Below are 112,275 nucleotides of genomic sequence, written 5' to 3' on the forward strand. Positions count from 1 at the left end.
TCGGCCTGCAATTGCGCAAGTGCGAACGGATTGACCTCGCCGGTGGGCTGGCTGCCGGCGCTGAAGACCTCGAAGCGATGACCGGCCCACGCCCGCAGCGTGGCTTCGGCAAGGACGCTGCGGGCGGAATTGCCCGTGCACAGGAACAGGACGCGTTGGGTGGTCACGAAGCAGATCTCCGGTCAGCAGGCGCAATCAGGGGAGGTGGGGCTGCAGGCCGGATCGGGCGAGCCTGCGCAGCAGTTGTGGGTGAGGTAGTCGATCAGGCCGGTCATCGCGCTGAAGTTGGCGCGGTAGCAGACATTGCGGCCCTGGCTCTCGCTCTCGACCAGCCCGGCCTGCAGCAGCTCCTTCAGGTGGAAGCTGAGCGTGGCCGGCGGTACCTGCAGGGCGGCGGCGATGTCACCGGCCATGCGTCCGGACGGGCCGGCTTCGACCAGCAGCCGGAACGCGGCCAGGCGGGTGGCGTGGCCGAGGGCGGTAAGGGCGGTGATTGCATTCTTCGTTTCCATATTTCTAGAATAGTCGAATGAATGAATCCATCGCAAGCGCCACCCTTCCGAATCTGGTCGAAGCCTCGCTTCCCCAGCCCGACCCGACCCTGCTGGGCGCTGGCCGCGCACACCCGCCGCGGATCCTGCTGCTGTATGGCTCGCTGCGCCCGCAGTCGTTCAGCCGCAAGCTGGCGCTGGAGGCCGAGCGCCTGCTGCACCACCTCGGCTGCGAGACCCGGGTGTTCGATCCGCATGCGTTGCCCATGCTCGACAGCGTCGGCGCCGATCACCCTGAAGTGCAGCGCCTGCGCGCGTGGTCGCACTGGTCCGAAGGCCAGGTCTGGATCAGCCCGGAGCGCCACGGCACGGTCACCGGCGTGTTCAAGAACCAGATCGACTGGCTGCCGCTGGAAGACGGCAGCGTGCGCCCGACGCAGGGCAGGGCGCTGGCGGTGATGCAGGTCAGTGGCGGTTCGCAGTCGTTCAACACGGTCAACACGCTGCGCGTGCTGGGGCGGTGGATGCGCATGCTGACCATCCCCAACCAGTCTTCAGTGGCCAAGGCATGGCAGGAGTTCGACGAGAATGGGCGGATGAAACCCTCGGCGTACTACGACCGGGTGGTGGATGTGATGGAGGAACTGGTCAAGTTCACCCTGCTCACGCGGGATCGTGCGGACTACCTGGTGGATCGCTACAGCGAGCGCAAGGGAAATCAGGAGGCGGCCGCAATGGCGCGTGCGGCAGGGGCAGTGGCCGCACGTTGATGGCACGTTGATGGCACGCGGCGGCCGCAGGGACGCGCGCATGCGCGGGCGCATCACCTCAATCCACTACCATGGGCCACCCCACCAGGATGTGCCCCGATGTCCCTCGTCATCCCGACCCTGCCCAGGCCTCCCGCCGCACGCATCGCCGCCTGGCTGATGATGCTGCTGGGCATGTGGCTGGCACTGAAGCTTGGCCTGGTGGTGACCCTGCTGTCGGGGCTGCTGGTGTTCCAGCTGACCCATGTGCTGGCCTCCACCGTGGAAGGCAAGCTGCGTCCCGGCCGGGCGCGGGCGATCGCGGTGATCGTGCTGTCGGCGGTGATCATCAGCGTGCTGGTGCTGGCCGGTATCGGCGTGGCCTCGTTCTTCCGCAATGAGACCGGTGGCCCGGACGTGCTGCTGGCGCGGTTGATGGACATCCTCAACACCTCGCGCCACCAGGTGCCGGCCCTGCTGCAGCCCTACATTCCCGAGGATCTGACGGCGCTGCGCGCCGCCGTGAACGAATGGGCCGCCGAGCACCAGCGCCAGCTGGGCGTGGCCGGCACATCGGTGGTGCAGGTGGGCGTGCGGGTGCTGATCGGCATGGTGCTGGGTGCGATGATCGCGCTGTATGACGAACTGCCGCTGCCGAAGATGGGCCCGCTGGCGCAGGAACTGATCGGCCGCACCAGCCGCCTGGCCACGGCGTTCCGCCAGGTGGTGTTCGCGCAGGTGAAGATCTCGCTGCTCAACACCGTGTTCACCGCCATCTTCCTGCTGGGCGTGCTGCCGTTGTTCGGCGTGCACCTGCCGTTGTCGAAGACGCTGGTGCTGATCACCTTCCTGGCGGGCCTGCTGCCGGTGGTGGGCAACATCATCTCCAACACCATCATCGCCATCGTCGCGCTGTCGGTGTCGTTCTACGTGGCCGTGGCTGCGCTGCTGTACCTGGTGGTGATCCACAAGCTGGAGTACTTCCTCAACGCGCGCATCGTCGGCGGCGAGATCCAGGCGCGCGCCTGGGAGCTGCTGCTGGCCATGCTGGTGATGGAGGCGGCCTTCGGCCTGCCCGGGCTGGTAGCCGCGCCGGTGTTCTACGCCTACGTGAAGCGCGAACTGGTGGACCAGCGCTGGATCTGACCCGCCTTCACCCGGGCAGAGCGCTACACTGATCCGCACGCCAGGGGACACATCGATGGGCCGCAGGGCATCGCCAAACGGACTGCAGACCTGGCTCTGGATGCTCGGTGGCCTGTTCGTGCTGTGCACGCTGCCGCTGATGGCCATCGCGCTGGTGCAGGGCACGCAGCGTTACACCGAAGCCGAGGCCAACCTGGTCAGCCTGCAGCAACTGCAGCAGACCTTCGAACTGGCCAATCTGGTGTCGGCCGAGCGTGGACCGGCCAACAGCCTGCTCGGCGCCGACAGCACCGATGTGCAGGAGCAGCGCCGACTGGCCGCGCAGCTGGCGGTCGCACGGCAGCGGGTGGACGCAGCGACGCAGCACCTGCAGAGCGTGTTCCAGAACGACCCGCGGGTGGTGGACGAAACACCGCGCCTGCACGAAGCGCGGCGCCGGTTGCAGACTGCGCGCGCCGCGGTCGACCGGGTGGCCGCGCTGCCAAGAGGCGAGCGCTCGGCAGAGGAGGTGGAGCACGCGATCAACAACATGTTCGCGGTGTACGACCGGCTGCAGGCGCTGACCTCGGTGCAGATCAGCGATCTGGTCGCGGCTGATCGCGAAGCCGCGATTCCTGCCATGCAGGGGCAGATCCTGATCGACCTGCGCGAGCACGGTGGCCGCTTGGCATCCAACGTGATGGCGCCGCTGGCCGTGCCCGGCGCGTGGCGCGAGTCGCAGGTACGCGCCGCGCAGCAGACCGAGGGCCGCCTGTTGGAGCTGTGGCGATTGGCGGCCAGCCACGAATCGGTGTTCCGCAGCGAGCCGGCGCTGTCCCTGCACTGGGACATGGCGCGCCGGCAGTTCTTCGGCCAGTCGCTGCCGATGGTGGAACAGCTGATCGACGATGGCCGGCGCGGCGTACCGCCACCCTGGACGGCGGCCGAGTTCACCGCGCGCTACGTGCCCACCCTGCAATCGCTGGAAGCGCTGCGTGATGGCTACCTCGGCGTTTCGATCGCGCGCTTCCAGCACACCCGCAACAAGGAAGCGGTACGCCTGGCCGTGCTGGGTGCCACCGTGCTGGGTACGCTGCTGCTGCTTGCGCTGGCACTGCGCATCGCCCACGTGCAGATCCTGCGGCCGTTGCTGCAGGCGCAGGCGCAGGTGATCCAGATCGCCTCGGACACGCCGGGTGCAGAGCAGCATGCCACCCACCCGATGGCGGAAATGCAGCGCCTGTTCGATGCCATCGAGGTACTGCGGGCGAAGTCGCACCAGCGCTCGGCATTGACCCGTGAGCTGCGCGAGCTGGCCGATACCGATCAGCTGACCGGCCTGTTGAACCGGCGCTCGCTGGAGGAACGGGTACGACAGCGGCGTGCCGAGGGAAGCACGCAGGCGGTGGTGATTCTGCTGGACGTGGACCATTTCAAGGCGATCAACGATGGCCAGGGGCATGCGGCCGGCGATGACGTGCTGGTGCAGGTGGCGCAGTTGCTGCGCAGCCATCTGCGCCGCAACGACAGCATCGCCCGTTACGGCGGCGAGGAATTCCTGGTGCTGCTGGCCGATGGTGATCTGGCCAGTGGCCGGCGGTTGGCCGAGTCGCTGCGGGTGGCATTGCGTGCGCACGACATCGTGCTGGGCAGCCGTGACATCCTGCGGGTCACGGCCAGCTTCGGTGTTGCCCAGGGCGCGCTTGATCCGATCGGCTGGCACGCGCTGGTGCGTGCCGCCGACGCCGCCATGTACGAGGCCAAGGCGCTGGGCCGCGACCGGGTGCAGGTGTCCCCTGCTGGACGTGCGGCACGCTGAGGGCAGCCTCGTTCATCGGCAGCGCACGCGCTGCTGCCTAGACTGGCCACTCGCCCGTCCCAGGAGTACGCCATGACCCTGCGTTCCGTTGTGACTGCCACGCTGCTGGCGGGCCTGTTCGCTGGCTGCGCCAGCAGCACACCGCGGCCCGATCCGGGCGCCGATGCGCCACGTCATCCGTCGATCGCCGCTGATGCCAGCCCGGTGCCTGCCTTCACCGGCGGGGGCGCCGGCTGGTCCATCGAGATCGCCTCCACCGGCAAGGGCAACCACGATGCCACGCTCACCGTTGCTGGCCGCAGCAGCGCTGGAATGCTGCGCTACCTCGGCCAGCCGGCCGGTGCGCCCAGTTCGTTGACGGTACTCAACGGTGAGCTGGGCAAGCAGCCCACCATCGTCGAGATCAAGCGCGAGCCCTGCCGCAACGCCGAAGGCGTGGATACGTCGGCCAGCGTGCAGGTGACTGTCGAGGGCCAACCACAACGCCGCGGCTGCGGCTTCCTGGCCGTGTACTGACTGGCACACGCATGATCCACATCCCTGTGCTGGAGACACCGCGCCTGCGCCTGCGCGCGCAATGCCTGGATGACTTCCCGGTGTATGCCGCGTTCCTGGCGTCGCCCCGAGCGCGCGGCATGGGCGGGCCGTTCGCTGAGGTCGCCGCGTGGGGGCAGTTCTGCCACGACCTGGCCAGCTGGCATCTGTTCGGCCACGGCGCGTTGATGATCGAGCGCCGCGACACGGGCGAGTGCATCGGCCAGGTCGGCATCAACCATGGCCCGCTGTTTCCGGAACAGGAACTGGGCTGGTTGCTGTATGCCGGGCAGGAAGGGCAGGGTTTCGCCAGCGAAGCGGCGGCGGCGCTGCGTGATTGGGCGTTCGTGGTGCGCGGATTGCCGACGCTGGTGAGCTACATGGCAGCGAAAAACCACGCCTCGCAGGCAGTGGCGGTCCGCCTCGGCGGCGTGTTGGATGCGCAGGCGGTGCGCAGCGATCCGGATGACCTGGTGTTCCGCTATCCGCGCTGATGAGTGACGGTCACCGCGGCGCGGGGGCGCTGCACGCGGGAATGCCAACTGCGGCCACTGCGTGAAGAAGGCGCCAGCAGCCATCCACGTATCGGTCACCGCGTCGGGCAGACGCTGGACACCCATCTGTTGAAGGAACTGCCCATGACCACGCTCACCCTTCCCGAACTGGCCAAGAAGATGGCCGGCATCGATTTCACCATGCTGCAGACCCATGCCGGTGGCCAGATTGCTGGCCGCCCGATGAGCAACAACGGCGATGTGGACTACGACGGCGACAGCTGGTTCTTCACCATGGAAAACACCGACATGGTGCGCGAGATCAGCGCCGACCCGAACGTGGCGCTGGTCCTGACCGGCAGCAAGTCGCTGCTGGGCAAGCCACCGCTGTTCGTGCACGTGCAGGGCAGGGCGGCGCTGGTCCGCGATCGCGCCACGATGGCCCAGCATTGGGTGAAGGACCTGGAGCGGTGGTTCGAGCAGGGCGTGGATACGCCGGGTCTGGTGCTGATCCACGTACACGCCAGCCGCATCCATTACTGGGATGGCGAGGACGAAGGCGAGATCGTGGTCTGATCGCGGGGGCCGCACAGGGCCCCTGCACATTGCTGCCGCAGCTCAGGAATGTACAGGCGTGCCGGACCACGCGGCCAGTTCCGGTGCCAGCGCATGTTCAACGGCGCGGCGCAGCAGTGCCGGGGCCACGTAATGGCGATGGGCGCTGTCTATCATGGCCATGTAGAAGCGGCCAAACGCATTGAGCGTCTGCACGCGCGAGCCCAGGCTGATCTGGACCTGGCCGTCCTCGCAGAACTGCACGCGCACGCTGCTGCGGAAGCGGAGATGGCGGTCGTCTGCGCCGAGCAGCACTTCGGCACACCGGTCTTCCGCATCTACTCGGGCATCCAGCACCGGGAAACGTCCGCCGAACACGCGGCTGCGATCGGTGGACAGCAGCGACGACACCGGGCAGCCCAGCGGCGAAGTGCGCAGGCGCAGTGGTGCAACCAGACGATTGCGCAGGGCCATCAAGCGGCCGACGCCCGCCGGCGGGTTGCGCAGGAACCCGTCCAGTATGTCGGCCAGCAGGGCGGAGGCCGATCGATGGCGGGTCTGCCCGCCGTGCAGGGTCAGCGTGGTCGTGTCGTTGTAGTGACCGTGCGGCAGGGCGCTGGCGAGCATTCCCGCTGAAGGCGACGACGCGCTGCTGCAGACCGGGTACGCCGGCGTCGCCCGCTCCACGAATCCGCGCAGTGGCTCCAGGCTGAAGCGACGCAGCGGCCCCAGCAACGTGCGCGTCTGCACGCACAGGCGTGCGCGCAGGCTGGGCGCTGCCGCCTGCAGTGACAGTTGCAGCAACGGCGTGGCGGCAAGTGTGGTTGCGCTGGGCCAGTGCGCTGCTGGCAGCACGTCGGTCAGGCTGGGAATGTCCGCGGCGTTTGCCTGTGCCAGTGCGCGCGCCTGCGCGCTCATCGCCCCGGCCAGCTCATTGCTGTGGCACGAGAGCGCGAACAGGGCAGGGTGGGCCGGACTGTTCGAGGCGAACTGGTGCCAGGTGCCACCACCAAAGCGCACGGTGAACAGGCAATCGGGCGGGATGCGGACACGACGCAGCGACCGCAGGAAGTGCGAGGGATCGTCCGCCAGCTGCTGATCGGATGCGCTGGCAAACCGCAGCTCGGCACCGGCACTGCCGGCGATGGCGGTGAACATGCGCGGCCCGGCATGGCGGTGGAAGGGATGGCCGCCGGCACCCACCACGAAGCTGTACAGCGATGACGGATCGCCGTGCTGCAGGTGCATGCCACCCAGCCGTGCCGAGGGCTCGTCCAGCGCATCGATGAAGGCCGGGTGGTGACGTTGGCGCTGGCTGGCATCGCTTACCAGCGCATCGCCGGCACCGATGCCGAGCTGCGCGATCAGGGTGACTTCCACCGGGCCACCACCGTCGTGTGCCGGAAGCTGGATACTCGGGAACGAACGGCTGGTGCGGGTCGAACCGGGCATCGCAGTGCTCCTCAGCGGGCGGGTGTCTTGCGGCGTGCGCGCGCTTCGCGCTTCAGCGGGCCGCCGACCGGACAGACTTCGGCAGCCCAGGAAAACAGCGTGTTGGCCAGGCGGTCGGGCACCTGCCGGAAGTACACGAACTGGCCGCGCTTCTCGCGTTCGATCAGGCCAGCGTCTTCCAGGATGCGCAGGTGGCTGGAGAGTGCCGGCTTGCTGAAATCGAAGCGCTCGGCCAGCTCGCCGGCGCTGAGTTCGCCGGCGCTGAGGTAGGCCAGGATCTGCCGGCGTGCGGTGGAGGCCAGGGCTTCGAAGATGCGGTCCATGGTTGCAGTTAACTAATTCGTTAACTGATGTTCCCCCCTGGCGGCAGGTGATGTCAAGCGCAGGCGTGCCCGTTGCGTACTGCCTCCCGGCTTTGTCATCCTCCCCGCTGTTTTCCGTTCCGTGGAGTTCCGATGCGCCCTGCGCCCTGGCTGATCGCTGGCCTGCTGCTGCCGATCGTGGTGATGGCCCGGCCTGCGCGTGCGCCGAAGGCACCGGCGCAGGATCCCTTCAGCGAACTGTTCGACACTGCCTGCATGCAGCACATCGGCGCGCCGGCGCGGCTGCAGTCGCTGATGGATGCCAATGGCCTGACGCCGCTGCAGCCGGCCGAGGCCGCTACGCTGCTGCAGGGCCAGCCGGGCATGGCATGGATGGTGCCGTTGGCCAGTGGCCGCTACGCGGTCAGCTGGGCCGATGATGGCACCTGCACCGTGTATGCCGAGAAGGCCGACCCGGCGGTAGTGCAGAAGGGCTTCGCGCGGCTGATGCAGGCCGCACCGAAGCCGCTGCAGATCCGCTCGCTGCCCTCGCGCGGTCCATTGTCCGGCGACCAGGTGGCGATCCAGTACGGTTGGGCAACACCGGGCGAAAGCAAGCTGCGCGTGCGCTTCCGGCTGGTCACCCGGCAGGCCGCCGAGGCGGGGGTGCAGGCGATGGCCTCGGCCTCGCCGGGCGAGGCGATGCGCGAACAGGCCGCGCCGCCTGCACCGGCACCCGCCCGGTAGCGCTGCCGGAGTACACGCGATTCAGCCAACAGCCCGGAGATGTGATATATCGTTTATCGATAAATCCACCCCGGGGCGGCAGGGCCGCTCCACATCGGAGGCTGCTTGACCGCTCGTCCCGCCCGCGCCCTTCCTGCGCGCGGCTTGTTCACCCTGGCCCAGACCGCCGTGCAGGCGGTGCGCGCGATGTGCTGGCTGGGCATCCTGGCCGCGCTGCTGGCGGTGCCGCTGGTGGCCTACGACCGCAGCTGGCTGCTGGACAGCGTGCACGACGCGCAGGCCGCGGCCATGCACGGTTCGCATCTGTTCCTGCATTTCTGCGCGGGCCTGGCCGCCATCGTCGCGCTGCTGGTGCTGTGCCTGGTGTTCCTGCGCCACCTGGCGCGGCTGCTGCGTTCTGCGGCCAACGAACGCCCCTTCACCCATGCCAATGCCGTACGCCTGCAACGCATGGCCTGGCTGATGCTGGCGATGGAGGTGCTGTCCATCGTGATCGGTCTGTATGCCAGCTGGATGGGGCCGGACTTTGCGTGGATGGAAGTTGGCGGTGGCATGTCGATCACCGGCCTGGTGGCCGTGCTGATGCTGTTCGTGCTGGCGCGGGTGTTCACCGTTGGCGCAGCGATGCGCGACGATCTGGACGGTGTGATCTGATGGGCATGATCTGATGGCGATCGTCATCACCCTCGACCGCATGCTGCAGCAGCGCGGCATGACCTTGTCCGAGCTGGCCGGGCGCATTGACATCACCCTGGCCAACCTGTCGATCCTGAAGACCGGCAAGGCACGCGCGATCCGCTTTTCCACCCTCGATGCGATCTGCCGCGAACTGCAATGCAGCCCTGGCGACCTGCTCGGGCATGACCCTGCGCAGGCGCAGGATGCGGATTGAGCCTGGCCGCGCCGCACGCCTGCACCGCACCACTTTTCCCTTACTGACGAAACGGACCTGAAATGGAATGGTTGGCTGACCCCTCGATATGGATGGGCCTTGCAACCCTGGTCGTGCTGGAGATCGTTCTCGGCATCGACAACCTGGTGTTCATCGCGATCCTGGCCGACAAGCTGCCGCCGCACCAGCGCGACCGCGCGCGGGTGATCGGCCTGGCATTGGCGCTGCTGATGCGGCTGGTGCTGCTGGCTGCGTTGGCCTGGATCATGAAACTGACCGAACCACTGGTCACGCTGCTGGAGCACAGCTTCTCCGGCCGCGATCTGATCCTGCTCGGCGGCGGCCTGTTCCTGCTGTTCAAGGGCACCATGGAGCTGCACGAGCGGCTTGAAGGCCGCGAGCATCACGAGGACGGCAAGAAGGTCTATGCCAGCTTTGCGATGGTGGTGGCGCAGATCGTGGTGCTTGATGCGGTGTTCTCGCTGGATTCGGTGATCACCGCGGTCGGCATGGTCGACAACCTCGGCGTGATGTATGCGGCGGTGACCATCGCGATGGCGCTGATGCTGCTGGCCAGCAAGCCGCTGACCCGCTTCGTCAACAAGCACCCGACCGTGGTGGTGCTGTGCCTGGGCTTCCTGCTGATGATCGGTTTCAGCCTGGTGGCCGAGGGCCTGGGCTACAGGATTCCGAAGGGGTACCTGTACGCGGCCATCGCGTTCTCGATCCTGGTGGAAGCGTTCAACCAGTGGATACGTTTCAACCGCGAGCGCAACGAGCAGCGCCAGCCGTTCCGCCAGCGTACTGCCGATGCCGTGCTGCGGCTGCTGGGTGCGCGCCAGGCCAATGGCCACGATGAAGATGAAGCCGATGAGCGCGGCAGCACCGAAGAACGCCTGCAGCCCGCCGAGCACGAGATGATCCGCAGTGTGCTGGGCCTGGCCGACCGTCCGGTATCGAGCGTGATGACGGTGCGTGCCGACGTGCAGTGGATCGACATGGCGCGTGGTCACGACGATGTGGTCGCACGCCTGGTGGCGTCGCCGCATACGCGGATGCTGGTGGGCGAGGGCGACCTGGACAGCCTGCGTGGCGTGGTGCAGAGCCGTGACCTGCTGGCCGACCTGCTGCAGGGCAAGCCACTGCAACTGGAAGGCAACCTGCGCGAGCCGCAGTACGTGCTGTCCAGCGCCAGTGCGTTGCAGGCCCTGGAGCTGATCCGCCAGCACCCGGTGCCGTTGGCAGTGGCGGTGGACGAGTACGGCAGCGTGGAAGGCCTGGTAACGGCCAACGACCTGCTGGCGGCGATCGCCGGTGACCTGGCCGATACCCAGGACGAGCGCTATGGCGTGGTTGCACAGGGCGAGGACTGCTGGGACGCCGACGGCGCGCTGACCCTGGACGACCTGCAGCGACTGGCCGGCGTGTCGCTGCCGCGCAGCGCGGACTACATGACCATTTCCGGGCTGGTGCTGGAGCAACTGGGGCGCCTGCCCGACATCGGCGACACGCTGGAGGTGGCCGGTATCCGCATCACCGTGCTGGCGATGGAGAAGCGGCGCATCACGCGGTTGCGGGTGGAACGCCTGCCGGAAGCATGACGATGTCGGGGCTGGGCCCATGCCCGGCTCTATCCATTGCCATCTTCTGCCGTCACCATGGCGGGCCTGTTCGCCGTTCTGGATTGTCGTAGTGCTGAGTACGATTGGTTTTCTGATGGGCCTGTATGTGGCCTGGCGCCTGTTCTGGCCGCTGCGCCTGCCTGTCTGGTCGAAGGTGGTGCTGTCGGTGCTGCTGGTGGGCATTGCCGTGCAGCTGCGCATCGTCGCCAGCTTCTGGGGCACGATGGCCTCCCCGGAAATTCCGAAGATGGCCATTGCCACGCTGGCCACCGGTTCCACCGCCGTGCTGCTGCTGGCCCTGGCGTTGCTGGTGCTGGACGCAGGCCTGTTGGCTGCGCGCCTGCTGCGCGCCCCGCGCGCCCTTTCCGTACTGCGCAGCAAGGCGCTGCGCCCGACTGCCGCGGTGCTGGCGCTGCTGCTCAGTGCCTTCGGTGTCAGCCAGGGCATGGCCGTACCCAAGCCACGGCAGATCGAGGTGGCCATCAGCGGCCTGCCGCAGGCCTTCGATGGCTACCGTGTGCTGCAGCTCACCGACATCCACGCCAGCCGCCTGCTGACCGGCGACTGGGTGCGCCAGGTCGTGGCTGCAAGCAACGCACTGCAACCGGATCTGGTGGTGATCACCGGCGACCTGATCGACGGCAGCGTGCAGGCGCGCCGCAACGATTACACCCCACTGGCGGACCTGCGTGCGCCGGACGGGGTGATCGCCATTACCGGCAACCACGAGTACTACGCGCAGTACAGCGAATGGATGCAGGCCTTCCGTGCACTGCACATGCAGGTGCTGGAAAACAGCCACACCCAGGTGCACCGTGGCGGGGCAGCACTGACCATCGCCGGCGTCACCGACCCGGTCGCCGCACGCTATGGCCTGCCGCTGCCCGACCTGGAGGCCGCCCTGACCGGTGCCGACCCCAGCGCACCGGTGATCCTGCTCGACCATCGGCCACGCAATGCACGCGAGGCCGCTGCACGCGGAGTGAAGCTGCAGCTGTCCGGGCACACCCATGGCGGACAGATCATCGGCATGGACCAGCTGGTGAAGCGCGCCAACGGCGGCTTCGTCTCCGGTCGCTACGCGGTGGATGGCATGACGCTGTACGTGAGCAACGGTGCCGGCCTGTGGGCCGGGTTCCCGGCCCGCATCGGCGTCCCGTCGGAGATTACGATGATCACCCTGCGCCGGGCGCCGTGATGCGGTGGGGTGTGGGATGGGGGATCGTGCAACGGCTCAGAGGATGAAGCCTCCATCGATGGTCAGGCTGCTGCCTGTCATGTAGCCCGCTTCCGGCCCCGCTACCCAACTGGCCAATGACGCGATCTCGGCAGGCTGGGCAATGCGGCCCAGGGGTACCCGCGCAGCAAGCTTTTCATCCAGCCCGGCGGTGATGTCGGTCGCAGTCGGGCCGGGTTGCAGGTTGTTGATGGTGATGCCGCTGGGGGCCAGCTCCAGCGCCAGCTCGCGCACCAGAGCGGCCACCGCCGCCTTGCTCATCGCATACAGGCTGCTGCCGGGCGAACCACTGCGCACGGCAGTGTTGCTGCCGATGGTGATGATGCGGCCACCGCCGGACAGATGCGGCAGGGCCGCCTGGATGGCCAGCGCCACGCCACGTATGTTCACCGCCAGCAGCTGGTCCAGCGTAGGCAGATCCACGCTGTCGATCGGTGTATGCCGGTACAGGCCGGCATTGACCACCAGCACATCCAACCCACCGAAGGCCTGCGCAGCGGCGGCCACGGCCCGGCGCAACGCATCGGCATCGCTGCTGTCAGCCTGGAAGGCGAGCGCGCGGCCACCGTGCGCGCGGATGGCATCAAGCGATGCCTGCGCCCCATCGGGGCGCGAGACGTGGGTGATGGCGACGTCATGGCCATCAACGGCCAAGCGTTGCGCAATGGCCGCACCGATGCCGCGTGAGCCGCCGATGACCAGTGCACGGCGGCGAGAGGAAGAGACTGTCATGTTCAAACTCCGGTTGGGGATGATCAGGCCGCTGGCAGGGAAGGACGGGCGTGGGCGCTGCGGCGCAGCGACTGAGCACGTTTGCCGATCCAGCGGACCACGAAGGCGGTGAACAGCAGTGCCGAAGGCACCGCATACCAGAAGTTCGTGGGTACACGTTTGAAGTACGAATAGGTGAACACCGCCGCGATGACCCACATGCCGGTGACGTGCAGTCGCCGCCAGGCGGTTGGACCCATGCGCCTGGCGATGCTCCGGTGCGAGGTGATGGCCAGCGCCAGGATGGCCACGTAACCCATCGTTCCGGGAAGATTGGCAAGGGCGGAGCGCGCTGGCCAGAACGCCGGATTGAGGATGCCGAACGCGGTGATGGCGAAGGCATGCAGCAGATGCGAGAACGCAAACGACAGGCCGATGATGCGGCGTTCGCGCATCAGGAAGCGGGTGGTCGGCCCGGGCAGCAGGGTGGCAAATGACGATGCCGTAAACGCGGCCAGGAACAGCAGGAACGACGTGCGGGCAGTGACCCGGATCGCTGCGCGGCTGCCCTCGGCCAGATCCGGTTGCAGAGCGAAGGCTGCCAGCGCAAAGGCGATCAGGACTGCGGCGATGGCCATGAACAGGCGCCAGCCATGCAGCAAGGAAGTGTTGGAAACAGCCATGGTCAGACCTCGAATCAGATAGGGGTAGTGCCGGCCGCTGGCCGGCAATCTCAGAACCCGGTCAGCGCGACCAGCACGCCGGCCGCGCACAGTTCGCCCAGCAAGGGCGCGGCCACCACGCGCAGTGCATCGGTGGCCACGCCATGCGCCTCAGCCAGCGCCTGCCGGGCGTCGTCCACGCGCGCACCCTCGTTGCCAAATGACGACAACAGCGCATATGCAAGCGGTGCCAGTTCCTCGACCTGCAGGCGGTCGTCCGCCAGGCGACGCAGCAGCAGAAGTGTCGGCTCGCTGGCGGGCGCATCGTCCAGTCCGGCGTCCTCATGCACCGGCCACTGGTAGCCCAGTACCCGCACCAGCGGCGACAGCGCCAGCACGTCGCTGCCCGCAGGCATGGAGTGCAACGAATGCCCGGCATCACGCGCTTCGATGTGCAGTGCCTGCTGCGTGCTCTCGTAGTGCGCCAGTTCCGCCGCCCAGCCGGGCAGCGCGAACGTGTCCTGCGCCGCCAGCCATGCAGCGAACTCGCTGGCGATCTGCGGGAACAGCGGGGTGTGGCAGTCGTGGTACGCGTAGTAGTGCTCGACCAGGCCACGCCAGCGCGCTTCGCCCAGTTGTTGATGCAGGCGCGGCAGGCTGCCGGCCAGCAGGTTGTCCAGGCTGTCGATGCACAGGCGGCGGTAGATCGCCAGCCGCCATGCCGCGATGCCATCGGGTGCGGGCATCGAGGGATCGCGCACATGGTCGGCCCAGCGCCGCTGCAACGTGGCCAGGGACTCAGCCATGGGCCACCTCCGGCAACTCGGCGTCGGCCTGGGCCCTGCGGATCTGTTGCACTTCAGCCAGCAGTTCGGCCAGCGGCGGGAAATTGAAGTCGCGCTCCAGCAGGGTGGGGCGCACGCCGACGTGCGCATAGGCCTGGCGTAGCAGGGCCCAGACCACACCCTTCACCGGCGCGCCGTGGGTGTCGATCTTGAAGCCGTCGTCCTCGTCGAAGTGGCCAGCCACATGCAGGGAGGCCACGCGGTGGGCCGGCACGCGGCGCAGGAAATCGAAGGCGTCGTAGCCATTGTTGCAGGCGTTGACGAAGACATTGTTGACGTCCAGCAGCAGGTCGCAGTCGGCTTCGGCAAGCACGGCAGTGATGAACTCGATCTCGCTCATGTCGGCAGCGGGCACTGCGTAGTAGGAGATGTTCTCCACCGCGATACGACGCCCCAGGCTGTCCTGCACCTGGGCGATGCGACCGGCAACGTGGCTTACGGCCTCGGCGGTGAACGGCAGCGGCAGCAGGTCATAGAGGTGGCCCCCGGCGGCGCAGTAACTCAGGTGTTCGCTGTACAGCTGTACCTGGTGCAGGTCGAGAAAAGCGCGGGTCTGTTGCAGCAGCGTGCGGTCCAGTGGGTCCGGGCCACCCAGTGACAGCGAAAGACCGTGGCAGGTCAGGCGGTGGCGCTCGCTCAGCTGGCGCAGCGCGGCACCGTGTGCACCGCCGACGCCGATCCAGTTGTCCGGCGAGCATTCGAGGAAGTCGATGGCATCGGCCGGCATCGCCAGAAGCTCATCGATCAGGCCTCGGCGCAGGCCGAGGCCCGCACTGGCGGTAGGCAAAGGCAGGGACATGGTGGGTACTCCGGGATGAGGTGCCGCCACAAGGGCGGCACCGGGTGCGGGCAATCAGTCGGCAACGCGCGAGAACAGGCCCTTCGGCATCGGCTTGCCATTGGCGGTATAGACGCTGCGCAGGTAGTCGTGCGCTTCCTGCTCGCTGATGTAACCGTCGTGGTCGGTGTCGATGCGGTCGAATTCGGCGGCACGTTTGGCGGCCACGGCATTGAACTCGGCACGCGACACCTTTCCGTCGTGGTCACGGTCGGTCCGGGCAAACGAGGCGTCGCCGCACTTGCCTTCGCCGCACTGGCCCTCGGCTACCTTGGCCTTGCCGGCGGGCTTGCTGGTGGTGGCCTTGTTGGCGCCGCACTTGCCTTCACCGCACTTGCCTTCGGCGGCGGCGCTCATGGCCACGGCACTGATCGCCAGCGGCTGGATCGCGGCAGCCTGGCCGGCCAGCAGCAGGCCGCCGGCCAGGGCGATGCCGATGGCGCCGATGCGCGGCAGACGGGAAGCAGAGGTGTTATTGGTCGAGACGGACATGGTGATGACTCCTTGGGATGTGCACGCAGGGCGTGCGGGATGGACGCCGCTGGAAGGCGACGGAATGCGATGCGAGGAAGGGTGGGAGAGGGCGGAAGCGGATCAGGCGCTGCGGCGACGGCGCAGGACATGGGCCAGCAACAACGCGGCGCCGAGCAGGGCACCGCCGAAGCCGACGCCGGGCAGTAGTGCGGCGACCGGCAGCAGCAGCGCGATCAGGCTGCTGCCCCAGCCGAGGCCGTCATCGTCTGCGGCGGCGTGTTGCGGGCTGGCAAGCAGACGGTCCAGGCTGAGTGATCCAGCACCGTTGAGGATCAGCGGCAGCAGCATGGCCAGGAACAGCAGCGGCAGCTTGAAGTTGCCGTAGCCCTGGTCGGTGATCGCATAGCCTCGCCAGAGTTCATCCAGACCGTTCCACTGGTCCGGCCAGTGCACGGCGGCGATGGCCACGATGGTGAGCACCCAGAAGATGTACGCCACCGAGCGCGTGGCCAGGCCCAGCAGCAGCATCACCGCGCCCACCAGTTCCAGCCAGGTGGCCAGCTGCCAGTTGAGCGAGGCGGGCAGGGTGGAGAAGGGGAACGGGAACCGGCCTTCCAGATCGGCGAACCAGTTCTGGCCGCCCAGCTTCTCGCGGCCGGATTCAAAGAATTCCCAGGCGAGCAGGGCGCGCAGGGCCAGCGGCGAAAGCCAGCGGCCGACGGCATCCAGGCGTGGGGTGTAGAGGGAGGAGGCGGTGCTGATCATGGGTGTGTCCTGCGGGCCGGTGGTCGATGGAGGCCATTTCGGGCCACGCAGGTATCGGCAACGTGTGCCGATGCCCGGGGTTTTGTCAGCGACTGTGGCTGCGGCAGGGGTTTCGTACAGTTGGATACAAAGACGCCGCATCGGGGGCGCATCGGCGCGTTGCGCGCCCGCGTGCGGGGAACGATATCCACCCGATGGCGCCGGGGCATGCCCAGCGGCCGAATGTATCCCACTGTAGGAACCCGCCGCCGCCCTACAGTCCGGTACAACTCGGCATCACAGCGAAACAGCAGCGATACACCGGCACGCGGAAATGGCCACTCCCAACACCGGAGTGCCACCCATGATCCGCACCACCCTGCTTGCCGCTGCCCTGGCCCTGGCCGGCGCCGCCACCCCCGCCTTCGCCGTGCAGGCCGATGCCGGCGCGCCGCCCACCATCATCCTGGTGCATGGCGCCTTCGCCGATGGCTCCAGCTGGAACAAGGTCATCGGCACCCTGCATGCCTGGAAGCTGCCGGCGGTGGCGGTACAGAATCCGCTCACCTCGCTGGCCGATGACGTTGCCGCTACCCGTCGCGCGATCGCTGCCGCGCCCGGCAAGGTGGTGCTGGTCGGCCACAGCTGGGGCGGCACGGTCATCACCGAAGCGGGCGACGATCCCAAGGTGCAGGCGCTGGTCTACGTGGCCGCGTTCGCACCGGATGTCGGCCAGTCCTCCGCGCAGCAGGGCGAAGGCTTCCCGGTCGGCCCCGGGCTGACCCGCCTGCAGGAGAAAGACGGTTACCTGACCCTGCCGGCCGATGCCATCGCCCAGGATTTCGCACCCGACGTGATGAAGAAGGCCGCCGCCCTGCTGTACAGCACGCAGGTGCCGTTGAAGGCCAGTGCGCTGGGTGAGGCCGTGACCACGGCGGCATGGCGCAGCAAGCCGAGCTGGTACGTGGTCAGCCGCGATGACCGCATGCTCTCGCCGCAGCTGCAGGTCGCCACCGCGCAGCGCATTGGCGCGCAGCTGCAGTCGATCGGCAGCAGCCATGTCTCGCTGCTCTCGCACCCCGCGCAGGTGGCCGACAGCATCCTGGAAGCTGCCGGTGTGAAGCCGGCCGAGCTGCCGCTGGCCGAGCAGGGGGGCTGAGCAATGGCCACGCTTCGTGCCTATACCGTGCCGCTGCTGCTGTCCCTGCTCGGCGCCGTTGCGCTGCTGCTTGCGTGGCCAAGCCCCGAAGCCGGTGCACAGACTGCCGAGGCCGCACCCGCTGCGGGATTCAGCGGCGGTGGGCCATGGCACAACAGCCCGCCGCTGACCCTGCAGCAGCTGCGCGGGCAGGTGGTGCTGGTCGAATTCTGGACCTACACCTGCAGCAACTGCCTCAACGTGGCGCCGTACGTTCACCAGTGGCATCGCCGATACGCGGAACAGGGCCTGCACGTGATCGGCGTGCACACCCCCGAATTCGCGTATGAAGGGCTGCCGGGAAACGTGCGCCGTGCGATCCACCGGCTGGATATCACCTGGCCGGTGGTGCAGGACAACCAGTACCGGATCTGGAACGCGTGGGGTAACCGTTTCTGGCCCGCGCTGTACCTGATCGACCGGCAGGGGCGGGTGGTCTACCGGCACTACGGTGAAGGCGACTATGCGCGTACCGAAAGCGAGATCCAGCGCCTGCTGGCCAGCCCCTGAGCCGCGCTACCATGGCCGCGTCGCGCGGCTTCGCCCCTGCCTCGATAGAGAATACGATGAACCACGTACCGCACATCCTTGTCGTCGACGATGACAGCGACATCCGCCAGATGCTGGCCGACTACCTGCAGCGCAACGGCCTGCGCGTCAGCCAGGCCGATGGTGGCCGCGCGATGCGCGCGCTGATGGACACCCATGCGGTGGACCTGGTGGTGCTGGATGTGATGATGCCCGGCGAGGATGGCTTGAGCCTGTGCCGCAACCTGCGGGCCGGCAAGCACCGCGCCGTGCCGGTGGTGCTGCTGACCGCCCGCGATGATGAGACCGACCGCATCATCGGCCTGGAAATGGGCGCCGATGATTACGTGACCAAACCGTTCTCCTCGCGCGAACTGCTGGCACGCATCAACGCGGTGATCCGCCGCACGCAGATGCTGCCGCCGAACCTGCAGGTGAGCGAAGCCGGCCGCCAGCTGGCATTCGGCGAATGGCGCCTGGATACCACCGCCCGCCACCTGCTGGACGCGCAGGACACCGCCTATCCGCTCAGCGGCGCCGAGTTCCGGCTGCTGCGCGTGTTCCTTGACCACGCCAACCGTGTGCTCAGCCGCGACCAGCTGCTCAGCCTCACCCAGGGCCGCGATGCGGAGCTGTTCGACCGCTCGATCGACCTGCTGGTCAGCCGCGTGCGCCAGCGCCTGGGCGACGATGCGCGTGAGCCGACCTACATCAAGACCGTGCGCAGCGAAGGCTATGTGTTCAGCGTGCCGGTGCAGTTGCTGGGGCCGGAGGAATGAACGCCGCGGCGCGCCGCCTGCCGTGGCCGCGCACGCTGTCGGCGCGGCTGCTGCTGTTGCTGCTGGGTGGGCTGACTCTGGCCCATGCGCTGTCGTTCGGCCTGCTGTTCTACGAGCGCTACCAGTCCACCCGCAGCATGATGCTGCGCAACCTCGACGAGGACGTAGCCGTGAGCGTGGCCTTGCTGGAGCGCTTGCCCGCCAGCGAGCGCGAAGCGTGGGTGCCGCGTCTGGAACGGCGAACCTACCGCTATCTGTTGCGCCCGGCCGCGGCCGGCCCTGCGCCGGAGACTGATCGTGCGCGACAGGTCACCAGCATCATCGATGACAGTCTGCGGCATCGATATCCGCTGCAGGCGCGGCAGGTCTCGCGTATGCCCGAGCGCTTCGAAGTGGAGCTGCGCCTGCACGACGGCACGCCGCTGACCATCGAGGTCACACCGTCCGGCCTGCCACTGGCACGCTGGTTACCGCTGGTGCTGATGGCGCAGCTGGCACTGCTGCTGCTGTGCGCATGGTTGGCGGTACGGCTGGCGATGCGGCCGTTGGCACAGCTGTCGCACGCGATGGAGCACCTGCAGCCCGGCCAGGACGGGCCGGCGCTGCCTGAAGACGGTCCAGCGGAGGTAGGCACCGCAGCAACGGCACTCAACGCACTGCAGGCCCGCATCCGGGGTCATGTCAGTGAACGCCTGCAGATCCTGGCGGCGATCTCGCACGATCTGCAGACGCCGATCACGCGGATGAAGCTGCGGGTGGAAACGCTGCCTGAAGACGCCACCCAGCAACGGCTGCTGGCCGACCTGGACCATCTGGGACAGCTGGTACGCGAAGGCGTGGCGTACGCGCGCAGCAGCCATGTGGCCAGTGGTGAGCCGGTGGCAATGGATCTGGCGGCATTCCTGTCCAGCGTGGTCGGCGATTACCAGGACGTGGGCAAGCCAGTCAGTGGTGGCGCCCCGAGCGGCCTGATCGTGCAGACGTGGCCGCAACCACTGCGGCGGGTGGTCGGCAATCTGGTCGACAACGCTTTGCGCTATGCCGGGAGCGCGGAGATTGATGCCGGTCGCGATGAGGTGGGCAGGGCGTGGATTCGGATTTCCGATCGTGGCCCCGGTATTCCCGAAGACCAGCTGCAGGCGGTGTTGGCGCCCTTCCATCGGCTGGAAAGCTCACGCAACCGGGATACCGGCGGTACCGGGCTCGGTCTGGCCATCGCCGTGCAGCTGGCGCAATCGCTCGGTGGTTCTCTACGGCTGCACAATCGCGAGGGCGGCGGTTTGCAGGCGCTGTTGCAGTTGCCGGCCTGAAGTCTGGCGGGGCAAGCCATCCACGCATGGCGTGGATCTACTGCATCGTCACCGCCTTCATGACACGCTGCGGCCATGAAGGAAAGCACGCAATGACCGCAGGACGGCAGCGCTCGATGTGGGTGGCCGGCCTGTCCACGGTGGTGGAGTGGTACGACTTCACCCTGTACCTGTACTTCGCCACGGTGCTGTCGCGGGTGTTCTTCGGCGGTGGCGAAGAGGCGATGCTGGTCACCCTGGCCGGCTTCGCGGTGTCCTACCTGATGCGTCCGCTCGGTGCGCTGTGCTTCGGCCACCTGGGTGACCGGCTCGGCCGGCGCTGGATGCTGCTGGCCTCGATGGCGTTGATGGCCGCGGCCATGCTGGCCACCGCGTTGCTGCCGACCGCGGCAACTGCCGGTGCGACTGCTGGCGTGCTGTTGCTGATCCTGCGCTGCGTGATGGCCTTCTCCGTGGGCGGCGAATACACCGGCGTGGTCGCCTATCTTCTGGAAAGCGCGCCGGCGCGACGACGTGGCCTGGTCACCTCGCTGGCCTCGGCGGCCAGCGAAGTGGGCGCGTTGCTGGCGGTGGCGATCTCCGCGCTCACCGTGGCCCTGCTGCCTGCGCCGCAGCTGGACAGCTGGGGCTGGCGGATCCCGTTCTTGTTCGGCGCGGCGCTGGCACTGGTGATCCTGATCGCGCGTTCGGGCATGCACGAATCGCCGGAGTTCGAACGGCAGCGGCGCGAAGGCAGCATTCCGGCTACGCCGCTGCGGCACGTGCTGCGCAACCATCCTGGTGCGGTGGCGCGCACGTTCGCGATTTCCGCACTGGGTTCGATCACCTACTACGTGGGCATTACGTATGTGCCGGCGTTCCTGCACGCGCAGGGGCACGATGAAGGTGATGCGCTGTGGCTGTCGACGATTGCGGCGGTGGCGGTGATCGCGATCACCCCGCTGTGCGGGGCGCTGTCCGATCGCTTCGGGCGGCGTCCGCTGCTGCTGGGGCTGACGGTGCTGGCAGCGCTGCTGCCGCTGTCGATGTTTGGCTGGATGGCCTCTGCTGCGCCGTTGGGCATCGTGCTGGCAGCGGTGAGCCTGGCCTGTGTGGCCGGCGGTATCAGTGCGGTGGCGGCACCGGCCACGGCCGAGCAGTTCCCCGGCGAGGGCCGGGTCAGTGGACTGGCGCTGGGGGTGACCATGGCCACCGCAGTGTTTGGCGGGGCGACGCCGTGGTTGGCGCAATGGTGGGTGGAACGCAGCGGTTGGGCGGCGGCGCCGGGGGCGATGATCGCGCTGGTGGCGGTGCTGGTGCTGCCGGTGCTGTGGACGCTGCCGGAGACCGTGCCGAAGACCCGCCCCGTGTCCCGGGGCGGGCAGTGAGCGCTTAGACCTTCAGGGTCTGCTCGATGTCGGCCAGCACCGCGGCCGCATCCACGCCGATGGCGATGGACTGCAGGACATGGCCGTCCCACACGCTTGGGCCGAAGCCCATGCCTTCCGGCTTGGGAATGGTCATGCCACGGGCGACGCCGTCGGTGGCCACGCGCACGCTGGCACGCTCGAACTGGAACAGCTCCGGGCGGGTCAGGGCGATGCAGGCGCAGCAGTCGTGCACGACCATGCCCTTGTGGCCGGCCTGCAGATAGAAGTCGACGTAGTCCTGCGACAGGGCGCGCACCAGTTCGGCATCGGCGCCGCCGATCGCGGCCAGCTTGTCCAGGCCGTCGCGGTTCATCTCGACGCGGGTGGTCACGTCCAGGCCGATCGCGGTGACCGGCCAGTGGGCGGTGAACACGATGTCGGCCGCTTCCGCGTCGCCCCAGATGTTGGCCTCGGCCGCCGGGGTGATGTTGCCGTTGACGTGGAACGCACCGCCCATCAGTACTACGCCACGCACCAGGCCGGCGATGTCCGGGGCCTGCTGCAGGGCCAGCGCCAGGTTGGTCATGCGGCCGACCGCCACCAGGGTCACTTCGCCCGGATGGGCGCGCACCAGGTCGATGATCAGCTGGTGCGCGGGACGGCTGTCGGCGGTTGCGTCCAGCGCTTCCGGCACCGGGTGGTTGCCCAGGCCGTTGTGGCCATGGATGTGCACCGGCCAGGCTTCCGGGGTGGCTTCGGGCTGCAGCGGGCCGTCGGCGCCGCGCGCGACCGGCGCGGACAGGCCCCAGGCCTGCTTCAGGTACAGCGCGTTGTGGGTGGTCGACTCCACCGAGGCATTGCCGAAGGTGGTGGTGACGCCGATCAGGTCGATCTGCGGGTGCTTGTGCAGGTACAGCAGCGCCAGCGCGTCGTCGACGCCCGGGTCGGTATCGAAAATGACTTTCAGCATGTTGTTGTTCTTCTTCTTCCGTGTGGTGCAGGGGGGCCGGCGGCCCCGAGGGCAGGCCGGCGCGCCCCACATTGTCCCATCTTCATGACAGGCAGGGCGAACCGGCGGCGGTGGTATCGTCTGCGGGCCCGAACCCGTCGCAAGGAGCTGCGCCATGCTGGCTGTGACCCTCGTCCTGATTGCCCTGGTGCTGGGGCTGAACCTGGTGGCCAGCTTCGTGGTGCTGGGCCGCGATGACCTTCCCGCCAGCAGCCGCGCCGGGCAGCTGCTGGTGGTGTGGCTGCTGCCGCTGGTCGGCGCGATCGTGTGCATGGCGATGGCTACCGCCGATGGTTCGCCCGCGCGCGCCGATGGCAGCGGCGGTGGACCGGCCGATTTCTCCGGGGGCTATTCCGGAGACAGCAACAGCCACCACAGCTACAGCAGTTCCGACTGCAGCAGTGGCGACAGCGGTGGGGGCGGAGACGGCGGCAGCTGCGGCGGCGGCGATTGAGGAGAGATTCCAGGTTGCCGGCCAGCGGCCGGCACTACCCGGACGTGACCTATCGAGGTTGCCGGCCAGAGGCCGGCACTACCGTGACCGGGCCTCGCCGGGATAGTGCCGGCCGCTGGCGGGCAATCCCATGAGCTCAGCTTCCGCCTTCGGTCGGCAACGGCGCAGGCACGTTCAACAATCCGCCGCTGGCCACATACGCAGCCAAGGCCTGGCCCTGGCTGAGCAGGTGGCGTTCCATCGTGCGTTCGGCGGCTGCAGCATCGCGCTGGCGGAAGCAGTCCATCAGTTCGCGGTGTTCGGCCAGCGACTGCGCGGTGCGGCCCGGCGCCAGCAGCTGGCGGCCGCGATGCATCTTCAGGATGCGGTGCAGGTCGTGGGTGATGCGGATCAGCCACGGGTTGCCGGCGTAATGCTGCACCGTCTCGTGGATGAGGTAGTTGTTGCGGTAGTACTCGGCGATGTTGCCCTCGGCGGCCGCCGCTTCCATCGCCGCGTGCAGGTCTTCCAGCTGCTGCACGCCTGCGTCGTCGATGTGCTTGACCGCTTCATGCGCACATCGGCCTTCCAGCATCGCCATCACCGGGAACAGCTGGTTGAGGTCTTCCAGGGTCAGCCGGGTAACCCGTGCGCCGCGGCCGGCATCGATCTGCACCAGGCCTTCGGCAGCGAGCAGCTTCAACGCTTCGCGCAGGGGCGTACGGCTGATGGCCAGTTCCTCGCACAGCGCCGGCTCGTCGATCCACTCGCCCGGCGGCAGGCGGTAGTCGTAGATCCGCTCGCGCACGTGTTCGGCCACCTCCTCATACAGAGGGGCGCGCTTCTTCGGAGGACGCGGAGCGGGAGCGATGGCCATGCGGAAAGTGTAACGCCAGGTAGTGCCGGCCGCTGGCCGGCAACCCGTGATCGTTCGGCGGATCCACGAGGTTGCCGGCCAGCGACCGGTACTACCGCAGGCATTTACATCCAGCCCGGCACCACGAACACCAGCCACGCCAGCAGCGGGCCAAATGCCACCACCAGGCCGCTGTAGACCAGGAAGCGGCGGAACAGCGTTTCGCGTTCTTCCTTCGCGGCCGAGGCCACCACCAGTGCGCCGTTGGTCGAGAACGGACTGACATCGACGATGGTGGAGGACACCGCCAGCGCGCAGATCACGCCTGCGGCACTGAGATGGCCCTGCATCAGGAATGGCACGGCCAGCGGAATGGTGGCACCCAGCACCGCCGCCGACGAGGCGAATGCGGAGACGATGCCGCCCACGTAGCAGACCAGCAGCGCGCCCAGCAGCGGGATGCCGATGCTGGAGACGCCGTGGCCGATGAAGTCCACGGCACCGGCATGTTCCAGCACGCCGATGTAGGTGACCACGCCGCAGATCAGCAGCACGGTGGACCAGCTGATGCCGTCCACCGCACCCTTCTGGCTCTGCGGCGACAGCAGGGCCAGCACCACTGCAACGGTGATCGAAACCAGGCCGACGTTGAGGTTGTAGATCAGCGCGGCCACACCCAGTCCGAGCAGGCCGATCAGGGTGAACAAGCGCTCGCGGGTCAGGCCCACCGCATCCAGTGCCACCGGATCGTTGGACAGGGTGCCACCACCGGCTGCGACCAGCGCACCATGGCCTTCGATGGCGAACTGCCGCGACGAAGCCTGCGGGCCACCGGCCATCGCCAGCTCCGCGTTGCCCACCGTGCCCGCAGCTGTGATCGAACCGCGACGCAGCAGCGCGATGCCTCCGAAGGCGAAGAAGCAGATCGTGGCCATCATGAAGTTGAAGCCGAGGCTGGTCAGGAACACCGCCATTTCGGTGACTTCCAGCCCGGCCTTCTGCACCACGCCATTGGTGATGCTGCCGTACACGCTGATCGGCGAGAAGCCACCCGCCTGCGCGCCATGGATCACCAGCAGGCCCATCATCAACGGATTGATGTTGTACTGCTTGGCAAAGCGCAGCGCGACCGGGCCGATGATCGCAACCGCGGCCGGGCCCAGCGCGCCGAAGGCGGTCAGCACGGCGGTGATCACGAACATCACCCACGGGATGGCCACGATATGGCCGCGTACCGCTTTCACCGCCCAGTGCACCAGCAGGTCGATGGTGCCGTTCTTCTGCGCGATCGCGAACAGGTAGGTGATGCCGACCAGGGTCAGGAACAGGTCGCCCGGGAAGCCGGCGAGAACCTCCTTGCCCCCCATGTCGACCCAGAGCCCGCCGACGATGAAGGCCAGTGCGAAGGCGACGGCGCCCATGTTGATCGGCATCGCGGTGGCGACGATGAACATGATCACCAGACCGATGATCGTTGCAATTTGTGGAGTCATGCGCCCTCCCAGACACCTGATTCGCGTGTTGCACGGATGGAAGCCCGCCATCCCGGGGTATGGCCTGTTACGTACTGCGCGTTACGTACTGCTCAAACCCGTTATTGAAGCCGCTGCAGCGCGCTGCGGACCCACGCCGCCGCGCCGTCCAGGCTCTGGAATTCCTCGATCGCGCGTACCTCGCAGCACGGATAGGCCGGTGCGATCATGCGTGCCAGTGCGTTGCCCGGGCCCAGCTGCAGGAACACCCGTGCGCCGCGCTCGAAGGCCTGGCGCATCACCTGTGCCCATTCGATGGTCTGTGTCAGCTGCGCGGACAGCGTGTGCACCACCGCTGCGGTGTCGCGCACCGGCCGTGCGTCGATGCCGGCCAGCAGCGGCAGGCGCGGCGCGTGCAACGTGGTGGCCTGCAGTGCGGCGGCGAACGGTGCGACCGCCGCCGACAGCAGTGGCGTATGCGCCGGCACATGTACCGGCAGCACGCGCACCTCGGCACCCTGTGCGTGCGCGGCAGCGGCCAGCGCACGCAGTGCCGGCAGCGTGCCGCCAACGATGAAATGATCTGTGCCGTTGGCAATCGCCACGTGCGTGCCGTGGATTTCGCACAATGTCTGCACCGTCTGTCGATCCAGCCCCAGCATCGCCTGCATTCCGGCATCGACCGGACTGACGGCGTCCATGAATCGTGCACGCTGCGCCGACAGGGACAGGCAGGTGGTCACGTCGAAACTATCGGCGATGGCATGTGCCGCCAGTTCGCCGATGCTGTACCCGGCCACCACGATCGGGTCCGGCACGGCGCCGCGCAGGGCATGCCAGTGCGCGATGCTGGCGGCGCACAGCAGCGGCTGCGCCTGTGCGTTGTCGAAGCGGTCGTCGGCGGCCGCGGCCGCGAACACATCGCGCCCCAGCGCGTCGCTCGCCGCATCCAGTACCGCGCGTGCAGCGGCCATGCCGCGCACATGGTCGAACATCGCCGGATGCTGCGCACCCTGTCCGGGGCAGAGCAGGGCCAGGCTCATGCGCCCTCCTGCTGCAGCAGGAACCAGGCGCAGGCCAGCAGATCGGCACTGCCACCCGGGCTGAGCCGACGCCTCACGAACGCATCGCCGATGGACTGCAGGCGCATGCGCCAGTCCGGCGCGAAGGCGCCACCGGCGGAAAGGAATGTGGCCGCTTGTTGTTGCGCCCAGCGCAGGCCCTCGGTACCGCCGCGATGCAGCAGGTTCAGATCGTCCACCTGTGCCACCAGCTGCATCAGCGTCTGGCACAACGCGGCGTCGCGCGGCAGGCCGCTGTCCAGCGCATGGCGCAGGGCAGGCAGGGCCAGCTCGCGCAGCACCGGGTAGCCGGCGGCAGCCTGTTCGCGTACGCCGCAGACCCCATGACGCGCACGTGCGCGCTGTCCCGGGCTGTGCGGGTCCAGCGGCGCAGCGATGAGTGCGTCATTCCACTGCTGAACCGCCAGGCACACCTGCGCGCCCGACACGGCATGGCCATGCACGCGCCTGCGCTCAGCGGCGGCGGCCACCAGCAGGCCAAGGCTGAAGATCGCACCGCGATGGGTGTTGATGCCGCCGGTGGCGGCCAGCATGGCCGCTTCAGCGGCAATACCGTGATCGCGCAGCACTGTGAAGGGGGCGCCCGCGGCACCGGCCCTGGCCACCGCCGTGAAGTAGTGGCGCAGGGCGAACAGACTGCGCAGGAAAGTGCCGGCATCCATGTCGTCATGGCTGCCGCTGTCGAACGGGGTGACCAGGCCCGGCTTCGGGGCGCACGCCAGTTCGGCGTGCAGGCTGGCAATGGCCAGCCGTCCCAGGCGTGCGCTGTCGACCACCGCGTCGCGTGCCAACAACGGCTTCGGGGCGGCGATCATGCGATCGCCTCGCGCGTGGCGAACAGTGCATCACGCGCTTCCAATGCGGCTCCATCAAGGCGTTTCACCAGCACCTGGCGACTGCGGCCGGCAAGTTCGCGCCAGTTCACCGCGCCACCATCTGGCAGGCACAGCTCGCCATCAAGGCGATGCGGATGGCGGGTCTGCCATGCCAGCAACTGCGCGATCAGCGCCTCGGCCTGTGCGGCATCGGTCACCTGCCACAGCAGGTCGATGTCCGAACGCTCATGTATATAGGGCAGGGCGGTCAGCCATTGCCAGGCGAAGGCGCCGAACACACGGGCCGGGGCCAGTGCCTGCAGGTCGTGGAGTGATTCCTGCCACGGCTGTGGAACACCTGCGTCGCCTGCTGCCAGCAGCTCGCTCAACGCCGGCGGAGCGCGCATGTGCGCGACGTCGCACAGCGGTACACGCAACGACACGCGCTGCTTGCCTTCGGCCGGTGGCAACGGAACGCCCAATCGCAGGCGCGTATCGGCATCATCCGCGGCACGACGCGCCACCACTGCAGGGAAGCCCTGCGCGAACCAGGCGGCAAGACGCGGCTCGTGCGCGGGCAGGTCGGCCCGCCAATCGGCATCGGCCGACAGCCAGACCAGCGTGTGCCGGGCCGGCCGCTCAGGCATTGCCCTGGCTCACAGCAGTGGCTACCGGCGCGGCCAGCGTACGGCCACCCCGTTCGGCGCCCAGTGCAGCGCGATGGTCACCGTCGACGGCTGCACGCAGTGCGTCCAGCAGGTGATGCGCCAGATCGCCATCCCACAGCGATTGCACTGCGCCCATCGACACGTAGTTCTCCACGCCCGGTGCGAACACCGGCGAGGTCAGGCTGAGCGCCTGCAGTTTTTCCAACGGTTGCTTGGTCACCCGTGCCATCGCGCGCAGATCCATCACCCGCACCTGCGCATCGGGCAGGGCATGGATGAGGTCGGCCATCAGCCCGAACGACAGGAAGCCGCCGCTGACCGATTCGCCGTAGACCAGCGTGACCAGGCGCGCGCCACGGCGGCGGGCCAGGTCCAGGGTCTGTGCGAGGTGGGCGAAGTAGCCGTTGATGCCCAGCAGTTCATCGCGGCGCGCCAGCCGCTGGCCGGCGGTATCGACCAGCATCACGATGGGACGCTGCGGATGAGCAGCGGTGCTGGCCAGCACGGTGTCGGCCAGCACCAGCGCGTGGTCCACACCGACTTCGATCCTGTCGGTGGTGCCGATCACCGTCACCTCACCGTCGTCGGTGGTCGCTGTGCCGGTCAGTACCGAATCGTTCACCGCGATGGTATGGCCACGCGGGAACAGTGCGTCCAGCAGCGAATTCAATGGCAGGCTCATGGCAGGCTCCGGTGCGCAGTGGCGGCAAGGAAGGCATCGGTTTCCAGCAGCGCCAGACGTTCCGGGTCGGCAATGCCCTGGCGTGCCCAGATCTGCAGGCCATCGTTGCAGTCGCCCCACGCCTGTACGCGCGCCTTCAACGCGGCGTGGCGTGCCTGCAGCGCGGCCAGTGCCGCGTCGGGGTCGGCACTGGTGGTGTCTGGCTGCAGCGCATCAGAGGCGGCCTTGGCGAATGCGCTGATCGCATCGGGCACCAGCACCTGCGCCTGGTCGATCAGGTAGCGGTGCTTGCCACCGGTCACCCGCCACACCAATGCGCGGTCGCGCGAATCGAATTCCTCCACGCCGCGCACGGTCTCGATCACTTCGGGGCCGGACAGCGACAGCCGTCCTTCCTCGGACATGATCACCGTACTGCAGCAGCGGGCGACGATGCCCATGCCACCGAAGGCGCCGTTGCCGCTGCCGATCAGCGCCACCACTGGCACCCCGGCGGCCCGCGCGTCGAGCGTGGCGCGCATGATTTCGGAAATGGCGATCAATCCCGCATTGGCTTCATGCAGGCGCACACCGCCGGTATCGAGCAGCAACAGCACGCCATCGGGATGGGTGTCCGCCGCGCGGCGCAGCAGGCCGGTCAACTTGGCGCCATGCACCTCACCCACGCCGCCGCCCATGAATTCACCCTGCTGTGCGGCCACCAGCACGTGCTTGCCGTGCAGGTGTCCCTCACCGACGACGATGCCATCGTCGAAGGCGGCCGGCTGGTCCAGCTGCGCCAGATGCGGGCTGATGGCGCGCTGGGCTGGGCCGAGAAATTCGCGGAACGATCCTGCATCAAGCAGCGCGGCGATGCGCGCGCGGGCATCGGCTTCGTAATAGCTGGTGCGCTGTGCGAGCGTCATGGCTGGCCTCCGGCAAGCAGGGTCTCGACGGCCTGGTCCAGGCGCAGGCTGACCACCGCCGGTGTAGCGCCAGCATCGTTGATCGACACGCGTACATCGCGCAGGGGATGACGCTGGGCGAAGTCGGCGATCACCGCCTGCCAGACCGTGCCGAAGCCCCGTGCAGCGGTGATGATGCGCACGGTCATCGCACCGTCCAGGTCGGCCGGTTCCAGCAGGATTTCCAGGTTGCCCGAGGCCAGTACGCCCACCAGCACCGCATCGGTGGGGAAGCGCACGGGCGTCGTGCCCGCGAATCGATAGTCGAGGGTTTCCATGGCGTGGCCCTTACCAGTTGCGGAAGCGCTTGGGCGGGTCGTACAGACCGCCGGACCAGCGCACCAGGTCTTTCACCGAACGCGCGGCAAGAAGATCGCGGCTGGCATCGCGCACGTTGATGCCGAGATCGTCCGGGCGGCGGATCACTCCGCGGTCGCGCAGGTTTTCCACCATGGCGCGGTCGCGTCCCCTGCCCACGGCGGTATAGCCGGCCACGCCGCGGATCGCCTGCTCGCGTTCTTCCGGGCTGCGGCACAGCAGCAGGTTGGCGATGCCTTCCTCGGTCAGCACATGGCTGACGTCGTCGCCGTAGATCATCACCGGCGGCAGCGGCATGCTCGCGCGCTCGGCCAGGTCCCAGGCATCGAGGCGGTCGACGAAGGCCGGCGCCATGTGCTCGCGGAAGGTTTCCACCATCTGCACCACCAGTTTGCGCCCGCGTGGCATCTCGCCGGGCCGCGCGGCCTGCTGGCCCGCCTTGATCCAGGCGTCGCTGGCGTGGCGGCGGCCGCGTGCATCCGAACCCATGTTGGGCGCACCACCAAAGCCGGCGATGCGGTCGCGCGTTGCGGTGGAGCTGTTGCCCTGCAGGTCGATCTGCAGGGTGGAGCCGATGAACATGTCGCAGGCATACAGCCCTGCGGTCTGCGAAAACGCGCGGTTGGAGCGCATCGAACCATCGGCGCCGGTGAAGAACACATCCCCGCGCGCGGCGATGTACTTCTCCATGCCCAGTTCCGACCCGAACGAGTGCACGGATTTGACGAAACCCGATTCGATGGCTGGAATCAGCGCCGGGTGCGGATTGAGTGCCCAGTGCTGGCAGATCTTTCCCTTCAGCCCCAGCGACTCGGCGTAGGTCGGCAGCAGCAGTTCGATTGCTGCGGTATCGAAACCGATGCCATGGTTGAGCCGGTTCACCCCGTACTCGGCGTAGATGCCCTTGATCGCCATCATCGCCATCAGCACCTGGATCTCGGAGATCTGTGCCGGATCGCGGGTGAACAGCGGTTCGATATGGTTCGGGCGCGGCGCCTGCACCACGAAGTTGACCCAGTCGGCAGGAATATCGACGCGGGGGAGGGTGTCGACGATCTCGTTGACCTGGGCGATGACGATGCCGCCACCGAATGCGGTGGCCTCCACGATCACCGGCGTGTCTTCGGTGTTGGGGCCGGTGTAGAGATTGCCGTGGCGGTCGGCAGCCTGCGCCGCGACCAGTGCCACACGCGGAGTGAGGTCGATGAAGTAGCGGCCGAACAGTTCCAGGTAGGTGTGGATGGCACCGATCTGGATGCGTCCTTCGGCCACCAGGTTGGCCAGCCGCACCGACTGCGGCCCGGAGAAGGAGAAGTCCAGCCTGGAGGCGATGCCGCGTTCGAACACATCCAGGTGCGAAGGCAGGGACAGCACCGACTGCACCATGTGCAGGTCATGCACCCGTGCCGGGTCGAGGTCGGCCAGCGTCTGGGCGAGGAAGTCGGCCTGCTTCTGGTTGTTGCCTTCCAGGCAGACCTTGTCGCCCGGCTCCAGCAGCGCGTGCAGCAGCTCGGCGACATCGCCAGCCGCCACCTCGTGGCCCCTGGCCCATGGCGCGGCGCGTTCCAGCCGCGCCTGGCGGCCCCGCTCCAGCGTGTCCCAACTCGGGTTCATCGACGGACTTCCGAATGGCGTTGGAATAATTACGCCATAATTATGGAGGGGTGTGCAACCCGCAGTGCAGCAAAGAAAAGGCCCGCGCGAAGGCGGGCCCATTCAGGTGGGCCACGACCGTGGGTCGTGGCGGAGCGTCAGAAGCGTGCCGACCAACGGTCGGCACCCACCCCAAACAGTGGGCACCCACCCTCAACAGTGGGCCCCCCCCCCAATGGTCGGCACCCACCATTTCCGGGTTGCTCAGAACTTCCAGCGCAGGCTGGCCGCCACGAAGCGCGGTTCGCCGTAGTTGTTGTAGTCCAGGTTGGCCCAGTAGGTCTTGTCCAGCGCATTACGCACGCTCAGCGTCGCCGTCCAGTTGTCGCTGATGCGGTAGTTGGCGTTGAACTGCACCAGCGCATACGCCGGCTGGTTCACCGTCACCGTGCCGCCGAGCGGGTAGGGGATGTTGTAGCCCTGCACCTTGCTCTGCCACTGCACGCCACCGCCGATGCTCAGGCGTTCCAGCGCGCCGCGCAGCTGCAGCTGGGTGTTGAGCTGCAGCAGGTCTTCGGCCGGATTGGCGTACAGCAGGTCGGTGGCCGCGCGGGTCACCTTGACGTGGGTATAGCCGGCATTGACCGTCCAGCCCGGCAGGATCTCGCCGTTGACGTCCACTTCCCAGCCGCGCGCCTTGGTGCCGTTGACGCCGATGTAGGCCGAGCTGCCGTCGCTCAACGAGCCCTCCGGCACGCTCATGTCGCGCACCGCGTAGTTGTCCTGCTTGGCTTCGAACACCGCCGCGTTGGCGGTCAGGCGACCGTCGAACCACTGCGTCTTCAGGCCCGCTTCCAGGTTGGAGCCCTGCACCGGCGCCAGCAGGTTCTCGTTGCGGTCCTTGTAGTTCTGCGGGTTGAAGATCTCGGTGTAGCTGGCATAGGCCGCCACGTTCGGGGTGATGTCGTACACCAGGCCCACGTACGGGGTGATTTCATCGCTCACCTTGTACGCGCCGCTGGTGGCGGTGTAGGCACCGGCCGCGTTGTAGGCGCGGGTCTGGGTCTGCCAGCGGCTCAGGCGTGCGCCGGCGATCAGCGCCAGCGGATCAGCCAGGCGCAGGCGGGTGGCCAGGTAGAAGCCGCTCTGCGTGGTCTTGGCCACGCGGCGCGCGCCGGTGAGGGTGTAGGTCACTTCGGAGATGTCGCCATCCCAGGTGTGCACGTTGGGAATGTAGTAGCAGCGCTCGCTGCCGCAACGAGCCCAGTCACGCGGGTAGTTCAGCGCAAGGGTGTTGGTGGTGCCTTCCAGGTCGGCCCACTGCGCGCCCACGGTCACGTCGTGCTGCTGGCCCCACAGGTTGAAGGTGCCGGTCAGGTAGGCGTCGACGTTGCGGCGGGTGTCTTCCGAATCGCCGGCGGCGGTGCGCAGGTAGATGCCCGCGCCGGTCACCGGGTCGGGATTGCCGGTGCCGTACAGGCGCATGTTCTGCACGTTGCCACGCGTGTAGGCGGTGTTGATCTTAAGCAGCCAGTTGTCACCGAAGCGCTGCTCTAGGTTGGCGAACACCGTGCTGGTCTCGCGCTGCCAGTAGCTCCACTTCGGTGCCAGGTTGGTCGAGCGCGGCAGATGGGCGAAGTTGCCCTGGCTGTCGAAGAACGGCACGGTGCCCCAGGTCGAGCCCACCGGGTTGTTGTCCTGGGTCTGGTAGCCGACGGTCACCGTGGTGCTGTCGGTCACATCGCCTTCCAGCACGGCCATGCCGGCCATCTTGTTCTCTTTGTAGCGGTCGTAATAGAAATCGCGATCGGTGTAGGCGGCGACCACGCGGCTGCGGAAGCGGCCGTCGGCGGTCAGTGGTGCGGTCACGTCCGCTTCCATGCGGCGGTAGTCCCAGCTGCCGGCACTGACCGAGAACGAAGCGTCGAACTCCTTGCCCGGGCGCTTGCGCAGCAGGTTCACCGTGGCCGACGGCACACCCGCGCCGCTGAGCAGGCCGTTGGCGCCGCGGATCACTTCCACCCGGTCATAGAAGGCGGTGTCGTATTCCTGGTTGGTCGAGCCGCTGTAGGTCGGAATGCCATCCACCTGGAAATCGGTGATGGCAAAACCACGCGCGTAGTACAGCGGGCGCTGGGTGTCATAGAAGGACACGCTGACGCCGGTGACATTGCGCATCACGTCGTTGAGGCTGAACAACGATTCGTCCTGCAGGCGCTGCAGGCCGATCACCGTCGACGACTGCGGTGTTTCCTGCAGGGTGATCGGCAGGCGGGTGGTGCTCGATGGCGGCGCGGACTGCTCGGCGCGCACGCTCACCCGGTCCAGGGTCTTGGCATCGGAGGCGTCGGCAGCGACCTCGGCCAATGCCGACGGCGCAGCCAGGGTGAGGCAGGACAGCAGGGCGGCGGGCAGCAGCGCACGGCGGGGCAGGCGGCTGGGGAAAATCTGGGTCATGGCGGGCTCAAAGCGTAGAGGCGGGGAAGGGGCGGCAACAGTCGTCCAGCACCCGGGGCGGCGGCTTCGGGCACGTCAGGTCCATCTGGGAGGGGCGCGGTCACTGCGCAGGACGCAAATGTAAATAATTCTTAACAACATTACAATTCGCGTCATTGCGCAGGGGCTTTCAGGCGCGCAGCAAGCGTCAGGGCGGGGTCGGATCCCATTGCCGCAGGCACTGGGCTCTGACCCTGCGAGGGGTCTCCCGGAATGGGTCAGAGCCCTCCCGTGCGGGAGGGATCCGCCCCGTCGCCGCGCGCAAACGCAGACGGCCACCCGAAGGTGGCCGTCCGCAGGCATCCGCCAAGCGCAGGCTTACAGCGCCTGCAGCTCTTCGTTGGCGTTGCGCTTTTCCTTGGCCGGGGCCGCCGCGGCCGTCGGTGCCAGTGCAGGCGTCGTACCTGCTTCCACCGGAACCTCCAGGTAGGGCAGGTGCAGGGTCTGGCTGGTCAACGTGCGGATCTCGTTGGTCAGCGCGGCACTCTCGTTGAGCTTGCGGCCGTACGAGGGAACGATCTCGCGCAGGCGGGCTTCCCAACCGGCCTTCATCTGTTCCGGGAAGGCCTTGGCCATCAGGTCCAGCATGATCGGCGGCGAGGTCGAAGCGCCCGGCGAGGCACCCAGCAGCGCAGCGAGGGTGTGGTCCTTGTCGGTCACGATCTCGGTACCGAACTGCAGCACCGCGCCCTTCAGCGGATCACGCTTGATGATCTGCACGCGCTGGCCGGCGGTGACCAGCTTCCAGTCGCCCGGCTTGGCATTGGGGAAGTACTTGACCAGTTCGGCCTGGCGATCGGCATCGTTCAGGCGCGCCTGGCCCATCAGGTACTGCACCAGGTCCAGGTTGTCCTTGCCCACTTCCAGCATCGGGCCGACGTTGTTGTGGTTGACCGACGAATACAGGTCCCACCACGAGCCGTGCTTGAGGAACTTGGTGCTGTACAGCGCGAACGGCCCGAACAGGACCACCGGCTTGCCATCCAGCTTGCGCGCATCCAGGTGCGGCACCGACATCGGCGGCGAACCCGTCTCGGCCATGCCATAGGCCTTCACGCCATGGCGCGAGGTCACGTCCTGGCCCTGGAAGGCGAGGAACTGGCCGCCCACCGGGAAGCCGGCGTAGTCCTTCGATTCCGGGATGCCCGACATCTGCAGCAGCTTCAGCGCCGCGCCACCGGCACCGATGAACACGAAGCGGGCGTGGGTGGTCGATTCGGTGCCGGCCTTGAGGTCCTTCACCGTCACGTTCCAGCTCTTGTCCGCGTTCTGCCGCAACGCGCTGACCTCGTGGTTGAGGTGCAGGCCGAAGTTCGGGCTGTGCTGCAGGCCGGCGGTCAGCTGGCGGGTGATGACGCCGAAGTTGACGTCGGTGCCCAGCGGCATCCACGTTGCGGCAACCTTCTGCTTCGGGTCGCGGCCTTCCATCAGCAGCGGTGCCCACTGCTTGATCTGCGCCGGGTCCTCGGAGTACTGCATGCCGTAGAACAGCGGATTCTTCACCAGCGCCTGCTGGCGCTTGTGCAGGTAGGCGATGTTGTCATCGCCCCAGACGAAGCTCATGTGCGGGGTCGGGTTGATGAAGTCGCTGGGCTGGCTCAGCCGCCCTTCCTTCACCTGGTGCGACCAGAACTGGCGCGAGACTTCGAACGATTCGGCGATGCCGACCGCGCGCTTGGTCTCGATGCTGCCATCGGGCAGTTCCGGGGTGTAGTTCAGTTCGGCGAATGCCGAGTGGCCGGTGCCGGCGTTGTTCCAGCCGTCCGAGCTTTCACCGGCGACGCCGTCGAGACGCTCGTAGACCTGGATGTTCCAGTCCGGCTGCAGTTCCTGCAGGTAGGTGGCCAGGGTGATGCTCATGATGCCGGCGCCGACCAGCACGACATCGACGGGCTTGTCGTTGTTCGCGGCGGGCACCGAGCGCTGGGTCAGCGGCCAGTACAGGAACAGCGCGGCCACCAGCAACAGCAGCACGAGCAGGGCGAGCAGGGCCTTGCCAAATTTCTTCATGGGGGCGGGATCGTTGGCGGGGAAGGGGGTCAGGATGCGCAAGAAACAGGGAAAGAGCGTGAAGAAACAACGCCTTGCAGCATTCCTGTGGCAATTTTAACCGCTTCCGGTCCGATTTTGATGCAACGCAGCATCCGACGGCTCGCGGCACCCTCACCCGGTAGCGCCGGGCCACGCCCGGCGATGCCCTCGATCACGCCAGCTCAAGGATCTCGTCACCGGCCTCATCGATCTCGCCGGTCGCCTTCCAGCCCAAGTGCCGGTAGAAGCCATGGGAACGCGAGCGCGGGTCGGCTGAGCAGGCCAGGAACAGGCGGCTGTGGCCGGCATCGCGGCTCAGGCTGACCACGTCCTGCAGCAGTTGCCGGCCGATGCCACGCTTCTCGAATTCCGGCAGCAGGGCCAGCACCAGCACCTCGCCGCTTTCGCGGTCGGCAAAGCAGTAGCCGGCCATCCGTTGGCCCTCCCAGGCGACGCGGCCAATCGAATCGCCATCGGCGATACCTGCGGCCCAGCTTTCTTCGGTGATGCCCAGCTCGGCCAGTTGCGCTGCACTGAAGGCGTTCTCGCGGGTACGCCCGCGCAGGTCGATGCAGGCGGCGGCGTCATCGGGACGGGCATTGCGGTAGTGGATCGTCATCTGGGAAACCTGCGGTCGAATGGAACCGGGCGATTCTGGCCGACGCCTATGGAGATTGGATGGAGACCGGCGGCGCTCCTCACTCACTGCCGATGGTGAAGTACTCCGCCGCGAAGTAGCCCAGTTGATAGGCCAGCGTCGCTGCGGCCAGCCCCAGTTGCGCGCGCGTGCTGCGCAGATGCCAGCCGAGTGCGGCGACGATGAGCATCAGCACCGTATGCAGGGGGTAGGCCTCGCCCAGCAGCCGCCATCGGCTTCCCCCTTTGATCGCGGTATCCACAAGATCCAGAAGGGTCAATATCGCGACCACCCCGAAGATCCAGCGTCGACGCTGCATCAGGTAGTTGCCGTAACTTCCGTACTCGCGCAGGTCTTCGGGAAACAGCAGCGCGCACAGCAGGAACCAGGTCGCGCAGTAGGTGATCACGAACAGATAGATTTCAAACGTCCAACGGTGTACCTCAACCAGGCGGAATTCCCACCACCAGAAGGTCACCAGCGATACCAGCGTCCACACCACCCAGCACAGGTGCAGCGCCGAACAGCCACGCCGCTGCGGGTGTTCGATGATCTGCGCCAACCCCTTCAGCAGGGTGGTGATGGACAGGCCGAGGATGATCCCCATCACCACGCGGATATGCAGGAATACCGGTTCGGTTTCCATCGGTCAGCCCCCTCGTCGGTTGCACCGATGCTTGCATGAAAAGGGGGCGGAGGGGATCAAGGCGTTTGTAGCACAAGCGACTTGATCCTCTCCGTCCCCTCTTCAGCGCCTGCGCTGCACCAGTGCCGAGGCGGCGTCCAGCACTGCCCGGGTCAGCAGCGCCATCGTCTGCACGTCGCCTTTCCAGTGCTGCCAGTACAGCGGCACGTCTTCCCACGCGCGCTGCCGCACGTAGACCAGGCGCCCGGCGTCCAGATGGCGCTTGACCAGCGGCAGCGGGTTCATCGTCCAGCCCAGCCCGCCCAGATTGGCCTGCACGAAGGCGCGGGTGGAAGGAATCCACCACGTCGGCGCGGTGCTGGGCAGGTCGGCGCCGGCCATGCGCCGGGCAAAGCGCGACTGCATGTCGTCCTTGCGGTTGAACACCAGCACCGGTGCCTGCGCCAGCGCCTGTGCGGTCACGCCCTTGGCGAAGTGCTGCTCGCGGAACTCCGGCGTACAGGTGGCGGCGTAGCGGATGCTGCCCAGCGCGTGGATCTGGCAGCCCTGCACCGGCTCGTCCAGGGTGGTCACGGCCCCCAGCACGGTGCCCTGGCGCAGCAGTTCGACGGTGTGGTCCTGGTCCTCCACCCGCAGGTCCAGGGTGGTGCCGGTGCCCTGCGCGAACTGCTGGGCGGCCTGTGGGAACCAGGTCTCCAGGCTGTCGTGGTTCACCGCTACGGGGATGCTGGCCTGCGGCAGGTCCTCGTCGGCCAGGCCCATCCGGTGCAGCGCGTCGTGCTCCAGCAGGGCGGTCTGCTCGGCCAGCTGCACCAGCAACTGGCCCTCGGCAGTCGCGGTCGCAGGCGTGCCGCGCTTGACCAGCAGGCGGCCGATGCGGTCTTCCAGTGCCTTGACCCGCTGCGAGATGGCCGAGGGGGTGACGTTGAGCGACTGCGCGGCACGGTCGAAGCTGCCTTCGCGGATCACCGCAGCCAGGGCCCGCAGCTGGGCATGGTCGATGCGCATGGCGATTAAGCTCCGCTAATGTTGGTTTAGTAAGTTTAGCTCGTCTTTTCTATGTTGCGGCGCGACAATGGCGCCCGTTCCGGTGCTGTCCGCCTTCGCGAGGCACCGCTCCCCCCAAGCAAGACAAGGTAGTGAATCCCATGTTCTCGGTCATCTCCGCCAGCACCGGCCTTGGTGCCTGGTTCAGTGGTGCGGCTACCGGCATCGGCCTGTTTGCCGTGGTCGGCGCCCAGAGCGCCTTCATCCTGCGCCAGGGCATCCTGCGCAAGCACATCGTGCCGGTGGTCGCCACCTGCGCGGCCATCGATGCAATCTTCATCTTCGCCAGCGTGGCCGGCCTGCGCACGCTCACCACCGCGCTGCCGTGGCTGACCACCGCCGTCCTCTGGACCGGTGTGGCCTTCCTGGCCTGGTATGCGATGAAGTCGGCACGCCGTGCGATCGCCGGTGGCGGTGGCATGGGCGAAGCCGACAGCGATGACGGCAGCCGTCGTGCGGTGCTGATGGCGGCAGTCGGCTTCTCGCTGATCAATCCGCACTTCTGGCTGGACATGATGGTGATCGGCTCCATCGCCGAGAACTTCGGCAATGCGCGCATGGCCTTCGCGGCCGGCGTGGTCACCGCCAGCTGCCTGTGGCTGACCGCGCAGGGCCTGGGCGCGCGCCTGCTTGCGCCGCTGTTCACCAAGCCCAGCACCTGGCGCGTGCTGGACGGCACCATCGCGGTGATCCTCAGCATCCTGGCCCTCACTCTGGCGGTGCGCGGGGTCCATTGACCCGGCGCACGCCCCCCGAACCCACGTCCTTACTCTCTCTCCAAGGTAGTGGCAACGACGGCACCGGCAACGGTGCCGTCGTTTTTTCTGCCCACTGGCGGCGCGCCCGCTTGCCTGCCTAGAATCGAGACTGCGGGCAGGGGGCCCGTTCTCAGGGGGAAGGATGCGCAGGATTGTGCTTGCCGCGCTGCTGTGCGCGGTGGTGGGCGGGACGTCGGCGGGTACCGGCGGGGTGGACCTGGACCGCTACCTGCGGCAGGAAGCATTCGCCGATATCAAGATTTCGCCGGGTGGCGAGTACGTGGCTGCCACGGTTCCGATCGAGGCGGGTACGGCGCTGGCGATCTACCGGATCGCCGACATGAAGATGGTCGGCACCTTCCGCCCACCCCGCAACAACCACGCCCATACCTTCGACTGGGTAAGCAATGAACGCCTGCTGGTGGGCATGGCGCAGAAGCTGGGTGTGCTGGATCGACCGGCGCCCACCGGCGAGCTGTTCGGCATCAACGCCAACGGCAAGGGGGGAGAACTGCTGGTCGGCTACCGCACCGCTGAAACCGGACTGGGCACCAACATCAAGGTCAAGCCTGCGGGAATGGTGGCGGCTTTCCTCACCGATGAGTTGAAGGACGACGATCGCAACGTGCTGGTGGCGGTCACTCCGTTCACCGACAACGCGGCCACCCAGATCGAACGCATGGACGTGAGCACGGGTCGCCGCAACGCGGTCGCGCGCGCGCCGATCGCGCAGGCCGCCTTCACTACCGACGCCCGGGGCGAAGTGCGCTTCGCTTACGGCGTCGGACCTGACCAGAAAAAGAAGCTGTATTACCGCGCCGGTGCCAGCAGCGAATGGATACTGCTGCACGATGAGGCCTTGAACCCGCGCAACGAAGCGGCCATCGGCTTCTCGGCCGACGGCCGCCTGGCCTATCTGCAGGTGGAGCAGGCCGAAGGCCCCGACGTGATCGTCAGCTGGGACCCGCAGAGCAACGAGCGGCGAACGGTTCTGCGTGATGAGATCGCCGACCCTGCACGCATCATCCACCGCCCCGGTACGCAGGTGCCGGTGGGCGCGCTGTTCATGGGCACTACCCCACGCACGCGCTTCTTCGATGAGACCTCGGAGGATGCCCGGCTTTATCGCAGCCTGGAAACCGCGCTGGGTGCTCCGGTATACATCACCTCCAGCACCCGCAACGGCAGCACTGTCCTGGTGGAATCCTGGTCGGGCCGCAATCCGGGTGATTTCTACCTGTATGACACGCTGGGCAAGCGCGCCCGGCACCTGATCAGCCGCAGCGACTGGATCGACCCGGCGCAGAGTGCCGACGTACGCGCCATCACCTTGCAGGCCCGCGACGGCCGCCCCCTGCATGGGTTCCTTACCGTGCCACCGGGGGGGCCGATGCGCGCGCTACCGATGGTGGTGGTGCCGCATGGCGGTCCGATCGGGGTCCTGGACGATGGCACGTACTCCACCGAGACGCAGATGCTGGCGGCCGCCGGCTATGCCGTGCTGCAGGTGAATTTCCGTGGCTCGGCCGGTTACGGGCGCGCACATGCGCAGGCTGCGCGCAAACAGTGGGGCGCGGCGATGCAGGATGATGTGACCGATGCCACGCGCTGGGCCATCGAGCAGGGAATTGCCGACCGTGAACGCATCTGCATCTATGGGGCCAGCTACGGCGCCTATGCGGCGCTGATGGGGACGGTGCGCGAGCCGGGTCTTTACCGTTGTGCGGCAGGTTACGTTGGCATCTACGACCTGCCCTTGATGTATGCGCGCGGGGATATCCAGAGTGACGAATCCGGGTTGATCTACCTGCGCGAGTGGCTGGGACGGCCCAAGGATCTTGTCGAACGCTCGCCGGTCAACCTGGCCGCGCAGGTTGGCGTGCCGGTGCTGCTGGCCGCCGGCCGCGAAGACCAGCGCGCACCGGTGGTGCATACCGAGCGGATGGAGGCGGCATTGAAGCAGGCCGGAACGCCTGTGCAGGCGCTGTACTACAAGAACGAAGGGCATGGGCTGTACAACCTGGCCAACCAGCGCGACTACTACGGCCACCTGCTGGGGTTCCTGTCGCGCAGTCTGGGCGGAGCAACGGCACAGGTGACGGCCGCTGGCAATGCGGAGAAGGCGCCCTGAGTCCGGCGATGGCGGCCTCGCCACTGGCGGAGCCATCGCTTGCCTGCCTAGAATCGGCGAATCTGGACAGGGTGTCCGGGCAGGAAGGGGGAAGGATGCGCAGGACTGTACTTGCCGCGCTGTTGTGCGCGGTGGTGGGCGGGACGTCGGCGGGTACCGGCGGGGTGGACCTGGAGAAGTACCTGAAAGCGGAGTCGTTTTCGAACGTCAAGCTCTCGCCCGGCGGCGACTACGTTGCCGGCACCGTACCGCTGGACGATTCCACCGCGCTGGTCATCCTGCGCACGTCCGACCGCAAGCCTGCCGGCGTGTTCCGCCCGCAGGACAAGAACCACGCCAACACCTTTGAATGGGTGAGCAACGAGCGCCTGCTGGTCGGCCTGGCCGAGAAGCTTGGAGTACTCGATACGCCGCAGCCCACCGGTGAACTGTACGGGGTCAACGTCGATGGCAAGGGCGGGGAACTGCTGGTCGGCTACCGCGTGCAGGGGCGCGGGTTGGGCACGCGCATCCAGCCGAAGAAGGTGGAGGACGTTGCGGCCTTCCTCACCGACGAACTGGCGGGCGACGACCGCAATGTGCTGATCGCGGTATGGCCCTTCGCCGAGGACCCCTACACCCGGGTCGAGCGGCTTGACGTGGTCAGTGGGCGTCGCGTGCGCGTTTCCGGTTCACCCGTGCAGCGCGCCGATTTCACTACCGATCATCAGGGTGAAGTGCGCTTCGCCCACGGCGCAGCGTCGGACAACGTCAACAAGCTCTACTACCGCGCCGGGACCAATGCGCAGTGGTCGCTGGTCAATGACGAGTCGCTGAGCCACCGGATAGAAACCGCAATCGGCTTCTCCGAAGATGGCGCGCTGGCCTATCTGCAGGTCGAGCAGCCCACCGGGCCCGATGCCATCGTCAGCTGGAACCCGCAGACCGGCCAACGGCGCGAGGTGCTGCGCGATGGCGTGGTCGATCCCTACGCGATCATCTTCCGCCCGGGCACCCGCGTGCCGGTGGGCGCGCTGTTTGCCGGCGATGCACCGCGTACGCGGTTCTTCGATGAGAAGGGGGCCGATGCCCGTCAGTACCGCAGCCTTGAAGCGGCGTTCGGCGGCCCGGTGTTCATCACCTCCAGTACCCGCGATGGCGGCAAGGTGGTGGTGCAGACGTGGTCGGGCAGCAATCCCGGGGATTTCTACCTGTTCGACACCCGCGCAAAGGCGGCCGAGCATCTGCTCAGCCGCAGCGAATGGATCGACCCGAAACTGGCCGCCACCGTGCGTCCGTTCTCGCTGAAGGCGCGCGACGGGCTGCCGCTGCACGGCTTCCTGACCCTGCCGCCGGGCAGCGAAGGGCGCAATCTGCCGTTGGTGGTGCTGCCGCACGGTGGCCCCATCGGCGTATTCGATGAGGGCAGCTACAGCAACGAGCCGCAGATGCTGGCAGCAGCAGGGTATGCCGTGTTGCAGGTCAACTTCCGTGGTTCGGCCAACTATGGCCGCGCGTTCACCCAGGCGGGTGCGAAGCAGTGGGGCGCGGCCATGCAGGACGATGTGACCGACGCCACCCGCTGGGCCATCGCAGAGGGCATCGCCGACAGCAACCGCATCTGCATCTATGGGGCCAGCTACGGTGCGTATGCCGCGATGATGGGGCCGATCCGCGAACCCGGACTGTACCAGTGCGCGGCCGGCTACGTCGGTGTGTACGACCTGCCGCTGATGTTCAGTGGTGAGGCACAGTTGAGCGATTCGGCCATGGCCTGGCAGCGCGAATGGGTAGGCGATCCGAAGACCCTGGGAGCCCGTTCGCCGGTGAACCTGGCCGCGCAGCTGAAAGTGCCGGTGTTCCTGGCCGCTGGCGGCGAAGACACGCGTGCGCCGATCAAGCACACCGAGCGCATGGAGGCAGCGCTGAAGGCGGCCGGCTCACCGGTGGAGAGCGTGTACTACCGCACCGAAGGGCACGGTTTCCACCGGCCTGAGCACCAGCGCGAGTACTACAGCAGGCTGCTGGCCTTCCTGTCACGCAGCCTGGGCGGCAGTACCGCCAGCACCAGCGCGAGCGCAGGCGCCGACAAGGCGCCGTAAGGCAGGCGAGCCGCGCGCCGCGGACCCGGTGCCGGGCAGGGGGATGCCCGGCTTCAAGGAGAACGTCATGAAACATGCAACGGTGCTGGCCGCATTGATGGCCATCTGCGGCGTGGATGGGGCGGAGGCTGCGGAGGTTTCGCTGGACGGCTACGTACGCCGCGCGGAGTTCAATGACATCCAGCTCTCGCCCACCGGCGAGTACCTGGCCATGACCTTGCCACTGGACGGCGCAACTGCCGTGGCGGTGCTGCGTACCGACACGATGGAACTGGTCGGCAATTTCCGGCCGCCACGCAACAATCACGCCGCCGAGGTCGACTGGGTGAGTGACACCCGCCTGCTCATCGGCCTGGCCGAGAAATGGGGGCCCCTGGACCAGCCACGGCCGACCGGCGAACTGTATGCCATCGATGCCAATGGCAAGCGCGGTGATCTGCTGGTCGGTTACCGCGCGCGCCCGGACGAGCCCGGCTTCGTGACCGGACGGGTGGCCGAGCAGGTGGCTGCATTCCTGGCCGATCCGCTGGCTGCCGACGAGCGCAACGTGTTGATCTCGCTGTGGCCATTTGCCAACGACACCAATACGCGGTTGGAACGGATGGATGTCATCACCGGGCGCCGCGTCCTGGTCTCGCGCTCGCCGGTGCAGCGCGCAACGTTCACCACCGACAATCAAGGTGAACTGCGCTTCGCCCACGGTGCCGCCGCCGACAACGTCAACAAGCTCTACTATCGCCAGGACCGCGATCAGTGGGCCCTGGTCAACGACGAAGGCAGCAGCCATCGCATCGAACGCCCGATCGGCTTCTCCGCCGATAATCGGCTGGCCTACCTGGTGGTGGAGCAGGCCCGCGGCCCCGATACGGTGGTCAGCTGGGATCCGGTCAGCGGAGAACGGCGTACGCTGCTGCAGGACGACACCGTCGACCCCACCCGCGTGGTCTACCAGCCCGGCACGCGCGTGCCGGTGGGTATCCAGTTCGTCGGCGCCGTCACGCGCACCGCCTTCTTCGATGAGCAGTCGCCGACCGCCAGCACCCAGCGCAGGCTTGAAAAGGCGTTTCCCGGGCAGGTGGTGAGCCTGCTCACCGGCACCCGCGACAACGCGCGCCTGCTGGTGAAGGTGAGCTCTGCGACCAATCCCGGCGACTATTTCCTGTACACCACCGCCACCCGCAACGCCGCGTTCCTCACCAGCCGCCATCGCTGGTTCGATCGTGACGGCGGTGCCAGCGTTCGCCCGGTCACCCTGGCTGCACGGGACGGCCTGCCGCTGCATGGCTTCCTGACCCTGCCCAGGGGCAGTGATGGCCACAACCTGCCGATGGTGGTGGTCCCGCATGGTGGCCCGATCGGCGTGTTCGATGACGGTGGTTTCGAGCGCGAGAACCAGTTGCTGGCCGACGCCGGCTACGCGGTGCTGCAGGTCAACTTCCGCGGCTCGGGCAACTACGGCCGTGCACATACCCAGGCCGCTGCCCGGCAATGGGGCCGCGCGATGCAGGACGATGTGACCGACGCCACCCGCTGGGCGATCAGCCAAGGCATCGCCGACAGCGCACGCATCTGCATCTACGGTGCCAGCTACGGTGCGTACTCGGCCATGATGGGCGCTGTGCGCGAGCCGGGGCTGTACCGCTGCGCGGCAGGCTATGTGGGGGTGTACGACCTGCCGTTGATGTTCAAACGCGGCGACATCCAGGATCGCGCCTCCGGCGTGACCTATCTGCAGGAGTGGCTGGGTGATCCGGCCACGCTGGCGGCGGTGTCGCCGGTGAATCTTGCGGCGAGCATCAAGGTGCCCGTGCTGCTGGCCGCTGGTCGCGAAGATCTGCGTGCCCCGGTGCAGCACACCGAACGCATGGAAGCGGCATTGAAACAGGCCGGCGTGCCCGTGGAAGCGCTGTATTACCCGCGCGAGGGCCATGGCCTGTACGCCGAGGCCAACCAGCGCGACTACTACAGCCGATTGCTTGCCTTCCTGTCACGCAGCCTGGGCGGTAGCACGGCTGCCGCCGCGACGTCTTCCGACAAGGACAAGGCGCCTTGAGCTGACGGCGACGGGCGCATAGGCGCCCGTCGCCCAGTACTTCAGCGGAAGCGGTAGTCGAACTGAAGGTCAGCGCGGACATCGCTTTCACCCCACTGGCGCAGGCTGGACAGCTGCGCGCCGAAGCCCAGGTTCGATGCCTGGTAGTTCAGGCCCAGCTGCAGCCTGTGGTCGACGCCGCTGCGGCGTACGCCGGGCAGGGTGAAGGTATTGCCCGATGCGCCCAGCAGGTGCGCAGAGCGCGCCTGCTCGCGCAGTGCCATCGGTCGGCTGGCTGCCACGTCGGCCTGAAGGTGCCACTGCGCGCCGAGCGAGCGCTGGAACGCGCTGCCCACTTCCAGCTGCACGCCCTGCAGGCGGCCAGCGGCCACCGCCAAGCCGAAGCCGTTGGCGTGCTGTTCGTGGAAGGCGCCTTCACGCTGGTCGAAGGCGCTGGCCTTGATGCGCGGTTGCCACTGCACCTTGCCCAGTGCAGACGTCATGTCGAGCGTGGTGGCCAGCATCGTCCTGCCGATGCGGCGCTGGCTGTGCGCGGTCTCGCGGGTCTGGCCCCAGTCGAGCTGGCGCTGACCCTGCAACTGGTGTTGCTCATGGCCAAGCTGGTGGCGCAGCTGCAGCGCTCCCCACTGCTGGGCCAGACCGATGCCGGCGAACTGCGAGTGCAGCCGATCCTGCCCGCTCCCTGCGGACAGGTCAGCCGACAGTGCAGCCGTGGCCAACTGCAGAATCTGGCCGCCGCGCAGCTGCAGCGCCACCTGCATCGCACCGCCATCGCCGCGCACACCGGCCGCATTGGCCTGCCCGCCACCGAAGGCCAGTGCGCGCGACTGCCCGGCCGGTTGCGCCGCCAACTGCGACCACAGTGCATCGGCATTGCTGGCCACGCGCAGCGCACTGCCTACCAGACTGGCACCGGACAGCTGCTGCAGCGCGTTCTGGAAGGTGTGCTGGTCGGCCACTTCCAGGCTGTGGAACAGCGCATCGTTGCGGTATGCGTTCTCCAGCGCCGAGGCGATCTGCTGCTGGTCATCGCCGGCCAGTTCGCGGTAGTCGCGGCGCTGCATGGTCACATCCACGTTGCCCTGCGCATCACGCTCGGCCTGTGCGTGCCAGACCACGCTGGCACTGCGGATGTTCTGCTCGCCGCCTTCGGCGCCGCTGACCACATCGCGCAGCACGACGTGCGAAGCGTCGGTGCCGCGGGTAAAGCCGGTGTCTACGGCAACGTCGTGCAGCTGTCCGCCGTCATGCAGCACCAGCTGGCCCGCGCTGCCGTCGGCGTTCGTGCCGACCGTGTAGCCGCGGATGCCACGCGGCGCCTGCCAGCCAAGATCATCGCCCGGGCGGTCGGCGGCGGCCGAGTCCGCGTCGGCATGCACGCCGCTGCCCTGGCCGTAGACGTTCACCACGCCATTGTTGATCAGCCGCCCGCTGCCACCCGGGGCGATCTGGAAGGCAAACGAATCGGCGGCATGGATGTTGATCACGCCGCCGCGCCGGTTGTTCAGCGTTGCGCTGCCATCGGACTGCATGGCCACCATGCCGCGGCCCTGGTTGTCGGTGGCCGTGCCCAGATTGATCACGCCATCGTTGACAAGGGTGGCGCCGCGCGCTCCGCGCATCGCCACCGCGCCGTCGCCGGTGACGGTCAATGTGCCCTGGTTGAACAAGGTGGCGTACGCGCCTTCGGCGTGCAGCAGGGCACTGTTGCGTGCCGAACTCTGGATGCTGGCGCCGTTGCGGTTGACGGCGTGGCTGGCTTGGCTGTCCGCCACCAGGCGAAGCACGCTGCCATGGTCGCCGTCGAGCTGGATATAGCCGCGGTTGTCGAGCACATCGATCGCATCGCGATCGGTACCCCACGCACCGGTCACTGCATCGAACAGCGCACTGCCGGCGGCCAGGTCGCGCGCCAGGATGCGGCCTTCATTCTCCACTTCGGCACGGTCGCGCAGGGCGAAGCTGGTGCCACTGATATCGAGCACGCCATTGCGGCCGTTGTCCAGGTCCGACTCCTGTGTGAAAGACCATTGGCCCCCCTGTACGTGCAGGACACTGTTGTTGTCGATCTCGGCTTCACCTGCTGCCTGCACGCGCGCGCCGATGAAGTCGGCCCGGCTGAAGTTCTCCAGGCTTCCATCGCCGGCGAGCTCGAGGGCGCCCTCGATGCGCAGCGCGCCATGGTTGTCCAGGTCCGCATCGCCATCGATGCGCAGGGCGCTGGTGTTTCCGACGGTCAGGCTGCCGGTATTGCGCAGTTCGCCTTCGCCTACCAGGTGCAGCGTGCCTGCCAGCAACTGCAGTTGCCCCTCGTTGCGGGCGCGCCCGGCGATACGGGTGGTGACCGGCTGATGCCAGTTCACCTGGGTGCCTGCAGCCGACAGCACCTGGTTGTTGCCGAACTGGCCGCCTTCCTGGCCGGGCGGCGCCGTGCCCCCGCCACCGCTGCCACCCTCACTGCCGCCACCGCCACCGCCACCGCCACCGGCTGCCGCAGCACCCAGGCCCACGGCCGCCAGGCCGCCCCACCACCAGCCGGAAATGCCGGTGTCGGAAGTGCAATGAACCTGGTCGGTGTCCTTGCAGGTGTCGGACGCGCTGTCCGCCATGGCCGGAACCGGGGCGAGCAGACAGGTCGAGATCAGCAGGGCCAGCGGGGTGCGGGCCAGAGGGGAAGAGCGCATGTGGGGAGGAGGGGGAGTCGAGGGAGGGCGCATCCTGCCTCCCCCTTCGCCTGCCGCACATGCAATTTGTACGAAAGTGCTGTCGCTTCCGTCGTAGCAATAGTGATTGACGCTGGGTGATGACGCTATTGGTCCTATTTCACCCCATGCATCATCCGCTTCAACAGCGGCGCAGCGATGAAGGCCAGCAACGCGCAGCCCAGGCCGATCCACATCAGCAGCCAGAACAGGTGCGCATAGGCACCGGCGGCCGCGGCCATGTCCAGCGTTTCGCCTTCAGGTACGTCGATCGCCGCCAGCTTGCCGAACAGCGCGGCCAGTGTTTCGGAGAAGGCCGTCGCCAGGAACCAGGTGCCCATCATCAGGCTCATCACCCGTGGCACCGCCAGCTGGGTGACCGCCGACAGGCCGACCGGCGACAGGCACATCTCGCCGCTGGCCAGCAGGAAGTAGGCCAGCACCAGCCACCAGACGCTGGCCATCTCGCCGGTGGCACCAACGTGCTGCGCGGCCAGCGCCAGCGGTACGAACGACAACGCACCGATCACCAGGCCCCAGGCCGACTTCACCGGCTTGCCCGGTTCCCAGCCACGGCGGTCCATCCAGGTCCACAACGCGGCGAAGGCCGGCGCCAGCAGCACCAGGAACAGACCGCCGAGGTAGGTCAGCGAACCGGCGGTCTGCGGGATCACCAGGCAGTCGCGCACCAGCAGCACCAGCATCAACGCAACGATGGCGATGAAGAACGTACGCGGGGCGGACGAGCCGGGGCGACGCTCGGACAGGCGCGCGCTGACCACGAAGCCCAGCGGTGCCAGCAGCAGCGAGAGGATCGACCACGGAAGCGGCGAGCCTTCGCGGATCACCAGCGCCGGCACGATGTCCTTGGTCAGCAGGCGGTCGGTGAAGGTCACCCACGAGCCATACGACTGCTCGTACATCGTGAAGAACACCAGCGCCATGAAGATCAGCACCATCAGCGCGATCATCTGCTGGCGCTGCACCGGCGTGCACTGGGTGCCGGTGAACCAGGCGAACCAGACCAGCACACCGCCCAGCACCACCAGCATCAGCATCAGCGCCAGGCTGATTTCACCGCCAAGCGCGAAGGCACCGTTGCCGGCCGCCCACATCAGCCAGGCCACCGGCAGCACGCCGATCACCGCGCACAGGTAGATCAGCCATTCGCGCGGCAGGCCCAGCACCTTCTGCTTCAAGGTCGCCGGTTGCGGCGGCTCGGCGTGGCCCTGCAGGTATTTCTGGCCCCACAGGAACATCGCCAGGCCGGCCAGCATGCCGATGCCGGCCGCACCGAAGCCGTACTTCCAACCGTAGACCTCGCCCAGGAAACCGCACACCAGCGAAGAGAACAGGGCGCCCAGGTTGATGCCGGCATAGAACAGCGAGAAGCCCGAATCGCGGCGCGGATCGTCCTGCGGATAGAGCTTGCCGACGATGGTGGAGATGTTCGGCTTGAGGAAGCCGACGCCCATGATGATCAGCGCCAGCGACAGGTAGGTCACGGCCAATGCCGAGGTGTCGCGCACTACTTCGCCATTGACCCGGTATGCGGCGTGGCCCTCGAAGGCCATGCCGAGGTGGCCCAGCACCAGCAGGATGCCGCCGAACAGCACCGCCCGGCGCATGCCCAGCCAGCGGTCGGCCAACATGCCGCCGAACACCGGGATGCAGTACACCAGCCCGCCGTACGCGCCGAGCAGGTCCAGCCCGGCCTTGTCGCCGAACAGGTGGTACTTGGTGAGGTACAGCAGCAGCAGCGCCTTCATGCCGTAGAAGGAGAAGCGCTCCCACATTTCGGTGAAGAAGCAGACGTAGACGCCCTTGGGATGGCCCAGGAAGTCGTCGGAAGCGATAGCAGTGGAATTCATCGCGGAATTATAGGCGTGCGCTGCAGGCGCGCGCCGGGCAGCACCGGGCCATGCCCGGCGGTCCTGCGTAACGCCGGGCATGGCCCGGCGCTACCGTTCACAGGTACCGCAGCCAGGCCAGGTCGCGTCGTCGTGCCTTGAACCGCGCGAACGCCCGCGTCGGCGGGTACAGCACCACCGCCAATGCACAGGCCACCAGCAGCAGGCCGGCCACCGAGTCCAGTGCATACAGGCAACCGTGGGTCGGGCCCCAGGTCTTCAGGGCCGCCAGGTACAGCAGCTTCAGCACGTACAGGTGCAGCAGATAGAAGAACATCGGCGCTGCGCCGATATCGGCCAGCGGCTGCAGCGCACGCGCCAGCGGCGGCCACTCGTACAGCCGCAACAGCAGCAGGCCCACGCCCAGGGTCAGCAGCAGGAACTGCAGCGAGGGCGGGTACTTGGTGATGTTGAACACGCTCATCCACGTGCGCAGCGTGGTCTGCTGGTACTGCCACGGCGTGTCGCCATAGCCGTTGGCGAAGCGCAGCAGGGCGAAGGCGGCCAGTGCGCCCAGCCCGGACCACAGCAGCCGCTGCCGGCGCTGCTGCGGGTCGCTGCCGGCAGCGAACCACGGCGCCATCAGGTAGCCCAGCGCGATCACCCCGATCCACGGCAGCACGGGATAGGAGGTACGCAAGCTCAACGGCCCAGCCTCGATCCAGTCGCGCTGGTGCAGCACCTTCCACAGCACCGCCAGAGCGCCGTCGCCCTGCACCCGTACGCCGTCCAGCAGGTTGTGGCCGACCACCAGCGTCACCGCCAGAACGGCCAGCAGCGGCCGCGGCAGCCACAGCAGGCCGGCCAGCGCGATCATGCTCAGGCCGATCGCCCAGATCACCTGCAGGTACACCGTCTCCGGCGGCCACTGGAAGGTCCAGGCGACGTTGACCAGGGTCAGTTCCAGCACCACCAGGAACAGGCCGCGCTTGAGCAGGAAAGCCGCAATGGCACGGCGCGGATCGGCATGGCGCTGGCCGTACAGCCAGGCCGACAGCCCGGTCAGCAGCACGAACACCGGCGCGCACAGGTGGGCCAGCAGGCGGCAGGCGAACAGGGCAGGGGACACGGTCGCCGCGTCCATCGGATCGCTGACCTGATGCTGCAGGAAGAACGTCTCGCGCACGTGGTCGAGCAGCATCAGCAGCATCACGGTGCCGCGCAGCTGGTCGATGGAGGCCAGCCGGGAGGAGAGAGGGGCCACGGGCGCTCAGGTCAATGGCGTGACAGGATATAACATAACAATAAACTGTTTCCAGCACGTGCTGACCGATGTCGGCGAGCGCGCGCGTCGGCTCAGGGCAGGCAGACCGCAGGACTCCAGCCTAGAGCGTCGTCGTAGCGGACCTGGATCGCGTGCAGGCTGCCGTCGGCGTTCGCCTTCAGGCAGAATCGGGCGCTGTAGAACTGGGTGGCGCCGGTCCTGGTGGCCGACATCGAGACGTCGTACAGGCGTCCAGGCTGCAGCGGCATGGACGTTTGTCTTGCAACGGCGTTGGCTGGTACTTCTCCGTAGAGCACGCAGGCTCCGGGTGGAAGCGGGAGTGACGCGGGATAGGCAAACTCGAAAGACCATTGCTGCCGCAGCGGTGGAGTAATCGCGTCATACACCTCCACACCAAACACCTGCGGAGTCTCACCGATACGCTTGCGCTCTTTCTTGGGAAGCCCGAAACAGGGTTTGCCAGCGTGGTCGGTGACCTCGATCGCGCCAACGCGACTCCAGGCAGATGCGTGATCGCAAAGCGGCATCAGGCAGAACAGGGTCGCGATGGCCATGACTGGCGATGTGATCGGGCGGATCCGAAGTGCATTGTTCATAGGGCGGCTCAGCGTCATGCTGCAGATCGTGAACACGATGCATGGGCAGTTGAGACACTTCAAACTGTGTCGCCTGGAGCGCTGCGGTGGCGGCTGGCCTGGCCCATGCAGGGCAAGGAAACCGCGAGACCCGCTAGCTCCCTGGAATGTGCCTGATGCGCTTGATGCGTTGGCCGAGTTTGGCCAAAAGCGACTATCTCACTGGCCGCCCGACCGCACCCCTCCCGAACCGCACTGGACTTGCTGCCCCCTGAACGCTAGCGTGACAGGGATTTTTTGCCAGCAGGGGCTTTCATGAACCATGACGCTGCGCCCAAGCAGCTCACTTTCCGCGCGGTGGTCCTGGCCATCGTGCTGGCGGTGGTGCTGTCGGCCGCAAACGCCTACCTCGGTCTGTTCGCAGGCCTGACCATCGCCACCGCGATTCCCGCCGCGGTCATTTCCATGGGCGTGCTGCGCCTGTTGGGTGGCGGTTCGATCCTTGAGAACAACATCGTGCAGACCGGCGCCTCGGCCGGTTCGTCGATCGCCGCCGGTGTGATCTTCACCATCCCCGCGCTGGTGATCATGGGCTACTGGCCGGACTTCAAGTACTGGTGGGTGCTGGGCATCGCCGGTCTCGGTGGCCTGCTGGGCGTGCTGTTCTCGGTGCCGCTGCGCCGTTCGATGATCGTCGAAGATCCGCTTCCGTTCCCCGAAGGCAAGGCTGCGGCCGAAGTGCTCAAGGCCGGTGAGAACCCCGGCCCGGGCCTGAAGATCCTCGGCCTGTCGGCGGTGATCGGTGCGTTCGTGAAGCTGGCCGCGGAAAGCGGCATGCGCCTGATCCCGGACGCCTGGGCCACCTCGGCCTATGTCGGCAGCTCCAAGGTCACCGCCTTCATCGGCACCAACCTGTCGCCCGCACTGCTGGGCGTGGGGTACATCGTCGGCCTCAACGTCGGCATCGTGGTGGTGTCCGGCTCGATCCTGACCTGGCACATCGCCATCCCGATCTACCAGGCGTTCTTCATGAACACCGATCCGGCGCTGGCCGCCTCGATCGCCACCGCCTCGTCCACCGAAGCGGCGTTCGCCATCTGGGGCGCGAAGATGCGCTACCTCGGTGTCGGCGCGATGCTGATCGGCGGCATCTGGACCCTGATCTCGCTGCGCAAGTCGCTGCTCAACGGCGTCAAGAGTGGCTTTGCGGCCGCGCGCAAGAGCGGTGGCCCGGTGCTGGCGCACACCGAGCGCGACCTGCCGATGAAGTGGATGCTGGTGGCCTTGGTGGTGTTCACCCTGCCGCTGCTGGCGCTGTACCAGGCCATCGTCGGCCAGTGGCACGTGTCGATCCCGATGACCCTCATCATGATCGTCGCCGGCTTCCTGTTCGTTTCGGTGTCGGCCTACCTGGCCGGCCTGATCGGTTCGTCCAACAACCCGGTCTCGGGCATCACCATCTCCACCATCCTGTTCGCTTCGGCGGTGCTGGTGCTGCTGCTGGGCAAGGATGGCCTGCAGCCGGTCGGTGCCTTCGGTGCGCCGCTGGGTGCGGTGGCCGCGATCATGATCGGCGCGGTGGTGTGCTGTGCCGCCGCCGTCGGTGGCGACAACCTGCAGGACCTCAAGGCCGGCTACATCGTCGGTGCCACCCCGTGGAAGCAGCAGCTGATGCTGGGCATCGGCGCGTTCTCGTGCGCGCTGATCATGGCCCCGGTGCTGAACCTGCTGGCCACCGCCTACGGCATCGGCGTCAAGTCCGAGCTGCACCCGAATGCGCTGGCCGCACCGCAGGCCAACCTGATGGCGTCGGTGGCCAAGGGCCTGTTCGGTGGCGAGCTGCCGTGGACCTTCATCGGCATCGGTGCCGTGGTCGGTGCCGCCATCATCGCGTTCGACAGCTGGCTGAAGTCGCGCAACTCGCGTTTCCGCGTGCCGGTGCTGGCCGCGGCGATCGGCATCTACCTGCCGCTGGAACTGATGGTGCCGATCTTCCTCGGTGGTCTGATCTCCTACCTGGTCGAGCGCTTCCACAAGGTGCGCGCCGATGACGAAGAGGGCCGCGACCGCGTGCACAAGCCGGGCGTGCTGTTCGCTGCCGGCCTGATCACCGGCGAGGCGCTGATGGGTATCGCCATCGCCGTGCCGATCGTGGTCAGCAGCCGTGCCGACGTGCTGGCCGTGCCGTTCCACCTGCCGGCCGCGCAGTGGATCGGCCTGGCCGTGCTGTTCCTGGTCGGCTGGCTGATCTACCGCACCGGCAAGCGCGCCGTGGCATGACGCCCACGGGGTCGGATCCCTTCCCGCAGGGAAGGGCTCTGACCCCATGCTGGCAGCGTCTGGGGTCAGAGCCGATTCCCATGGAATCGGATCCGACCCCGACCTCCGACAAACCGCGCTACGGCGCGGTTTGCTTTTTCTGGCGGCAGCTCAGCCACGGCCATGACCGATGGCCTTGGCAGGCCCGGCCGCGCAGGCCTACCATCGGTTTTTTGCCGTCCTGCGGAGACCCCGATGAAACTGCTTCATGCCCTGTTGCCACTGAGCCTGCTGGCTGCCCTGCCCAGCGTCGCCGCTGCCCGTGGCCTGGAAGTCCGCGACATGGTGGCCATGGACCGCGTCTCCGCGCCGGTATTGACCGCCGACGGCGGCACCGTGGTGTTCGCCAAGCGCAGCACCGATGCCAACCTCAAGGCCAGCACCGCACTGTTCGCGCGCAACCTGCGCACCCGCGACGCGGCACCGCCGAAGCAGATCACGCCGGCTGGCTGGAACGTCAACTCTGCATCGCTGTCGGCCGATGGCCAGACCGTGTACTTCCTCAGCGCCAGGAACGGCAGCCAGCAGCTGTACGCACAGCCGATCAGTGGCGGCGCCCCGCGCCAGCTGACCGACTTCCCGGTGGACGTGGACAGCTACCACGTGTCGCCGCAGGACGACCGCGTGCTGTTCAGCGCCGGCGTGTTCCAGGCCTGTGCCTCGGACCTGGCCTGCACCGAAAAGAAGCTGAAGGACGTGGAAGGCGCCAAGGCCAGCGGCAAGGTCTTCGATTCGCTGTTCGTGCGCCACTGGGATACCTGGAACGACGGCCGCCGCAACACCCTGTTCGTCGCCCCGTTGCCGGCAGCCAAGGCCGGTGCGGTCAAGGGCGCTTCGGCGCTGAGCGCGACCATCGACGGCGACGCTCCGTCCAAGCCGTTCGGTGGCAATGACGATTTCGCCTGGTCGCCGGATGGCAGCAGCGTGGTCGCCAGCATCCGCGTGGCCGGCAAGCAGGAGCCGTGGTCGACCAACTTCGACCTGTACCGCTTCGATGCTGCGGGCAAGCAGGCGCCGGTCAACCTGACCGCGTCCAACCCGGCCTGGGATGCCGGCCCGGTGTTCAGCGGCGACGGCAAGACCCTGTTCTACCGCGCGATGAAGCGCCCGGGCTTCGAGGCGGACCGCTTCGGCCTGATGGCGATGGACCTGGCCAGCGGCAAGACGCGCGAGATCGCGCCGCAGTGGGACCGTTCGGCCGGCGGCATCACCCTGTCCGCCGACGGCGCCAGCATCTACACCACCGCCGACGACCTCGGCGAACACCCGCTGTTCCAGATCGACGTGGCCAGCGGCAAGGCCACCAAGCTGATCGGCGATGGCAGCGTCACCGCCGTCGACGTGGCCGGCAACAGCGTGGCCATCACCCGCAACAGCCTGAAGAGCAACGACCAGGTGCTGGTCGGCCTGCTGCCGGCCGCTGGCGAGCCGATCGGCGCGCTGCGCGCACTGACCCCGGCCGCTGGCGAAGTGCTGAAGGATGTGAGCTTCGGCGACTACGAGCAGTTCGAGTTCAAGGGCTGGAACAACGACACCGTGCACGGCTATGTGGTCAAGCCGCACAACTACCAGGAAGGCAAGTCCTACCCGGTTGCGTTCCTGATCCATGGCGGCCCGCAGGGCAGCTTCGGCAATGGCTGGAGCTACCGCTGGAACCCGCAGACGTACGCAGGCCAGGGCTACGCTGTGGTGATGATCGACTTCCACGGCTCCACCGGTTACGGCCAGGCCTTCACCGATGCGATCAGCCAGCACTGGGGTGACCGTCCGCTGGAAGACCTGCAGAAGGGCTGGAGCGCGGCGCTGAAGAAGTACGACTTCCTCAACGGTGACAAGGCCTGCGCACTGGGCGCCAGCTACGGCGGCTTCATGGTCAACTGGATCGCCGGCAACTGGAACAGCCCGTTCAAGTGCCTGGTCAACCATGACGGTGTGTTCGACCAGCGCATGATGGGCTATGCCACCGAAGAACTGTGGTTCACCGAGTGGGAGCAGGGCGGCACGCCGTACCAGAAGGCGGCGAACTACGAGAAGTTCAACCCGGTCAACCACGTGGCTGACTGGAAGAAGCCGATCCTGGTGATCCACGGCCAGCAGGACTTCCGCATTCCGGTCGAGCAGGGCCTGGCTGCCTTCACCGCGGCCCAGCGCCAGGGCATCGAGTCGAAGTTCCTGTACTTCCCGGACGAGAACCACTGGGTGCTGAAGCCGAACAACAGCATCCTGTGGCATGACACCGTCAACGCCTGGCTGAAGCAGCACATCGGCGAGTAAGCGATGCCGGCGCCGCCCTTGTGGCGGCGCGCGGCTTTCCGGTAGTGCCGGCCGCTGGCCGGCAACTGCACGTTGCGACCTACCTACATGGGGTTGCCGGCCAGCGGCCGGCACTACCAGGATGCCTGCATGCCCTCGACTGCCCTGATCCAGAACGACATCGTCGTCTTCGGCCTGATCGCCGCCACCCTTGGCGCCGTGTTCTGGACCGCTTCGCGCGAGCAGGGCCTGTGGAAGCGCTTCTATACCTTCGTGCCGGCGCTGCTGCTGTGCTATCTGCTGCCGGGCATCTACAACACGTTCGGCCTGATCGACGGGCAGAACACCAAGCTGTACAACCCGGTCGCGCGTGACATCCTGCTGCCGGCGGCGCTGATCCTGCTGACTCTGGCGGTCGACATCAAGGGCATCCTGCGGCTGGGGCCCAAGCTGGTGCTGATGTACCTGGGCGCCTCGGCCAGCATCATGCTGGGTGCCGTGGTCGCGTTCCTGGTGATGCGTGCGATCCATCCCGATACCGTCGCCGGTGATACCTGGGCCGGCATGGCGGCGCTGGCCGGCAGCTGGATCGGCGGCGGTGCCAACATGCTGGCCATGCGCGAAGTGTTCGATGTCAACGCGACCACGTTCGGCCAGTTCGCGGTGGTCGATGTGGGTGTTGGCTACGTGTGGATGGCGGCGTTGATCTTCATGGCTGGGCGCGCGGCGAAGATCGATGCGCGCAGCGGTGCCGATACCTCCGCCATCGACGAGCTGAAGGAGCGCATCGCACGCTTCCAGGCCGAGCACGAGCGGATTCCCAGCCTGACCGATCTGATGCTGATCGTGGCCGTGGCCTTCGGTGGCGTCGGCCTGGCCCATGCCATCGGCGCGCCGCTGGCGGCGTGGTTCAAGGTCCACGTCAGCTGGGCATCGCAGTTCAGCCTGGATGCGCCGTTCGTGTGGGTGGTGGTGCTGTCGACCACGCTCGGCCTGGGCCTCAGCTTCACCCGTGCACGTACGCTGGAAGGCGCGGGCGCCTCGCGCCTGGGCTCGCTGCTGCTGTACTTCCTGATCGCCTGCATCGGCATGCAGATGGATCTGCTGGCGTTGCTGGATCGCCCGTGGCTGTTCCTGCTCGGCATCATCTGGATCAGCGTGCACATCGTGCTGCTGTGGTGCCTGGGCAAGCTGTTGAAGGTGCCGTTCTTCTACTTCGCCATCGGTTCGCAGTCGAACATCGGCGGCCCGGCCTCGGCACCGGTGGTGGCCGCTGCGTTCCATCCGGCGTTGGCGCCGGTAGGCGTGCTGCTGGGCACGATGGGCTATGCCACCGGCACCTATCTGGCGTATGTGGTCGGCATCACCCTGCGCGCGCTGGCCACGTGACCCACGGTAGCGCCGGGCCATGCCGGCGAACCGCATCGCGGCGGATGTGCATGCCGCCGGGCATGGCCCGGCGCTACCGATGCGTTATGCCACCGGCAAGCCGCGTTCGATCAGCCAGGCCTTTGCGTCTTCGGCGTCCTGTTCAAACCACGCCTTCGTCGACCCCAACCGATACGTATACCCCCACGCATCCATGTCGGCCATCAGCCGCTCACTGCCGACACCGGGAAGGTGCCCGGCCAGCACGATCTGCAGGTAGCAGGTGGCGTCTTCTTCGGGCACCGAATCGGTGGCGTCGGTATGCACCTGCGCGCGCCGCTCCGGTGGCAGCACGATCAGGTGGCAGGCTTCGTGCAGCATCGAATGCACCGGCGTGTCATCGCGCACGTAGACGTCGCTGGCGATGATGCCCGCCTCGGGCTCGCCCCAGTAACTGCCCGGGATCGGCTCGCCGGCCGCAACGTGATGCAGGCGCAGCTCATGTGCAGCGAGCAGGCGCTGGGCATCGGCGAAGGCGATGTCGCCGACGCGGGTAACGTTCGGTTCGGGCGTGGTATCAGTCATGCGGGTCAGGCAGCCCCGCCCATGCAGGCACGGGCGGGGCAGGGGGGTCAGGGTTTGTCCGGGCCTTCAGGCAGCGCCACGGAGATGTCCAGCACGTCGTGCTGGCCATCCTTGACCAGGTCCACCTTCACTGCATCGACGTCGATGTTGACGTACTTCTTGATCACTTCCAGCAGCTCGCGCTGCAGCAGCGGCAGGTAGTCGGGACCGCCACGGTGGCTGCGCTCCTGCGCGATGATGATCTGCAGGCGGTTCTTGGCGGTTTCGGCGGTGGTCTTCTTCGCTTTGAGGAAATCAAACAGGCCCATGCTTACCCTCCGAACAGCTTGCTGAAGAAGCCCTTCTTCTCGACGTTGGTGAAGCGCATCGGGCGTTCTTCGCCGAGGATGCGTGCGACGGCGTCGTCATAGGCCTGGCCGGCAGCGGATTCGCCATCCAGGATGACCGGCTCGCCCTTGTTGGAGGCATTGAGCACGTCGCCCGATTCGGGGATCACGCCGATCGCCTTCAGGCCAAGGACCTCCTCGACGTCGGCGATGCTGAGCATCTCGCCGCTTTCCACGCGCACCGGGGTGTAGCGGGTCAGCAGCAGGAAGGCCGGCACGTCCTGGCCGGATTCGGCCTTGTGGGTCTTCGAATCGAGCAGGCCGATGATGCGGTCCGAGTCGCGTACCGAGGACACTTCCGGGTTCACCACCACCACCGCACGGTCGGCGAAGTACATCGCCAGGAAGGCGCCCTTCTCGATGCCGGCCGGGGAGTCGCAGATGATGTAGTCGAAGCCGTCGGCAGCCAGGTCCTTCAGGACCTTGCCCACGCCTTCCTGGGTCAGTGCATCCTTGTCGCGGGTCTGCGAGGCAGCCAGCACGAACAGGTTGTCGAAGCGCTTGTCCTTGATCAGGGCCTGCTTGAGGGTGGCTTCGCCGTGCACGACATTCACGAAGTCGTACACCACGCGGCGTTCGCAGCCCATGATCAGGTCGAGGTTGCGCAGGCCGACGTCGAAGTCGATCACCGCCACCTTCTTGCCACGCCTTGCCAGGCCGCAGGCCAGGCTTGCGCTGGAAGTGGTCTTGCCGACGCCGCCCTTGCCGGAGGTGACTACGATGATTTCAGCCAAAGGACTTCTCCTGATGATTCTGTTTGAGGTGCTGCATCAGTCCAGCGCAGCGATCTTGATCTGGTCCTGTTCCAGCCACACCTGCACGGCCTTGCCGCGCAGGGTTTCCGGTACATCGTCCAGTACCTTGTAGTGGCCTGCAATGGCGACCAGTTCCGCATGGAAATCACGGCAGAAAATGCGTGCCGCGGTGTTGCCCTGGGCCCCTGCCAGCGCACGGCCGCGCAGGGTTCCGTAGATATGGATGCTGCCATCGGCGATGACCTCGGCGCCGGCGCCGACGGTGGCCATCACGGTCAGGTCGCAGTTTTCCGCATACAGCTGCTGCCCCGAACGCACGTTGCCCAGCTGCATGCGGCCCGGCTGTGGCGCGGCGGCATCGGCAGCCTTGCCCATCGGCGTGGCCGGAGCCGGAGCCGGCGCGGCCTTCGCTTCGGCGCGTGCGGCACGGCGCGGTTCCGGTGCGGGTGCCGGCGGCGGGGCAGGTTCTGCCTCGGCGCGCTCGTACTGGGCGCGGAACTTGGCCAGCAGCGGCAGGCCGAGCTGCTGCGAGAGCAGGTCGACCGCACTGGTGCCATAGGCCAATGCCACCGGCAGTACGCCAGCACCGCGCAGGCCATCGACCAGCGCCTGCGCCGTTGCCACGTCGGGCACCTGGCTGAGGCCGCCGAAGTCCAGAATCACCGCTGCACGGCCGAACAGCTTCGGCGCGCGGCTTACCCGCTCCTGCATTTCCTGCACGAGTCGTTCAACATCGAGGGTGCGGATGCGCAGGTTGGCGATGCCCACCTGGCCGATCTTCAGTTCACCGGCCTGTTCGTAATCGAAATTCACTGCCACGCTCAGGTCCCCGTCGACCGCTGTGCCTGCGCCGGCAGCTGCCGGTCGCGCGCCCATGCAACATCAGGCAGCTTGCCGCCATAGGTTTCATTCACCCACGGGAAGCTGCACAGTTCCTTGGCCAGCATGCTGGCGCGCACGTCCACCTGCGGCATGGTGTTCTGGCCCAGCTCGCGGAAGCCGAAGCTGCCGTGGAACAGCAGGGCGGCATCGGCGCCGTGGTCCAGGAACACTTCACAGGTCATCTGCGGGTAGCGCAGCTCGGCGAAGCTCTGGGCGTCGGCATAGAACGCACGGCCGACGCCACCACCGCGACGGCGGCTGGCGACCACGATGCGGTCGATATAGAAGAAGGGGGTGTCCAGGTGCTGCTTGAACCAGGCGAAATTGCTGCTGTCGTGCTGGCTGTCGCTGCCGAAGCCGATCAGGAAGCCGGCCAGGTTGCCGTCGCGCTCGGCGACGCGGAAATATTCAGCGGTTGCATAGAACAGGCGCAGGCGCTCGGCATCCAGGGGAAGGATGGCCAGGCCAGCATTGTTGTTCAAAGCCAGGACGGAATCGAGCTCGTGCTCGCGCACGTCGCGGATGACAATCGACATTGTGACTCCGTGGGGTAACGCGGTTGGTCCCATGTACGGACCCTGCGCATGATTATTGCATGCCCGGGGTGGGCTGCGGCATGAACAGGGGACCGCACCGAACATGACTTTATGCCCTTGGGCCCTGACGCGCACAGGCTACGATGGGCCATGCTGGCCCGACTCAACCACAATGCGATGCTGCGCTACTCCGGGTTGTTCACCTGGGGCACCGTCGGCCTTTGGCTTGCGATCTACCTGATCGATCCGGTGTCGCTGACACTGGAAAGCCTGGACGGCGAGGCCGGCTTCCGGATCATTCCCTGGGCCTCGGCCTACCTGGCCTTCGGCTTCGTGTACTGGGTGCTGACGCGCTCGCTGGGCGAAAGCCGGCCCGGCTTCTTCGACCATGCCGCGCTGATCCTGCTGACGGCCTGCGCGATCGGCGTGAGCTATTTCTCCGGCACCGCACTGGGCAGCATCCTGCTGATGGTGGTGGCCGGCCTGCTGCCCTGGCTGCTGGGCCCGCGCATCGGGGTGGTGTGGCTGGTGGCCAGCAACCTGGCCGTGCTGCCGGTCTACATCCAGCCGCTGGGCTTCCCGCCGGTCATCGCCGTGCTGCAGGCCGTCGGCTACATGGGTTTTTCCAGCTTCGTGTTCGTGATCGCGCTGGTTGCGCGCCGCCAGGCCGAGGCGCGCGAGGAGCAGCGCCGGCTGAATGCCGAACTGCGCGCCACCCGTGCGCTGCTGGCCGAAAGCGCGCGGGTGAACGAGCGCACCCGCATTTCGCGTGAACTGCATGACCTGCTGGGTCATCAGCTGACCGCGCTGACCCTGAACCTGGAAGTGGCCGGCCACCTCGCCGAGGGCCAGGCGCTGGAGCACGTGAAGCGCTCACATGCCCTGGCCAAGCTGCTGCTGGGCAACGTGCGCGAGGTGGTCAGCCAGCTGCGCGAGACCGGCGCCATCGACCTGGCCGCTGCGCTGCGTCCGCTGACCGAGCACGTGCCGTCGCTGGACATCCAGCTGGAGATCGAGGAGCCGCTGAACGTGGAAGACCCGCAGCGGGCCCACGTGCTGCTGCGCTGCACCCAGGAGATCATCACCAACACGGTGCGCCATGCCGGCGCCCGCCACCTGTGGCTGCGGGTGTACCGTGAGGTCCCGGACCAGGTCGTGGTGGAGGCCCGCGACGACGGTGTCGGGGCGGAAACGGTCAATGTGGGCAATGGTTTGCGCGGCATGCGCGAACGCCTGCAACAATGTGGAGGCCAGCTGCAGGTGGAGACCCGCCCCGGCGAAGGCTTCCGGCTGCGGGCGACGGTACCGGCAACGGTGCTGGCGGCCCTTACCCAGGTTCCTGAAGGAGTGCGTTGATGATTCGCGTCTGCCTGGTCGACGACCAAACCCTGGTGCGGCAGGGGATCCGCTCGCTGCTGGCGCTCGACGACGGCATCGAAGTGGTGGCCGAGGCCGCCGATGGCCGCCAGGCGGTCGAGCTGATCCCGCAGATCCGCCCGGACGTGGTCCTGATGGACATGCGCATGCCGGTGATGTCCGGGCTGGAGGCGCTGCAGGTGCTGTCACGGCAGGAACAGCTGCCCCCGACCATCATCCTGACCACCTTCGACGATGACCAGCTGGTGCTGGCCGGGCTCAAGGCCGGTGCCAAGGGCTACCTGCTCAAGGACGTGACCCTGGCGCAGCTGGTCGGGGCGATCCGCACGGTGGCCGATGGCGGTTCACTGGTGCAGCCGGCGGTGACCCAGCGGCTGCTGTCCGGGCTGGAGCACATGCGCAACGACTTCGTCAGCCTGGACCGGCCCGACCCGCTGACCGACCGTGAGACCGAGATCCTGCGGCTGATGGCCAGCGGTTTCTCCAACAAGGAGATCGCCAATTCGCTGGGGGTCGCCGAGGGCACGATCAAGAACCATGTGTCCAACATCCTTTCCAAACTGGGCGTACGTGACCGTACGCGTGCAGTCCTGAAAGCGTTTGAACTCCAGTTGGTGTGAGGAAAATCCTTTAGCGACAAAGACTTGGCACGCAGTCTGGGCCCGGATTCAGGGTTGCCCCCCACTTGCCCCCTACATGCCGGGTACGCGGATGCGTTACCCTTCGAATTCTTTGTGCATACAAATGCGCAGCCGGCACGGAAACCGGTGCGCCAATCCCGATAACCAATGCCCGCGAAGCCTGCTAGGATTGGCGCTTCGCTTCAATCAACCCGGCCGTGGGATCGGCCCCGGAGACTCTCTGAATGACCCGTATTATCGAGTTCCTGATCGCCTTGGGGATCGTGGCTGGCCTGTTCGTCATCATTGGCGTCTGTCTGCCGGGCGAGCGTCACATCACCGAAAGCATCGAGACCAACCGCAAGATGACGATCGTGTACGACACGGTCAGCAGTCTGCGCCGCTTCAAGGACTGGAACCCGCTGGTACTGCGCGATCCCGCCGTTGAACTGAAGCTGTCCGGCCCGGCCTCCGGCGTCGGTGCCACTCTCGACTACACCTCCAAGGACCTGGGCACCGGTTCCTGGAAGGTGACCGAAGCCGAAGAGAACAAGCGTGTTGTTATCGCCATCGACGACGCCTCCAAGGGTCACGACAAGGTCAGCACCTTCACCCTGGAGCCGACCGGCAAGGGCGGTCGCAACGTCAAGATCACCCAGGACTACTCGGTGAAGTATGGCTTTGACCTGTTCGGTCGCTACGCAGGCCTGTATGTCAGCCGCCAGATCGGCGATGACATCAAGATGGGTCTGTCGCGCCTGGCGAACATGCTGGCCACCGTGCCGAATGTCGACTACCGCACCTCCGAAGCCCCGCTGACCGATCTGGGCATCGTCGATGTCCCGGCCGAAGACCTGCTGGTCGTCACCGCCGGTAATGTCGACCGTGGCCAGGATTCCATCACCAAGTCCATCAAGGACAACCAGGAGTGGATCAAGCGCGTGATCGAGGCCAATGGCCTGGAAGCCGCCGGTCCGCTGCGTATCATCACCACCGATTTCGGTGCTGAGAAGTACGCCTTCGACATCGCCCAGCCGGTGAAGAAGAAGGGTGCCGAAGGCGTGCCGGCCGAACAGCTGACCGTCAAGATCGACGGTGGCGCTCCGGTCAAGTACGTCCGCGTTGCTCCGCACCGTTCGGCGCATGCGGCCTACACCGGTCACATGGCAGGCCTGGACGTTGCCCGCAGCGCCCTGCGCGCCTGGGCCGTGACCTCGGGTAACGAAGTCATCGACCGTCCGTACGAAACCTGGAAGGACGGCGTGGACAAGTCGTTCACCCCGGAAGCGACGTACGACATCTACTGGGCCGTCAAGTAAGCCTCGGCTGACCCATGTAGTGCTGGACACGAAAACGCGCCGCTTCCTGCGGCGCGTTTTTTTTCATCCCGAGCCCGGTGTCGGGCGCGGCGCGTTTTTTTTCATCCCGAGCCCGGTGTCGGGCATTGCGCAAGGAGCTGTCATGTTCAATTCCGAACGACGCGCGCGTAAACCGTCGTTGCTGGCCTGCCTGGGGGCGCTGCTGGCAGCGGCCTCGATCGGTCTCTCGGCCTATGCCGCGCATGGCGTGTCCGATCCGCTGGCGCAGCAGCACCTGAACATGGCGGCGTTGTACGCCTTTGCCCATGGAGCGGTACTGGCCGCCCTCGGCCCCCGCGCGCAGGGCGCGATCGCGCATCTGGCGTTGTACGTGTTGCTGCTGGGCGTGCTGCTGTTCTCCGGCAGCCTGGTGGGCGGTGCGCTGTGGCAGTGGCCGACCCGGCTGGCGCCGGTAGGTGGCACCACGCTGATGGCCGGGTGGGTACTGCTGGCGATCAACGCGCTGCGGCGCTAGCCGCAACGCCCAAGCACTGGTAGCGCCGGGCCACGCCCGAGGTCGAGCGCAGCGACCCGCGTCTGCCTTTGCTTTTTTGTTTGTTCAATTCCGTGGCGGACGCACGCGGAAACTGTCCGTGGCCGGGAGGGTGGGCGGCGCAGGGGCGTAAGCGCCATGGATGGCGCGCCCGAGCTTACATGGACGTACTTGCAGCGGCCCCTGCGCCGCCCACCCTCCTGGCCAGCCCGAGGACCGCAGTCGAGCAGCTGCCACGAGGGGCTCAGCCGTTGGCCGGTTTCCAGCACCAGTGCCACGGTTCGTAGACGATCCCATGCGGGTTGTCGCGCGGATAGCTCAGATGGAACCCGTGCGCCGCGGCATTGGCCTGCAGCCACGCAAACGCAGCCGTCGCCTCGAAGGTCTCCTCTGCCGGCGCATCCCCCGGTGTGCCGATGTCCAGCGCGTGACCACTGTGGTGTTCGCTGAAGCCAGGGGCGGCATTGACCTTCAGGATCTGCGGCACGCTCTGCCCGCGCGCCAGCTTGCGTTCGAAAATGCCGAGCTGATACGCATGGCTGCGGAAGCCGGAGATCGCGTCCAGTGCAATTCCATCCCGGGCGGCATGCAGGCGCATCCGTCGCCAGCCCTGCGCGGCACCGCGGCGCAGCCACAACAGGCGGGCAAAGCGATCACGTCCGGCCCAGTGCAGCACGCACGGCTCGGCTTCCAGTGCCAGCCCGCTGTCGTGCGCATAGCGCTGTGCATCCAGGCCCAGCTGCTGCAGGCACTGTTGCAGGCCAACCAGCGGCAGCCACTGGTCTTCCAGTGCAGCGCCGAACGGTCGTGACCGTGCGCCATCCAGCAGGGCCAGCGCGTCCTCCACGCCGGGCTCGCGTGGCAGGCGCGGCACCAGCGAGTGCACACCGTGCGCCAGTACTGCCGCCAGGTAGCGGCCATCGCGCTTGCGCCGCAGTACCCATTGCGCGCGGGCCAGCAGACGGGCGTCGAGATTGCTGCGCGCGCGCAGCAGCGGTGCAGGCCACAGTTCGACGGTCTCGGTATTGATCAACAGCGGAGTGGTGCGGTGCATCGATCCAGCTTACTGCCGTGGCGCCGTGCCGGCCACCTTGCGCAGCGCCTCGAGCAGGGCCTGCGGGCGCTCCAGGCTGAGCAGCAGGGTGCTGCCGCCGCGCACCGGAATCACCAGCGTGCGTGCGCGGTCGGTGACCAGGGCAAAGCCCTTGCCGCCGCCCTGCAGGCGGAAGTGCCCGGAGTAGAAGCCGGGCATGCTGTAGCCGTTGGTCTTGAAACGGATGCCATAGCGGCGATCACGGCTCAGGTCGACCACCTCGGCCTGGTCCAGCAGCAGGTCGGCCACCGGCGTGCGGCGACGGTACAAGGTTGAACGCACGTCCAGCACGTTGCCTGCCAGCTCCACCCGGCGACGGAAGAACGCCCAGCCCAGGCCGATGCCCATCAGCACGATCACCGCCAGGCTCCATGCCGCGCTGCCGCCCATCAGGAAGAACGGCGGCGACAGGGTGACCTCCATCCAGGGAGCCTCGCTGCGATTGTCGTGCAGCTGTGCCCACATGCCCACGCCCAGTACCGCCAGCAGTGGCAGCAGCACCCACAGCACCCGCAGCGAAGAACTCTCGGCAACCTCGAAGGGGCGTGCATCACTGCCGCTCATCGCTGCGCCTCCACCCAACGCGCAACGTCATCGATCAGCTGCCCATCCACGTGGCCCGGCTGCGCGTATTCCTTCAATGAACTGGGGCCGCTGCCGGCGATGCCGATGTGGTTGAGGGCAGGGTAGGCCTTCCATTGCACGTCCCGGCGATCGGCCAGGGCTTTTTTCCACAGTGCCCAATCCGTTTCCGGTACCTGGAAGTCGCGGCCCCCGTGCAGCATCAGCAGTGGCTTTTTCAGCGCAACCGCGTCGCCGCGTGCGTTCACCGCTTCGATGCTTTTCCAGAACGTCTGCGGCACGCCCAGTGGCAGTTCGCTGGCTGGCACAAGAGTTTCGCTGCGGGCCGCGGCGATCTGCGCGTCGAGCTTGTCCAGGAACGCTTGCTCCGGGGCGCTGATCGAGCCGTCCAGCGACAGCAGGTAGCGGTTCTGCTCCGGCAGCAGTTCAAGCAATGTGCGCGCCGGCGCGGCCCACAGGATCGCGCCGCGCGCCTGTGGCCAGCGGCTGGCGATGCGCGGGGCGAGCATGCCGCCCTGGCTGTGGCCGAGCACGAAGATCCGCTTGCCGTCGATGCGTGGGTCCGCCGCCAACGCGCTCAACGCTGCGATGGCATCGTCGGTGGTCTCGTCATCAACGTTGAAGCTGCCGCTCTGGAAGTCCTGGGGGCGGGCATGGGTGCGCTTGTCGTAGCGCAGCACGGCGATGCCCTGGGCGGCCAAGCCGCGGGCGATGTCCAGGAACGGACGGTTGCCACCGATGGTTTCGTCGCGATCCTGTGGGCCGGAGCCATGCACCAGCACTACGGCCGGGAACGGTCCTTTGCCCTTGGGCAGGGACAAGGTGCCGGGCAGCGCACCGCGTGCCTGTGGCACGCTGAAATCGGCTTCGCTGTAGTTCGCGTCGGCCGGCGGTGGCGCTGCCTTGGCGGCCGGGGCCGGGCGCAGCAGCAGGCCCGCTACTTTGTCCTGCCCGTTCACCGCCACCTGCGCGATCACCGCGCCACTGGCGAACTGCAACGGTACTTCCACCAGGTGCAGGCCCTGCTGCTCACTGCTGTGCGCCGGGCCGCGCTGCTTCAGTTCACCCAGCGACTGCCACAGGCCCTGCAGCTTGTCGGCAGGCACGGCCGCGGCCATCTGCGGTGTCAGCATGGCCTCGGCATCGGCGGTGCGCCCTGCCTGCAGGTGATCGAGCAGGCGTGCTGCGACCTGCTGCGGTTCGCCAGCGGATGCACTGGCGGACAACAGGGCAAGGGAAACAGCAAGCAACGAGCGGCGTGCGCTCATGGTTACAGCTCCTTCTTGAAGACCAGCAGGGCCGGGCGCATTGGCGCCGGGACGATGATGTTGACCAGTTCCCAGCCCAGCTGGCCCTGGCGGCTGAGTTCGGCCTGGATGTCATCGGCCTTCTGCAGGCCCATCATGGATGTCTTGACCTCGACGGTCAGGTAGCTCCAGCGCTTGCTCATTCCTTGTCCTCCGGCGATGGCTTGGGTTTCGGCAGGCGGCCTGCCTTGCGCAGTGCGTCGCGCAGCACGTATTCGATCTGTGCGTTGAGGCTGCGCAGTTCATCGTCCGCCCAGCGCTGTGCGGCCGCCAGGACCTCGGCGTTGATGCGCAGCGGATAGGCTTTTTTCTCGCTCATGCAGACTCCTGGCGGGGCGGTGGGGCGCCCCGTTGCGAGGGTGGCTCAGTACAGCGAGCCGGTGTTGACGACCGGCTGCGTGCCGCGGTCCGAGCACAGCACGGTCAACAGGTTGCTGACCATGTGCGCCTTGCGCTCCTCGTCCAGCTGCACCACGCCGTTTTTCTGCAGCTCGGCCAGCGCCATCTCGACCATGCCGACCGCACCGGCGACGATGCGCGTGCGTGCGGCGATGACCGCGTTGGCCTGCTGCCGCTGCAGCATCGCCTGGGCGATTTCAGCGGCGTAGGCGAGGTGGCTGATGCGCGCATCGATCACCTGCACGCCGGCATCGGCCAGGCGCTCGGCCAGTTCGTTCTTCAGGTGCTGGGAGATCTCGCTGGCATGGCTGCGCAGCGCCAGCTGGCCGTCCTCGTGCTGGTCATAGGGGTAGCTGGTAGCCATCGCGCGCAGCGCCGATTCGGACTGGATGTGCACGAAGCTCTCGTAGTCGTCCACGTTGTAGACCGCTTCGGAGGCGTCGACCACCTGCCAGACGATCACCGCAGCGATCTCGATCGGGCTGCCGTCCAGCTCGTTGACCTTCAGCTTGCCGCTCTCGAAATTGCGCACGCGCTGGCTCACGCGGCGCTTGCTGAAGAAGGGGTTGTTCCAGCGCAGGCCGTTGTCCTTGACGGTGCCGACGTACTTGCCGAACAGGCTGACCACCGCCGCCTGGTTGGGCTGCACGGTGTACAGACCGGCCAGCGCGACCAGCGCCAGCGCAGCGATCAGCAGGCCGGCCAGAATCAGCAGCACGTTGGGCGAGCCGGTGCTGGCCTTCGCCGCGACCCCGGCCACGAACAGGGCGCCGCCGGCGAGGGCTACGACCAGGGACCCGGCGAGCGCGCCCAGGCCGTTGAGGGAGGACAGCGACTTCTCTTTCATGGCGGTACGTCCTTGAGGGTTCGAATTGAAGATATCAAAGTGATATCACATTCGGGCTACCGTTCGTCGGCTGGGCGTGCCCAGGCACTGCGGCTGGACCGGCTAGAATGCCCACCCGCCTTCACATCGCTGCTGGAACCCGCCATGGCCAAGCTTGGAACCCCGTTGTCCCCCTCCGCCACCCGTGTGCTGCTGCTGGGCTCGGGCGAACTTGGCAAGGAAGTGGCCATCGAACTGCAGCGACTGGGCGTGGAAGTGATCGCTGCCGACCGTTACGCCGATGCCCCGGCCATGCAGGTGGCACATCGTTCGCACGTGATCGACATGCTGGACGCGATGGCCCTGCGCCAGTTGATCGCCCAGGAGCAGCCGCACCTGGTGGTGCCCGAGATCGAGGCGATCCATACCGAGACCCTGGTGCAGCTGGAGCAGGAGCAGGGCCTGCGGGTGATCCCGACCGCGCGTGCTGCGCGCCTGACCATGGACCGTGAGGGCATCCGCCGCCTGGCCGCCGAGACGCTGGGCCTGCCGACCTCGCCGTACCGCTTTGTCGACACCGAGGCCGAGTACCGCGCCGCCGTGGCGGCGATCGGCCTGCCGTGCGTGGTCAAGCCGGTGATGTCGTCCTCGGGCAAGGGCCAGAGCACGCTGCGCAGCGAGGCGGACATCGCCCCGGCATGGGAATACGCGCAGACCGGTGGCCGTGCCGGCGCCGGCCGCTGCATCGTCGAGGGTTTCATCGACTTCGATTACGAGATCACCCTGCTGACCGTACGCCACGCCGCCGGGACTTCGTTCTGCGCGCCGATCGGCCACCTGCAGAAGGAGGGCGACTATCGCGAAAGCTGGCAGCCGCAACCGATGTCGGACAAGGCGCTGGCGCGTGCCGAGGAGATCTCGCGCGCGATCACCGATGATCTCGGTGGCTGGGGGCTGTTCGGCGTCGAACTGTTCGTGAAGGGCGACCAGGTGTGGTTCAGCGAAGTATCACCGCGTCCGCACGATACCGGCCTGGTGACGCTGGTGTCGCAGGAGCTGAGCGAGTTCGCGCTGCATGCGCGGGCCATCCTCGGCCTGCCGATCCCGGTGATCCGCCAGAGTGGCCCATCGGCCTCGTGCGCGCTGCTGGCGCATGGCGAAGGCGTGCCGTACTTCAACAACGTGGCTGCCGCACTGCAGGTGCCGGACACCGCCGTGCGCCTGTTCGGCAAGCCGAGCGTGCATGGCCACCGCCGCGTGGGCGTGACCCTGGCGCGCGCGGACTCCATCGACGAAGCACGCGCCATCGCGCGTGACGCCGCCGAAGCGATCGGCGTCGAGCTGCGCTCGTAAAACGGAGCGACGACCAACGGTCGTCGCCTACCGAATTTGATGGGCACCGACCGTTGGTTGGTACAGATTTCCGGTGGGTACCGACCGTTGGTCGGTACCCCATCAACCCCGGTTACGGCTTCACATCCACCCATACCAGGTGGTGGTCGCTGCCATCGGCGATCTTCGCTTCGGCACTCTCATTGGCCGGCCAGAACACGCCGCTGCCGAGGTACTCGAAACCGGTCGAGGGCAGCACGTAGTCCAGGCGCATGGTGCCGGACTTCGGGCCGAAATCGCCGGTGGCATGGAACGGTGCACCCTTGCGGGTGATGCCCTTGGCCGCATAGGCCAGGCTGGTCTGCTCGGCGCCGATGCTGCGTGGGGTGGGGTAGCGCAGCACGCGGGCGTTCTCGATCAGTTCGACGATCGCCTCGTGGCGGCCATCGCCATCGACCGGATCATTGTTGAGGTCGCCAAGGATGACAAAACGCGCATCCTGGGCCAGGCCGCCGCACTGGCCCTTGTCGTCGCACAGCCACGGCTTGTCACCCTTTGACAGGTATTCCTGCCACAGGCGCAGTTCGTCATGGTTGCGCGCGGCGTTGCGCTTTTCCGGGCCATCGAACACCGGCGGCGTCGGGTGCGAGACCAGCGCGTGGACCACGCCGGCCGGGGTCTTCACCGGTACATCCCAGTGCGACTTCGACGACAGCCGCAGCTGCGACCAGACGGTGTCGTTGTAGAAGCTCTTGCCGGTGCGCGGATCGACCGGGCGGATCGCGCCGGGCATCGCACTCCACTTCAGCAGCTGGAAGCTGCGCACCTTGGCTTCGTCGATCGGGTAGCGCGACAGCACCAGCATGCCGTACTGGCCCGGGTGCAGGCCGTAGCCCCAGGCGTCGTTGCCGCGACCGCGGCCTTCGCCGCCGACCACGCCGTTGTTGTCCAGGTCCAGGCCACTGGGCACGCCGGTGTTCACCGGCGCCAGGTAGCGGTAGGCGAAGTGCAGCGGCTTGCCGCCACCGGGCTGGGCCACTTCCAGGTAGCGCTTCTGGAACAGGTCGGCGGCACGATGAGCGTCATCGAAGTCGAACTCGTTCAGCAGCACCAGGTCAGGGCGCGCCTGCTGCAGTACCGCGGCGATCTTGCGCGCATGTTCGCTGTCGCCTTCCAGTTCGGCGATCAGGCCGCCGGCTTCGTCCGAATACAGCGAGGTGTTGTAGGTGGCCAGGCGCAGCGCTGCAGACGGTTTTTCGGTCATCGCGGGGGACGTGGCGAAGGCGGGAGCGGCGGCGCCACAGAGCAGGGCCAGGCCGAGAATCAGGGGTTTGGCGTTCATGGGCCATATTGTGCACCTGGCCCGGTGTCAGTGGTTTGTCAGCGTCCGTCCAGTTCGTCATCGAAATCATGCCAGCGGCGGCCATCGTAGGCCTCCAGCGGGCGATAGCGCCGCTTGTAGTCCATCTTCTGGTGCTCACGTATCCAGTAGCCCAGGTACAGGTGGGGCAGGCCCTCGCGGCGGGCCCACTCCAGCTGCTGCAGGATCGCGAACGTGCCCAGCCCGCGCGCGGCATGGGCGGGGTCGAAGAAGGTATAGACCGCCGACAGGCCGTGCTCGGTCACATCGGTTACTGCCACGCCCAGCAGCTGGCTGGGCTGCCCGTCGTGGCCGGGCAGGCGCATTTCCATGAAGCGCGTATGCGACCAGCTGCCGATCAGGAACTGTTCGAACTCGTGCGGGCCGTGGTCGTCCATGCCGCCCTTGGCATGACGATGCACCAGGTAGCGGTGGTACAGCTCGAACAGATCCTCGCGTGGCATGGCCGCGGTGATGCGCACTTCCAGATCGGTATTGCGGGCGGCGCAGCGGCGCTGGCTGCGATCCGGGGCGAAGCGGGCCACCGGAATGCGCACAGCGACGCAGGCGTGGCAGTTCGCACAATGCGGGCGATAGACCAGATCACCGCTGCGTCGGAAGCCCCAGCTCAGGGCCAGCGGGTACAGCCCGCCGAGGCGACGGTCCTGCGGGTCCAGCACCAGGTCGCGTGCAACCCGGTCCGGCCAGTACCCGCAGGGGTGCTCGCCGGTCTGGAACAGTCGCAGTTCGTCGTCTCTGTCGCCGTGTCTCGCCATGGGCACAGCATAGCTCCAGCCTGTCGCAATGGCGGCGACTGTCCGCCGGATGAATGGAATGGGCGGCTGCGTCAACCGAGGTCGTGGTCAGGCGTTGTTGTCCTCCGAGGGTGAGGTGTTCACCCCGATGCCAATCCCATTCCCAGGAGTGACCCCATGATCCGTACCCCCCTGCTGCTGGCCCTGCTGCTCGGCACCTCCGCGACCGGTATTGCCTTGGCTGCCGACACCCCGGCTGCACCGGCGCAGCGTTCGGCCAAGCTGGATACCAATGGCGACGGCGTCATCGACCGCAGCGAAGCGGCGGCCAACCCGCGCCTGGCCGCAAAGTTCGACGAGCTGGACAAGAACAAGGACGGCAAGCTCTCGCGTGATGAGCTGCCGCGCTGGAAGCATGGCCGCCACGATGGTCGCGGCGGCGAGCGCTGGGCCAAGCTGGACACGAACAAGGATGGCCGCATCAGCCGTGACGAAGCCAAGGCCGATCCGCGCCTGGCCGAGCGTTTCGACCAGCTCGACCTCAACAAGGATGGCTACCTGGACAAGGCCGACCGCGAGCTGCGCATGAAGCAGCATCGTGACGCCTGGTTCGCCGCAGCCGATACCAACAAGGATGGCCAGCTGAGCAAGGCGGAGTTCGACGCCGCCAAGGGCCCGATGCATGGTGGCCCGCGCCACGGCGGCCCGCGTGACGGCGCCGCGCCGAAGCCGCAGCGCTGATTTTCAGTGCAGTGATCGACGACAACGCCGGCGCACTGCCGGCGTTGTCCGTTACAGGCGGCCGCTGAGCGTCATCGTGTAGGCCAGGGCACCGATGACGATCAGGTTCACCGCCATCATGCCGGTCAGGCCGTACATGGATTCGTACTTCCAGTTGATCCCGTTACGCCCACGCCGGGCTGCATCACGCGCGAGCAGCGGCGCCATGATTCGCCGCAGCGTCACCAGGCACTGGTAGTTGACCACCACCAGGCCCAGTGCCAGCACCAGCAGCTGCGCCCACATCGGCGCCTGCAGCAGCACGGTGAACAGGATGGCCAGGCACCAGCCCAGGCTGGTGCCGGTGCTGAGGTTGACGAAGCGGCGGACCTGGACCTGCTCGGCACCGGTCTCTGCGTAGGACAGCAGGAAACGCCCTCCGAGATAGCTGCCGAGCGCGCCACCGACGACGCCACCGATGATCGCGGCCCAGCTTGACGCAGGCAGCATCTGCAGCTGGCCCAGCGTGGCGGTCAACGAGCCGAGCGCGGTGCCGCCGGCAGCGCTGGCGCCACCGAGGCCGAGCTTGCTGCCACCCACGCCGACGCCGGTTCCCAGCAGGATCGCCGCGCTGGCGGTGCCGGGCGCGGCGATCATCACCATCGACACCACCGCCGTTGCGAACGCTGCACTCGGTGCGCTGCTGCGTGCGAATTCGCCGAAGCGCTGCAGCAGGCCCTCGCGCACCTGCGCACGGGCACGTGACAGGCGCTTGCGTACCGCCGCGTCGCTCAGCCCGAGCAGGTCGGCCACCTGCTGCGAATGCTGGCCCTCGCGGTAATACAACAGCAGGACTTCGCGGCTGTCGGCGGGCAGGGCAGAGATGATGTCTTCGGCAGCGATTTCCTCTTCCAGCCGCTGCAGGCGATCGGCCACGCCCGGGGTCGGATCCGCAGCCATGGTCAGCGCCACTTCGGCAGCCTCGCCGCTCAGCGGTCGGCCACGTTGTGCGCGCAGCCAGTCGCGGGCGAGGTTGCGGGTGATCTGCCGCAGCCAAGGCAGGAAGCTGCTCGCGCTGCGCAGCTGGTGCAGCTGCTGCCAGCCCTTCACGAACGCTTCCTGGGCGATGTCCTCGCTGGCCTGGCGGTCGCCGGTGATGGCCAGGGCGATGGCGGTGACCGTGTTCTGGCAGGCCAGCACGATGCGGCCATAGGCATGCTGGCAACCGCTGCTGGCGGCCGGCAGTTCGCGTTCCAGGGTTTCGTCGATGCTTGCGGCGAAGATCGTCATGGCGGCGGGCTCCTGCAGGGATTGTGTCCCATGACGGAGGCGCGCGCCGAATGTGACCGGTTCGCGTCCCGGTAGCGCCGGGCCATGCCCGGCGGCGTTTCTGTCAGGCCGCTGCGCTCGCCGGGCATGGCCCGGCGCTACCTGCGCGTTACGTGGACGGCTGGATGCGGACCCGCACTTCCTCTTCTTCCGGCGGTGCCGGCGCGGTCGGCTGTGCTTGCTGCGGCTGTGCCTGCGGGGCGGGCACCGGCGCGGTTGGGGCAGGGGCACCGCGATGGCGCAGGCCGATCACCAGCGCCACCCCGGCGATCACCACCAGCAGGGCAATGCGGATGCGCCAGGCCCAGCCACGACCACCGGCACTTTCCTGCACATCATCGCGGAAGGCGAATTCGGCGGTCGGGTGGTCACGACGGGTGGTGTCGAGCAGGCGGGCGTCGCGCAGGATTTCGCGCGCACGCGGCTGGTCGTCGGCGCGCACGACCCACACCGCAGGGTAGGCGCCTGCATTGCCCAGGTCGGTATAGCTGAACTGACCCCGGCGACGGGTCTTGTACGAGCGTCCGTTGGTGACCTTCACCTGGATGTCGTGGCTGCGCAGGAGCTCGGCCACGCCTTCCACGGTTTCCACGCGCTGGCTGCTGAAAATCTGACGCATCGGTCAATCCTTGGCCGGCACGGCGGCCGCTGCTGCCTGGTCCGGAACCACGCGGATCAAGCCTTCCTGGGCGGTGCTGGCAACCAGCACGCCATCACGGGTGAAGAACTGGCCGCGGGCCAGGCCGCGCGAATCCTGCGCACTGGGGCTGTCCAGCGAGTACAGCAGCCAATCGTCGGCGCGGAACGGGCGGTGGAACCAGATCGCGTGGTCCAGCGAGGCCATCTGCACGTGCGGATGGTAGTAGCTGATGCCGTGCGGGAAGGTCGCCGTGCCCAGCAGGTGGAAGTCCGACGCGTAGGCCAGCAGTGCCTGGTGCAGCTCGGGAGCATCGCCCACGCGCTCGCTCAGGCGCAGCCAGACCTGGTGGTAGGGCGGGCGCTTGGGCGGGTTCAGTTCATCGCGGGGATACACATGGCGGAACTCGAACGGACCGCCGCGCGAGAGCCAGCGCTGCACCTTGATCGGCAGGCGCTCAAGCACCTCCGCGGGCAACGGCCGGTTCGGTTCGATGTCTTCCGGTTGCGGCACTTCGGGCATCTTGTGCTGGTGCTCGGCACCGGATTCGGCCTGCTGGAACGAGGCCGCGCAGAAGAAGATCACCTTGCCATGCTGGATGGCGGTCACCCGGCGCACCGAGAAGCTGCCACCGTCGCGGGTACGGTCGACGTCGTAGACGATCGGATGGTCGATGTTGCCGGCGCGGAGGAAATAGGCGTGCAGCGAGTGCACATGGCGACCATTGTCGACCGTGGCCTGCGCGGCCGCCAGGGCCTGGCCCAGCACCTGCCCGCCGAACACGTACTTGGTACCGATGTCGCGGCTCTGGCCGCGGAACAGGTTGTCCTCCAGCCGCTCCAGGGTGAGCAGATCGATCAGCTCGGAGACGACGGGTTCGGGCATGTCGTTCAAGGGGGCGGCCACAGCGATGAAAGAGGGGTCGATTATACCGGTGTAGGCCGGATGCCCCATCTTCGGTAGTGCCGGCCGCTGGCCGGCATCCGCAGGCGTCCCGGCAGGATCGCCAGGCTGCCGGCCAGCGGCCGGCACTACCGTTTACTTGCCGAGACGCGCCGCCAGTGCCTGCAGTGCGTTCTGCGCATCCGGGGCGAACCAGGCCTCGACGAAGCGCTCGAGCTGGATCAGGTCCGGATGCAGGGCGTCGTGCAGCTCGGCGCGGGCGATGGCACGGGTCAGCAGCATCGGCTGCCGCGGCTGCTTCAGCAGGTCCTGCAGCCAGGCCACCGCACGGGCCGCCACCAGTTCGCCATCCACCAGTTCGTCGACCAGGCCGATCTGCAGCGCCTGTTCGGCCGGTACCAGCGCGCCGGTGGCCAGCAGCACGCTGGAGCGGTGCGCGCCCACCGCACGGCGCAACAGGCGCTGGATGCCTTCCGGTGCGATCAGGCCGACCTGCACTTCGTTCAGGCCGATGGCATACGGGCGCGCCGGATCGGCACTGCGTGCCATCACCCGGTAGTCGCAGCACAGGGCCAGCACGCAGCCGCCCGCCGGTGCATGGCCGGTGATCGCCGCAACCACCGGGATGCGGCTCTCGGCCAGCGTGCGTACCGCGCCGAAGAACGCGTTCCAGGTGTCCAGCAGCTTGTGCTTGTCATCGCCATGCGAGAGCAGGTGCGGCACGTCCATGCCGCCGGTGAAGATGCGCTCGCTGCCGGACAGCACGATGCCGTGCGCGTCCTCGGCCATCGCCAGTTCGATGGCATGGATCAACTGCCGGCACAGCTCGGTGTCCAGTGCATTGACCGGCGGCCGCGCCAGCCGCAGTTCGCGGATGGGGCCATGGTTGATCACCTCGATGAGCGTCGTCATGCTGCGGGTCTCGTTGCGAAGAAGGAACCTGGCCGATGATAACCAAACCATTCGTTGGCGTACTGTTGATGATGTGTGCGGGCGCAGCATCGGCGGCGGCCGCGGTGCCGGAGTGCGTCACCGTCTCGCAGGGCTGGGTACGTCTGCCGCCCAGCCCGACGGCGACGCCCATGACTGCCGGCTATGGCGTGATCCGTAACGGCTGCTCCACCGCGGTGACCATCATCGGTGCGCGCAGTGCGAGTTTCGGTGATGTGTCGTTGCACGAGACCCGGATCGTCGACGGGGTCAGCCGCATGCGTGCCGTCGAGCGCCTGCCATTGGCGCCGGGCGAACGCGCCGTGCTCAAGCCCGGCGGCCTGCACCTGATGTTGATGGACGGCAGGCGCGCATTGGAGGAGGGGCAGCCTGTGTGGCTGCAGGTGCAACTGGAGGGTGGTACCGAAGTCAGCACGGCCCTGATAGTGCGCAAGGCCGCGCCGTAACGCGGCGCTCGTTCCGCCGGGCATGGCCCGGCGCTACCCAGGCATCACTGCCGAATCGACATCGGTAGCGCCGGGCCATGCCCGGCGAGCGCGCAGCGCGGTGGGGCTTACGACCAGTCGTACGAGAACAGCACCGTGCGGCTTTCCGGCTCGTACAGCATCACGATCGCATCGGCACCGGTTGCACACCAGTTGTAGCCGGCCACTTCGGCCACGGCGAAGAACTTGTGGCCATCGCGGGTGATGATCGCGAGCTCGGCATCGTCCGGCGCATGCCGGTCGTCGGCAGCCTCGGTGAACGCCAGCGCGAAGGCGGCCGGAATCTCCGCGGTTTCGATCCAGTTGCCGGTCGAGATCTGCCCGCCCAGCACATCGAGGTACGCCTGCTCGCCGGGCTCGCCGTCGCCATAGCGCGAATAGCTGGCCAGGCGTCCATGCTGCTGGAAGTACGCACGTGCCTTGCTGTAGCTCTCACGCATCTCAGCGATGTGCTTCAGCGCGTGCTTGTCCTGCACCTGGTCGCCGATGAAGTAGCCCTCCTCACCGAGGAAACGCATGCGGTTGTCGCTGGTCAGTTCAAAGGCGATCCAGTTGGTGCCGGTGAACGCGTTGTGGTGTTCTTCGGTGGTTTCACCGATGCAGCCGTCGTAGGGCTCGATCGGGCACAGCATCGTGGCCACGCTGCCGGCCAGTTCCGGGCGCAGCACGCCGAGGTCGATTTTCAGCAGCGGCAGCAGATGCTGGCCAAGCCAGGCCTGGTCATCGGGGAATACGTCGGCGGGGAAGGGGACCATGCCGGGCAGCAGGTCGCGCAGTTCAGTCTGGTGGATCATGTCAGTCCTTTGATGTGGAACGTTAGCGCCGGGCCATGCCCGGTGGGGAGAGTGCCGGCCAGCGGCCGGCACTACCTTCAGGTGGATGCGCTGCGGATCGCGTCCGGCAGCGGCGCGCTCTTGCCGGTCTGCGTGTCCATCCAGACCACCACCACGTTGCCGTCCGAATACAGCTTCGACTCGTCCTGCTGGTCGACGATGCGATGGCCGATGGTCACGCTGCTGTTGCCCAGGCGTTCGACGAACAGCTCGACCAGGATGTCGTTGGGCCACACGATCGGCAACCGGTAGTTGACGTTGGTGGCAGCCACCACCGGTGCGATGCGGTCGGTCATCGACACGCCTTCCACGCCCAGCATCCAACGCACGCGTGCCTCTTCCAGGTAGGAGATGTACTTGGCGTTGTTGACGTGGCCCATGCTGTCCATGTCACGCCAGCGCACGCTGATCGGAATGCGGGCCAGGATCTTGTGTTCGCTGCTCATCAGGCGTCCTTCTTCTTCTTGGTGCCGGCCGTGGCGGTCTTGCTGGCCTTGCCGGTGCTCTTGGCGGCGGCTGCCTTCTTCGCCGGCTTCTCGGGCTTCACCTTGCGCGGCGGGCGCGCATCGGGCTTGTTGGCCACAGCGGCGGGCTGGTCAGGTCGCGCAGTAGTGGACGGCAGCATCCGTGCGAGGAACTGGCCGGTATACGAATCCGGGCACGCGGCCACGTCTTCCGGCGTGCCGGTCACCAGGATGGTGCCGCCGCGATGACCGCCTTCCGGACCCAGGTCGACGATCCAGTCCGCGGTCTTGATGACGTCCAGGTTGTGCTCGATCACCACCACCGTGTTGCCCTCGTCGCGCAGCTTGTGCAGCACGCCGAGCAGCGCCTCGATGTCGTGGAAGTGCAGACCGGTGGTCGGCTCGTCGAGGATGTACAGGGTGCGGCCGGTATCGCGGCGCGACAGTTCCTTGGACAGCTTCACGCGCTGCGCTTCACCACCGGACAGCGTGGTCGCGCTCTGCCCCAGCTTGATGTAGCTCAGGCCGACATCGACCAGGGTCTCCAGCTTGCGGGCGATGGACGGGACCGGTTCGAACAGCTTCAGCGCATCTTCGACGGTCATTTCCAGCACGTCGTTGATGTTGAAGCCCTTGTACAGGATCTCCAGCGTTTCGCGGTTGTAGCGCTTGCCATGGCAGACGTCGCACGGCACGTACACGTCGGGCAGGAAGTGCATCTCGACCTTGATCAGGCCATCGCCCTGGCAGGCCTCGCAGCGGCCGCCACGCACGTTGAAACTGAAGCGTCCCGGCGAATAGCCGCGCGCACGCGATTCGGGCACCTGTGCGAACAGCTCGCGCAGCGGAGTGAACAAGCCGGTGTAGGTGGCCGGGTTCGAGCGCGGGGTGCGGCCGATCGGCGACTGGTCGATGTCCACCACCTTGTCGAACAGGTCCAGGCCATCGATCTCCTTGTACGGCGCGATCGGGTGCGAGGCGCCGTTGATCTCGTTGGCAGCCAGCGAGAACAGGGTGTCGTTGATCAGGGTTGACTTGCCCGAGCCGGACACGCCGGTCACGCAGGTCAGCAGCCCTGCCGGAATGGCCAGGTCCACGCCCTTCAGGTTGTTGCCGGTGGCGCCACGCAGATGCAGCGTCATCTTCGGGTTCGGCTTGTGCCGGCGCGCCGGGATCTTGATCGCGCGCTTGCCCGACAGGTACTGGCCGGTCAGCGAACGCGGTGCATCCAGGAGGTCCTGCAGGCTGCCCTGGCCGACGATCTCGCCGCCATGCACGCCCGCGCCGGGACCGATGTCCAGCACGTAGTCGGCCAGTCGGATCGCGTCTTCGTCATGCTCGACCACGATCACCGTGTTGCCAAGGTCGCGCAGGCGGGTGAGGGTGCCCAGCAGGCGCTCGTTGTCGCGCTGGTGCAGGCCGATGGACGGCTCATCGAGCACGTACATCACGCCCACCAGACCAGCACCGATCTGGCTGGCCAGACGGATGCGCTGTGCCTCGCCACCGGACAGGGTGTCGGCCTTGCGCTCCAGGGTCAGGTAATCCAGGCCGACGTCGACCAGGAAGCCGAGGCGTTCGCCGATCTCCTTGACGATCTTCGCAGCGATCTCGCCACGCCAGCCCGGCAGGCTGAGTTCGCTGAAGAACTTCAGGGCTTCATCGATCGGCAGCACCACCAGTTCCGGCAGCGGGCGGTCGGCCACGAACACGTTGCGTGCGGCCTTGTTCAGGCGCGCGCCGTTGCACTCGGGGCAGGCATGTTCGCTGATGTACTTGCCCAGCTCTTCCTGCACCGCCGCCGATTCGGTTTCCTTGTAGCGGCGTTCGAGGTTGGGAATGATGCCTTCGAAGCGGTGCTTGCGCTGGGTGCGGCCACCGGCCTCGGTGAAGTAGGTGAAGGTGATCGCGTCCTCGCCACTGCCGTACAGCACGGCCTGCTGCACCTTTGCCGGCAGCGAGTTCCACGCCGCGTCGGTGTCGAACTTGTAGTGCTTGGCCAGCGAGGCGATCAGCTGGAAGTAATAGGCATTGCGGCGATCCCAACCACGCACGGCACCGGCCGCCAGCGACAGCTCCGGATGCACCACCACGCGCGAGGGGTCGAAGAACTCGGCCATGCCCAGCCCGTCGCAGCCGGGGCAGGCGCCCATCGGTGCGTTGAACGAGAACAGGCGCGGCTCCAGTTCCGGCAGCGAGTAGTCGCAGACCGGGCAGGAATACTTGGACGAGAACAGGGTAGGGGTTGCCGCGGCATCGTCCAGCGACTGCACCGACGCCATGCCATCACCCAGCTTCAGGGCGGTTTCGAAGCTCTCGGCCAGGCGCTGCTTGATGTCTTCGCGCGGGCGGAAGCGATCGATCACCGCTTCGATGGTGTGCTTCTGGCGCAGCGCCAGCGGCGGCACCGCGTCGATTTCGTACAGTTCGCCATCCACGCGTACACGCACGAAGCCCTGCGCGCGCAGCTGGTCGAACACCTGCGCGTGCTCGCCCTTGCGGTCGCGGATCACCGGTGCCAGCAGCATGTAGCGCTGTTCCGGGTCCAGCGTCAGCATATGGTCGACCATCTGGCTGACCGTCTGCGCTTCCAGCGGATAGCCGTGGTCGGGGCAACGCGGCGTGCCGACGCGTGCATACAGCAGGCGCAGGTAGTCGTAGATCTCGGTGATGGTGCCGACCGTCGAGCGCGGGTTGTGCGAGGTCGACTTCTGCTCGATCGAGATCGCCGGCGACAGGCCTTCGATATGGTCCAGGTCCGGCTTTTCCATCACGCTCAGGAACTGCCGCGCGTACGCCGACAGGGACTCGACGTAACGCCGCTGACCCTCGGCATAGATGGTGTCGAACGCCAGCGACGACTTGCCCGAGCCGGACAGGCCGGTGATCACGATCAGTTTGTCGCGGGGCAGGTCGAGGTCGATGTTCTTGAGGTTGTGCGTCCGCGCGCCGCGGATGCGGATGAAATCCATCGCCATGGGGAATCCGGTTGTGGGGGCGTGGCTGGGCCGCCGGGCCAGCGATAGGGCGGCAATCGGTCAGCCTACCGAGGTGACCAGATGGGGGCAATGGGCGACAATGCCAGCCCGGTGTCTCACCCGGTGAGACCGCCTGTCAGGCAGGGGTCAGATCCCTTTTCACCGTGTGAAAAGGGATCTGACCCCTGCTTGGGGGCCCCCGGGCCGTTCAGGGGGTTGACTTGACCCGTCCGGGCCCCTCTGCGTACAATCCCGCTCCTGTCCGCCCTCGACGGCGGCAGTCCATAGACCACAATAACTACAGAGGAAGTCTGGTCATGTACGCAGTACTGGTCACCGGCGGTAAGCAATACCGCGTGGCGCAGGGCGAAAAGCTCCGCATTGAAAAGCTCGAAGTCGAAGTCGGCAGCGAGATCAAGTTCGACAACATCCTGCTGCTCGGCGACAGCGATGGCATCAAGATCGGCGACGCCCTGAGCGGCGCTGCGGTCACCGCCACCGTCCTGTCCCAGGGTCGTGCTGACAAGGTCCGGATCATCAAGTTCCGTCGCCGTAAGCACCACATGAAGCGCCAGGGTCACCGTCAGTACTACACCGAAATCGAGATCACCGGCATTGCCGGTGGCAGCAAGTAAGGAGATAGGTCATGGCACATAAAAAAGGCGTAGGCTCTTCGCGCAACGGTCGCGACTCCAACCCGAAGTACCTCGGCGTCAAGATCTTCGGCGGCCAGGCCATCGAAGCAGGCAACATCATCGTGCGTCAGCGCGGCACCCAGTTCCACCCGGGTACCGGCGTCGGCCTCGGCCGTGACCACACCCTGTTCGCCCTGACGGACGGCAAGGTGGAGTTCACCGTGAAGGGCCCGAAGAAGCGTCGCACCGTCAGCGTCGTCTCGGTCGAAGCCTGATAAGGCTGCGTCCGGCGGCCCATGCCTCGGCATGGCCGTGCTGGATGAAGAGCTCGCTGCATGAAGAGCCCCGCTTCGGCGGGGCTTTTCGTTGGAATCAATGGTAAAACGGGCATCGCCCGGTTGTCGGCCAGTGGCCGGCACTACATCAAGGTGGCGGCGTGCATGCCGCGCCCATCGCAGGCATCGAAACAATGAAACTGGTAGACGAAGCAGAAATCGAAGTGTTCGCCGGCAACGGCGGCAACGGCTGCATTGGCTTCCGTCGCGAGAAGTTCATTCCGCTCGGCGGCCCGGACGGCGGCGACGGCGGTGCGGGCGGCAGCGTGTGGATCCGCGCCGACGAAAACCTCAACACCCTGGTCGACTTCCGCCATGACCGCATCTTCAAGGCGCAGCGCGGCGAGAACGGCATGGGTCGCCAGGCCTATGGCAAGGGCGGCGAAGACATGGTCATCACCGTGCCGGTCGGCACCGTGATCATCAACGTGGCCACCGATGAAATCATCGGCGACCTGACCCAGCATGGTGATCGCCTGCTGGTGGCCAAGGGCGGCCGCGGCGGCCTGGGCAACATGCATTTCAAGAGCTCCACCAACCGCTCGCCGCGCCAGGCGCTGCCGGGTGAGCCGGGTGAGGAGCGCACGCTGAAGCTGGAGCTGAAGCTGCTGGCCGATGTCGGCCTGCTGGGCTTCCCCAACGCCGGCAAGAGCACCCTGATCCGCGCCGTCTCTGCGGCAACGCCGAAGGTGGCCGATTACCCGTTCACGACGCTGTACCCGAACCTGGGTGTGGTGAAGGTGGAAAACTACCGCAGCTTCGTGATCGCCGATATTCCGGGCCTGATCGAAGGTGCTGCCGACGGTGCCGGCCTGGGCGCGCAGTTCCTGCGCCACCTGCAGCGCACCCGCCTGCTGCTGCATCTCGTCGACATTTCGCCGATGGAAGGTGGTGTGGAAGGTGTGTCGCCGGTCGAGCAGGTGCGTGCCATCGAGCGCGAACTGGAAAAGCACGATCCGGAGCTGCTGGCCAAGCCGCGCTGGCTGGTGCTGAACAAGGCCGACCTGATGTTCGAGGACGAGGCCAAGGCCGCTGCCGAGAAGATCGTCGCCGAGCTGGGCTGGAAGGAGCCGTGGTTCCTGGTGTCCGCACTGGGTCGCGAAGGCACCTTCCCGATCATGAGCCGGATCATGGCGTTCTTCGATCGCCAGAAGGAAGACGAGCTCGAGGCGGCACGCAACGCGCAGTAATGCCGTTGTGGTTCCCGCGAAAAACCCGGCTTCGGCCGGGTTTTTTGTTGGCGGCCGAATGGGGTCGGATCCCTTTTCTGCGGGAAAAGGGATCTGACCCCGGGCATCGCAAGATTGCAGGCAACAAAAAACCCGGCCGAGGCCGGGCTTTTGCGTGCTGCCGGAGCCGGGGCTCCAGCAACCAACCGGATCAGGCGGCCTGGAGGGCCTTGATGCGGTCGTTCAGGCGGCTCTTGTGGCGAGCAGCCTTGTTCTTGTGGATCAGGCCACGCGCGCTGAAACGATCCAGGATCGGCTGGGCAACGGCGAAGGCGGCTTGAGCGCCGGCGGCATCGTTGGCGTCCAGCGCCTTGATCACTTTCTTGACAGCGGTGCGCAGCATCGAGCGCTGAGCCACGTTGCGCGCGTTGCGCACGACGGTCTGCTTGGCGCGCTTCTTGGCGGACTTGATATTGGCCACGGTGGTGGTTTCCTGAAAAATCGGTGTTATGGGAACAGCAAGCTAGCTAGTATGATGGCGTAAGAAATGTACGTCAAGTCGATTGTCAAGAGGGACGTTGAGTGAGTTCACCCAAGATGTTGCGGGGCCTGCTGTCGTTCAGCAGCATGACCATGGTCTCGCGGGTTCTCGGCCTGGTCCGGGACCAGGTAGTGACCTCGACCTTCGGCACCAACGCCATCACCGATGCTTTCTGGGTCGCCTTCAGGATACCCAATTTCCTGCGCCGGCTGTTCGCCGAGGGTTCCTTTGCCACCGCATTCGTGCCGGTGTTCACCGAGGTGAAGGAAACCCGCAGCCACGCCGAGCTGCGTGAACTGATGGCCCGCACCGCCGGCACCCTGGGCGGCGTGCTGATGCTGGTCACCGCGCTGGCGCTGATCTTCGCGCCGCAGCTGGCGTCGGTCTTCTCCAGTGGGGTGGACACCGACCCGGCCAAGCAGGGCCTGCTGATAGACCTGTTCCGCCTGACCTTCCCGTTCCTGCTGTTCGTCTCGCTGACCGCCCTGGCCGGCGGTGCGCTGAACAGTTTCCAGCGCTTCGCGATGCCGGCGCTGACGCCGGTCATCCTCAACCTGTGCATGATCGCCGGCGCGCTGTGGCTGGCGCCGCGGCTGGGTGGCACCCCGGAAAAGCAGATCCTCGCCCTGGGCTGGGCGGTACTCGCCGCCGGCCTGCTGCAGCTGCTGTTCCAGTTGCCTTCGTTGAAGGGCATCGACCTGCTGACCCTGCCGCGCTGGGGCTGGAACCATCCGGGCGTGCGCAAGGTGATGACGCTGATGGTGCCGACCCTGTTCGGCTCGTCGGTGGCGCAGATCAACCTGCTGCTGGACACCGTCATCGCCGCCAAGCTGACCGATGGCTCGCAGTCCTGGCTGTCGCTGGCCGATCGCTTCCTGGAACTGCCGCTGGGCGTGTTCGGCGTGGCCCTGGGCACGGTGATCCTGCCGGCGCTGGCCCGGCACCACGTCAGCACCGACCGCGAAGGCTTCTCGCGCTCGCTGGACTGGGGCCTGCGCATGACCCTGCTGATCTCGGTGCCGGCCATGCTCGGCCTGCTGCTGCTGGCCGAACCGCTGATCTCCACGATCTTCCAGCACGGCCAGTTCACCGCCTTCGACACCCGCATGACGGCGCTGTCGGTGTACGGCCTGAGCTTCGGCCTGCCGGCGTTCGCGCTGCTGAAGGTGGTGCTGCCGGCGTTCTACGCGCGCCAGGACACCAGGACGCCGGTGCGCGCCGGTGTCGCCGCGCTGGTGGCCAACATGGTGTTCAACTTCGCCCTGCTGGCGGTGCTGTACCAGGTGATGGTGCCCGATGAGCTGAAGGCGCAGGGGGTGATGGCGGCGCTGGGCAAGCAGCCCGGCCTGCACCTGGCGCTGGGCATCGCCAGCGCGCTGTCCAGTTACCTGAATCTGGGGCTGCTCTGGTACTGGCTGGGCAAGACCGATGTCTACCAGCGGCGTCCGGGCTGGGGCGGCTACCTGCTGCGCCTGTTGCTGGCGTGCACGGCGATGGTCGGCGTGCTGCTGGCCCTGCTGTACTGGCTGCCGGGCTTCTCGTCGATGGGCGTGTGGGAACGGATCGGCGCGCTCGGCCTGCTGGTCGGCGGTGGCGGGCTGACCTATCTGCTGGCGATGGTGGCGATGGGCTTCCGTCCGCGCGACCTGCGTGGGCATTGATCGTGGCTCCCGGCGGCTATACTTCAGGGTTACACCATTGAAGGGGCGGGCTTCGGCCGGCCGGAACGAGAGTTGATGAGCAGGCTGTTCAGAAGCGTCGAGGGCGGGGAGCTGTTCCCCAACGGAAGCGTGGTCTGCATCGGTGCATTCGACGGCCTCCACCTGGGCCATCGTGCGCTGGTGCGGCACGCGGTCGCGCGTGCGCGCGCCTTGGGTGTGGCTGCGGTGGCGGTGGCCTTCGAGCCCTTGCCGCGTGAGTTCTTCGCCCAGGGTACGCCGCCGCCGCGGTTGACCCTGGCACGCAGCAAGGTCGAGATCCTGCACGAACTGGGCGTTGATGCGATCGGCCTGCTGCGCTTCGACGCGGCGATGGCGGCGATGCCCGCCGAAACCTTCGTGCGCCAGCTGCTGGCGCAGCGCCTGAACGCCCGCGAGGTCTGGATCGGGCCGGAGTTCTGTTTCGGCAACCGTCGCCGTGGCGATCTGGCCCTGCTGCAGGCGCTGGGCGCCGAGCTCGGTTTCAGCGCCGGCGAGATCGAAGCGGTCGACCTGCATGGTGACCGCATCTCCAGCACCCGTATCCGCCAGCTGCTGCAGGAAGGCGACTTCGCCCGCGTCGGCGACCTGCTCGGTCGCCCGTACTCGATCAGCGGGCGGGTCGTGCGCGGGCGCCAGCTCGGCCGTACGCTGGGCTTCCCCACCGCCAACCTGCGTTTCCCGAAGACCCCGGCACTGTCGGGCATCTACGCGACCTGGGTGCACGGGGTGTTCGACCAGCCGTGGCCGTCGGTGTCCAGTTTCGGCACCCGGCCGACCGTGGACGGCGTGGAGCCGCTGCTGGAAGCGCACCTGTTCGATTTCCAGGGCGACCTGTACGGGCGCCACATCGAAGTCGAATTCGTTGCCAAACTGCGTGACGAAGAGAAATTCAACGATCTGGCGGCGCTGACCGACCAGATGCACCGCGACGCCGAACAGGCGCGTGCCATCCTTTCCGAACATAGATTGCGAGCCACTGCGTGAGCCAGGACTACAAGACCACCCTCAACCTGCCGGCCACCGAATTCCCGATGCGCGGCGACCTGCCCAAGCGCGAGCCGGGCATTCTGGCGCGCTGGGAAGAGCAGGGGCTCTACCAGCAGCTGCGCGACAACGCCGCCGGCCGCCCGCTGTTCGTGCTGCATGACGGCCCGCCGTACGCCAATGCGCGTATCCACCTGGGCCATGCGGTCAACAAGATCCTCAAGGACATCATCGTCAAGTCGCGCTACCTGGCCGGCTTCGATGCACCCTACGTGCCGGGCTGGGACTGCCATGGCCTGCCGATCGAAATCGCGGTGGAAAAGAAGTGGGGCAAGGTCGGGGTGAAGCTCGATGCGGTCGCGTTCCGGCAGAAGTGCCGCGAGTTCGCCGAGGAGCAGATCGACATCCAGCGCGCCGACTTCAAGCGCCTGGGCGTCACCGGCGACTGGGACAACCCGTACAAGACGCTGAGCTTCGATTTCGAGGCCAACGAGATCCGCGCGCTGTCCAAGGTCATCGCCAACGGCCACCTGCTGCGCGGCGCCAAGCCGGTGTACTGGTGCTTCGATTGCGGTTCGGCGCTGGCCGAGGCCGAGATCGAATACCAGGAAAAGACCTCGCCGGCGATCGACGTGGCCTACACCGCGCGCGATGCGCAGGCCGTGGCGCAGGCGTTCGGCGTAAGCGTGCCGGCCGACGTGGAAGTGGCCGTGCCGATCTGGACCACCACCCCGTGGACGCTGCCGGCCTCGCTGGCGGTATCGCTGGGCGCGGACATCCGCTACGTGCTGGCCGAAGGCCCGGCGCACAACGGCAAGCGCCGTTGGCTGGTGCTGGCCGCTGCACTGGCCGAGCGCTCGCTGCAGCGCTACGGCGTGGACGCGGTGGTGCTGCACGGTGAGGCCGAAGGTTCGGCGCTGGAAAACCAGCTGCTGATCCATCCGTTCTACCCGGAGCGCGAGATCCTCGTGCTCAACGGCGAACACGTGTCCGACGAGGACGGTACCGGTGCGGTGCATACCGCCCCCGGCCACGGCCAGGAAGACTATGTGGTCAGCCAGAAGTACGGCCTGCTGGACAAGTACAACGCCGGCCAGGTGACCCCGGTTGACGGCCGTGGCGTATACCTGGAATCGACGCCGCCGGCAGGCGAGGTGGTGCTGGCGGGCCAGCACCTGTGGAAGGCGCAGGAGGCGATCGTGCAGGTGCTGCGCGACAGCGGCGCGCTGCTGGCCTTCGTCGAGATCCGCCACAGCTACCCGCACTGCTGGCGGCACAAGACGCCGGTGGTGTTCCGCGCCACCCCGCAATGGTTCATCTCGATGGACAAGGCCAATCTGCGCAGCGATGCGCTGGCCGCCATCGACACCGTCGGCTGGTTCCCGACGTGGGGCAAGGCGCGCATCCAGAGCATGGTCGACGGCCGCCCGGACTGGACCATCTCGCGCCAGCGCACGTGGGGCGTTCCGATTGCACTGTTCACCCATCGCCAGACCGGCGAGATCCACCCGCGTTCGGTGGAGCTGATGCAGCAGGTGGCCGACCGCGTGCAGGCCGAAGGCATCGACGTGTGGTACTCGCTGGACGCGGCCGAACTGCTGGGCGCTGAAGCGGCCGACTACGAGAAGGTCACCGACATCCTTGATGTCTGGTTCGACTCGGGCGTGACCCACGAAGCGGTGCTCGCTGCCCGTGGCTTCGGCAAGCCGGCCGACCTGTACCTGGAGGGTTCGGACCAGCATCGCGGCTGGTTCCAGTCCTCGCTGCTGACCGGCGTGGCCATCGACAAGCGCGCGCCGTACAAGCAGTGCCTCACCCACGGTTTCACCGTGGACGAGCACGGCCGCAAGATGTCCAAGTCGCTGGGCAACGGCATCGAGCCGCAGGAAATCATGAACAAGCTGGGCGCGGACATCCTGCGCCTGTGGATCGCCTCGGCCGACTACAGCAACGAGATGTCGCTGTCGCAGGAAATCCTCAAGCGCACTGCCGACGCCTACCGTCGCCTGCGCAACACCGCCCGCTTCCTGCTGGGCAACCTGGACGGTTTCGATCCGGCCCAGCACCTGCGCCCGCTCGACGAGATGGTCGCGCTGGACCGCTGGATCGTGCATCGGGCCTGGGAACTGCAGGAGAAGATCAAGGCCGCGTATGACAACTACGACATGGCCGAGATCGTGCAGCTGCTGCTGAACTTCTGCAGCGTGGACCTGGGCTCGCTGTACCTGGACGTGACCAAGGACCGCCTGTACACGATGCCGACCGATTCGGATGGTCGTCGTTCGGCGCAGAGCGCGATGTACCACATCGCCGAAGCGTTCACCCGCTGGGTGGCGCCGATCCTGACCTTCACCGCCGATGAGCTGTGGGGGTATCTGCCGGGCGACCGTGCCGGCCACGTGCTGTTCACCACCTGGTACGAGGGCCTGGCTCCGCTGCCGGCCGACGCACAGCTCAACGCGGTCGACTTCGACCAGCTGCTGGCCCTGCGCGAGCAGGTGGCCAAGGTGCTGGAGCCGATGCGCGCCAATGGTGCGATCGGCGCCGCGCTGGAAGCGGAGATCACCATCGCCGCCAGCGAAGAGCAGGCGACCCGCTGGCAGCCGCTGGCCGATGAACTGCGCTTCCTGTTCATCAGCGGTGACGTGCAGGTGCGTCCGGCGACCACCGACGAGGTGTTCGTCAGCGCGCAGCCGACGCAGAAAGCCAAGTGCGTGCGCTGCTGGCACCACCGTGCCGACGTCGGCAGCAATGCCGACCACCCGGAACTGTGCGGCCGCTGCGTGACCAACGTCGCCGGTGCCGGCGAAGTGCGGAGCTGGTTCTGATGGCCGCCGCGCGCCCGCATCCCAATGCGCTGATCTGGCTGCTGCTGTCGGCAGTCATCATCGGCCTGGACCAGTGGTCGAAGGCCTGGGTGCTGTCGAGCCTGCCGGAGTTCCAGCCGGTGGTGGTCATCGACGGCTTCTGGAACTGGTACCGCACCTACAACACCGGGGCAGCGTTCAGCTTCCTGAGCGATGCCGGTGGCTGGCAGAAGCATTTCTTCACCGTGCTGGCGATCGCCATCAGCGGCCTGATGGCCTGGTGGCTGCGCGCGACCGCCCGTGGCAACTGGAAGGCCGCCGTGCCGTACGCGCTGATCATCGGCGGTGCGATCGGCAACGTGATCGACCGCCAGGTGCATGGCCACGTGGTGGATTTCATCCAGTGGTACGTCGGCGAGCATGTCTGGCCGTCGTTCAACATCGCCGATTCGGCCATCGTGGTGGGTGCCGTCGGCATCGCCCTGTTCGGCCTGTTCGACGGCAAGTCCGCCAAAAAGGCGGATAATGCCAATCCGAAACCGTAAGCCGGCCGCTGCCGGGAGACTGAACTGATGGATGTGCTGCTCGCCAACCCGCGTGGATTCTGTGCCGGTGTCGATCGTGCGATCGAGATCGTCAAGCGCGCGATCGAAACGCTGGGCGCGCCCATCTATGTCCGCCATGAAGTGGTGCACAACCGCTTCGTGGTCGATGACCTGAAGCAGCGTGGCGCGATCTTCGTCGAAGAACTCGACGAAGTGCCGGACAACAACACCGTCATCTTCAGCGCCCATGGCGTGTCCCAGGCCGTGCGCCAGGAAGCGGAGCGCCGTGGCCTGAAAGTGTTCGATGCGACCTGTCCGCTGGTGACCAAGGTCCACTTCGAAGTCGCCCGTCACTGCCGTGCCGGCCGTGACGTCGTGCTGATCGGCCACGCCGGTCATCCGGAAGTGGAAGGCACCATGGGCCAGTGGAACCGCGAAGCGGGTACCGGCCAGATCTACCTGGTCGAGGACGTGGAGCAGGTGGCCACCTTGCACATCAACCAGCCGGAAAACTTCGCCTACACCACCCAGACCACGCTGTCGGTGGATGACACGCGCGGCATCATCGATGCGCTGCGCGAGCGCTACCCGGCGATGCAGGGGCCGAAGAACGACGACATCTGCTACGCCACGCAGAACCGCCAGGACGCCGTGCGCGACCTGGCCAAGCGCTGTGACCTGGTGCTGGTGGTCGGTTCGCCGAACAGCTCCAATTCCAACCGCCTGAGCGAGCTGGCCCGCCGTGAAGGCGTGGAGAGCTACCTGATCGACGGTGCACACGAGATCGACCCGGCCTGGGTGGTGGGCAAGCAGCATATCGGCGTGACCGCTGGTGCCTCGGCACCGCAGGTGCTGGTCGATGGCGTGCTGGCGCGTCTGGCCGAGCTGGGCGCCAGCGGCGTGGGCGAGCTGGAAGGCGAGCCGGAATCGATGGTGTTCGCGCTGCCGAAGGAACTGCGCCTGCGCCTGGTCGACTGACCGGCAGCGCTGCCGGTGGGTGCGAACCCTGGTTCGCACTGTCGGCTGTACGTCATCCACGCATGGCGTGGATCTACTGCTCTGCTTTCCAGCAGATCCACGCCATGCGTGGATGCTGCCAGTCTTCGCCGACGCTCCGATGAGGCTTTGCCGCATCTGGTCGATGCGCCACTGACCATGACCTTCGGCCATGGGGCTCGGCACCTCACAGGCCTAGCATCGGGGAATCCTTCGCTGCTGGAAGTTGCCGATGAAAACCCGTGCCCTGGTGATGTCCGTGCTGTTCGCGCTGGCGGCTACGCCCGCGCTGGCGCAGACTCCGCCACCGGGTGATACCGCCGCCCCCGGCCTGCTGCGCATCGACGTCGATGCACGCGACCTGGCCCGGCGCATCTTCAAGGTGACTGCCACCGTACCGGCCAAGCCTGGCCCGATGACCCTGCTGTACCCGCAGTGGATTCCCGGCAACCATTCGCCCACCGGCCCGATCGACAAGCTGGCCGGCCTGCGCGTCACTGCCAACGGCAAGCCGCTGGCCTGGCAGCGCGACCAGTACAACGTGTACGCGTTCAAGGTGGATGTGCCGGCGGGCGTGAGTGAGATCGTCGCCCACTTCGACTTCCTGTCCTCGCAGGGCGGCAGCCAGGGCCGGGTGGTGATGACCCCGGAAATGCTCAACCTGCAGTGGAACGCCAACTCGCTGTATCCGGCCGGCGTGGACGCGCGCAACCTGCAGGCGCAGGCCAGCGTGACCCTGCCCAAGGGCTGGGCCTACGCGACCGCACTGGAAACCGCACGCCGCGATGGCGACACCGTGGTGTTCAAGCCGATTTCCTATGACCACCTGGTCGATTCGCCGCTGTTTGCCGGTGAGCATCACCAGCGCATCGACCTCGACCCGGGCGCGAAGGCGCCGGTACATCTGAACGTGTTCGCCGACGATGCCAAATCGCTGAAGCCGACCGACGCGCAGCTGAAGGCGCACCGTGCGCTGGTGCAGCAGGCGGACAAGCTGTACGGCGCGCGCCACTACGACCACTACGAATTCCTGCTTGCGCTGACCGATCGCCTCGGCGGCATCGGTCTGGAGCACCATCGTTCCAGCGAGAACAGCGCCGACCCGGGCTACTTCACCGAGTGGGACAGCAACGCGTGGATGCGCGACCTGCTGCCGCATGAGTACACCCACTCGTGGAACGGCAAGTACCGTCGTGGTGCCGACCTGGCCACGGCCAACTTCAATACGCCGATGGGCGACAGCCTGTTGTGGGTGTACGAAGGGCAGACCCAGTTCTGGGGCCAGGTACTGGCCGCACGTTCGGGGCTGTGGTCCAGCGAGCAGGCGCGCGACATGCTGGCCAATGTGGCGGCCACCTATGATCGTGGTCGCCCGGGCCTGGCCTGGCGACCGCTGCAGGACACCACCAACGACCCGACCATCGCCCAGCGTCGCACGCTGCCTTATCGCAACTACCAGATGAGCGAGGACTACTACTCCGGCGGCCAGATGCTGTGGCTGGAAGTGGAGGGCAAGCTGCGCGAACTGAGTGGTAACCGGCGCAGCCTGGATGATTTCGCGCGCGCCTTCTTCGGGGTCGGCAACGGCGACTGGGACGTCAATCCCTACACCTTCGACGACGTGGTCGCGACCTTGAACGGCATCGCGCCGTACGACTGGGCGACGTTCCTGCGCGGTCGCCTGGACGGCCATGGTTCGTTGACCGGTGGCCTGGAACTGGCGGGCTGGAAGCTGGCCTACCGCGATACTCCGAATGACGCCTACAAGGCGCAGGAAAAGCGCGCCAAGGCGGCGCTGCTCGCCTATTCGCTAGGCGCGACCGTGCTCGACAGCGGCGTGGTCGGCGACGTGATCTGGGACAGCCCGGCGTTCAATGCCGGCCTGGCGCCGGGCATGAAGGTGATTGCGGTCGGCGGCCGCGAGTACAGCAGCCAGCGCTTGAAGGACGCGGTGGCTGCGGCCGCCACTGACAAGGCGCCGGTCACGCTGCTGGTCAAGCAGTTCGACCGCATCGACACGATGAAGATCGACTACCACGGTGGCCTGCAGTATCCGGTGCTGGAGCGCATCGCCGGCCGCCCGGATCGCCTTGCAGAGCTGTGGAAGGCACGATGAAGCTGCGCACGCGCGATGGGTTGATCCTGGTGGTGGCCGTGCTGGCCATCATCGGCGCCTACCTGGACGGCGACGGGCGCTGGCTGCACTGGTTGGCCAAGCCGGCGACCACGCTGCTGATCGCCGCCATCGCCTGGCAGGCGCGGCCGGCGGGCGATGCGTTCTACCGGCGTGCGGTGCTGGCCGGCATGCTGTTGTCCTGTGCAGGTGATATCGCGCTGATGCTGCCGATCGACGCGTTCGTGCCAGGCCTGGTGGCCTTCCTGCTGGCGCACCTGTGCTACATCGCCGCGTTCCGTGCCGGCCTGCGCGCGGGCCGCGGATTGCTCGCTGCCTTCGTGCTGCTTGCCGCATTCGCTTCGATCAACGTCACCGGCCTGTGGCCGCATCTACCGCTGCCGATGCGCGTTCCGGTGCTGGCCTATGTCGTGGTGCTGGCGCTGATGGCAGTGCTGGCACTGGCCCGCTACTGGAAGCGGCCACACGTCGACGCACTGGAAGCGGGCAGCGCGCGTTGGGCTGCCGCTGGCGCACTGCTGTTCGTGGCCAGTGATTCATTGCTGGCGTGGGATCGCTTCGGCGGTGGCCTGCCGATGGCCAGCCTGCTGGTGCTGTCCACCTACTACGCTGCGCAGTACGCCATCGCCCGCTCGGTGAGATAGCCCTTTTTCTACTGCAGGTTGCCCTTGGCGTCGTAGCGCAGGCGCACGGTCTGGCGGTCGCCGGCCACTTCATCCGGCAACCACACCAGCTTGCCGCCCTTGCGGATGACCACATACACATGGCCGACGTCGGCGGGCGTGCGCATCAGTGCATTGCGCTGTTGCTGCAGGGCCTGCGTCACCCGTGGTACGGCATCGAAATCGATGTTGGCCAGTGCGGTGCTGCTGCGGCGCAGGGTGATGGTCGGCGCGAACTGCTGCGGATTCACCGCATCGCCCTTGCGCCATTGTCCACGTTGGTAGTGATAACTATCCACGTGGCCCGGCTGCTGTGGATCGACCAGGTCGATGTCGATGCGGCCGTCGTCATGGAAGTGGATGCTGTGGAAAACGACCAGGCGTTCGCCGGCCAGTCCGGGCATCGCCTCCAGCGCCTGCCGTGCCACCTGCAGGCGCTCGCTGTCGAGCAGCAGGTTCGGCCGCGCGCGCCTTGGCAGCGGCATCGGTTCGGGCGCCGCCCGTGGCGTTGCGATGGCCGCCGTTCGCAACGGTTGTTCCCATGGGACTTGTTGCAACGCATCCGCAGGCACGGTCGATGCGGCGCCACGCAGGGTCGCGTTGACGGTCTGCAATGCGCCGCCTGCCATGGCGGCACCGGCCAGGGCCAGCACCACCCCGGCGAACACCAGCGGCGTGGACACGGGCCGCTTCACGCGTGCTCCATGCGCACGCTGCGGCGATCATCCGGGTCGTAGAGGATGTCGACCTGCCCGCGTGGAATGTTGGCCAGTTCGAGCAGCGCAACGAAGCGGCGCACGCTGGCCTGCTGCACGTTGCCCTCGCGGTCGAGATATTCCAGCTTGAACTCGACCTGCGGTTGTTCGTTGACGTAGGTGCCGGTCTGGCGCACGTCGAGCACCCGCGCTTCGGCGCCGATACCACGGTACTTGAGCGCTTCGCCGCGCGCGTCGATCTGCAGTGTGCCGGCCAGCAGGCGCGCCAGCAGACGCAGGCCGATCAGGTAGCCGCACAGCACCAGCGGGCAGACCAGCAGCGGATGGCCGAAGCCCAGGAACGTCCAGCCCAGTCCATCGCTCTGCAGGCGATAGGCCATGACGTACGCGGCAGCGACCACGACAATGCCGATCAGGCCGCCGATGCCGCGGCGCCACAGGCTGGCGCGGTCCAGTTCCGGTTGCGATCCTGCCAGCATCAGGTTGGGCGCGGGGCCGGGTGTGGGGCTGAGCAGCACCTCCAGCTGGCTGCCCACGGTGAAGCGCTGCAGCTGTGGCTTGCTGTCGACCACGACCAGCGTTTCGGTGATCGGGGTGCCGGACAGATTGTCGAAGGCCAGCTGCAGCCGCCACTGCGCGAAGCCGCGCACCTGCACGCCGGTCTGTTCGGCCTGCTCGATGCGTGCGTTGCGTGGTGTGCCGTCGGCCAGGATGCCGCGCACACGTTGCAACGCACGGGGTGGCGCCAGCAGCAGGTAATGCAGGAAGGCGTACAGCAGCACCAGCCACAGCGTCAGCGACGTCGCCAGCAGGGCCAGTGCCAGCCAGGGCGCGCTGCGGTCGCCCGCTTCCAGCGGCCAGCTGGTGCCGAAGTAGAGCAGGCAGGGGAAGGGCAGCGCGAAGAACAGCATGAGCGCGCCCAGGAACCAGAGGTAGGCTTTCATGACTCGCCTTCGACGCCGTGGAACAGGCGGCGTAGGGTACTACGCTCAGCGGAATTGCAGGGTCAGCAGGAAGTAGCGCCCGAGTGGATCGTCCAGCCCGGGCATCTGCCCGCCGCTGCCGACCAGGTGGTTCACCGGCCGCGTATCAAGCAGGTTGTGCACGTCCAGTGCGGCAATCACGCGCGGGCTCAGCCGCCGCGCCAGATGCAGGTTCCAGCGCAGCTGCGCCGGGTTCATGCAACGGCCCTGGTCATGCTGCTCCTGCGCGCACGCTTCACCGGCCAGCCATGCGCGGGTGCGGCCGACGCGGTTGCCTCGCAGGGCGATGTCCCAGGACGGGTTCTGCCACTGTACGTTGAGGATGCCCGCGTTCGCCGGCGTGGCATGCCCGCGCAGGTCCACCGATTCGCCATGGCCGCGATCACGACGCAGCTCCTGCTGTTTCAACGCATCCAGCGAGAACAGCCACTGCCCGTTGCGGCCGGTATCCACCCGGTACTCGCCGCGCAGTACCCAGTTGCGCGAGGTGGTGCGGCCGATGTTGTCGAATGACAAGCGAAGATCACGCAGGCGACCCTGCTCATCCAGTTCCCAGGTGCCGGGATTCCACAGGGCATCGCTGGGTTGCAGGGCGAGGATCTCGTTGCGCAGTTCGACGATGTTGTGGGTCAGTGACAGCGAGAACGCATCGTTGGGTGTCCAGCTGGCGGCCAGCGAGTGGCTGCGCGAGGTCTCGGCTTTCAGCCCATCGTTCTCCGCCACCTCCACTTCCACCGCGCAGCCGCCATCGCGCAGCGGGCGCGCGCACGGCGGCAGGGACTCCGAGGCGGGCAGGCCATACAGGCCGAAGTAGCCCGGTGGCCGCCGGCGCTCGAAGATGCTGGGAGCGCGGTAGCCGCGGCCACTGGCCAGCAGGAACGACCAGTGCGGGCTGGGGCTCCAGCGCAGGCCGGCACGCGGCGAAAACGCAGTGTCACCGCCATCGCGGTCCAGTCGCGCGGCCACGTCCAGGCGCAGTGTCGGCGCCAACGGCAGGCCCACTTCGGCGTAAGCGGCGTTGCTCTGCCGCGACAGCCGGCGTTGCTCCATCGGCAGTCCCAGCGCCAGCTCGCCCTTGCCCAGCAGCGGATCGGGCAGCGAGGTCCAGCGCTCGCGGCGCAGATCGATACCGGTGGCCAGTTGTGCTGCTCCGCCGGGCAGTGTCATCAGGGTGCGCTGCATGCCCCACCAGCCCTGCCACTGCTCGGTACGTCCGCGGTTGTGGATGGCCGGGAACAGCTCCTCTGCCAGCCCCGCCGGCAGGGTGGAAAACCCGGGCAGGAAGTCCAGCGTGCGTGCTGCTTCCAGCAGGCGTTCGCTGCGCACGGTGCCTTCGGTGCGCAGGTCCACCTGGCTGCGCTGCGCGCTGAGGCCAGCATCCCAACTGCGGCCGGCGCGCTCACGTCCCATGCCGAAACTGATGTCGCCTTCGGTGGCATGCACGCGCGGGCGCACTTCGCCGCCTTCCTGCAGGACCACGTTGAGGATCGCGCCACGGCTGAAATTGAGGGCAACGGCGGTCGGGCCCAGCTCGAAACGCTGGCGGTTGTGGCTGGCGCGTGCTTCCACGTAGGCGTAGCGTCCGTCACCGCGTTCGTGGCGATAACGCAGGTAGCCGGACAGCGTTTCCGACGCCGGTTGCAGCGAGCGCGGGCGCGCGTTGTCGAACCAGCAGCCGTCGTCTTCGCTCTGCAATGGCGGATGGCACTGCGTGGCCGGGTAGTAATCACCGTTGGGCATGATCAGCCCGATCGGGTACAGCGAGGTTTCCGCATGCCAGTCGCGCTGGTCACCGGCCACATGCTGCAGGCGATGCAGATCGATGCCGGCGAACCAGCGGTCGCCGCCTTCGCGCACGCCGCCCGTGGCCGCCTGCAGCCGGTACTGATCGCCATCACCGCGGCTGCTGGCACCCGATTGCAGCGTGGCTTCCGGTCCCTCGGCCTGGTCACGCAGAATGATGTTGACCACGCCGGACATCGCATCGGCGCCGTAGATGGCCGAAGCACCGCCACGCACCAGCTCGATGCGCTCGACGAAGCTGAGCGGAATGCCTCCCAGATCGGTCAGCCCGCCTTCTTCCAGCGACACCATCGGATACCGCGGCAGGCGCCGGCCGTTGACCAGGAACAGGGTTGCGCGCGGGCCCATGCCGTCCAGGCTGGTGGTGGCGGCCGCGCCGACCGGCAGGTACAGCGAGTCGCCGCTGCGCGAGGTGCTCAATGGCGGATGGCCGTTCATGCCGGGCAGGTGGCGCAACAGGTCGAACAGCGTGCCGTAGCCGCTGCGCAGGATGTCCTCGCGATCGATCACCGTTACCGGCAGCGTGGTCTGCACGGAGGTGCGCGGCAAGCGGCTGCCGGTGACATGGATCGGCGCCAGTTCCACCTGCACCGGCTTCGCTGGCGCGGGCGGCGGTGGCCGCCGTACCGGCTGCGCGACCACGGCGGGTGGGGCAGCGTGCCGGCGCACCACGAATCCGCCGCTGGGGGTCTGCAGGATGTTCACCGGCATGCCGGCGACCAGCTGCTTGAGTGCGGCGGCCGGCGCCAGCGAGCCGGCGACACCGCCGGTGCGCAGGCCGGTCAGTTCACGTGCGTCGAACACCAGGGCAATGCCACTCTGGCGTGCCCATTGCTGCAGGGCCGGCGGCAGGGCGCCAGGAGCGATCCGGTAGTCGACCTGTCTGACGGCTTCTGCTGACGCCGCCGTTGCCGCCGCACCGGGCACCAGCACAACGCACAACAGGGCCTGCAGCAGACCCCAGCGCAGCACGTCCCACCGAAGCACGTCCCAACGAAGCACACCAGGCGCCGGCATCGGCCGCCGCCTCAGTAGGTGCGGCGCAGTTCCAGCGCGCCATCCGAGCGCGGCTGGCCAGCAATGGACCACCCCAGTTCCAGGGCGGAAAGCAGTTCATGCGCGTCGCCTGCACGGAAGGTGCCGCTGACCGCGAGGTCGGCGATATCCGGGTCGGCGACCACCAGTGGCGTGCTGCCATAGCGGTTCATGCGCTCGACCACAGTGGCCAGGGGCGTGCCGTCGAACACCAGCTTGCCCTGCGGCCAAGCCTCGGCGGCGGCAGTCGAGGACAGCTGCGGGCCGGGTTGGATCTTGCCGGAGGCCAGGACCTGCAGCTGCTGGCCCGGCGAGAGCGTGTGCTGCGCGCTGCCACTGGTGACTTCCACCACGCCTTCCAGCAGCGCGACCTCGACCCGGCCGTCAGCCAGGCGTTCAACCTGGAAGGTGGTGCCGATATCGCGGATCGAACTGCCGCCGGCCTGCACCCGCAGCGAGCGCGATGACGGTTCGACCTGCAGCTGGATGCGACCGTGTTCCAGCGCCAGTTCGCGCTTGCGCCAGCCGAAGCGTGCGGTCAGCGTGGTGCCGGCGTCGAGGGTGGCGATGCTGCCATCGGCCAGGGTGCGCTGCTGCGGCAGCAGGCTGGCGTTGGCGTAGGTCAGCGGTGTGGGGTTGCCATCGGTGTACAGCATCCAGCCCAGGCCAACGGCCAGGCACACGCCTGCAGCGGCGGCGACACCGGGCAGCCAGCGGCGCTGCGGCCGGCGTGCCGCACGCGCGGCGGCGGTGCGCAGCCACGGGTCGCTGGCCAGGCCGGCGCTGCGCTGGTGCAGCTTCTCGGCCTGCACCCACGCGCTGACATGTGCCGGATCCTCGGCCAACCAGTCCTCGAAGGACTGCCGTTCTTCGGCGCTGCAGTCGGGGGCGTCCAGCCGGGCTACCCAGGCGCTTGCGTGTTCAAAAAGCAACGTGTCATCCCTGTTGTCGTTGCGGATCATTCGGCATCTCCATCATTGTGGAGAGGATCGGGGCCCAGCTCCTTGCGCAGGCCCTGCAATGCACGGGCAATGTGTTTTTCCACGGTCTTGGCGGTGATGCCGCAATGCCGGGCGATCTGTGTATAGCTCATCCCGGTGATGCGGTTGAGCAGATACACCTCGCGGGCACGTTCGGGCAGCTTGAACAGTGCCTGGCGCAGCAGGGCGAGCATCTGCCCGGATTCTGCCTGACGCAGCGGATCAGGAGAAGCACTGGCGGCTTCTTCGTTGCCGTCGCGTTCGGTCAGCGACAGGTGGTTGCGCGATTGTGGCGAGCGCCCGCGGTCTGCCAGGCGGTTGCGGGCAATGCGGTACAGCAGCAGCCGCAGCTCCTCGGTGCCGTGCGCGCGATAGCGGATCAGGCGCTCCATGCAGTCCTGGGCGATGTCCTCGGCATCCTCGGGGCCGACACCGCGGGCGCGCAGGAAAGCGCACAGCGGCGCGCGTTCCTCGCGCACGAATGCGATGAAGGCATCCGGAACCCCGGGCAGATCCGGCGCAGGACGGAGCAAAGGGGAGGGCGCGGACAGGGGAGGGCCTCGGACGACGATGACGGACGCGTCACCGAGTTTTACGCGACGGTGACCGGATGGGGAAGCCCACGTTTCTTCCGCATTTCCATTGTGAATGCATTCATGTTTTTTCTCGCCGTCGACTGGGGGCGTCGAGCCCGCTGCTGCGTTCTGCTTTCGACCCGCGTGGTGCGGGCGGAGAGAGAGAACGCAATGAAGCATTCGAAGTTGAGCATCGCCCTGGCAGGCCTGGTGGGTATCGCGACCCTGGGCCAGATGGATGACGTCATGGCAATGAATTATCACGTGCAGGGCGATCGCGTCGTGCTGAGTGGCGGTGTCACCGTCGCCGACGTCGTCGCGCTGCCGGCGCTGCTGGCCAAAGCGCAGGCCGAAGGCCGCCCGATCCGCGAAGTCGTGCTGCGCACCTCCAATGGTGGCGCGCTGATCGCGGGTGAGTGGCTGCAGGGCGTGATCCGCACCAACGGCCTGAACACCATCGTGTCCGGCCACTGCATCTCGTCCTGCTCGATCATGCAGTCCGGTGGCGTCGAACGTTACCTGGCCGGCGACCTGCCGCTGGTCGACTCGGTGCAGATCCACGCTGCCAGCAACAGTGGCAAGGTGATCTACACGCCGTCGCCGCGGATGACCGAGATCTACACCGGCAACTACGGCGGCGGCATGGACGCCGGCCTGCTGCACAAGGCCATGTACGAGGTGGTGCAGCCCAACGGCCTGCTGGTGTTCCGCGACCCGGCCCGGACCACCGGCGCTTCGGTCAGCTTCGATCCCGATGGCAGCGGCCGCAGGCTGGAGACCTTCCCCGGCCAGGACATCTACAGCAACAACATCATCACCGCCGCCGGTTACCGCGATCCGGGCGATACCCTGACGGTCACCGGCAATGTCAGCGGCGACATCAATCCAGGCTACCTGCGCACTGCGCGCCAGCTACAGGCGTTCGTCGATGACGACTTCGCGCGCTGGAACGATACCGACTTCGCCACCACGTACATCAACTATGCGGTGAACATCTACAACCGCTCCAGCGCCGGCCCGAACGGCATCGGCCCGGCTTCGGTGCAGGATTACCTCAACGATCCGGGTACACGGCAGCTCCTTCTGGGCCAGCTGCGCCTGGATGAACTGGACGCCTCCACGCTGGGCAATTCGGCTGGCGTGATCCGCGTCGCCAAGGGCGGCACCTGGCGCACCGCCGAAACCACCGGCGCCGATTTCATGCTGGTGGAGAACGGCACCATCGCCCTGGAAGGCGGCGCGTTGCGCACCCCGGAGCTGCGCGTGCTGGCGGCCGGCATGGTGGTCGGCCACGGCGACATCGCCTCGGTTGCCACCGACTCGAACGCACTGCTCGATGGCACCGGCCCGTCGTACCGCGAGGATGGCTTCAACCGCCTGCGCGTGTACGGCACCCTGATGCCGCGTGGTGGTGACCTGGTCACCCATGGCTACGTCAACATCATGCCGGGCGGCAAGGTGCTGTTCGACGTCACCGAGGCAGGCGGCGCCAACAGTGGCCGTTTGCGCGTGGGCGACTTCTACGACAGCGGCGCCAACGAGGGTGCGCTGGTCATCTCGCCGGGCGCCCACCTTGAACTGAACGTGGCGCAGGGCTTCTACGCCGGCAACTACCAGCGCGAGCTGGTCAGCGGCCCGATCTTCCAGGGCTTCACCGATGCGGTGCGCCTGGGCGACACCGGCTATACGGCCAGCATCACCAACGGCGAGGTGTTCCGGCCGCGTCACAACTCGTTGCTGAGCTTCAACATCAACCAGACTGCCGAGGGCCTGTCGCTGACCGCCAACCCCGGCTTCGACCAGCTCGCGCAGCTCACCGGCAACAACGGCAACGATGGTCTCGGTCGCGCGCTGGCCACTGCCGGCCAGCGCCAGGATGCCGGCCTGAAGCCGCTGCTGGGGGCGCTGCAGTTCGCTGACCGCGATGTGATCGCCCAGCAGGCCGGTGCACTGCGTGGTGATGGCCACGCCAGCCTGCGCCTGGCCGACAACGCGCTGGTCGGCAGCATCGGCAGCGTGGTGCAGCAGCACCAGGCCGCACGACGCAGCGGCAGCGGTGACGCCGGTGGTTTGGCCGCGCAGGCCGCGCAGGCGGCGTCGGCACAGCCGGGCATGGCCAATGGCAGTCTGTTCAACCAGTTGGCGATGCATCTGGTGGAGCCGGCGGCGAGCGCCGGCGGCACGAGTTACGGCGGCGAAGCGCCGCGCAGCCATGGCCTCTGGGGCCGCGGTTTCGGCAGCCATGGCCGCATCGACGGCGAGGGCGGCGTGGCCGGACTGAGCCATACCGTCGGCGGCATCGTGCTCGGTGCCGATACGCAGCTGGCTGATGACCGGGTGACGCTGGGCGTCAGCGTTGCCGCCGCGGACATGTCGACCAAGGGCCGCGATGGTTCCGGTTTCAGCGGCGACGTGCGCGCGCTGGATGTGGGCGGCTACCTGGATGCCACCTACTCGCGTGGCTACCTGTCGGCCTCGGTGCGCTATACCGATCTGCGCCACGACACCCGCCGCAGCATCGATGGCATCGACGGCCTGCAGGGTCCGTTGCGTGCCAAGTACAACAACGATGCGATTTCGGCCCGGCTGGAGCACGGCTTCTCGTTCACCACCGCCAAGGGCGTAGTGATCCAGCCGCTGCTGCCGGTGGTCGATTACGCGCGCACCTCGGCCACCCGTTTCAATGAAGGGCAGGGTGCCGGCGCACTGGTGGGTCGTGGTGACAGCCTGGAGAGCATCCGCGTTGGTGCGGGCCTGCAGCTGTTCAAGACCTTCGAGGGCAACAACGGCGAGCGCATCACCCCGCGCGCGCGCGTTGTCTGGCAGAAGGAACTGGGCGACACCCAGGCCCGTTACAGCACCGGCTTCGCCGCTGCGCCGGACCTGGTGTTCGGTGCCAGCAGCCAGACCGTGGGCGAGCAGGTGCTGGCCTGGAACCTGGGTGTGACCAGCCGCGCCACCGATCGCCTGTCGGTGATGGTCGACTACGTGGGCGAGCGCCGCGACGGCCAGCTGCAGAACGGCGTGATGCTGGGCCTGGGCTATACGTTCTAAGGCAGTACCGGCACCGGCGGCCGTCGCGCCGCCGGTGCCATCCCCATCGGTGTGCGGGTGCGCTATGGTCGTGGCGGATTTCCGCGCAGGCCTTGCCATGCAGATCGCCGTTTTCAGTGCCCGTCCCTACGACCGCCGCTTTCTCGAGGAAGCCAACCAGCACGAGGGGGCAGGGCAGGATTTCCAGTTCGTGTATTTCGACGCGGCGCTGGACGTGCACACCGCCGCGCTGGCACAGGACTGCGCCGCCGTCTGCGTGTTCGTCAACGACAGGCTCGATGCACCGGTGCTGCAGGCCCTGCATGCACTGGGCGTACGCGCGGTGCTGCTGCGCTGTGCCGGCTTCAACAATGTGGACCTGGCCAGCGCGCACGCGCTCGGCCTGTTCGTCGCCCGCGTGCCCGCCTACTCGCCGGAAGCGGTGGCCGAGCACGCACTGGCGCTGGTGATGACCCTCAACCGGCACACCCATCGCGCCTACAACCGCGTGCGTGAGGGCAACTTCATGCTGGATGGCCTGCTCGGCCGCACCCTGCATGGCAAGACCGTGGGCATCGTCGGTACTGGCAAGATCGGGTTGGCCACCGCGCGCATCTTCCGCGGCATGGGCTGCACCGTGCTGGGGCACGATCCGTATCCCTCGCCGGCGTTCGCCGGGATCGGCGCGATGGTTGAACTGGACGAGCTGCTCTCGCGCTCGGACATCGTCTCGCTGCATTGCCCGTTGACCCCGGATACCCAGCACCTGATCGACGACGCCTCGCTGGCGCGGATGAAGCCCGGCGCGATGCTGGTCAACACCTCGCGTGGCGGCCTGGTCGATACCCATGCGGTGATCCGCGCGCTGAAGTCGCGCCGGCTGGGCCACCTGGCCATCGACGTCTACGAGCAGGAAAGCGCGCTGTTCTTCCAGGACCTGTCGGGCGAGATCATCGACGATGAGGCGTTCCAGCGCCTGATGACCTTCCCCAACGTGCTGGTGACCGGCCACCAGGGCTTCTTCACCGTGGAGGCGCTGCAGGAGATCTCGGCGATCACGCTGGGCAACCTGGCCGATTTCGCGGCGGGGCGGGACTGCGGTAACCGGGTGGAGGCGGGTTGAGAGCCCGGGCGGGTGGGCGTTTGACGGCAATCGTCACGACCGCATTGACCGCAGGGGCAGGGCGACCGTAAAATTGCCTGCTTCGCCGGAATAGCTCAGTTGGTAGAGCGGCGCATTCGTAATGCGTAGGTCGTAGGTTCGATTCCTATTTCCGGCACCAGTTGTACAAAAAGCCCCGGCCCTGGTCGGGGCTTTTTTGTGCTCTGGTAGCGCCGGGCCACGCCCGGCGGAATGCGTGGTCCTCCAGTAGTGCCAGTCCATGGCTGGCACCCCAGGATTTTCGAGCCGCGCGACCCACTCAACCCAGCGGCTTCCCAAGTGCTTGGGTCCTGGCACCGTTCCTGACCTGGCAACCGCGGCCGGCCATTCCTGTGCCATGAATACCCAGTCTTGCTTCAAGGCTCTTTCAGGGATTGGAAGGATGCACAGGTTCGGGGGAACTGCAGGCGGTGTGTCGGCCCGCTTTAGGGCATGTGGAGATCGAAGTAGGAAGTGGGGAGCGTTAGGCACCTGGCTGTGCTGTGTGCTGCTGATCGGCTTTGGCTTGTCGTCAGCCGCAATCGCCCAGACAGCGGTCACGTACATCCACACGGACGCGCTTGGCTCGGTTGTGGCCGAGAGCGATGCCAACGACAACGTGATCAAGCGCTATGACTACGAGCCCTACGGCGCCGTGGTAGGTGGTCAATTCACGGACGGACCGGGGTATACCGGGCATGTGAGTGACTCGGCCACCGGGCTGAGCTACATGCAGCAGCGGTACATGGATCCGCAGTTGGGTGTGTTCCTCTCGGTGGATCCGGTGACGGCGTATGAACAGCCCGTTGGGCAGTTCAATCGGTATCGATATGCGACCGGTGATCCGTACAAGTTCACGGATCCGGATGGGCGCAATTCGAATATCCTTGCACCGGTTGTAATCGGTGCGCTTGCAGTTGCGACGGTCTACCATCTGGGTACGACGCCTGAGCAACGTCAGCAGGCAGGGCAAGCGATAGATAGAGGCATAAAAAGGCTTTTCCAAAGAAATGAGGCCGCAGATTCAACGAACAATGCTGGCACGTCTGCACAGCCTGGTGATGCAGATAGGTCCGAAGGCTGTATCTATTGCGTAGATGGATCCAAGACCCAGTCCGGCAAAGATTACATCGGATCAACGGATGACATGGGGCGGAGGCAGCGCGATACTTCCGACGGAGGGGGCCGAAGTGGCGCTGAAAGAATTGGAAGCTATTCCAAAGGCGACGGGACGGGTCGTCAGAACCAAGAGCAGCAGGCTATAAATGATCGAGGTGGCAAAGAAAATTTGGATAGCAAGCGAAATGAGGTAGCTCCCTCTCGATGGGAGGAGCGAGATATCAGGCCACCAGAGAGGTAGCGTCTAAGTGATCAATGAACGCCCCATTCCGGATGCAGCCTTCGAGGATGAGAATGCAGTAGAGATGCTGCGTGTCTGGATTGCAGCAAAAGGGCTGCATTGTTCCATGAAGGTTGGAATGTATAGAGAGCAGTTTGAAGTGCCTGAGGAAAGGGCCTGGGGAAGAATTTTGGCAGACGTTGCACGGCACCTGGCGAACGCGCTGGAAACAGGGTACGGTGCTGATGCGCATGCCTCCCTTCGTGAGATCCAGGAGTGCTTCAATAATGAGCTTGGCAAGAATTCACCTGCAATCAAAGGTGGTTTCATCGATCGTCATTAAGTGATGCTCGTGGTAGCGTAGGTCGCAGGTTCGACTCCTGTTTCCGGCACCAGTTGCATGAAAAGCCCCGGCCCTGGTCGGGGCTTTTTGTTTGGCCGCTGATCCGCTGCCTCGGTAGTGCCAGCCCATGGCTGGCAACGCGGGAACGCCGCACGTATTAGATTGCCCCGACCCGACGCACCGCTTGATACGCATGGCGTCATGCGGGGAATGGATTGACGCCTCCTGTATCAACCCACCGCTGATGCGTGTCGGCCGTCAGTCCCGGTCTGGAGTGAAGACCTCGCCCATACGTCCGAAGGCACTCCAAAACCAACCCACGCTATTGCCCGAACGCGATCACCAGCAAACGGCCTGCCGAGTTGTCCACCAGAAGGACGGGCTTTCCACCTTGGCGGATCTCGAAATACGTCGCAGCGCTGACCATGTTGAATTCCGGCATGCCCGCCACGCTTTCCCTCTGCAACTGCACGCGCAGATCCTCCTGCAGCTGCAGAAACTCCAGATCGGAAAACTCCCGATAGGTGGTGACGTTGATGCGGGCCTCCGGCCGATAGCTGTGCGCGACTAGCGGGCCCAGTGCCAGGACCATCAACAAGGCGGCCCACGCCAACGCCCGCCTGCCGAACCGGCCGAACACTAGCTGCGCACGTGCAGGCAGGCGGTGACCTGGGCAGTAAGGGCAAGGCAAGCCATCATCATGCCCTCCATCACGCGCTCGCCCACGTATTCGTGGGAAGGGCCGTTCTGCCGGGTGCGTTCGGCCGCCAACAGCATCTCCTGCACCACGGTCAGGCCGGCCAGCGCGCAGTCGGCGTCGGCCAATTCCATGCGGCGCCCTGGCCGCAGGTGGATTTCCGGCCACGGGCGCCCATCGGCGGCGGCGCCGGCCTGGATGCTGCGCAGCGTGGAGACGAAGGCGGTGGGGTCCGCTCCAGGCTCGCCCAGGCTCTCGGCATTGGCCGGGTCATGGCGGGCATTCAGTTCAAGATATTCCGATGCGTGCATGGCAGTGCTCCGTGCAGGACAGACAGCAGCGCCACCGGGGGAGGTGGCGGACGGTGCGTGGCGGCAAAACCCGGAGCGTTGCTCAAACCCGGTGGGTGCGTGCAAACACGCACCCCCACGCACCGCCCGCCATGGAACGCGAACGGATTGCCAGCCGGCGCCACGCAGAGGTGGCGCCGGCTGACAAGCGTAAACACAAGCAACGCAACGGGTTTTGCCGACCCGGCCACTCGTTTTCAGTGGCATGCCATGGTGTGCACATCCCAGCCGTTGCTGCCACTTGTGGAGCAGGTGCGGCCAGTGATGTCTTACGCTTCCCGCCTATTTTGACATGCGGGCTGTTGCCCCGAAATGTCCGCCCTTCAAGGCGTTTCCCGGGGCGCGCAGCGCGCCGGCCAAGTGGATGCGTCATGCAGTGCTTCTGCGGCGCAGCGCCCGCACTCGCCGCCAGCCCGCGTCGATCGCGACAACACCGCCAACCTCGCCCGACATTGGGGCAGAGCGTGGCTGAACCTGTTCAGTCGACTGTGCCGAACGAGGCGCCTCGCCGGCCTCGTGGCCGATGCTACGCTGCCGTCCCCGCGCGTTCTGCCCGCAACATTGGCGCGGTGCGACAACGTGTCGCATCCAGATACGGGCCTTTCCTGCGCTTGATCATTGTCAATGCCTTTCTTAAATGGTGGGTGACGGCCTAAAATTGAAAGGCTGACTCGACCCCACCTCACCTGCCTGTCTTCTGGACGGGTGGGCCCGGCTTTGGCCGGTGCGGGCAGGACGGGGAACGGCATTCCCTCGCAATTGGATCGACCGATGATTCCGTTGAAAACCCTTGGGCGCTGGTTGCGCCCGGGCCTGCTGCTCGCATTGCTGGTGATGCTCACCGGCTGCGATGCCGTGGCCATCCTCAGTCCGAAGGGCCAGATCGGCCAGGATGAAAAGACACTGCTGATCACGGCCACCGTGCTCATGCTGCTGGTCGTCATCCCGGTCATCATCATGACCCTGACCTTCGCGTGGAAGTATCGCGCCTCCAACACCAAGGCCCGCTATGAGCCGAAGTGGTCCCACTCGACGGCGATCGAGGTGGTGGTGTGGTCGATCCCCTGCATGATCGTGCTGGTCCTGGCGGTGCTGACCTGGCGGTCCTCGCACGCGCTGGATCCGTACAAGCCCCTGGAATCGGACGTCAAGCCGGTCACCATCCAGGCGATCTCGCTGGACTGGAAGTGGCTGTTCATCTATCCGGAAGAGAAGGTCGCGGTCGTCAACGAGATCAAGTTCCCGGTCAACACCCCGCTGAACTTCGAGATCACCTCCGATACGGTGATGAATGCGTTCTTCATCCCGCACCTGGGCAGCATGATCTATTCGATGGCGGCGATGGAGACCAAGCTCCACCTGATCGCCAACGAGACCGGTGAATTCCCGGGCATGTCTTCGCACTACAGCGGTGCAGGCTTCGCCAAGATGCATTTCACTGCCTACTCGGTCACCGATGCGCAGTACCGCCAGTGGCTGGACCAGGTCCGTGCCGGCCAGCAGAGCCTGGACAAGGCCTCGTTCAAGGCGCTGGGTGAAGCGAAGAATTCCGAGTGGTATCCGGTCACCTACTTCGGCAAGGTTGAAGACAACCTGTTCGACTGGGTCATCGCCAAGCACATGGGCGACAACAAGCACTACGGCATGAAGCATTCCCATGCGGGTGCGGCTGCTGCCGATGCGTCCAGCCATGAAGCGCACGAGGGGCACGCCCCGAGCGACGCGCATGATGCCAAGGAATCCGGGAAGAACCTGGATGCCACCGAAGAACACGAACACGCTGGCCATGAAGGCCACATGGGTTCGGGAGAATGAACATGTTGGGAAAACTCTCTCTTGAGTCGATCCCCCACGATCCAATCGTGCTGACCACCCTGGTCGGTGCGGTGCTGGGTGGCCTGGGCGTGATGGCCCTGATCACCAAGTTCAAGCTGTGGGGCTATCTGTGGAAGGAGTGGTTCACCTCGGTGGATCACAAGAAGATCGGCGTGATGTACATCATCGTCGCCTTCGTCATGCTGCTGCGCGGTTTCTCCGACGCGATCATGATGCGTACCCAGCAGGCCATCGCCGTCGGCGGGTCCGAGGGTTACCTGCCGCCGCACCACTACGACCAGATCTTCACCGCCCACGGCGTGATCATGATCTTCTTCGTGGCGATGCCGCTGATCACCGGCCTGATGAACCTGGCCGTGCCGCTGCAGATCGGTGCGCGCGACGTCGCGTTCCCGTTCGTGAACTCGCTCAGCTTCTGGCTGTTCGTGTCCGGTGCGGTGCTGATCATGCTGTCGCTGTGGATCGGTGAATTCGCCGCCACCGGCTGGCTGGCGTTCCCGCCGTTGTCGGGCATCGAGTACAGCAACAATGTAGGTATGGACTACTACATATGGGGACTACAGGTGGCGGGTCTGGGTACCACGTTGAGTGGTATCAACTTCTTCATCACCATCCTCAAGATGCGCACCCCGAGCATGAAGCTCATGCAGATGCCGGTCTTCACCTGGACCGCTCTGGTGACCAACGTGCTGATCGTCGCCGCCTTCCCGGTGCTGACCATCACCCTGGTGCTGCTGACCCTGGACCGTTACCTGGGTACGCACTTCTTCACCAATGACGGTGGCGGCAACGCCATGCTGTACATCAACCTGATCTGGATCTGGGGCCACCCGGAAGTCTATATCCTGGTGCTGCCGGCCTTCGGCGTGTTCTCCGAGGTCATCGCGACCTTCTCGCGCAAGGCCCTGTTCGGCTACAAGGGCATGGTCTACGCCACCGCCTGCATCGGCGTGCTGTCGTTCATCGTGTGGCTGCACCACTTCTTCACCATGGGCTCGGGTGCCAACGTCAATGCCTTCTTCGGCATCACGACGATGATCATCTCCATCCCCACCGGCGTGAAGATCTTCAACTGGCTGTTCACCATGTTCCGCGGTCGCGTGCAGTTCACCACGCCCGTGCTGTGGACCATCGGCTTCATGGTCACCTTCACCATCGGCGGCATGACCGGCGTGATGCTGGCGATCCCGGCCATCGACTTCGTGCTGCACAACAGCCTGTTCCTGATCGCCCACTTCCACAACGTCATCATCGGCGGCGTGGTGTTCGGCATGTTCGCCGGCATCACCTACTGGTGGCCGAAGATGTTCGGCTTCCGCCTCAACGAGTTCTGGGGCAAGTGCGCGTTCTGGTGCTGGTTCATCGGCTTCTATGTGACCTTCATGCCGATGTACGTGCTGGGCTTCATGGGCATGACCCGTCGTCTGCAGAGCACCGTCAACCCGGCCTACGAGCCGTTCCTGCTGGTGGCCGCTGTGGGCGCCTTCATCGTGGGTGCCGGCATCCTGTGCCAGATCATCCAGGTGGCCGTGTCGATCCGCGACCGCAAGAAGACCGCCGACCTGACCGGCGACCCGTGGGATGCCCGTACGCTGGAGTGGGAAACCTCTTCGCCGCCGGCCTTCTACAACTTCGGCACCCTGCCGGAAGTCACCGAGCTGGACGATTTCTGGGAGCGCAAGCAGCGTGGTGAAGCCTGGCCGAAGCCGGCCAAGTACACCGACATCCACATGCCGCGCAACACCGGCACCGGCGTTGTCATCGGCGCCTTCAGCCTGGTGTTCGGCTTTGCGATGATCTGGCACATCTGGTGGCTGGCCATCATCGGCTTCGTCGGCATGATCGCCACGTTCATCTACCGCACCTTCGACCAGGACGTGGACTACTGGGTCCCGGCTGCCGAGGTGGAACGCATCGAGAACGAACACCGCAAGCACCTGGAAGCCCAGGGCCTGGTGAAGTCGGAGCTGAAGGCATGAGCACCAATACCTCGACCGTGAACCATGGGCACGCCGCACACGCGGCGGCCCATGGCCATGACGACCACGAGCACCACGACACCGGCGGCAACACCGTCTTCGGTTTCTGGGTGTACCTGATGAGCGACTGCCTCATCTTCGCCTCGCTGTTTGCCACCTACGTGGTGCTGGCCGGCGGCACCGATGGTGGCCCCGGCGCGAAGGACCTGTTCGAGCTGCCGTTCGTGGCGTGGGAAACCGCGCTGCTGCTGACCTCGTCGCTGACCTTCGGCCTGGGCATGATTTCCATGCACCGCAAGCAGGTCGGCCAGATGTTCCTGTGGCTGGGCATCACCTGGCTGCTGGGCTTCGGCTTCATGTGCATGGAAGTCTATGAATTCCAGCACCTGATCCATCAGGGCTACGGTCCGGACCGCAGTGCGTTCCTGTCGGCGTTCTTCGCCCTGGTCGGTACCCACGGCCTGCACGTCAGCGCCGGCCTGCTGTGGCTGCTGGTGATGTTCGTGCAGCTGAAGAAGTACGGCCTGACCCCGACCAACAAGACCCGCATGGCGTGCCTGAGCCTGTTCTGGCACTTCCTGGACCTGATCTGGATCGGCGTGTTCTCCGTCGTCTACCTCAATGGAGCGCTGTAATGGCACATGACAACCATGCACACGACCACGCCGCCGGCGGCGAAAGCCACGGCACCGTGAAGTCGTACCTGATCGGCTTCGTGCTGGCGGTGGTGCTGACCGTCATCCCGTTCTACATGGTGATGTCGGGTGATTTCTCGCGCACCGTCAACGGTGTGGTGATCGCCATCACCGCGGTGCTGCAGATGCTGGTCCACCTGGTGTTCTTCCTGCACCTGGACCGCTCGTCGGAGAGCCGCTGGAACGTCAACGCTGCGGCCTTCACCGTGGTGGTGATCGGCATCATCGTGGTCGGTACCCTGTGGGTCATGCACAACATGAACGTGCACATGATGCACTGACGTCTTCGCGACGTTGCCACGCAGAAAGGCCGCCCCCGGGCGGCCTTTTTGTTTGTTGCGCGATCGCGGGGAACGCATCCACGCATGGCGTGGATCTACCAGTCACCGCGAAGTCCCCGCACAGTAGATCCACGCCATGCGTGGATGCGGTTGCCGTTCAATGCACCGGAGGAAGCAGTAGATCCACGCCATGCGTGGATGCAGTTGCCTCTCAACCCACCTTGCGCAGGAATTCCTCGGCCTCCATCGGCCGCCCCAGGTGGTAACCCTGCAGCTGGTCGCAGCCCAGCTCGCTCAGGTAATCGCGCTGGGCCTGGGTCTCCACGCCCTCGGCCACCACCTGCAGCTGCAGGGTACGGCCCAGCGCGATGATCGAGGACACGATGGCGGAATCTTCGTCATTGCGTTCAAGGTCATGCACGAACGCCCGGTCGATCTTCAGCTCGGTGGCCGGCATGCGCTTGAGGTACAGCA

General features: G+C 66.8%; 107 protein-coding genes and 1 tRNA gene (2 of these 108 running past the window's edge). 50 read left to right on the top strand and 58 right to left on the bottom strand.

Annotated elements, in window-relative coordinates:
• Together ABIA73_RS03275 and ABIA73_RS03280 are read right to left on the bottom strand one after the other, a co-directional pair.
• On the bottom strand, positions 1-167 hold the start of the coding sequence (locus ABIA73_RS03275) for an arsenate reductase ArsC (RefSeq protein WP_059063382.1). 340 nt of this gene lie to the left of the window's left edge; the window shows 167 of its 507 coding nt (coding positions 1-167); it begins with the start codon at positions 165-167; the stop codon falls past the left edge of the window.
• A gap of 15 nt (positions 168-182) precedes the next feature.
• Positions 183-512, bottom strand: coding sequence for an ArsR/SmtB family transcription factor (locus ABIA73_RS03280; RefSeq protein ID WP_223482086.1), 330 nt, complete (start codon positions 510-512; stop codon positions 183-185).
• 17 nt (positions 513-529) lie between these two features.
• Here ABIA73_RS03280 and arsH point away from each other — a divergent pair, with 17 nt between their 5' ends.
• From arsH to ABIA73_RS03310, 6 genes are all read left to right on the top strand, one after another.
• The gene (arsH, locus tag ABIA73_RS03285; protein ID WP_354275428.1) at positions 530-1,261 is read left to right on the top strand and encodes an arsenical resistance protein ArsH; all 732 of its coding nucleotides are present in this window, start codon (positions 530-532) and stop codon (positions 1,259-1,261) included.
• Between the two features lie 159 nt (positions 1,262-1,420).
• Positions 1,421-2,386: an AI-2E family transporter gene (locus ABIA73_RS03290; RefSeq protein ID WP_229655702.1), complete on the top strand. Its 966-nt coding sequence runs from the start codon at positions 1,421-1,423 to the stop codon at positions 2,384-2,386.
• A 55-nt stretch (positions 2,387-2,441) separates the two neighbouring features.
• Positions 2,442-4,184 carry a GGDEF domain-containing protein gene (locus ABIA73_RS03295; RefSeq protein ID WP_309909868.1) on the top strand — a complete coding sequence of 581 codons (1,743 nt, stop codon included), beginning with the start codon at positions 2,442-2,444 and terminating at the stop codon, positions 4,182-4,184.
• A gap of 72 nt (positions 4,185-4,256) precedes the next feature.
• Positions 4,257-4,700, top strand: coding sequence for a hypothetical protein (locus tag ABIA73_RS03300; RefSeq protein WP_248150573.1), 444 nt, complete (start codon positions 4,257-4,259; stop codon positions 4,698-4,700).
• A gap of 11 nt (positions 4,701-4,711) precedes the next feature.
• On the top strand, positions 4,712-5,212 hold the full coding sequence (locus tag ABIA73_RS03305) for a GNAT family N-acetyltransferase (RefSeq protein WP_354275429.1): 501 nt from the start codon (positions 4,712-4,714) through the stop codon (positions 5,210-5,212).
• Positions 5,213-5,356: 144 nt separating this feature from the next.
• Positions 5,357-5,788 (top strand): pyridoxamine 5'-phosphate oxidase family protein, encoded by a 432-nt coding sequence (locus ABIA73_RS03310; RefSeq protein ID WP_354275430.1) that lies wholly within the window; start codon positions 5,357-5,359, stop codon positions 5,786-5,788.
• A gap of 42 nt (positions 5,789-5,830) precedes the next feature.
• Here ABIA73_RS03310 and ABIA73_RS03315 read toward each other — a convergent pair whose 3' ends face one another.
• Complete coding sequence (locus ABIA73_RS03315; protein ID WP_354275431.1) at positions 5,831-7,219, bottom strand: DUF2867 domain-containing protein; 1,389 nt, start codon at positions 7,217-7,219, stop codon at positions 5,831-5,833.
• 11 nt (positions 7,220-7,230) lie between these two features.
• Positions 7,231-7,542 carry a metalloregulator ArsR/SmtB family transcription factor gene (locus tag ABIA73_RS03320; RefSeq protein WP_025873922.1) on the bottom strand — a complete coding sequence of 104 codons (312 nt, stop codon included), beginning with the start codon at positions 7,540-7,542 and terminating at the stop codon, positions 7,231-7,233.
• Positions 7,543-7,674: 132 nt separating this feature from the next.
• On the opposite strand from ABIA73_RS03320, the gene ABIA73_RS03325 reads away from it, so the two are divergent.
• The 5 genes from ABIA73_RS03325 (at position 7,675) to ABIA73_RS03345 (ending at position 11,980) form a co-directional block, all read left to right on the top strand.
• A complete protein-coding gene (locus tag ABIA73_RS03325) occupies positions 7,675-8,268 on the top strand; it encodes an NMCC_0638 family (lipo)protein (protein ID WP_100435948.1) in 594 nt (197 codons plus the stop codon).
• A gap of 186 nt (positions 8,269-8,454) precedes the next feature.
• Complete coding sequence (locus tag ABIA73_RS03330) at positions 8,455-8,922, top strand: DUF2975 domain-containing protein (protein ID WP_099785952.1); 468 nt, start codon at positions 8,455-8,457, stop codon at positions 8,920-8,922.
• Positions 8,923-8,935: 13 nt separating this feature from the next.
• Complete coding sequence (locus ABIA73_RS03335; RefSeq protein ID WP_025873919.1) at positions 8,936-9,160, top strand: helix-turn-helix domain-containing protein; 225 nt, start codon at positions 8,936-8,938, stop codon at positions 9,158-9,160.
• Positions 9,161-9,222: 62 nt separating this feature from the next.
• The gene (locus tag ABIA73_RS03340) at positions 9,223-10,761 is read left to right on the top strand and encodes a TerC family protein (protein ID WP_032975909.1); all 1,539 of its coding nucleotides are present in this window, start codon (positions 9,223-9,225) and stop codon (positions 10,759-10,761) included.
• A gap of 82 nt (positions 10,762-10,843) precedes the next feature.
• Positions 10,844-11,980 (top strand): metallophosphoesterase, encoded by a 1,137-nt coding sequence (locus ABIA73_RS03345; RefSeq protein WP_354275498.1) that lies wholly within the window; start codon positions 10,844-10,846, stop codon positions 11,978-11,980.
• A 36-nt stretch (positions 11,981-12,016) separates the two neighbouring features.
• On the opposite strand, the gene ABIA73_RS03350 is transcribed toward ABIA73_RS03345, so the two are convergent.
• The 6 genes from ABIA73_RS03350 to ABIA73_RS03375 all read right to left on the bottom strand — a co-directional run bounded on the left by ABIA73_RS03350 (position 12,017) and on the right by ABIA73_RS03375 (position 16,314).
• Positions 12,017-12,751, bottom strand: coding sequence for an SDR family NAD(P)-dependent oxidoreductase (locus tag ABIA73_RS03350; RefSeq protein ID WP_354275432.1), 735 nt, complete (start codon positions 12,749-12,751; stop codon positions 12,017-12,019).
• A gap of 23 nt (positions 12,752-12,774) precedes the next feature.
• Entirely contained in the window at positions 12,775-13,413 is a 639-nt protein-coding gene (locus ABIA73_RS03355; RefSeq protein ID WP_140227573.1) for a ferric reductase-like transmembrane domain-containing protein, read from the bottom strand.
• Between the two features lie 50 nt (positions 13,414-13,463).
• Positions 13,464-14,198, bottom strand: a complete 735-nt coding sequence (locus ABIA73_RS03360; RefSeq protein ID WP_025873914.1) for an HvfC family RiPP maturation protein — start codon at positions 14,196-14,198, stop codon at positions 13,464-13,466.
• Complete coding sequence (locus ABIA73_RS03365) at positions 14,191-15,036, bottom strand: HvfB family MNIO-type RiPP peptide maturase (protein ID WP_025873913.1); 846 nt, start codon at positions 15,034-15,036, stop codon at positions 14,191-14,193. The genes ABIA73_RS03360 and ABIA73_RS03365 overlap by 8 nt, the downstream gene beginning before the upstream one ends.
• 54 nt (positions 15,037-15,090) lie before the next feature.
• Positions 15,091-15,567: an HvfA family oxazolone/thioamide-modified RiPP metallophore gene (locus ABIA73_RS03370; protein WP_025873912.1), complete on the bottom strand. Its 477-nt coding sequence runs from the start codon at positions 15,565-15,567 to the stop codon at positions 15,091-15,093.
• A 102-nt stretch (positions 15,568-15,669) separates the two neighbouring features.
• A complete protein-coding gene (locus ABIA73_RS03375; RefSeq protein ID WP_025873911.1) occupies positions 15,670-16,314 on the bottom strand; it encodes an HvfX family Cu-binding RiPP maturation protein in 645 nt (214 codons plus the stop codon).
• 343 nt (positions 16,315-16,657) lie between these two features.
• Here ABIA73_RS03375 and ABIA73_RS03380 point away from each other — a divergent pair, with 343 nt between their 5' ends.
• The 5 genes from ABIA73_RS03380 (at position 16,658) to ABIA73_RS03400 (ending at position 21,475) form a co-directional block, all read left to right on the top strand.
• Entirely contained in the window at positions 16,658-17,452 is a 795-nt protein-coding gene (locus ABIA73_RS03380; RefSeq protein ID WP_032975918.1) for an alpha/beta fold hydrolase, read from the top strand.
• 3 nt (positions 17,453-17,455) lie between these two features.
• Complete coding sequence (locus ABIA73_RS03385; RefSeq protein WP_025873909.1) at positions 17,456-18,001, top strand: redoxin family protein; 546 nt, start codon at positions 17,456-17,458, stop codon at positions 17,999-18,001.
• A gap of 56 nt (positions 18,002-18,057) precedes the next feature.
• Complete coding sequence (locus tag ABIA73_RS03390) at positions 18,058-18,798, top strand: response regulator (protein ID WP_025873908.1); 741 nt, start codon at positions 18,058-18,060, stop codon at positions 18,796-18,798.
• Positions 18,795-20,108 (top strand): sensor histidine kinase, encoded by a 1,314-nt coding sequence (locus tag ABIA73_RS03395; RefSeq protein WP_105163617.1) that lies wholly within the window; start codon positions 18,795-18,797, stop codon positions 20,106-20,108. Before ABIA73_RS03390 ends, ABIA73_RS03395 begins: the two co-directional genes overlap by 4 nt.
• Positions 20,109-20,200: 92 nt before the next feature.
• A complete protein-coding gene (locus tag ABIA73_RS03400) occupies positions 20,201-21,475 on the top strand; it encodes an MFS transporter (RefSeq protein WP_025873906.1) in 1,275 nt (424 codons plus the stop codon).
• A gap of 4 nt (positions 21,476-21,479) precedes the next feature.
• Here the strand turns inward: ABIA73_RS03400 and ABIA73_RS03405 are convergent, their stop codons facing one another.
• Positions 21,480-22,427 (bottom strand): nucleoside hydrolase, encoded by a 948-nt coding sequence (locus ABIA73_RS03405; protein ID WP_032975923.1) that lies wholly within the window; start codon positions 22,425-22,427, stop codon positions 21,480-21,482.
• A gap of 154 nt (positions 22,428-22,581) precedes the next feature.
• Here ABIA73_RS03405 and ABIA73_RS03410 point away from each other — a divergent pair, with 154 nt between their 5' ends.
• Positions 22,582-22,920, top strand: coding sequence for a hypothetical protein (locus tag ABIA73_RS03410; protein ID WP_088101548.1), 339 nt, complete (start codon positions 22,582-22,584; stop codon positions 22,918-22,920).
• Positions 22,921-23,056: 136 nt separating this feature from the next.
• Here the strand turns inward: ABIA73_RS03410 and ABIA73_RS03415 are convergent, their stop codons facing one another.
• The 14 genes from ABIA73_RS03415 to ABIA73_RS03480 all read right to left on the bottom strand — a co-directional run bounded on the left by ABIA73_RS03415 (position 23,057) and on the right by ABIA73_RS03480 (position 38,147).
• The gene (locus tag ABIA73_RS03415) at positions 23,057-23,776 is read right to left on the bottom strand and encodes a GntR family transcriptional regulator (RefSeq protein WP_032975925.1); all 720 of its coding nucleotides are present in this window, start codon (positions 23,774-23,776) and stop codon (positions 23,057-23,059) included.
• A gap of 104 nt (positions 23,777-23,880) precedes the next feature.
• Positions 23,881-25,248 carry an SLC13 family permease gene (locus ABIA73_RS03420; protein ID WP_032975926.1) on the bottom strand — a complete coding sequence of 456 codons (1,368 nt, stop codon included), beginning with the start codon at positions 25,246-25,248 and terminating at the stop codon, positions 23,881-23,883.
• A gap of 101 nt (positions 25,249-25,349) precedes the next feature.
• Positions 25,350-26,270 (bottom strand): malonate decarboxylase subunit epsilon, encoded by a 921-nt coding sequence (mdcH, locus tag ABIA73_RS03425; protein WP_354275433.1) that lies wholly within the window; start codon positions 26,268-26,270, stop codon positions 25,350-25,352.
• On the bottom strand, positions 26,267-27,124 hold the full coding sequence (gene mdcB / locus ABIA73_RS03430) for a triphosphoribosyl-dephospho-CoA synthase MdcB (RefSeq protein WP_354275434.1): 858 nt from the start codon (positions 27,122-27,124) through the stop codon (positions 26,267-26,269). Before mdcB ends, mdcH begins: the two co-directional genes overlap by 4 nt.
• Positions 27,121-27,771 (bottom strand): malonate decarboxylase holo-[acyl-carrier-protein] synthase, encoded by a 651-nt coding sequence (gene mdcG, locus ABIA73_RS03435; protein ID WP_354275435.1) that lies wholly within the window; start codon positions 27,769-27,771, stop codon positions 27,121-27,123. The genes mdcB and mdcG overlap by 4 nt, the downstream gene beginning before the upstream one ends.
• Positions 27,764-28,468 carry a biotin-independent malonate decarboxylase subunit gamma gene (gene mdcE, locus ABIA73_RS03440; RefSeq protein WP_354275499.1) on the bottom strand — a complete coding sequence of 235 codons (705 nt, stop codon included), beginning with the start codon at positions 28,466-28,468 and terminating at the stop codon, positions 27,764-27,766. The genes mdcG and mdcE overlap by 8 nt, the downstream gene beginning before the upstream one ends.
• Positions 28,469-28,470: 2 nt before the next feature.
• A complete protein-coding gene (locus tag ABIA73_RS03445; RefSeq protein ID WP_354275436.1) occupies positions 28,471-29,379 on the bottom strand; it encodes a biotin-independent malonate decarboxylase subunit beta in 909 nt (302 codons plus the stop codon).
• Complete coding sequence (gene mdcC, locus ABIA73_RS03450; RefSeq protein ID WP_032975933.1) at positions 29,376-29,696, bottom strand: malonate decarboxylase acyl carrier protein; 321 nt, start codon at positions 29,694-29,696, stop codon at positions 29,376-29,378. The genes ABIA73_RS03445 and mdcC overlap by 4 nt, the downstream gene beginning before the upstream one ends.
• 10 nt (positions 29,697-29,706) lie before the next feature.
• Positions 29,707-31,350: a malonate decarboxylase subunit alpha gene (gene mdcA, locus ABIA73_RS03455; RefSeq protein WP_025873895.1), complete on the bottom strand. Its 1,644-nt coding sequence runs from the start codon at positions 31,348-31,350 to the stop codon at positions 29,707-29,709.
• Between the two features lie 243 nt (positions 31,351-31,593).
• Positions 31,594-33,786, bottom strand: a complete 2,193-nt coding sequence (locus ABIA73_RS03460; RefSeq protein WP_248150540.1) for a TonB-dependent siderophore receptor — start codon at positions 33,784-33,786, stop codon at positions 31,594-31,596.
• 357 nt (positions 33,787-34,143) lie between these two features.
• Positions 34,144-35,835, bottom strand: a complete 1,692-nt coding sequence (gene mqo, locus ABIA73_RS03465; RefSeq protein ID WP_309909891.1) for a malate dehydrogenase (quinone) — start codon at positions 35,833-35,835, stop codon at positions 34,144-34,146.
• A 193-nt stretch (positions 35,836-36,028) separates the two neighbouring features.
• Positions 36,029-36,475: a GNAT family N-acetyltransferase gene (locus ABIA73_RS03470; protein ID WP_223482106.1), complete on the bottom strand. Its 447-nt coding sequence runs from the start codon at positions 36,473-36,475 to the stop codon at positions 36,029-36,031.
• Positions 36,476-36,554: 79 nt separating this feature from the next.
• Entirely contained in the window at positions 36,555-37,139 is a 585-nt protein-coding gene (locus tag ABIA73_RS03475; RefSeq protein ID WP_025873891.1) for a hypothetical protein, read from the bottom strand.
• Positions 37,140-37,241: 102 nt separating this feature from the next.
• Complete coding sequence (locus ABIA73_RS03480; RefSeq protein ID WP_025873890.1) at positions 37,242-38,147, bottom strand: LysR family transcriptional regulator ArgP; 906 nt, start codon at positions 38,145-38,147, stop codon at positions 37,242-37,244.
• Positions 38,148-38,287: 140 nt separating this feature from the next.
• Here ABIA73_RS03480 and ABIA73_RS03485 point away from each other — a divergent pair, with 140 nt between their 5' ends.
• The 4 genes from ABIA73_RS03485 to ABIA73_RS03500 all read left to right on the top strand — a co-directional run bounded on the left by ABIA73_RS03485 (position 38,288) and on the right by ABIA73_RS03500 (position 45,209).
• Complete coding sequence (locus ABIA73_RS03485; RefSeq protein ID WP_025873889.1) at positions 38,288-38,923, top strand: LysE/ArgO family amino acid transporter; 636 nt, start codon at positions 38,288-38,290, stop codon at positions 38,921-38,923.
• A gap of 163 nt (positions 38,924-39,086) precedes the next feature.
• Positions 39,087-41,075: an alpha/beta hydrolase family protein gene (locus tag ABIA73_RS03490; RefSeq protein ID WP_354275437.1), complete on the top strand. Its 1,989-nt coding sequence runs from the start codon at positions 39,087-39,089 to the stop codon at positions 41,073-41,075.
• 95 nt (positions 41,076-41,170) lie between these two features.
• Positions 41,171-43,156 carry an alpha/beta hydrolase family protein gene (locus ABIA73_RS03495; RefSeq protein ID WP_354275438.1) on the top strand — a complete coding sequence of 662 codons (1,986 nt, stop codon included), beginning with the start codon at positions 41,171-41,173 and terminating at the stop codon, positions 43,154-43,156.
• A gap of 67 nt (positions 43,157-43,223) precedes the next feature.
• Entirely contained in the window at positions 43,224-45,209 is a 1,986-nt protein-coding gene (locus tag ABIA73_RS03500; RefSeq protein ID WP_354275439.1) for an alpha/beta hydrolase family protein, read from the top strand.
• Between the two features lie 41 nt (positions 45,210-45,250).
• Here ABIA73_RS03500 and ABIA73_RS03505 read toward each other — a convergent pair whose 3' ends face one another.
• The 4 genes from ABIA73_RS03505 to ABIA73_RS03520 all read right to left on the bottom strand — a co-directional run bounded on the left by ABIA73_RS03505 (position 45,251) and on the right by ABIA73_RS03520 (position 51,660).
• Positions 45,251-47,893, bottom strand: a complete 2,643-nt coding sequence (locus tag ABIA73_RS03505; RefSeq protein WP_354275440.1) for a pectate lyase-fold domain-containing protein — start codon at positions 47,891-47,893, stop codon at positions 45,251-45,253.
• 134 nt (positions 47,894-48,027) lie between these two features.
• Positions 48,028-49,782 carry a peptide MFS transporter gene (locus tag ABIA73_RS03510; protein ID WP_025873884.1) on the bottom strand — a complete coding sequence of 585 codons (1,755 nt, stop codon included), beginning with the start codon at positions 49,780-49,782 and terminating at the stop codon, positions 48,028-48,030.
• Positions 49,783-49,879: 97 nt separating this feature from the next.
• On the bottom strand, positions 49,880-51,025 hold the full coding sequence (locus ABIA73_RS03515) for an acetyltransferase domain-containing protein (protein WP_354275441.1): 1,146 nt from the start codon (positions 51,023-51,025) through the stop codon (positions 49,880-49,882).
• A 92-nt stretch (positions 51,026-51,117) separates the two neighbouring features.
• Complete coding sequence (locus tag ABIA73_RS03520) at positions 51,118-51,660, bottom strand: hypothetical protein (RefSeq protein ID WP_227417113.1); 543 nt, start codon at positions 51,658-51,660, stop codon at positions 51,118-51,120.
• A 276-nt stretch (positions 51,661-51,936) separates the two neighbouring features.
• Between ABIA73_RS03520 and ABIA73_RS03525 the strand changes: the two genes are divergently transcribed.
• The 3 genes from ABIA73_RS03525 (at position 51,937) to ABIA73_RS03535 (ending at position 57,582) form a co-directional block, all read left to right on the top strand.
• Positions 51,937-53,901, top strand: coding sequence for an OPT family oligopeptide transporter (locus tag ABIA73_RS03525; protein WP_025873881.1), 1,965 nt, complete (start codon positions 51,937-51,939; stop codon positions 53,899-53,901).
• A gap of 234 nt (positions 53,902-54,135) precedes the next feature.
• Positions 54,136-56,214, top strand: coding sequence for an alpha/beta hydrolase family protein (locus tag ABIA73_RS03530; RefSeq protein ID WP_025873880.1), 2,079 nt, complete (start codon positions 54,136-54,138; stop codon positions 56,212-56,214).
• Between the two features lie 129 nt (positions 56,215-56,343).
• Positions 56,344-57,582, top strand: a complete 1,239-nt coding sequence (locus ABIA73_RS03535) for a DUF819 family protein (protein ID WP_025873879.1) — start codon at positions 56,344-56,346, stop codon at positions 57,580-57,582.
• A gap of 84 nt (positions 57,583-57,666) precedes the next feature.
• On the opposite strand, the gene ABIA73_RS03540 is transcribed toward ABIA73_RS03535, so the two are convergent.
• Genes ABIA73_RS03540 through ABIA73_RS03560 form a run of 5 tightly spaced genes read right to left on the bottom strand, consistent with a single transcriptional unit; the run spans position 57,667 to position 60,705 of the window.
• The gene (locus ABIA73_RS03540) at positions 57,667-58,146 is read right to left on the bottom strand and encodes a hypothetical protein (RefSeq protein WP_032975950.1); all 480 of its coding nucleotides are present in this window, start codon (positions 58,144-58,146) and stop codon (positions 57,667-57,669) included.
• 47 nt (positions 58,147-58,193) lie between these two features.
• Positions 58,194-58,454, bottom strand: coding sequence for a cell division topological specificity factor MinE (gene minE, locus ABIA73_RS03545; protein WP_005408532.1), 261 nt, complete (start codon positions 58,452-58,454; stop codon positions 58,194-58,196).
• A 2-nt stretch (positions 58,455-58,456) separates the two neighbouring features.
• Complete coding sequence (gene minD, locus ABIA73_RS03550) at positions 58,457-59,266, bottom strand: septum site-determining protein MinD (protein ID WP_025873877.1); 810 nt, start codon at positions 59,264-59,266, stop codon at positions 58,457-58,459.
• A gap of 36 nt (positions 59,267-59,302) precedes the next feature.
• Positions 59,303-60,163 carry a septum site-determining protein MinC gene (minC, locus tag ABIA73_RS03555; RefSeq protein ID WP_059063452.1) on the bottom strand — a complete coding sequence of 287 codons (861 nt, stop codon included), beginning with the start codon at positions 60,161-60,163 and terminating at the stop codon, positions 59,303-59,305.
• A complete protein-coding gene (locus tag ABIA73_RS03560; RefSeq protein WP_025873875.1) occupies positions 60,109-60,705 on the bottom strand; it encodes a GNAT family N-acetyltransferase in 597 nt (198 codons plus the stop codon). Before ABIA73_RS03560 ends, minC begins: the two co-directional genes overlap by 55 nt.
• A 150-nt stretch (positions 60,706-60,855) precedes the next feature.
• On the opposite strand from ABIA73_RS03560, the gene ABIA73_RS03565 reads away from it, so the two are divergent.
• The 4 genes from ABIA73_RS03565 to ABIA73_RS03580 all read left to right on the top strand — a co-directional run bounded on the left by ABIA73_RS03565 (position 60,856) and on the right by ABIA73_RS03580 (position 64,535).
• Positions 60,856-62,061 carry a sensor histidine kinase gene (locus ABIA73_RS03565; RefSeq protein ID WP_025873874.1) on the top strand — a complete coding sequence of 402 codons (1,206 nt, stop codon included), beginning with the start codon at positions 60,856-60,858 and terminating at the stop codon, positions 62,059-62,061.
• Complete coding sequence (locus tag ABIA73_RS03570; RefSeq protein ID WP_025873873.1) at positions 62,061-62,702, top strand: response regulator; 642 nt, start codon at positions 62,061-62,063, stop codon at positions 62,700-62,702. The genes ABIA73_RS03565 and ABIA73_RS03570 overlap by 1 nt, the downstream gene beginning before the upstream one ends.
• 245 nt (positions 62,703-62,947) lie before the next feature.
• Positions 62,948-64,021, top strand: a complete 1,074-nt coding sequence (locus ABIA73_RS03575) for a polyketide cyclase (protein WP_032975952.1) — start codon at positions 62,948-62,950, stop codon at positions 64,019-64,021.
• A gap of 142 nt (positions 64,022-64,163) precedes the next feature.
• Positions 64,164-64,535 carry a DUF423 domain-containing protein gene (locus ABIA73_RS03580; RefSeq protein ID WP_025873872.1) on the top strand — a complete coding sequence of 124 codons (372 nt, stop codon included), beginning with the start codon at positions 64,164-64,166 and terminating at the stop codon, positions 64,533-64,535.
• A gap of 262 nt (positions 64,536-64,797) precedes the next feature.
• Here the strand turns inward: ABIA73_RS03580 and ABIA73_RS03585 are convergent, their stop codons facing one another.
• Genes ABIA73_RS03585 through ABIA73_RS03610 form a run of 6 tightly spaced genes read right to left on the bottom strand, consistent with a single transcriptional unit; the run spans position 64,798 to position 68,781 of the window.
• The gene (locus tag ABIA73_RS03585) at positions 64,798-65,607 is read right to left on the bottom strand and encodes a M15 family metallopeptidase (protein WP_354275442.1); all 810 of its coding nucleotides are present in this window, start codon (positions 65,605-65,607) and stop codon (positions 64,798-64,800) included.
• 9 nt (positions 65,608-65,616) lie between these two features.
• A complete protein-coding gene (locus ABIA73_RS03590) occupies positions 65,617-66,210 on the bottom strand; it encodes a PH domain-containing protein (protein WP_313116603.1) in 594 nt (197 codons plus the stop codon).
• Complete coding sequence (locus tag ABIA73_RS03595; protein WP_279208284.1) at positions 66,207-67,496, bottom strand: alpha/beta hydrolase; 1,290 nt, start codon at positions 67,494-67,496, stop codon at positions 66,207-66,209. The genes ABIA73_RS03590 and ABIA73_RS03595 overlap by 4 nt, the downstream gene beginning before the upstream one ends.
• A gap of 2 nt (positions 67,497-67,498) precedes the next feature.
• A complete protein-coding gene (locus ABIA73_RS03600; protein ID WP_025873867.1) occupies positions 67,499-67,678 on the bottom strand; it encodes a DUF4177 domain-containing protein in 180 nt (59 codons plus the stop codon).
• Positions 67,675-67,854 (bottom strand): type II toxin-antitoxin system antitoxin, encoded by a 180-nt coding sequence (locus ABIA73_RS03605; protein WP_005412615.1) that lies wholly within the window; start codon positions 67,852-67,854, stop codon positions 67,675-67,677. Before ABIA73_RS03605 ends, ABIA73_RS03600 begins: the two co-directional genes overlap by 4 nt.
• Before the next feature lie 45 nt (positions 67,855-67,899).
• Positions 67,900-68,781, bottom strand: coding sequence for an SPFH domain-containing protein (locus ABIA73_RS03610; RefSeq protein WP_025873866.1), 882 nt, complete (start codon positions 68,779-68,781; stop codon positions 67,900-67,902).
• A 144-nt stretch (positions 68,782-68,925) separates the two neighbouring features.
• Here ABIA73_RS03610 and purT point away from each other — a divergent pair, with 144 nt between their 5' ends.
• Complete coding sequence (purT, locus tag ABIA73_RS03615) at positions 68,926-70,113, top strand: formate-dependent phosphoribosylglycinamide formyltransferase (protein WP_354275443.1); 1,188 nt, start codon at positions 68,926-68,928, stop codon at positions 70,111-70,113.
• 112 nt (positions 70,114-70,225) lie between these two features.
• Here purT and ABIA73_RS03620 read toward each other — a convergent pair whose 3' ends face one another.
• Positions 70,226-71,434, bottom strand: a complete 1,209-nt coding sequence (locus ABIA73_RS03620) for an endonuclease/exonuclease/phosphatase family protein (protein ID WP_354275444.1) — start codon at positions 71,432-71,434, stop codon at positions 70,226-70,228.
• A 38-nt stretch (positions 71,435-71,472) separates the two neighbouring features.
• Positions 71,473-72,228 carry an arginyltransferase gene (locus tag ABIA73_RS03625; RefSeq protein WP_025873863.1) on the bottom strand — a complete coding sequence of 252 codons (756 nt, stop codon included), beginning with the start codon at positions 72,226-72,228 and terminating at the stop codon, positions 71,473-71,475.
• Between the two features lie 156 nt (positions 72,229-72,384).
• Here ABIA73_RS03625 and ABIA73_RS03630 point away from each other — a divergent pair, with 156 nt between their 5' ends.
• Positions 72,385-72,948, top strand: coding sequence for an EF-hand domain-containing protein (locus tag ABIA73_RS03630; protein WP_354275445.1), 564 nt, complete (start codon positions 72,385-72,387; stop codon positions 72,946-72,948).
• Positions 72,949-72,999: 51 nt separating this feature from the next.
• Here the strand turns inward: ABIA73_RS03630 and ABIA73_RS03635 are convergent, their stop codons facing one another.
• The 4 genes from ABIA73_RS03635 to ABIA73_RS03650 all read right to left on the bottom strand — a co-directional run bounded on the left by ABIA73_RS03635 (position 73,000) and on the right by ABIA73_RS03650 (position 76,708).
• Positions 73,000-74,217 carry an RNA polymerase sigma factor gene (locus ABIA73_RS03635; RefSeq protein ID WP_032975964.1) on the bottom strand — a complete coding sequence of 406 codons (1,218 nt, stop codon included), beginning with the start codon at positions 74,215-74,217 and terminating at the stop codon, positions 73,000-73,002.
• 148 nt (positions 74,218-74,365) lie between these two features.
• Entirely contained in the window at positions 74,366-74,875 is a 510-nt protein-coding gene (locus tag ABIA73_RS03640) for a pathogenicity-like protein (RefSeq protein WP_032975965.1), read from the bottom strand.
• Positions 74,876-74,878: 3 nt separating this feature from the next.
• Positions 74,879-75,778, bottom strand: coding sequence for an acyl-CoA thioesterase II (gene tesB, locus ABIA73_RS03645; protein ID WP_032951563.1), 900 nt, complete (start codon positions 75,776-75,778; stop codon positions 74,879-74,881).
• Positions 75,779-75,931: 153 nt separating this feature from the next.
• The gene (locus tag ABIA73_RS03650; protein WP_059063463.1) at positions 75,932-76,708 is read right to left on the bottom strand and encodes an enoyl-CoA hydratase/isomerase family protein; all 777 of its coding nucleotides are present in this window, start codon (positions 76,706-76,708) and stop codon (positions 75,932-75,934) included.
• A gap of 35 nt (positions 76,709-76,743) precedes the next feature.
• Between ABIA73_RS03650 and ABIA73_RS03655 the strand changes: the two genes are divergently transcribed.
• The gene (locus ABIA73_RS03655) at positions 76,744-77,193 is read left to right on the top strand and encodes a copper chaperone PCu(A)C (protein ID WP_059063465.1); all 450 of its coding nucleotides are present in this window, start codon (positions 76,744-76,746) and stop codon (positions 77,191-77,193) included.
• 107 nt (positions 77,194-77,300) lie between these two features.
• Here the strand turns inward: ABIA73_RS03655 and ABIA73_RS03660 are convergent, their stop codons facing one another.
• The 3 genes from ABIA73_RS03660 to uvrA form a co-directional block, all read right to left on the bottom strand.
• On the bottom strand, positions 77,301-78,026 hold the full coding sequence (locus tag ABIA73_RS03660) for an enolase (RefSeq protein WP_354275446.1): 726 nt from the start codon (positions 78,024-78,026) through the stop codon (positions 77,301-77,303).
• 77 nt (positions 78,027-78,103) lie between these two features.
• Complete coding sequence (locus ABIA73_RS03665) at positions 78,104-78,511, bottom strand: acyl-CoA thioesterase (RefSeq protein WP_025873855.1); 408 nt, start codon at positions 78,509-78,511, stop codon at positions 78,104-78,106.
• The gene (gene uvrA, locus ABIA73_RS03670; RefSeq protein WP_032975969.1) at positions 78,511-81,507 is read right to left on the bottom strand and encodes an excinuclease ABC subunit UvrA; all 2,997 of its coding nucleotides are present in this window, start codon (positions 81,505-81,507) and stop codon (positions 78,511-78,513) included. The genes ABIA73_RS03665 and uvrA overlap by 1 nt, the downstream gene beginning before the upstream one ends.
• 317 nt (positions 81,508-81,824) lie before the next feature.
• Between uvrA and rplU the strand changes: the two genes are divergently transcribed.
• From rplU to obgE, 3 genes are all read left to right on the top strand, one after another.
• Positions 81,825-82,142, top strand: coding sequence for a 50S ribosomal protein L21 (rplU, locus tag ABIA73_RS03675; RefSeq protein ID WP_004148331.1), 318 nt, complete (start codon positions 81,825-81,827; stop codon positions 82,140-82,142).
• A gap of 11 nt (positions 82,143-82,153) precedes the next feature.
• On the top strand, positions 82,154-82,417 hold the full coding sequence (gene rpmA, locus ABIA73_RS03680) for a 50S ribosomal protein L27 (RefSeq protein WP_025873853.1): 264 nt from the start codon (positions 82,154-82,156) through the stop codon (positions 82,415-82,417).
• Between the two features lie 194 nt (positions 82,418-82,611).
• Positions 82,612-83,667 carry a GTPase ObgE gene (gene obgE, locus ABIA73_RS03685; RefSeq protein ID WP_025873852.1) on the top strand — a complete coding sequence of 352 codons (1,056 nt, stop codon included), beginning with the start codon at positions 82,612-82,614 and terminating at the stop codon, positions 83,665-83,667.
• Positions 83,668-83,857: 190 nt separating this feature from the next.
• Here the strand turns inward: obgE and rpsT are convergent, their stop codons facing one another.
• Complete coding sequence (gene rpsT, locus ABIA73_RS03690; protein ID WP_025873851.1) at positions 83,858-84,127, bottom strand: 30S ribosomal protein S20; 270 nt, start codon at positions 84,125-84,127, stop codon at positions 83,858-83,860.
• 116 nt (positions 84,128-84,243) lie between these two features.
• Here rpsT and murJ point away from each other — a divergent pair, with 116 nt between their 5' ends.
• The 7 genes from murJ to ABIA73_RS03725 all read left to right on the top strand — a co-directional run bounded on the left by murJ (position 84,244) and on the right by ABIA73_RS03725 (position 93,997).
• Complete coding sequence (murJ, locus tag ABIA73_RS03695) at positions 84,244-85,848, top strand: murein biosynthesis integral membrane protein MurJ (protein ID WP_032951562.1); 1,605 nt, start codon at positions 84,244-84,246, stop codon at positions 85,846-85,848.
• A 75-nt stretch (positions 85,849-85,923) separates the two neighbouring features.
• Positions 85,924-86,871, top strand: coding sequence for a bifunctional riboflavin kinase/FAD synthetase (locus tag ABIA73_RS03700; RefSeq protein WP_025873849.1), 948 nt, complete (start codon positions 85,924-85,926; stop codon positions 86,869-86,871).
• Complete coding sequence (gene ileS, locus ABIA73_RS03705; protein ID WP_313283611.1) at positions 86,868-89,699, top strand: isoleucine--tRNA ligase; 2,832 nt, start codon at positions 86,868-86,870, stop codon at positions 89,697-89,699. Before ABIA73_RS03700 ends, ileS begins: the two co-directional genes overlap by 4 nt.
• Positions 89,699-90,223 (top strand): signal peptidase II, encoded by a 525-nt coding sequence (gene lspA / locus ABIA73_RS03710; RefSeq protein ID WP_032975973.1) that lies wholly within the window; start codon positions 89,699-89,701, stop codon positions 90,221-90,223. Before ileS ends, lspA begins: the two co-directional genes overlap by 1 nt.
• A 27-nt stretch (positions 90,224-90,250) precedes the next feature.
• Positions 90,251-91,201 (top strand): 4-hydroxy-3-methylbut-2-enyl diphosphate reductase, encoded by a 951-nt coding sequence (gene ispH / locus ABIA73_RS03715; protein ID WP_088100521.1) that lies wholly within the window; start codon positions 90,251-90,253, stop codon positions 91,199-91,201.
• A gap of 250 nt (positions 91,202-91,451) precedes the next feature.
• Entirely contained in the window at positions 91,452-93,335 is a 1,884-nt protein-coding gene (locus tag ABIA73_RS03720) for a M61 family metallopeptidase (RefSeq protein WP_354275447.1), read from the top strand.
• Positions 93,332-93,997 (top strand): lysoplasmalogenase, encoded by a 666-nt coding sequence (locus ABIA73_RS03725; RefSeq protein ID WP_080149410.1) that lies wholly within the window; start codon positions 93,332-93,334, stop codon positions 93,995-93,997. The genes ABIA73_RS03720 and ABIA73_RS03725 overlap by 4 nt, the downstream gene beginning before the upstream one ends.
• An 8-nt stretch (positions 93,998-94,005) precedes the next feature.
• On the opposite strand, the gene ABIA73_RS03730 is transcribed toward ABIA73_RS03725, so the two are convergent.
• The 5 genes from ABIA73_RS03730 to ABIA73_RS03750 form a co-directional block, all read right to left on the bottom strand.
• Positions 94,006-94,710, bottom strand: a complete 705-nt coding sequence (locus tag ABIA73_RS03730; RefSeq protein WP_301867314.1) for a hypothetical protein — start codon at positions 94,708-94,710, stop codon at positions 94,006-94,008.
• Entirely contained in the window at positions 94,707-95,675 is a 969-nt protein-coding gene (locus ABIA73_RS03735; protein ID WP_354275448.1) for a hypothetical protein, read from the bottom strand. The genes ABIA73_RS03730 and ABIA73_RS03735 overlap by 4 nt, the downstream gene beginning before the upstream one ends.
• Positions 95,676-95,720: 45 nt before the next feature.
• The gene (locus ABIA73_RS03740; RefSeq protein ID WP_502960545.1) at positions 95,721-98,228 is read right to left on the bottom strand and encodes a TonB-dependent receptor plug domain-containing protein; all 2,508 of its coding nucleotides are present in this window, start codon (positions 98,226-98,228) and stop codon (positions 95,721-95,723) included.
• 317 nt (positions 98,229-98,545) lie between these two features.
• The gene (locus ABIA73_RS03745) at positions 98,546-99,514 is read right to left on the bottom strand and encodes a FecR family protein (protein ID WP_033830634.1); all 969 of its coding nucleotides are present in this window, start codon (positions 99,512-99,514) and stop codon (positions 98,546-98,548) included.
• Positions 99,511-100,011: an RNA polymerase sigma factor gene (locus ABIA73_RS03750; protein WP_080149532.1), complete on the bottom strand. Its 501-nt coding sequence runs from the start codon at positions 100,009-100,011 to the stop codon at positions 99,511-99,513. Before ABIA73_RS03750 ends, ABIA73_RS03745 begins: the two co-directional genes overlap by 4 nt.
• A gap of 267 nt (positions 100,012-100,278) precedes the next feature.
• Here ABIA73_RS03750 and ABIA73_RS03755 point away from each other — a divergent pair, with 267 nt between their 5' ends.
• The 5 genes from ABIA73_RS03755 to ABIA73_RS03775 all read left to right on the top strand — a co-directional run bounded on the left by ABIA73_RS03755 (position 100,279) and on the right by ABIA73_RS03775 (position 105,963).
• Positions 100,279-103,161, top strand: coding sequence for an autotransporter domain-containing protein (locus ABIA73_RS03755; RefSeq protein WP_354275450.1), 2,883 nt, complete (start codon positions 100,279-100,281; stop codon positions 103,159-103,161).
• A 97-nt stretch (positions 103,162-103,258) separates the two neighbouring features.
• Entirely contained in the window at positions 103,259-104,263 is a 1,005-nt protein-coding gene (locus ABIA73_RS03760; RefSeq protein ID WP_263929741.1) for a 2-hydroxyacid dehydrogenase, read from the top strand.
• 84 nt (positions 104,264-104,347) lie between these two features.
• Positions 104,348-104,423, top strand: a tRNA-Thr gene (locus tag ABIA73_RS03765).
• A 363-nt stretch (positions 104,424-104,786) separates the two neighbouring features.
• Complete coding sequence (locus ABIA73_RS03770; RefSeq protein ID WP_263929740.1) at positions 104,787-105,641, top strand: RHS repeat-associated core domain-containing protein; 855 nt, start codon at positions 104,787-104,789, stop codon at positions 105,639-105,641.
• 7 nt (positions 105,642-105,648) lie between these two features.
• Entirely contained in the window at positions 105,649-105,963 is a 315-nt protein-coding gene (locus ABIA73_RS03775; protein WP_227417111.1) for a DUF5076 domain-containing protein, read from the top strand.
• 322 nt (positions 105,964-106,285) lie between these two features.
• Here the strand turns inward: ABIA73_RS03775 and ABIA73_RS03780 are convergent, their stop codons facing one another.
• A complete protein-coding gene (locus tag ABIA73_RS03780) occupies positions 106,286-106,555 on the bottom strand; it encodes a hypothetical protein (protein ID WP_133119320.1) in 270 nt (89 codons plus the stop codon).
• A 47-nt stretch (positions 106,556-106,602) separates the two neighbouring features.
• Entirely contained in the window at positions 106,603-106,971 is a 369-nt protein-coding gene (locus ABIA73_RS03785; protein WP_025873835.1) for a hypothetical protein, read from the bottom strand.
• An 810-nt stretch (positions 106,972-107,781) separates the two neighbouring features.
• Between ABIA73_RS03785 and cyoA the strand changes: the two genes are divergently transcribed.
• Genes cyoA through cyoD form a run of 4 tightly spaced genes read left to right on the top strand, consistent with a single transcriptional unit; the run spans position 107,782 to position 111,801 of the window.
• Positions 107,782-108,825: a ubiquinol oxidase subunit II gene (cyoA, locus tag ABIA73_RS03790; protein WP_223482131.1), complete on the top strand. Its 1,044-nt coding sequence runs from the start codon at positions 107,782-107,784 to the stop codon at positions 108,823-108,825.
• A gap of 2 nt (positions 108,826-108,827) precedes the next feature.
• Positions 108,828-110,825, top strand: a complete 1,998-nt coding sequence (cyoB, locus tag ABIA73_RS03795; RefSeq protein ID WP_025873833.1) for a cytochrome o ubiquinol oxidase subunit I — start codon at positions 108,828-108,830, stop codon at positions 110,823-110,825.
• Positions 110,822-111,460, top strand: a complete 639-nt coding sequence (cyoC, locus tag ABIA73_RS03800) for a cytochrome o ubiquinol oxidase subunit III (protein ID WP_176021359.1) — start codon at positions 110,822-110,824, stop codon at positions 111,458-111,460. Before cyoB ends, cyoC begins: the two co-directional genes overlap by 4 nt.
• Positions 111,460-111,801, top strand: a complete 342-nt coding sequence (cyoD, locus tag ABIA73_RS03805; protein ID WP_025873831.1) for a cytochrome o ubiquinol oxidase subunit IV — start codon at positions 111,460-111,462, stop codon at positions 111,799-111,801. Before cyoC ends, cyoD begins: the two co-directional genes overlap by 1 nt.
• 211 nt (positions 111,802-112,012) lie before the next feature.
• Here cyoD and ABIA73_RS03810 read toward each other — a convergent pair whose 3' ends face one another.
• Positions 112,013-112,275, bottom strand: the 3' end of a protein-coding gene (locus tag ABIA73_RS03810) for a putative bifunctional diguanylate cyclase/phosphodiesterase (RefSeq protein ID WP_354275451.1). 1,795 nt of this gene lie beyond the right edge of the window; 263 of the gene's 2,058 nt are visible here — the last part of the coding sequence; its start codon lies beyond the right edge, outside the window; its stop codon occupies positions 112,013-112,015.

It is taken from the genome of Stenotrophomonas sp. 2694 (assembly GCF_040548715.1).
Taxonomy (GTDB): Bacteria; Pseudomonadota; Gammaproteobacteria; order Xanthomonadales; family Xanthomonadaceae; genus Stenotrophomonas; species Stenotrophomonas indicatrix.

Coding starts and splice junctions, on each gene's coding strand:
- ABIA73_RS03280 (WP_223482086.1), bottom strand. CDS start 512: ATGGAAACGAAGAATGCAATCACCGCCCTTACCGCCCTCGGCCACGCC.
- arsH (WP_354275428.1), top strand. CDS start 530: ATGAATGAATCCATCGCAAGCGCCACCCTTCCGAATCTGGTCGAAGCC.
- ABIA73_RS03290 (WP_229655702.1), top strand. CDS start 1,421: ATGATGCTGCTGGGCATGTGGCTGGCACTGAAGCTTGGCCTGGTGGTG.
- ABIA73_RS03295 (WP_309909868.1), top strand. CDS start 2,442: ATGGGCCGCAGGGCATCGCCAAACGGACTGCAGACCTGGCTCTGGATG.
- ABIA73_RS03300 (WP_248150573.1), top strand. CDS start 4,257: ATGACCCTGCGTTCCGTTGTGACTGCCACGCTGCTGGCGGGCCTGTTC.
- ABIA73_RS03305 (WP_354275429.1), top strand. CDS start 4,712: ATGATCCACATCCCTGTGCTGGAGACACCGCGCCTGCGCCTGCGCGCG.
- ABIA73_RS03310 (WP_354275430.1), top strand. CDS start 5,357: ATGACCACGCTCACCCTTCCCGAACTGGCCAAGAAGATGGCCGGCATC.
- ABIA73_RS03315 (WP_354275431.1), bottom strand. CDS start 7,219: ATGCCCGGTTCGACCCGCACCAGCCGTTCGTTCCCGAGTATCCAGCTT.
- ABIA73_RS03320 (WP_025873922.1), bottom strand. CDS start 7,542: ATGGACCGCATCTTCGAAGCCCTGGCCTCCACCGCACGCCGGCAGATC.
- ABIA73_RS03325 (WP_100435948.1), top strand. CDS start 7,675: ATGCGCCCTGCGCCCTGGCTGATCGCTGGCCTGCTGCTGCCGATCGTG.
- ABIA73_RS03330 (WP_099785952.1), top strand. CDS start 8,455: ATGTGCTGGCTGGGCATCCTGGCCGCGCTGCTGGCGGTGCCGCTGGTG.
- ABIA73_RS03335 (WP_025873919.1), top strand. CDS start 8,936: ATGGCGATCGTCATCACCCTCGACCGCATGCTGCAGCAGCGCGGCATG.
- ABIA73_RS03340 (WP_032975909.1), top strand. CDS start 9,223: ATGGAATGGTTGGCTGACCCCTCGATATGGATGGGCCTTGCAACCCTG.
- ABIA73_RS03350 (WP_354275432.1), bottom strand. CDS start 12,751: ATGACAGTCTCTTCCTCTCGCCGCCGTGCACTGGTCATCGGCGGCTCA.
- ABIA73_RS03355 (WP_140227573.1), bottom strand. CDS start 13,413: ATGGCTGTTTCCAACACTTCCTTGCTGCATGGCTGGCGCCTGTTCATG.
- ABIA73_RS03360 (WP_025873914.1), bottom strand. CDS start 14,198: ATGGCTGAGTCCCTGGCCACGTTGCAGCGGCGCTGGGCCGACCATGTG.
- ABIA73_RS03365 (WP_025873913.1), bottom strand. CDS start 15,036: ATGTCCCTGCCTTTGCCTACCGCCAGTGCGGGCCTCGGCCTGCGCCGA.
- ABIA73_RS03370 (WP_025873912.1), bottom strand. CDS start 15,567: ATGTCCGTCTCGACCAATAACACCTCTGCTTCCCGTCTGCCGCGCATC.
- ABIA73_RS03375 (WP_025873911.1), bottom strand. CDS start 16,314: ATGATCAGCACCGCCTCCTCCCTCTACACCCCACGCCTGGATGCCGTC.
- ABIA73_RS03380 (WP_032975918.1), top strand. CDS start 16,658: ATGATCCGCACCACCCTGCTTGCCGCTGCCCTGGCCCTGGCCGGCGCC.
- ABIA73_RS03385 (WP_025873909.1), top strand. CDS start 17,456: ATGGCCACGCTTCGTGCCTATACCGTGCCGCTGCTGCTGTCCCTGCTC.
- ABIA73_RS03390 (WP_025873908.1), top strand. CDS start 18,058: ATGAACCACGTACCGCACATCCTTGTCGTCGACGATGACAGCGACATC.
- ABIA73_RS03395 (WP_105163617.1), top strand. CDS start 18,795: ATGAACGCCGCGGCGCGCCGCCTGCCGTGGCCGCGCACGCTGTCGGCG.
- ABIA73_RS03400 (WP_025873906.1), top strand. CDS start 20,201: ATGACCGCAGGACGGCAGCGCTCGATGTGGGTGGCCGGCCTGTCCACG.
- ABIA73_RS03405 (WP_032975923.1), bottom strand. CDS start 22,427: ATGCTGAAAGTCATTTTCGATACCGACCCGGGCGTCGACGACGCGCTG.
- ABIA73_RS03410 (WP_088101548.1), top strand. CDS start 22,582: ATGCTGGCTGTGACCCTCGTCCTGATTGCCCTGGTGCTGGGGCTGAAC.
- ABIA73_RS03415 (WP_032975925.1), bottom strand. CDS start 23,776: ATGGCCATCGCTCCCGCTCCGCGTCCTCCGAAGAAGCGCGCCCCTCTG.
- ABIA73_RS03420 (WP_032975926.1), bottom strand. CDS start 25,248: ATGACTCCACAAATTGCAACGATCATCGGTCTGGTGATCATGTTCATC.
- mdcH (WP_354275433.1), bottom strand. CDS start 26,270: ATGAGCCTGGCCCTGCTCTGCCCCGGACAGGGTGCGCAGCATCCGGCG.
- mdcB (WP_354275434.1), bottom strand. CDS start 27,124: ATGATCGCCGCCCCGAAGCCGTTGTTGGCACGCGACGCGGTGGTCGAC.
- mdcG (WP_354275435.1), bottom strand. CDS start 27,771: ATGCCTGAGCGGCCGGCCCGGCACACGCTGGTCTGGCTGTCGGCCGAT.
- ABIA73_RS03445 (WP_354275436.1), bottom strand. CDS start 29,379: ATGACGCTCGCACAGCGCACCAGCTATTACGAAGCCGATGCCCGCGCG.
- mdcC (WP_032975933.1), bottom strand. CDS start 29,696: ATGGAAACCCTCGACTATCGATTCGCGGGCACGACGCCCGTGCGCTTC.
- mdcA (WP_025873895.1), bottom strand. CDS start 31,350: ATGAACCCGAGTTGGGACACGCTGGAGCGGGGCCGCCAGGCGCGGCTG.
- ABIA73_RS03460 (WP_248150540.1), bottom strand. CDS start 33,786: ATGACCCAGATTTTCCCCAGCCGCCTGCCCCGCCGTGCGCTGCTGCCC.
- mqo (WP_309909891.1), bottom strand. CDS start 35,835: ATGAAGAAATTTGGCAAGGCCCTGCTCGCCCTGCTCGTGCTGCTGTTG.
- ABIA73_RS03470 (WP_223482106.1), bottom strand. CDS start 36,475: ATGACGATCCACTACCGCAATGCCCGTCCCGATGACGCCGCCGCCTGC.
- ABIA73_RS03475 (WP_025873891.1), bottom strand. CDS start 37,139: ATGGAAACCGAACCGGTATTCCTGCATATCCGCGTGGTGATGGGGATC.
- ABIA73_RS03480 (WP_025873890.1), bottom strand. CDS start 38,147: ATGCGCATCGACCATGCCCAGCTGCGGGCCCTGGCTGCGGTGATCCGC.
- ABIA73_RS03485 (WP_025873889.1), top strand. CDS start 38,288: ATGTTCTCGGTCATCTCCGCCAGCACCGGCCTTGGTGCCTGGTTCAGT.
- ABIA73_RS03490 (WP_354275437.1), top strand. CDS start 39,087: ATGCGCAGGATTGTGCTTGCCGCGCTGCTGTGCGCGGTGGTGGGCGGG.
- ABIA73_RS03495 (WP_354275438.1), top strand. CDS start 41,171: ATGCGCAGGACTGTACTTGCCGCGCTGTTGTGCGCGGTGGTGGGCGGG.
- ABIA73_RS03500 (WP_354275439.1), top strand. CDS start 43,224: ATGAAACATGCAACGGTGCTGGCCGCATTGATGGCCATCTGCGGCGTG.
- ABIA73_RS03505 (WP_354275440.1), bottom strand. CDS start 47,893: ATGCGCTCTTCCCCTCTGGCCCGCACCCCGCTGGCCCTGCTGATCTCG.
- ABIA73_RS03510 (WP_025873884.1), bottom strand. CDS start 49,782: ATGAATTCCACTGCTATCGCTTCCGACGACTTCCTGGGCCATCCCAAG.
- ABIA73_RS03520 (WP_227417113.1), bottom strand. CDS start 51,660: ATGACGCTGAGCCGCCCTATGAACAATGCACTTCGGATCCGCCCGATC.
- ABIA73_RS03525 (WP_025873881.1), top strand. CDS start 51,937: ATGAACCATGACGCTGCGCCCAAGCAGCTCACTTTCCGCGCGGTGGTC.
- ABIA73_RS03530 (WP_025873880.1), top strand. CDS start 54,136: ATGAAACTGCTTCATGCCCTGTTGCCACTGAGCCTGCTGGCTGCCCTG.
- ABIA73_RS03535 (WP_025873879.1), top strand. CDS start 56,344: ATGCCCTCGACTGCCCTGATCCAGAACGACATCGTCGTCTTCGGCCTG.
- ABIA73_RS03540 (WP_032975950.1), bottom strand. CDS start 58,146: ATGACTGATACCACGCCCGAACCGAACGTTACCCGCGTCGGCGACATC.
- minE (WP_005408532.1), bottom strand. CDS start 58,454: ATGGGCCTGTTTGATTTCCTCAAAGCGAAGAAGACCACCGCCGAAACC.
- minC (WP_059063452.1), bottom strand. CDS start 60,163: ATGGGCGCGCGACCGGCAGCTGCCGGCGCAGGCACAGCGGTCGACGGG.
- ABIA73_RS03560 (WP_025873875.1), bottom strand. CDS start 60,705: ATGTCGATTGTCATCCGCGACGTGCGCGAGCACGAGCTCGATTCCGTC.
- ABIA73_RS03565 (WP_025873874.1), top strand. CDS start 60,856: ATGCTGGCCCGACTCAACCACAATGCGATGCTGCGCTACTCCGGGTTG.
- ABIA73_RS03570 (WP_025873873.1), top strand. CDS start 62,061: ATGATTCGCGTCTGCCTGGTCGACGACCAAACCCTGGTGCGGCAGGGG.
- ABIA73_RS03575 (WP_032975952.1), top strand. CDS start 62,948: ATGACCCGTATTATCGAGTTCCTGATCGCCTTGGGGATCGTGGCTGGC.
- ABIA73_RS03580 (WP_025873872.1), top strand. CDS start 64,164: ATGTTCAATTCCGAACGACGCGCGCGTAAACCGTCGTTGCTGGCCTGC.
- ABIA73_RS03585 (WP_354275442.1), bottom strand. CDS start 65,607: ATGCACCGCACCACTCCGCTGTTGATCAATACCGAGACCGTCGAACTG.
- ABIA73_RS03590 (WP_313116603.1), bottom strand. CDS start 66,210: ATGAGCGGCAGTGATGCACGCCCCTTCGAGGTTGCCGAGAGTTCTTCG.
- ABIA73_RS03595 (WP_279208284.1), bottom strand. CDS start 67,496: ATGAGCGCACGCCGCTCGTTGCTTGCTGTTTCCCTTGCCCTGTTGTCC.
- ABIA73_RS03600 (WP_025873867.1), bottom strand. CDS start 67,678: ATGAGCAAGCGCTGGAGCTACCTGACCGTCGAGGTCAAGACATCCATG.
- ABIA73_RS03605 (WP_005412615.1), bottom strand. CDS start 67,854: ATGAGCGAGAAAAAAGCCTATCCGCTGCGCATCAACGCCGAGGTCCTG.
- ABIA73_RS03610 (WP_025873866.1), bottom strand. CDS start 68,781: ATGAAAGAGAAGTCGCTGTCCTCCCTCAACGGCCTGGGCGCGCTCGCC.
- purT (WP_354275443.1), top strand. CDS start 68,926: ATGGCCAAGCTTGGAACCCCGTTGTCCCCCTCCGCCACCCGTGTGCTG.
- ABIA73_RS03620 (WP_354275444.1), bottom strand. CDS start 71,434: ATGAACGCCAAACCCCTGATTCTCGGCCTGGCCCTGCTCTGTGGCGCC.
- ABIA73_RS03625 (WP_025873863.1), bottom strand. CDS start 72,228: ATGGCGAGACACGGCGACAGAGACGACGAACTGCGACTGTTCCAGACC.
- ABIA73_RS03630 (WP_354275445.1), top strand. CDS start 72,385: ATGATCCGTACCCCCCTGCTGCTGGCCCTGCTGCTCGGCACCTCCGCG.
- ABIA73_RS03635 (WP_032975964.1), bottom strand. CDS start 74,217: ATGACGATCTTCGCCGCAAGCATCGACGAAACCCTGGAACGCGAACTG.
- ABIA73_RS03640 (WP_032975965.1), bottom strand. CDS start 74,875: ATGCGTCAGATTTTCAGCAGCCAGCGCGTGGAAACCGTGGAAGGCGTG.
- tesB (WP_032951563.1), bottom strand. CDS start 75,778: ATGCCCGAACCCGTCGTCTCCGAGCTGATCGATCTGCTCACCCTGGAG.
- ABIA73_RS03650 (WP_059063463.1), bottom strand. CDS start 76,708: ATGACGACGCTCATCGAGGTGATCAACCATGGCCCCATCCGCGAACTG.
- ABIA73_RS03655 (WP_059063465.1), top strand. CDS start 76,744: ATGATAACCAAACCATTCGTTGGCGTACTGTTGATGATGTGTGCGGGC.
- ABIA73_RS03660 (WP_354275446.1), bottom strand. CDS start 78,026: ATGATCCACCAGACTGAACTGCGCGACCTGCTGCCCGGCATGGTCCCC.
- ABIA73_RS03665 (WP_025873855.1), bottom strand. CDS start 78,511: ATGAGCAGCGAACACAAGATCCTGGCCCGCATTCCGATCAGCGTGCGC.
- uvrA (WP_032975969.1), bottom strand. CDS start 81,507: ATGGCGATGGATTTCATCCGCATCCGCGGCGCGCGGACGCACAACCTC.
- rplU (WP_004148331.1), top strand. CDS start 81,825: ATGTACGCAGTACTGGTCACCGGCGGTAAGCAATACCGCGTGGCGCAG.
- rpmA (WP_025873853.1), top strand. CDS start 82,154: ATGGCACATAAAAAAGGCGTAGGCTCTTCGCGCAACGGTCGCGACTCC.
- obgE (WP_025873852.1), top strand. CDS start 82,612: ATGAAACTGGTAGACGAAGCAGAAATCGAAGTGTTCGCCGGCAACGGC.
- murJ (WP_032951562.1), top strand. CDS start 84,244: ATGTTGCGGGGCCTGCTGTCGTTCAGCAGCATGACCATGGTCTCGCGG.
- ABIA73_RS03700 (WP_025873849.1), top strand. CDS start 85,924: ATGAGCAGGCTGTTCAGAAGCGTCGAGGGCGGGGAGCTGTTCCCCAAC.
- lspA (WP_032975973.1), top strand. CDS start 89,699: ATGGCCGCCGCGCGCCCGCATCCCAATGCGCTGATCTGGCTGCTGCTG.
- ispH (WP_088100521.1), top strand. CDS start 90,251: ATGGATGTGCTGCTCGCCAACCCGCGTGGATTCTGTGCCGGTGTCGAT.
- ABIA73_RS03720 (WP_354275447.1), top strand. CDS start 91,452: ATGAAAACCCGTGCCCTGGTGATGTCCGTGCTGTTCGCGCTGGCGGCT.
- ABIA73_RS03725 (WP_080149410.1), top strand. CDS start 93,332: ATGAAGCTGCGCACGCGCGATGGGTTGATCCTGGTGGTGGCCGTGCTG.
- ABIA73_RS03735 (WP_354275448.1), bottom strand. CDS start 95,675: ATGAAAGCCTACCTCTGGTTCCTGGGCGCGCTCATGCTGTTCTTCGCG.
- ABIA73_RS03740 (WP_502960545.1), bottom strand. CDS start 98,228: ATGCCGGTGAACATCCTGCAGACCCCCAGCGGCGGATTCGTGGTGCGC.
- ABIA73_RS03745 (WP_033830634.1), bottom strand. CDS start 99,514: ATGATCCGCAACGACAACAGGGATGACACGTTGCTTTTTGAACACGCA.
- ABIA73_RS03755 (WP_354275450.1), top strand. CDS start 100,279: ATGAAGCATTCGAAGTTGAGCATCGCCCTGGCAGGCCTGGTGGGTATC.
- ABIA73_RS03760 (WP_263929741.1), top strand. CDS start 103,259: ATGCAGATCGCCGTTTTCAGTGCCCGTCCCTACGACCGCCGCTTTCTC.
- ABIA73_RS03780 (WP_133119320.1), bottom strand. CDS start 106,555: ATGGTCCTGGCACTGGGCCCGCTAGTCGCGCACAGCTATCGGCCGGAG.
- ABIA73_RS03785 (WP_025873835.1), bottom strand. CDS start 106,971: ATGCACGCATCGGAATATCTTGAACTGAATGCCCGCCATGACCCGGCC.
- cyoA (WP_223482131.1), top strand. CDS start 107,782: ATGATTCCGTTGAAAACCCTTGGGCGCTGGTTGCGCCCGGGCCTGCTG.
- cyoB (WP_025873833.1), top strand. CDS start 108,828: ATGTTGGGAAAACTCTCTCTTGAGTCGATCCCCCACGATCCAATCGTG.
- cyoC (WP_176021359.1), top strand. CDS start 110,822: ATGAGCACCAATACCTCGACCGTGAACCATGGGCACGCCGCACACGCG.
- cyoD (WP_025873831.1), top strand. CDS start 111,460: ATGGCACATGACAACCATGCACACGACCACGCCGCCGGCGGCGAAAGC.